This window comes from Agromyces ramosus (assembly GCF_030817175.1).
In the GTDB taxonomy this organism is placed as follows: domain Bacteria; phylum Actinomycetota; class Actinomycetes; order Actinomycetales; family Microbacteriaceae; genus Agromyces; species Agromyces ramosus_A.
On the sequence record NZ_JAUSYY010000001.1, the window covers coordinates 1412210 to 1523584 of the forward strand.

Sequence of the window (111375 nt, forward strand, 5' to 3'; positions counted from 1 at the left end):
CTCGACGACGTCGGCCCATTCACCGTCGTCGTAGCCGGGCTCCGACCACGCGCCGAGGGCGTCCGCGCGTCGCGCGTCGTACGCCTCGCCGTCGAGCAGGTCGGCGGACGTGGTCGGCCCGTTCGTGGTGCGCCAGCCGTCGTCGGTCGCGACGACCTGCTCCGTGCCGTCGGTGTACCGGATGCGGAGCTGCGCGATCAGCGAGGTGTCGCTGCCGTAGATCGAGTCGCCGAACATCGCGACGCGTCCGGCGTACCAACCGTCGGCGATCTCCGCGCCGAGCGCGTTCTCGCCGTCGGCCACCTGCCCGGTGACGTCGTACGTCTGGTACAGGATGCGCGTGCGGTAGTCGGTCCATCCAGGTGCGAGCTGCTGGTCGCCGACCGGCTCGCCGTTGAGCTGCAGCTCGTAGAGGCCGCGCGCCGCGGCGTAGATGCGCGCCGACTCGACCTCCCTGTCGACCTCGAACTCGGTGCGGAGCACCGGCACCGCCGAGCCGAACGCGTACCATGCGTCGGTGTCGCCGGCCACGACGAGGTTGCCGCCCTGCACCGTTCCCGCCGTGAAGGTGCGGTCGCCCGAGGCGAAGGTCGTGGCGAGCAGCACGTCACCCGACTCAGCCGTCACCTTCACCTCGGAGACGGTGCCCGTCTCGGCGCCGCTCGTGCGGAAGCCGACGAGCCCGGGCGCGTTATGCGTGGCGACCGTGCGGGTGTCGAGCACCGCGCCGTCGACCCTCGTCACGATCGTCCTGCCGTCGACCGTGATGGAGTACTCGTGCTCGGCCGCGAAGTCGAATCCCGCGGGGAACGCCGTCGGGGTGAGCACCGAGTAGCCGCCGTTCGTCTTCACGTGCGGGCGCAGCGATCGCTCGCTCTGGCTGAGCTGCCACATGTAGGCGTTGCCGCCGTCACGCCCCCGGAAGTACACGCCGAGCGAGCCGGAGATCTTCGAGGCGTCGAAGGTCATCGTGTAATCGGTCCATGCTGTCGGGATCGACGTGTCGGCGCCGATCCAGTCGGCGCCGTCCCAGTCGTCGACCGAGGCGAGTGCCGTCTCGAAGCTCGCCGGGGCGCTCCAGTCGGACGCCTGTCCCTCGCCGTCCCACACGCGGACCTGCCAAGCGTAGGCGGTGGCTCCCTCGAGGTCGGGGCCGCCGTAGGGCACCTCGACCGAGGCATCCGACTCGACCTTGCCGCTGTCCCAGACGTCGGGGGCGGACAATCCGCCCTCGCTCGTCGCAACGCGCACCTGGTAGGCGCCCTGCACCGTGCCACGGGCGTCGGAGGTGAGCTGCCAGCTCAGCTTCGGCGTCTCCAGCGGGATGCCGATCGGGTTGACGGCCGAGTTCGTCTCGAGCACGCCGACGCCGACCGGGGCCGATTGAGCCGCCGCCGCGAGGGCTGGAGCCGGAGGGGTCGAGATGACGGAAGCGAAGACCGTGCCGGCGATGACCACGCCGACCGCTGCACTGCGGAAGTTCGAAAGCACGCGTTTCTCCTCGTTGATGAAACGATTCACTTAGTGTTCAGTGTGGAGCTTAGCCAGCAGGTCGTCGCGCGGTCAACCATCTGCCGTGTTCGTCGGCGTGTCGTCCTGTTCCCGAACGCGGTGCCGCGTGCGTCGGGGCGACTGCCTCATGATGCGACATCCGGATGCCTCGAAGCGGCGCTCACGGCGCGAAATGACGCGCTCGCGGCCGCACGCAACGCGACGCCCGCCGGCACCGGCAGGATGGAGGGGTGACCGAACCGACCCCCGAACCACTCACCCCCGAGCTCGAGGCGACGATCGCCGAGATCTTCGGACGGCGCGACCGCGAGCACATGCAGCCGACGATCGACGAGTTCCTCGCCCTGCTCGCGGAGCACCCCCGACAGCCCGAGGTGCTCTACGAGGTCGGCGGGTCCTACGACACCGCCGGCGAGGAGCAGACGGCGCTCGGGTACTACGAAGCCGCGATGGCGGCGGGACTCTCGGGCGACCCGCTGCGGCGGTGCCTGCTGCAGTACGGAAGCACGCTGCGCCTTCTCGGACGCCTCGAGGAGTCGCTCGCCGCGCTCGACCGGGCACGCGCCGAGTATCCCGACTCGGCCTCGGTACGCGCGTTCCACGCACTCGGCCTGCACGCCGCCGGCCGCAGCGACGCCGCCGTGGGCGAGCTGCTCGCGCTCGTCGCCGACGGCATGCGGATTCCCGACGTGCTGCGCTACGAGGCCGCGCTGCGCGGCAACGCCGCCTACCTCATGCAGCTCGACGCCGAGCAACCGATCGACTGAGCACCTGAGCACGGCACAAGGGGCGCCGCCGGCATCGGGCCCTGCTCCGGCATCCGCTCAGTACTGCAGCAGGCTGTAGACCTCGTAGCCGGCGAGCCGCTCACGGCCGCCGAGTCCCGTGAGCTCGAGCGCGACGGCGATGCCGGCGACCTGCCAGCCCGCGCGCTCGACGAGTCGCGCCGCCGCGCCCACGGTGCCGCCGGTCGCGAGCACGTCGTCGAGGATGAGCACACGCGCGCCCGGTTGCAGCTCGCCCTCGTGCACCTCCAGGCCAGCCATGCCGTACTCGAGGGCGTAGCTCTCGCTCAGCACCGCGCGCGGGAGCTTGCCGGTCTTGCGCACGGTGAGCACGCCAGCGCCGCAGAGCGCCGACGCGGCCCCGGCGAGCAGGAAGCCGCGCGCCTCGACACCGCCGAGGTCGTCGAATCGCCCCTCGAAGGGTGCGGTGAGCGCTGCCGCGAGCGCACGGAACGCCGGCCCGTCGGCGAACACCGGCGTGAGGTCGCGGAACAGCACCCCCGGCTCGGGGAAGTCGGGGATCAGCGCGATGCGCGGTTCGACGAGGGCGCGCGCTTCGGTCTCGTTCACCGACACAGGCTACCGCGGGGCTCGGGGCGGCGAACCGGGCGCCGCGGGCCTGCGAGGATTGGAGGACTCGAACCCTGGAGCATCCGTGTCACCGAAGCGTCTCTTCCGCGCCCTCGCCCTCGCCGAGGCCGTCACCTGGACGATCCTGATCGTCGCCATGATCCTGAAGTACGCCGCCGTTGTCGAGTCGGCAGTGCTCGTGGGCGGGTCGATCCACGGGTTCGTCTTCCTCGCCTACGCGTTCGCTGCCGTGCTCGTCGGGGTCAACCAGCGCTGGGGCGTCGGCCTCATGGTGTTGGCCGTCGTGACGGCGATCGTCCCGTACGCGACCATCCCGTTCGAGCTGTGGCTCGTGCGTTTCGGCCGGCTCGAGGGCGGCTGGCGGCACGAGCGCACCGAGCACCCGGCCGACGGCAACTGGGTGAACCGGATGCTCCGGTGGTTCCTCGCCCGCCCGGTGCTGCTCACCGTGCTCGCGGTCGTCGGCATCGCCGCCGTGTTCACCGCACTGCTGGTCATGGGCCCGCCCGGGGGCCGCGAGGCCTGATGGCCGGCCGCGGCCTGCGGCAGGATGGAGGCATGCCCATCCTGAACAAGGACATGACCCTCTGCATCTCGCTGGCAGCTCGGCCCTCCAACCTCGGCACGCGCTTCCACAACTTCCTCTACGACGAGCTCGGCCTGAACTTCATCTACAAGGCGTTCACGACCGACGACCTCGAGGGGGCGGTGCGCGGCATCCGTGCCCTCGGCATCCGCGGATGCTCCGTGTCCATGCCGTTCAAGGAGGCGGTGATCCCACTCGTCGACGAGCTCGAGCCGTCGGCCGCGGCGATCGACTCGGTGAACACGATCGTGAACGCGGGCGGACGACTCGTCGCCTCGAACACCGACTACGAGGCGATCGCGGCACTCATCGCCGAGCACGAGCTCGACCCGGGGCAGCGGGTGCTCGTCCGCGGGTCGGGCGGCATGGCGAAGGCGGTTGTGGCGGCGTTCCAGGGCGCCGCGTTCGATGACGTCACGATCGTCGCGCGCAACATCGACGCCGGCGGCGCCCTTGCGGCGAAGTACGGCTACGAGTTCACGGCGGATGATCCCGTGCCCGACTTCGACCTGATCGTCAACGTCACCCCGATCGGCATGCGCGGGGCCGACGCCGATGCGCAGGCGTTCGCGCCGGCGTTCGTCGACCGCGCCCAGACGGTGTTCGACGTCGTCGCGTTCCCCGCCGAGACCCCGCTCGTCACGGCTGCGCGCGCAGCGGGCAAGCGGGTGATCTCGGGGGCCGAGGTGATCGCGTTGCAGGCGGCGCGGCAGTTCGAGCGGTACACGGGCGTGGCGCTCACGCGCGAGCAGGTCGAGCGGGCGGCAGCGTTCTCGCGCGCGGAGTAGCGAGTCGGGTGGCGCCCCGGCCCCGCGGTCCTACCGGTGCACGCGGTTCACGAGGGCCGTGATGACGAGTGCGCCGGTCGAGCAGAGGAGAAGCGCCACGAACACCCACGGCAGGCCCGCCGGCCCGAGCACGTTGTAGAGCAGGGCGCCGAGGAGGGCTCCGCCCCCGATGCCCGTGTTGAACGCGGTCGTGTAGAACGACGCGGCCGCGTCGCGGATGCGCGACGACGCCGAGTGCAGCAACCGCGTGTTGAGCAGCGGCGGGAGAGCGCCGAATGCGGTGCCCCACAGCAGGAAGCACGCGATGCCGAGCCCCGGCACCTGCGCGAAGACCGCGAGCCCGGCGACGCCGATGCCGGTCGCCACGAGCGCGATCGTGAGGCCGATCGTCGGGCGGCGGCCGAGCACCGTTCCGGCGAGCACGAGCCCGGCGGCGCCGGCGATGCCGTAGGCGAGCAGCATCGGGCTGAGCACGCTCGGCGGCAGGCCCATCACCTCGGTGACGAACGGCGCGACGTACGTGTAGAACGTGTACGCCCCGACCATCGTGACGGCCGTGATGAGGCAGACGACGATGACCGGCACGAACGTCCGGTCGCTGCGCAGGCGCAGTGGCGCGGCATCCGCTTCGCCGGCGTGATGCCGCACCGGCGGCAGGAAGCGCCAGACGAGCAACGCGCCCAGCAGGGTGAGCACGCCGACGCCGGCGAACGCGAGGCGCCAGCCGAACGCCTGGCCGAGCGCTGTGGCGAGGGGGACGCCGAGCACGAACGCGAGCGATCCGCCGGCGACGCTGATCGAGACGGCGCGGGCGAGCTGCTCCTTCGGCACGAGGTGGCCGGCATAGGCGCCGACGACCGACCAGAAGAGCCCGTGCGCGGCGCCGCCGAGGATGCGAGTCGCCAGCACGGTGCCGTAGTTCGGCGCCAGGGCGGTGAGCACGCAGCTGACCGCGAGCACGGCGAGGCTGATGACGATGAGGGTCCGTCGCGGGACGCGCTTCGTGAGCGCGGCGAGCGGCACGGTGAGCACCACGACCGTCGCCGCGAACACGGTGACGAGCAGGCCGATGAGCGGCTCGCCGACCTGCAGCTCGGCGCTCATGTCGGGCAGGAGGCCCGTCGGGATCATCTCGATCGTGACCGAGAGGAAGACCGCGGCTGCGAGCACGATGAGCCCGAGCCACGGGAACGGCGGCATCACGGCGGGCGTGGAGGACGTGGAGTAGAAGGGTGTGGACGGCGTCATGGGGATACCTGAACGACGGGCGTTCCCCGCGGGCGCGGCGCGGGGCTCCGCGAATGCGCAACGGCGGGTCGACTACGCGCTGTGTGCGCGCCCAGGGCCACCGGGAATGCGGCGACCAGCGCCTATTCTACGTCAGCGAGGTCGTCCGCAGCCAGGCCGACCCCGCGAGCGCCCACCCGACGCCCGGTAGACTTGCACGGTCAGGCATCCGCCCGCGGCATCCGCCTCGCCGCCCTTCTCTGGAGTTCGCCACCTGTGACCGCTCAGACTCCCGCCACGACTCCTGCGCCCGCGAAGGTCCAGCTCGACACCGTCGAGTTCGCCGCGACCACGCCCGAGAAGGAGCAGCCGTACGCCGCGCTGGGCTTGAAGCCCGACGAGTACGAGCGCATCCGCAACATCCTGGGTCGCCGGCCCACGAGCGCTGAGCTCGCGATGTACTCGGTGATGTGGAGCGAGCACTGCTCCTACAAGTCGTCGAAGATCTACCTGCGCCAGTTCGGCAAGAAGGTCACGCCGGCGATGAAGCAGCACCTCATGGTCGGCATGGGCGAGAACGCCGGCGTGCTCGACATCGGCGAGGGCTGGGCCGTCACCTTCAAGATCGAGTCGCACAACCACCCGAGCTACATCGAGCCGTTCCAGGGCGCGGCCACGGGCGTCGGCGGCATCGTGCGCGACATCATCTCGATGGGCGCACGCCCGGTCGCGGTCATGGACGCGCTGCGCTTCGGCGCGATCGACCACCCCGACACGGCTCGCGTCGTGCATGGCGTCGTGTCGGGCATCAGCTTCTACGGCAACTGCCTCGGCCTGCCGAACATCGGCGGCGAGACCTGGTTCGACCCGGTGTACCAGGCGAACCCGCTCGTGAACGCCCTCGCGGTGGGCGTCATGCGCCACGAAGACCTGCACCTCGCGAACGCGAAGGGCGCCGGCAACAAGGTCGTGCTGTTCGGCGCGCGCACGGGCGGCGACGGCATCGGCGGCGCGTCGATCCTCGCCTCCGACACCTTCGCCGAGGGCGGCCCCACCAAGCGACCCGCGGTGCAGGTCGGCGACCCGTTCGCCGAGAAGGTGCTCATCGAGTGCTGCCTCGAACTCTTCGCGGGCGACCTCGTCGAGGGCATCCAAGACCTCGGTGCGGCCGGCATCTCGTGCGCCACGTCCGAGCTCGCGTCGAACGGCGACGGCGGCATGGCGATCGTGCTCGACGACGTGCTGCTGCGCGACCCGTCGCTCACGCCCGAAGAGATCCTCATGAGCGAGAGCCAGGAGCGCATGATGGCCATCGTGCGTCCCGAGAAGCTCGACGGCTTCCTCGAGGTCGTGAAGAAGTGGGATGTCGAGACGAGCGTGCTCGGCGAGGTCACCGACACCGGCCGCCTCAGCATCATGTGGCACGGTGAGGAGATCGTGAACGTCGACCCGCGCACCGTCGCCGTCGACGGTCCCGTCTACGAGCGCCCGGTCGCCTACCCCACCTGGATCGACGCGCTCCAGGCCGACACGGCGGCGAACCTCGATCGCCCGGCGACCCCCGACGAGATCCTCGAGCAGTTCCTGCGGCTGGTCGGCAGCGCCAACCAGGCCGACGCCGCGTGGGTCACGAACCAGTACGACAAGTACGTGCTCGGCAACACCGCGCTCAGCTACCCCGATGACGCGGGCATGGTGCGCGTCGACGAGCAGACCGGCCTCGGCGTCGCCGTCGCCACCGACGCGAACGGCCGCTACTCGCAACTCGACCCGCGCCAGGGCGCGAAGCTCGCCCTCGCCGAGGCGTACCGCAACGTCGCGGTCACGGGCGCCGTGCCCATGGGCGTCTCCGACTGCCTGAACTTCGGCTCCCCCGAGAACCCCGAGGTCATGTGGCAGTTCTCCGAGACCGTCGAGGGCCTGAGCGACGGATGCCTCGAGCTCGGCATCCCCGTCACGGGCGGCAACGTCTCGTTCTACAACCAGACCGGTGACGTGCCGATCCACCCGACGCCCGTCATCGCCGTGCTCGGCGTGATCGACGACGTCGCCCGCCGCATTCCGAGCGGCTGGCAGGACGACGGCCACAACATCTACCTCCTCGGCGACACCCGCGCCGAGCTCGACGGCTCCGCGTGGGCCGGTGTCGTGCACGACCACCTCGGCGGTCGGCCCCCGGCGGTCGACCTGCCCGGCGAGCAGCGTCTCGCCGAGCTGCTCCGTGCCGCGGCGGTCGAGGGCCTCATCGACTCGGCGCACGACCTCTCCGACGGCGGCCTCGCGGTCGCACTCGCCGAGGCGGTCGTCCGCTTCGGCGTCGGCGCACGGGTCTTCCTCGGCGAGGTCACCGGCGATGCCGACATCGACGTCGCCACGGCGCTGTTCTCCGAGTCGGCCGGCCGGGTCATCGTGAGCGTCCCACGTGAAGACGACGTGAAGTTCCGCGGCCTCTGCGACGGCCGGGGCTACCCGGTGCGGCGCATCGGCGTGACCGACGCGGCATCCGGTGCCCTCGAGGTGCAAGATGTCTTCACCGTCACGGTCGAAGAACTGCGCACCACCAACCGCGCACCGCTCGCCGAGGCGTTCGGCGCGGTCGTCGGGTACTGAGCGAGCGGATGCCGCAGGCAACCGGAATGAGCCACCGATGATCGCCGAGGCGACCGGAGGCTCGCATCCCGATCATCGCGGCTACCCGCCGCGCTCTGCCCGGGAGCACGGCTTCTTCTTCGCCTGGCGCCGCTGGAGCGGCACACCCGCCCTGCCGGAGCACACGGCGAGCGACCTGCGCTGGTTCGAGCTCGACGCCATGCCCGACGACGTCGTGCACCACGAGCGCCTCGTGATCGAGCGGCTGCGCGACGGCGCGCTCGAGCCGATCACCTCCTTCGGGTTCTGAGGCGCCCCCGATGCCCGTCGAGTCGTACCTTCTCACCGCGATCCCGGCCGCCTTCGTGCTCGTCATCGTCGTCGGCATCGTCGTCCGCTGGGTGCGGGCACCCCGCGGTGCACGCTCGCGGCTCCGGCACGCGTTCGGACCGATCGCGAGCGCCGGAGAGACCTACCAGCAGCTGCACACCGGCCAGCAGGGGCTCCAGGAGTCGATCATCGAGTCCGTGCAGGAGCAGGAGATCGGCGGCGCCGAGCAGGCACACGGCGACACGACCGCGCCGACGCAGCCGGGCGGCGTCCGCTTCAGCGGCGACCGGCGGTAGCCGGCAAAGACGCCGGTCAGGCGCCCGCTGGCGGGTGCACGAGCAGGTCGACGCGGTCGGCGAGATACCCGTCGAGCGCGGTGAGCGCATCGGGCTGTGCGGGGCTCCAGCGCACGAACACCTCACCGTCGCGAAGCACGAGCGGTCCGGATGCCCCGGCGCGCGCGAGCTCGTCGAGGTCGATCGCGCTCGCATCGAAGTTCACGGTCTCCCCTTCCGGGATGCCGCCCTTGACGGCGGCCGCGCGAAGCGCGCGCTGCTCGGCGACCGTCGCCGCGGGGACGCTCCGCCGAGCGGGACGCTCGGCGCGCACGACGCGACCGGCCGCGAGCACGTCGCCCGCGTCGTCGAGCAGCAGCACGCCGAGCCGCCACACGCGACCCCGGGGCACCATTCGGGCGGCACGGGTGATGCCGAGCACCCGCCGCTCGGGCTCGAGGTCGGCGAGGGTCTCGGTGCGGGCCGCGCCTGCGCGCAGTGCGGCGACCGCAGCGCCGGCGAGCGCGGCGATTCGCGCGAGCGACGGCTCAGGGGCATCCGTCATCTCGACCTGCCGATGAGTTCGAGCAGCGCCCGGCCGTAGGCCTCCGAGACGTCGGGATGCTCGAACCGCCGCCGATCGCCCGCGATCTCGACCTCGACCTCGAAGGCGTCGTCGAGCCGCCGCAGCGCGCGGAAGGTCGATCGGAGCAGCTCCCGCAGCTGGTCTTCGCGTGGCAGCCACACGGCGTCGGCGAGCGCGACCGAGTCGAGCGCCCACTCGGTGGTGCCGTTGAAGCCGAGGATGGTGCCGGTCGGGTAGCGATGCGCCTCGATCGTCATGTCGCTCACCGTGAAGACGTCGGCCTCGACCTCGGATTCGACGGCGTCGGGGAGGTCGAGCTGGAACCGGTCGCCGGACTCGGGATGCCACGTGAGTCCGGCATCCCGGAGCGCGATCGCGAGGTCCCGGCTGATCATGGCGTGCGCGCCGCCTCGGGCTCACTCACGCGATCAGCTCGCGGCCGCCGCCCGCGGCTGGGCCTGCTCGCTGTAGGTCGCGCTCACGAGGATCGGCATGTGATCGGATGACCCGCGCTTCAGGGTCTCGACGCCGCTGATGTCGAGGCCGACCGACGTCGCGAGGTCGAAGTGCCCGCGGAAGAACTTGTAGCGCGTGTACGTGCGCTTGTCGCTCAGGGTCAGCTCGTAGCCGGTGTCACGCACCTTCTCGCCGAGGTTCTCCTTGAAGATCGGGTAGTTGTAGTCGCCGACCATGAGCGTCGGGAGGCCCGGCCCGAGCAGCTGCAGCTCCCCGAGCGCCGACTTGATCTGGTGACGTCGCAGCGAGTTGAGCGCCGTGAGTGGCGCCGCGTGGAATGACGCGACGATCAGTTCGCGCTGCTCGGCGAGGTCGAAGAGCCGCACGCCGATGAGGCGCTCGTGAGCCGGGCGCAGCACACGATCGTGGAGCGACTTCTTCAGCACGAAGGTCTGCACCTTGACCGCCCGGTAGCGGTCGGCGCGGTAGTAGACGGCCAGGCCCAAGCGGTTGCGCATCGTCGAGTCGGCGAGCTGCAGCGAGTGGATGTGCGACGGCAGCTCGCGCGTGTCGGCCTCCTGCAGGCAGAGCACGTCGGGCTCGTAGCGCTCGGCGATGCCGACGAGCTCGCCGCTGGCCCGGTGCTTGCGAAGGTTGTAGCTGATCACTCTCATGTACGGACCAGCCTATGTCGCCGTCGCCCACTGGCAATGCCTGTTCACGCCGTGCGCCGTCCCGGCGCCACGCCCACGCGCACGTGCAACCCGGTGCCCGCCTCCTCGAGTGCGGCATCGAGCTCGGCGAGCGGATGCGTCGCACCGACGAGCTCGTCGAGCGGCAGGACCCGCCACGAGCGTTCCAGGAACGCGGCCGCCCGCGTGAGCTGGTCAGCCGTGGCGCCGCGGACTCCCGTCACGGTGACGAGCCGGGAGGCGAGCGCCTCAGGGTCGATGGGGAGTTCGGGGCGGTCGCGGCGGTCGCCGCCCCTGCGGTCGCCGCCGGCGAGAACGACGACACCGCCGACCCCGATCACGTCGATCGCGGTGCGCGCGGCCGCAGCGGCACCGGATGCCTCGATCGCGACGAGCACCTCCGGTGACGCGGCGGTTCCGAGCGCGACGTCGAGGTGCTCGAGCGAGCCCGGGCGCGCGGCCGGGTCGCTCGTGGCGGCCCCGAGCCGGCGGGCGAAGGCACGCCGCGAGGCATCCGGATCGGAGACGATCACCTCGGCTCCGGCTTCGCTCGCGAGCGCCGTCACCGACAGGCCCAGCATGCCGGCGCCCGTGACGAGCACGAGGGCTCCGTCGAGCGGGACCCGGGCGGATGCCGCGTCGAGCGCCGCCACCGCCGTCGCCGTCGCACACGACGCGGTCGCCGCGACGGACGCGGGAAGCTGCTCGCTGACACGCACGACCACGGTGCCGGCGCGCAGCTGCACGTGCGTTGCGAACGCACCCGAGAGCTCCCAGCCACGATGCACGCGCTCGTGCCCGTACCTCGCGATGGCGCGGCACGCCTGCGAGAGGCCCCGGCGGCAGCGATCGCACGTGCCGCAGCTCGCGCCTACCGACCAGACGACGCGGTCGCCGAGCTCGAGCGGCGTGCCGTCGGCGCGAGCGGCGGCCTCGCCGACCGCCACGACGCGGCCGACCGCCTCGTGCCCGAGCACGAGCGGGGTCGGCGCCGCACGCTGCCCGCGCACCGTCAGCACGTCGGAGCCGCAGATCGTCGCGAGCTCCACCTCCACGAGCGACTCCCCCGTCGCGAGCCGAACCCCCGGTGCCGCAAGCGCCTCGTGCGGCCGGCCGGGCTCGTTCCACGCCATGGCGACGGGCGACGGCTTGACGATGACGTCGCACTCACCCACTCGCACCACCGTGTGCATCGCGCCTCGCCCCTCGTCATCTCCGCGCCGGTCGGGCGCGTGTTCATCTGACGGCTCACGGTATCCAGCCGCGCACAACGGCGAGCGGACCGGCGGTTGCCGGGAGGTGAACCGCTCGCGGCAGGCGGCGGACCCGCGGAGCGCCGGGTGGACTACCGTGGTCGCATGCGCCGGGACCGCACCGTCTCCGTCTTCGCGATCGCGATCGCCGCTGCGCTCGCGCTCGCCACGGGCGGCTGCACACCGGCCGAGTGCGCACCCGATGAGGCATCCGCCACGGTCACCGTGCACGCGGTGAAGCCGGGCGTCGCAGCCGTGCAGTGCTGGTCGGGGTGCGCCGACGAGGTGCGCGACCTCGAGCCCGGCGCCGACGACGACAGCAACGGCAGCTGGATCGTGCCACTCGCCACCGACCGTCCCGAGACGGTCACCCTCGCCGCGCGTGACGCCCACGGCAGCCTGCTGTTCGGCCAGCGCTTCCAGGTCGAGTGGTCAGGATGCCCCGCCGCGCCGACCCGCGACGTGCTCGAGCTGTTGCAACCCGAGGGCGGCAGCGAGCCGGGCTCGAGCCGGCTCCCGAGCTGACGAGCGGCTCACTCCCGCCGCGAGCGGCGGGGTCGGATCCGTGCCGGTCCGAGCGCAGCGCCGAGCCCGATCACGATGAGGCCCGCGAAGAGCCAGCCGTAGCGCGCCGTCAGCACGCCGATGATCGCGAGCGCGATGCCGATGGACACACTGACCCGGGCGAGCACGAGGCGCACCTTCGGCCGCGAGAAGAACGGCCGATCGACGGGCTCGGTCACGCGCCGACCGTGAAGGACTCACCCGTGGCGTTCTCGGCGAACGCCCAGAAGTGCGCGCCGACATCAGGATCGGTCGATGTGCGCGTCGGCGTGTGCAGCGCCGGCTCGCCCTTCATCCACCATCGCGGCCCCCAGTACTGGCCGCCGATCGCTGCCGGCGAGGTGAGCGCGTGCAGCGTCACCTCGGCGCCGCGGTGCTTGCCCTGCGACCACGCGGCCTGCAGGGAGTCGGCGAAGCGCGTGCGGGCGTCGGGCTCGTTGACGCCGGGCACCCGCGGCGTGCGTCCGCTGATGGAGTAGCCCGGGTGGGCGACGAGGCTCGACACCGGGGCATCCGCCGCCCGCAATCGCCGGTCGAGCTCGAACCCGAGCACCTGCATCGCGATCTTCGAGTGCGCGTACGCCCGCCAGAAGTCGTAGCCGAGCGTGAGCTGCAGGTCGTCGACGCGGAACGTCGAGAGCCGCGTCGCGAGCGAGCCGAGCAGCACGACGCGCGCACCGGGAGTGAGGAGCGGCAGCACGCGGGCGAGCAGCGCGAAATGGCCGAGCACGTTCGTGGCGAGCACGAGCTCGTTGCCGTCGGCGGACTCGAGCCGGGCGCCCGGGGTGTGCACCATGCCCGCGTTCGCGACGACGCCGTCGAGCGGGCCGGCGGTCAGCGCTGCGGCGCCGGCGCGCACCGACTCGAGCGACGACTGGTCGATCACGAGCGTCTCGACGGATGCACCGGGCCGCGCGCCGCGGATTGCGGCTGCCGCCGCCTCGAGCCGCTCGGGGCTGCGTGCGCTCAGCACCACGTGCGCTCCGGCGCCCGCGAGCCTCGCGGCCGTGAAGAACCCGACGCCCGCACTCGCGCCGGTCACGAGGAAGCGGCGGCCGGCCTGCGACAGCAACGGGGGCGGGTACCAGTTCACAGCTCGCCCGATGCTCCGGAGCCGCTGCCGTTCGCCAGCTCCTCGTGATGCTGGATCACCTCGGCGACGACGAAGTTGAACCACTTCTCGGCGAACGCCGGATCGAGGTGGGCGTCGATCGCGAGCGCCCGGAGCCTGGCGATCTGACGCCGCTCGCGGTCGGGATCGCTCGGCGGCAGGCCGTGCTCCGCCTTCAGGCGACCCACCTGCTGTGTGAACTTGAACCGCTCGGCGAGCAGGTGGATGAGGGCCGCATCGATGTTGTCGATGCTGGAGCGGATGCCGAGGAGCTCGCTCATGGCGGCATCCCGTTCGTCGAATGGCCCGTCGGTCATGCTGAAAGCCTACCCGCGCTCGCCACGCGCCGCGGGCCCGTTCAGGCCGTCGCCGCGGCCTCCGCCGCGGCCCGCGCGAGCATGCGACGCGTGGCGAGCAGCCCGATCCACACGACGCCGATGCCGGCGGCGAGCACCCCCGCGATCACCACGAGCGACAGCGGGGCGACGATGAGCGTGACGCCCGTGAGGGGCAGCATCACGACGGCCGCGGTGACGGCGGAACCGAGCGCCGTGATGCGCAGCGGCGACATGACGGCGCGCCGGCGCGCGGCATCCATCGTCTCGGTCGGCATGCCGAGCATCCCGAGCGAGCGGTAGAGCTCTCCGCGGTCGAGGATCCCTGCAGCCTGGTTCACGCCGACGGAGCAGGCGACCATGAGGAACGAGGCGATCACCGTGATGAGGATGCCGGTGCGGATGTCGCCGAAGAGCTCGAGGCTCGCGGCATCCGCCGCCTCCCCGAATGAGCCGACGACCGCAACGCCCGTGCCGGCGAAGACCGCCATGAAGCTCGTCATCGCGACGCCCGAGACCTGCCGCCACGCCGCCTTCGGCGACTCGAGCACGGCCCGTGCCGACAGCAGCCTCGTGGGCGTCTTCGCGCGCTTCGCCTGACCCTGCGCGACGAGGCGGATGACCCACGGCCCGATGAGGTTCAGCACCGCGACGGCGCCGCCGAACGCGAGCGCGAGCATCGCGAGGATGACCAGCGCCGAACCGGCCACCTGCAGCGCGCTCATCAGGAGGAACGCGACGGCGATCACGACGACGCCGATCGCGAGGCGGAGCCAGTGCAGACGCGGTGCCTCCTGGCGGGTGCGCACGCCGAGGGGCGAGATCACGACCTGGCGGAGTCCGAGCACGGCGCTCACGATGGCGAGCAGGGTGACGCCGATGGGCACGCCGACGAGCACCTGCCACGGCAGGAGCACCCCGGCCACGCCGAGCGCGTCGCCGCGGAACGGGATGAGGGCGATGAGCGGCACGAGCGCGAAGTACACGCCGACGCCGATCACGGCGCCGGCGAGGGCGAGCACGGCCGACTCCAGCACGGCGAGCGCCGACACCGTCGCGGGCGTCGCGCCGAGGAGGCGGAGCGTCGAGAGCCGGTCGTCGCGGCGCCGGGCCGACAGTCGTGCCGCCGCGCCCCCGAGCGAGGCGAGTGGCACGACGAGGAGCGCCAGCGCCACGACGGCGAGCGCCTGATACGTGACCGCGGTGTCGTCGGTCCAGGTCCAGAACGACTGGGCGCCGCCGGTGACGGTGAGCAGCAGCGCCGTCACGATCGCGAACGCCGTGACGGGCAGCATGCTCGCCGCGAGGCCCGCCGTTCCCGGGCGGGCGAGGAGCCACGCGACCCGGGCGATCATGCCGGCACCCGCTCGCCCACGATGCGGCCATCGCGCATGTCGACGATACGCGAGCACCGGCCCGCGACCACGGCATCGTGCGTGACCACGACGAGCGTGCGGCCCTGTCCGACGGTCGAGTCGATGAGTGCGCCCATCACGTCGGCCGAGGTGACCGAGTCGAGCGCGCCGGTCGGCTCGTCGGCGAAGACGACGGATGCCCCGGTCACCTGCGCCCGCGCGATCGCCACGCGCTGCGCCTGGCCGCCCGAGAGCTGCCCGATGCGGCGGTCCTCCATGCCGGCGAGGCCGAGCGCGGCGAGCCAGCCCCGCCCGTACTCCTCGGCGCGGGCGCGCGGCATCCCGTTCAGCATCAGGGCGAGTGCGACGTTCTCGACGGCGGTGAGCTCGGGGATGAGCAGTCCCTGCTGGAACACGAACCCGAAGGCCTCGCGCCGCAGCCGCGACCGCTCGCGCTCGCTGAGCGCCGTGACGTCGACGCGTCCGGCGCCCCCGGACTGGAACGCGACCGCCCCGGCGTCGGGGCGGGTGATGCCCGCGAGGCAATGCAGCAGCGTCGTCTTGCCCGAACCTGACGCACCCATGATGGCGACCGACTCGCCGGTGCGCACGGAGAGGTCGACGCCCGCGAGCGCATGCGTCGAGCCGAATGACTTGCTGAGGCCGGATGCCTCGATCACGAAGGAACTCATGATCTCGAGCCTGCCCGCGCCGCGCGGTGCGGCGCGTCGGCCGCGGGCGGTATCCCGGTCGCGTTCGCGTCATCCTGGCGGATGACGATGCGGCGCGGCATCCGGCCCCCACCGGATGCCGCGCCGCGGCCTCATGCACCGGAGATCAGCGCGGCGTTGCCCGCCGGATCACGAGGTATCCGCCGACGGCGCACACCACCGCGAGTGCCAGCACGATGCTGAAGACCCCGATGATGCCGATGCTGCCGAACCACTCGAACAGTGCCGGCCAGCTGCCGCTGAACGTCGCGATGGCGATGAAGGCGAGGAGGAGCGCGATCGCGCTGAACAGCACGATCATCATGCCGCGGATGCGCCACCGCATGTAGACCGTCGTGACGCTCGCTCCGATGAAGAGCACGAGCAGCTGCAGGGCCAGGGTCGTGTAGAAGTCGGTGAGCCAGCCCTGCTGCCCGTACCAGAGCGAGTCGAACATGGCGATGCCGACGCCCCAGCCGTCGGTCGCCTTCTCGATCTGCACGAGCGTGGCGATCGCGATCGCGTTCAGGAGGGAGACGATGCCGAACATGATGGCCGTACCGAGCCAGAAGTCGCGCCGGGTCGCGCCGAAGCCGAGCGCGAACGAGAACGTCAGGCCGATTGCCTGAACGCCGACGACGACGAGGTACCACTGCGGCGAGAGCACCGCCCAGCTGTAGCGCATGCCCTCCTGCATGTCGTCGGCGGGCCCGCCCGCGCCCGTGATGATGAGCCCGATGATCATCATGATCGCCCACGCGGAGCCGAGGATGATCCAGGGCACCCCGAAGAAGATCGCTGGGTTGACGCAGTGCAGGCGCACGATGCGCCAGATCTCGTGGGCCCGCGAGCGGGCCTCGGTGCGCACGATCGGCTGATCGATCACGGCGGTCATGCGGCGACCTCCCCTTCGGTCGAGTCGGCACGCAGGTCGGTGCCGGTCAGGTGGATGATGAGCTGCTGCAGCGAGACGGGTGCGAGCTCGAGGCCGAGTTCGGCCGCCCGGATGCGGTCGCCCTGGTCGAGTCGGCCGTCGATGGTGGCGGATGCCAGTCCGCCGAGGCCTTCACGTCCGATGACGGGCCGGTCGGCCACGAAGGACTCGACCGCAGCGCGCGGCCCGGCGACGGTCGTGGCCGACCCCCGCAGCTCGTCGGCATCGCGATCGAAGAGGATGCGGCCCTGGTCGATGAGGATCACGTGCTCGAGGAGGTTCGCGACCTCGTCGATCAGGTGCGTCGAGAGCACGATGGTGCGCGGGTGCTCGGCGTAGTCCTCGAGGAGCCGATCGTAGAAGATGTGCCGCGCGACCGCGTCGAGCCCGAGGTAGGGCTCGTCGAAGAAGGTGAGCGGCGCGCGAGAGGCGAGTCCGACGATGACGCCCACGGCCGAGAGCTGCCCGCGCGAGAGCTTCTTGATGCGGCGCTTGAGCGGGAGGCGGAAGTCGGCGACGAGCTGCTCGGCGAACGCGGCATCCCAGTGCTCGAAGAACCACGGCGCGGACTTGAAGACGTGCGCTGGGGTGAAGTCCTCTGGGTAGCGCTGCGACTCGGCGATGAAGCACATACGGCGGAGCACATCCGCATGTTCGGCGGGTTCGCGTCCGAAGACCGAGAGCTCGCCGGCATCGGGGAACAACTGCCCCGTGAGCATCTGCATGATCGTGGTCTTGCCGGCGCCGTTGCGCCCGAGGAGCCCGTAGATGCGGTTCTCCTCGAGCTTGAGCTCGACGGCGTCGACCGCCGTGAATGAGCCGTAGCGCTTGGTGAGTCCGTTCGCTCGGACCACGGTGCGGGTCATGACTGAATCCTTTCCGCGCGGAGCAGCCCCGCGAGTTCGTCGATGCCGATGCCGAGCTTCTCGGCTTCGATGATGAGTGGCCTGATGTACTCGGTGGCGAAGTCGGCCCGTCGACGTTCGATGAGGCGGGCGCGGGCTCCCGGGGTCACGAACATGCCGATCCCCCTCCGTTTCGCCACGATGCCGTCGTCGACAAGGCGATTCACCCCTTTCAATGCGGTGGCCGGGTTGATGCGGTAGAACGACGCGAGCTCGTTCGTCGAGGGGATCTGCTCGTCCTCCTTGAGGGAGCCCTCGATGATCTCGTTCTCCACCTGTTCAGCGATCTGGATGAAGATCGGACGCGATTCGTCCATGCCGGCCTATCTGTTGATGTGAATGAACTTGGTTGGTTCATTACTTGTGTAACTAACCAACCATGTGCGGCGCCGTCGTGTCAAGTGCGAGTTGCGCTCGCGGTGCCAGGGTGAGCGCCAGGCGGCACCAGGAGCATCAGGCGGTCGCGGCAACGCGGCGGCGCGGCATCCGGAGCCGGCCCTGTGCGAGCAGGATGCCGAGCAGCACGAGCACCGCACCGACGGGCTCGTGCCACGAGAAGCGCTCGCCGAGCAGGATCACGCCGAGCGCGACGCCCACGACCGGGGTCACGTAGGTGACGGTCGAGGTGCCGGTCGGCCCCCATGCGCGGAGCACGTTGATGTTCCAGATGTAGGCGAGCCCCGTGCCGAGGATGCCGAGCGCGAGGAGCGACCCGACGATGGCCCAGTCGAGCTCGATCGGGGAGAGCGCGAGCCAGGGCGTGAGCACGAGCATGACGACGGCCGAGACGCCGATCGAGAGGAACGCGAACGTGGCCGGGGCGATGGGGCGCTGGCTGAGGAACCGGCGCTGGTAGCCGAAGGTGAAGCCGTAGCAGAGGGTGGCGACGAGGCAGGCGAGCTGCCCCGCAAGACTCCCGGTGAGGGCCTGGTACTGCCACGGCGCGATGATGACGAACACCCCGGCGATGCCGACGCCGACGCCCGCCCAGCGGCTGAGGCCGAGCCGCTCGACGCGGAACACGAGCGTCGCCATGAGCGCCGTCATGATCGGCGTCGTCGCGTTGTAGATGGACGCGAGGCTCGACGAGACGTACTGCTCGGCCCACGCGAAGCACAGGTACGGGATGACGCACGTGGTGAGCGACACCACGAGGAAGTGCAGCCACACGACTCGCTCGCGCGGCAGTACCGGCCCCGGCGTGCCGTCGGCGCGGGGCACGCGCGGACGCATGATCAGCACGATGACCCCGAGCGCGAGTGCTCCGAGCACGGTGCGCGACCACGCGACCTGTCCGAACGAGACGCCGTCGAGGGCGACCTTCATGAAGAGGAAGCTCGCCCCCCAGACGACGCCCATCGCGAGGAACTGCACCCACGTCGAGAGCCGCTGGCGGTTCGGGGCGGATGCCGCGGCGACGGGGTTCGGTGCGGTGGTGGTGCTCACCGGTCGAGCGTACGCCCGCCCACCGACGCGCGGACATGCCCGCGGAGGTGCTTGTCCGGAATCCGCCGGAGGTCGGCAGTCGCGGCCGCCTCGGGTCTGGATCCACCCTGCCGCTCGGCCGCGCACGCGCCTAGGCTGGCGCAATGACCAGCCATTTCGATGTCGTCGTCCTCGGCGCCGGACCCGGCGGGTACGTCGCCGCGGTCCGTGCCGCACAGCTCGGGCTCCGCACTGCGGTGATCGAGGAGAAGTACTGGGGCGGGGTGTGCCTCAACGTCGGATGCATCCCCTCGAAGGCGCTCCTGCGCAACGCCGAGCTCGCCCACATCTTCCACACGCAAGCCGCGACCTTCGGCATCTCGGGCGACGCGACGTTCGACTACGGCGTCGCGTTCGACCGCAGCCGCACGGTCGCCGACGGGCGCGTCAAGGGCGTGCACTACCTGATGAAGAAGAACGGCATCACCGAGTTCGACGGCCGAGGCACGTTCCGCGACGCGAACACGATCGACGTCGCGAAGGCCGACGGATCGACCGAGACGCTGACGTTCGCGAACGCGATCATCGCGACCGGCTCGCGCGTGAGGCTCCTGCCCGGCGTCGAGCTGAGCGAGAACATCGTCACGTACGAGTCGCAGATCCTCGCCCGCGAGCTTCCGCGCTCGATCGCGATCGTCGGCGCCGGCGCCATCGGCATGGAGTTCGCGTACGTCCTGAAGAACTACGGCGTCGACGTGACGATCATCGAGTTCCTCGACCGCGCGCTCCCCAATGAAGACGTCGACGTCTCGAAGGAGATCACGAAGCAGTACCGCAAGCTCGGCGTGCCGATCCTCGCCTCGACGAAGGTGCAGACGGTGACCGACAACGGGTCATCCGTCACCGTCACGTACACGGGCGCCGACGACCAGCCCGGCTCGTTCGAGGTCGACCGCGTGCTCATGGCGGTGGGCTTCGCGCCGAACGTCGAGGGCTTCGGGCTGGAGGCCACGGGAGTCGCCCTCACCGACCGCGGCGCGATCGGCATCGACGAGTTCATGCGCACGAACGTGCCGCACATCTTCGCCATCGGCGACGTCACGGCGAAGCTCATGCTCGCGCACGTCGCCGAGGCGCAGGGCGTGGTCGCCGCCGAGACCATCGGCAATGCCGAGACGATGGAGCTCGGCGACTACCGCATGATGCCGCGCGTCACGTTCTGCCAGCCGCAGGTGGCGAGCTTCGGCCTCACCGAGCAGCAGGCGCGCGACGAAGGCTACGACGTGAAGGTCGCGACGTTCCCATTCACGGCGAACGGCAAGGCGCAGGGGCTCGGCGAGCCGGCCGGGTTCGTGAAGCTCATCGCCGACGCGAAGTACCTCGAGCTCCTCGGCGGTCACCTCATCGGCGCCGACGTGGGCGAGCTCCTCCCCGAGCTCACGCTCGCCCAGAAATGGGACCTCGGCGCCCTCGAGCTCGGCCGGAACGTGCACACGCATCCGACGCTGTCGGAGGCGCTGCAGGAGGCGTTCCACGGGCTCGCCGGCCACATGATCAACATGTGAGTTCCCTGTCTGGTCATTGAGGAACCCTCGCCCTCGCACCTTTGTCGGGAGTAGGTTGCGATCAGGCATATCCACTGGGGGGAACGCACATGAATCCTGATCGTCACGCGCGAACGATGCTTCCGATTCCCGACCTGCCTGCGCCGGGTCTGACCACGTATGACGCGAAGAATCCCGACACTGCCTTTCCGCCGATCGAGCCGCTGGTGCCACCGGAGGGCGCACCCAACGTGCTGATCGTGCTCATCGACGACGTCGGCTTCGGCGCATCGAGCGCCTTCGGCGGCCCGTGCGAGATGCCAGCCGCAGAGCGGCTCGCCGCGAACGGGCTGAAGTACAACCGCTTCCACACGACCGCGCTGTGCGCGCCGACGCGCCAGGCGATGCTGACCGGCCGCAACCACCACTCGGTCGGCATGGGCAGCATCACCGAGACCGCCACCTCGGCGCCGGGCAACAGCTCGCTCCGGCCGAACACGAAGGCGCCGCTCGCGACGACGCTCAAGCTGAACGGGTACTCGACAGCGCAGTTCGGCAAGTGCCACGAGGTCCCGGTGTGGCAGTCGTCGCCCATGGGCCCGTTCGACGCGTGGCCTTCGGCGGGCGGCGGGTTCGAGACGTTCTACGGCTTCATCGGCGGCGAGAACAACCAGTGGGAGCCCGCGCTGTACAACGGCACCACGCCGGTCGAGCCGCCGGCGACCGCTGAGGAGGGGTACCACCTCACCGAGGACCTCGCCGATCACGCCATCAGTTGGGTGCGCACCCAGAAGGCGCTGATGCCCGACAAGCCGTTCTTCATGTACTTCGCCCCTGGCGCGACGCATGCACCGCACCACGTGCCCACGGAGTGGGCCGACAAGTACGCGGGCAGGTTCGCGGGCGGCTGGGACGCGCAGCGTGAGAACACGTTCGCGCGGCAGAAGGAGCTCGGGGTCATCCCGGCCGATGCCGAGCTGACGCCGCGGCACGACGAGATCCCCGGCTGGGACGACATGCCCGACGAGCTCAAGCCGGTGCTCGAGCGACAGATGGAGGTGTATGCGGGATTCCTCGAGCACACCGACTTCCACGTCGGCCGCGTGCTCGACGCCATCGAAGACCTGGGCGCGCTCGACAACACCCTCGTCTACTACATCATCGGCGACAACGGAGCCTCCGCCGAGGGGACGGTGAACGGCGCCTTCAACGAGATGGCGAACTTCAACGGCATGGCGGCGCTCGAGACGCCCGAGTTCATGGTGTCGAAGATGAGCGAGCTCGGCACGCCGAGCTCGTACAACCACTACGCGGTCGGCTGGGCGTGGGCCATGAACTCCCCGCTGCAATGGACCAAGCAGGTGGCGTCGCACTGGGGCGGCACCCGCAACGGCACGATCGTGCACTGGCCGAACGGCGTCGAGGAGAAGGGCGGATTGCGCACGCAGTTCACGCACTGCATCGACGTCGCCCCCACGATCCTCGAGGCGGCCGGGCTGCCCGAACCGACGATGGTGAACGGCGTGCAGCAGTCGCCCATGGAGGGGACGAGCATGCTGTACAGCTTCAACGAGCCCGACACCCCCGAGCGCCACGACCTGCAGTACTTCGAGATGTTCGGCAACCGCGGCATCTACTACAAGGGGTGGAGTGCCGTCACGAAGCACCGCACCCCATGGGTCATGACGGGCGGCGCGCTCGCGGCCTTCGATGACGATGTGTGGGAGCTCTACGACGGCAGCGTCGACTTCAGCCAGGCCCGCGACCTCTCGGCCGAGCAACCTGAGCGGCTGCACGAGCTGCAGCGGCTGTGGCTGATCGAAGCGGTCAAGTACAACGTGCTGCCCATCGACGATCGGGGCGCTGAACGGCTGAACCCCGACCTCGCCGGCCGGCCGACCCTCATCCACGGCACGTTGCAGATGCTCTACGCCGGCATGGGGCGACTCTCGGAGAACAGCGTCGTGAGCATCAAGAACAAGTCGTTCTCCGTCACCGCCGAGATCGAGGTGCCCGAGGGCGGAGCCGACGGGGTCATCATCGCCCAGGGCGGTCGCTTCGGCGGCTGGAGCGTGTTCCTCAGCGGCGGCGCAGCCAAGTTCGTCTACAACGTGCTCGGGATCCAGTCGTTCGCGACCGAGGCCAGATCGCAGGTGCCGGCCGGCACGCACCAGGTGCGCATGGAGTTCGCCTACGACGGCGGCGGACTGGCGAAGGGCGGCGACGTGGCGCTGTACTACGACGGCGAGGAGGTGGGCACCGGCCGGGTCGGCGCGACCCAGGCGATGATCTTCTCCGCCGACGAGACGACCGACATCGGCTACGAGTCGGGCACGTCGGTCAGCCCCGACTACACGGCGCACTCGAGCCGGTTCACCGGCAAGATCCACTGGGTCAAGATCGACACCGGCGACGACGACCACGAGCACCTGATCGACCCCGACGAACGCCTGCGCGTCGCGATGGCGCGGCAGTAGCGACCGCCAGGCACGACAACGGGGGCGGATGCCGCAACGTGAAGTTGCGGCATCCGCCCCCGTCTGTTCATCCGACGCGGCATGGGCAGGCGATGCCGCCGCGTCGAAGGCCTAGTGCTGCGTCGCCTTCTCGGCGCCCACGCCCGTGAGCGAGCGCACCTCCATCTCGGCCTGCTTGACCGGGTCCTCCGTGTTCTTGTCGAGCACGGTGCCGAGCCAGCCGAGGAAGAAGGCGAGCGGGATGGAGACGATGCCGGGGTTCGACAGCGGGAAGATCGCGAAGTCGATGTCCTCCGTCTTCAGCATCGACGTCACGGAACCCGAGACGACCGGCGAGAAGATGATGAGGATGATCGCCGACGCGAGGCCGCCGTACATGCTCCACAGCGCACCCTGGGTCGTGAACCGCTTCCAGAACAGCGAGTAGACGATCGTCGGCAGGTTGGCGGATGCCGCGACCGCGAAGGCCAGGGCGACGAGGAACGCGACGTTCTGCCCGTTCGCGCCGATGCCGCCGATGATCGCGACGATGCCGATGATCACCACGGTGCGACGCGCGACCTTCACCTCGGCACCCGCTGCGGGCTTGCCCTTCTTCACGACGCTCGCATAGATGTCGTGGGCGAAGGAGGCCGCCGCCGTGATCGTGAGGCCGGCGACGACCGCGAGGATCGTCGCGAACGCGATCGCCGAGATCAGGCCGAGCAGCACCGGCCCGCCGAGCTCGAACGCGAGCAGCGGGGCCGCCGAGTTCGGGCCGCCGGGCGCCGCCGCGATGGCCTCGGGGCCGACGAGCGCCGCCGCACCGTAGCCGAGCACGAGCGTGAAGACGTAGAAGATGCCGATGAGCCAGATGGCCCAGACAACCGACTTTCGCGCCTCCTTCGCGGTGGGCACCGTGTAGAAGCGCATGAGCACGTGCGGCAGTGCCGCGGTGCCGAGCACGAGGGCGAGGCCGAGCGAGAGGAAGTCGACCTTCGCGACATCCGACACGCCGTACTTGATGCCCGGGTTCAGGATCTCGGGGTTCCCGGCCGCCGCCACGGCGCTGTCGAGGAGCGTGGAGAAGTTGAAGCCGTCGATGGCCAGCACCCACACCGTCATCACGCCGGCGCCCGCGATGAGGAGCACCGCCTTGATGATCTGCACCCAGGTGGTGCCCTTCATGCCGCCGATGAGCACGTACAGGATCATCAGGCCGCCGACGACGGTGATGACGAGCGCCTGTCCGAGTTGATCGCCCACGCCGAGCAGGAGCGAGACGAGACCGCCAGCACCCGCCATCTGCGCGAGCAGGTAGAAGAAGCACACGACGAGCGTGGTGGTCGCGGCCGCGATGCGCACCGGCCGCTGCTTCAGGCGGAACGAGAGCACGTCGGCCATCGTGAACCTGCCGGTGTTGCGCAGGAGCTCGGCGACGAGGAGCAGGGCGACGAGCCACGCCACGAGGAAGCCGATCGAGTAGAGGAACCCGTCGTACCCGGTGATGGCGATCGCGCCGACGATGCCGAGGAACGAGGCCGCCGAGAGGTAGTCGCCCGCGATCGCGGAGCCGTTCTGCCCGCCCGTGAACGAGCGGCCGGCGGCGTAGTAGTCGGCGGCGGTCTTGTTGTTGCGGCTCGCGCGGAACACGATGATCATCGTGATCGCGACGAACGCGCCGAAGATCGCGATGTTCAGCCAGGGCTCACCGGGTGACGTGGTGGTGGCAGCGGTGTGCAGCATCAGCGGTTCACCTCCGCAACGGATGCCGCGCCAGTCGCCTCGAGCTCAGTCGTCTCGAGCTCATCGCGCAGGTCCGCGGAGAGCGGGTCGAGTCGCTTGTTCGCGAAGTGCACGTACCAGGTGGTGACCGCGAAGGTCGTGACGACCTGCGCGAGGCCGAGCAGGATGCCCACGTTGACGCTGCCGAACACCGGCGTCGACATGAAGTCGTGGGCATAGCCGGCGAGGAGCACGTAGGCGACGTACCAGAGGAGGCACACCCCGAGCACCGGGAAGACGAAGCTGCGGTGGGTGCGACGGAGCTTCTGGAACTCCGGTGATTGCTGGACTGCGCGGTAGTCGATGTCGGACCTGGCCGACCTCTCCGCGCTCAGGGCTTCGTTGCCCATGGCGTCTCTCTCCTTCGAGGGGGTTCGGCGGGCGATCGGCCGCGCCGACTGCCCGGTTGGTCGCTGGGGACCTGGCAGTGGGACCATGCTGGCGCGCACGCCTTCCGGTGGGCGGGCCGTGCCGTTCGTCGTCGCCCAGCGGCGGCGCTCGTGCGACGAACGGCTGATCGGCGACGACGAACGACGGCTACGCTGGCCTGCATGCCCGAGTCGATGCTGCTCGCCGCTGCGGCCGGCGTCGTCGCCGGCGTGCTCGCCGTCGGCGTCGTGCTGTTGCTGCGCCGCATCGTCCTCGCCTCGAAGGATCTCGGCACCGACGTCGAACGGGCGACGTACCAGACCCTGCACCTCGCGTCCCGCGCGGCGACGCATCTGCGCGGCGGCCTCGGCGAGCCCGACGCGGTGCGCGCGGTGCGGCACCTCCGCACCCTCCTCGCCTGCGACGGCCTCGCGATCGTCGACCGCTCGGGCGCCGCCACGGTCGACGGCGATCACGCCGCCGCCATCGGCCAGGTCGCGGCCCGCCTCGCGGCCGAGGCGAGCGCGTCGGGCAAGGCGCAGGTGCAGCGGCGCATCACCATCGGCGAGCGCGAGACCGACGCGGTCGCCGCCCCGATCCTCACGAGCGGCCGGGCGGTCGGGGCGATCGTCGCCTTCGCCGCGCCGGTTCGCGCCGGCCTCGTGCGGGCGACCGGCGAAGTGGCCGACTGGGTCGCCGCCCAGGTCGAGCTGGGCGAGCTCGACACCTCACGCGCGGCGCTCGCCGAGGCCGAGGTGCGCGCACTGAGGGCGCAGATCAGCCCGCACTTCATCTACAACTCGCTCAACGCGATCGCGTCGTTCATCAACACCGACCCCGCGCAGGCGCGCGAGCTCGTGCTCGAGTTCGCCGACTTCACGCGGTACTCGTTCCGCCGGCACGGCGACTTCACGACCGTCGCCGAGGAGCTGCGGTCGATCGACAGCTACCTGCGGCTCGAGCGGGCGCGATTCGGCGACCGCCTGAAGGTGACGCTGCAGGTGGCGCCCGAGGTGCTCTCGACGGTCGTGCCGTTCCTCTCCATCCAACCGCTCGTCGAGAACGCCGTACGGCACGGGCTCGAGGCGAAGGAGGGCGGCGGTCGCATCACGATCACGGCGGAGGACTCCGGGGCGTTCGCCGAGATCAGCGTCGAGGACGACGGGGCGGGCATCGACCCCGAGGTCCTCGCCACCGTGCTCGCGGGCGGCGCGCCGGGCGAGCACGTCGGGCTCCGCAACGTCGACGCGAGACTCCGCCAGGTCTACGGCGACGAGCACGGCCTCGTCGTCGAGACGAACGTGGGTTCGGGCACCCTCGTGCGCATGCGGGTGCCGAAGTCGCAGCCCGGCCGCGTGGGCGGGCACGTACGCACCGGGCCCGTCGCGCCGGTCGCGCCCGTCGCGCCCGTCGACACCGATGACGAGAGGATGCCGCGATGATCTCCGTGCTGATCGCCGACGACGAGCAGCCCGCGATCGATGAGCTCGCGTTCCTGCTCCGTCAGGACCCGCGCATCGGGGTCATCCACCAGGCCTCGTCGGGCGCCGAGGCGATCAGGCTCCTCACGCGCGAGCCCGTCGACGCGGCGTTCCTCGACATCCACATGCCCGGGCTCAACGGCTTCGACCTCGCCCGCGCGCTGCAGCGCTTCGAACACCGCCCCGCGCTCGTCTTCGTCACCGCCGATGAAGAGGGGGCGCTCGAGGCGTTCGACCTCGCGGCCGTCGACTACCTCCTGAAGCCCGTGCGCACCGAGCGTCTGCACCGATCGATCTCACGGGTCGTGGAGTCGTTGAAGGCCGCCGCCGCGCCCGCGACGGGCGCCGCGGCATCCGCTCACGAACCCGAGGTGATCGCAGTCACACTCGGCGGCACGACCCGGATGATCCGGCGCGACGAGGTGCGCTACGTGCAGGCGCAGGGCGACTACGCCCGGCTGCACACCGAAGAGGCGAGCTACCTCGTGCGCGTGCCGATGGCCGACCTCGAGCGCCAGTGGGCCGACGCGGGCTTCGTGCGCGTGCACCGCTCGTACCTCGTCGCGCTCGGCCACGTGACCCGCATCCGGCTCGGCTCCGACCATCCGAGCATCACGGTCGGCGGCGCCGAGCTGCCCGTGAGCCGCCGGCTGCTGCCCGCGCTCCGCGAACGGCTCGAGGCGGCGACCATCCGGGCGCGGCCGTGAGCGAGCGGCAACCCGACGAGCACGAGGCGACGGATGCCCCGCCGCCTCGGGTGCGCGTGACGGCTCCGCGACCCGGCTCGGCGGCGGCATCCGATCGCCCCATTGCGGGCGGGCACGCGGATGCTCCGACGAGCGACATCGCGGGCGTCTACGTGCGCTCGCTGATCCGCTCGCAACTGCGCATCGCGATCGTGTTCGCGGTCGGCTTCGCGTCGGCGACCGCGCTCTTCGTGCTCGCGATCGCCCTCGTGCCCGAGCTCGACGTGACGTTCGTGTTCGGCGTGCCGCTGTCGTGGCTGCTGCTCGGCGTCGGCGTGTACCCGCTCGCGATCACGGTCGGCGCGCTCTACCTGCGTGCGGCGACGCGCAACGAGTCGCGGTACCGCTCGCTCACGGAGGAGGAGTGAACGCCGCGGTCGGCTACGCCGCGATCGCGGCGGTGGCGCTCAGCTCGGCCCTCATCGGCTTCTACGGGTTGCGCATCTCGCGCACGACGAGCGACTTCTACGTCGCGTCGCGCACGGTGCGCCCGTGGTGGAACGCCTCGGCGATCGGCGGCGAGTACCTCTCGGCGGCCTCGTTCCTCGGCATCGCCGGGCTCATCCTCCTCACGGGCTCGGCCGGTCTCTGGTTCCCGATCGGCTACACCGCCGGCTACCTCATGCTGCTGCTCTTCGTGGCGGCGCCGCTGCGCCGCTCGGGCGCGTACACCATCCCCGACTTCACCGAGGCGCGCCTCGACTCGCGCTGGGCACGGCGGGTCACGAGCCTGCTCGTGATCATCATCGGATGGTTCTACATCGTGCCGCAGCTGCAGGGCGCGGCACTCACCGTGCGGATCACGACCGGGCTGCCCGCGTGGGTCGGCTCGCTCGCCGTCGCCGTGATCGTCGCGGTCGTCGTCTCGGCGGGCGGCATGCGCTCGATCACGTTCGTGCAGGCGTTCCAGTTCTGGCTGAAGCTCACGGCGCTCGCGGTGCCGGTGGTGGCGATCCTCCTCGTCATCGGCGGCGGCGACTCGGAGGCCGTCGCGTTGCCGCCGGCCGAGGCCTTCCCGCCCGCGGCGGGGCCCGGTGATCTCGACGTGTACCGCACGGTGTCGCTCATGGTCGCGCTCCTGCTCGGCACGCTCGGGCTGCCGCACGTGCTCGTGCGGTTCTACACGAACCCCGACGGCGGGGCGGCCCGCCGCACGACCGTGATCGTGCTCGCCCTGCTGTCGGTGTTCTACCTGTTCCCGACCGCGTTCGGCTTCCTCGGCCGGGCGTTCGCACCCGACCTCGCGCAGCCCGGCGAATCCGACGCGCTCATCCTGCTGCTGCCCGACCGTCTCGTGCCGGGTCCGCTCGGCGAGCTGCTCACCGCGCTCGTCATCGCCGGCGCCTTCGCCGCATTCCTCTCGACCTCGTCGGGGCTCGTCGTCTCGCTCGCGGGCGTCATCAGCCAGGACCTGCTCGGCGGCAGCGTGCGCGGGTTCCGCATCGCCGCGGTGCTCTCGTCGTTCGTGCCGCTCGTCGTGGCGCTCGCAACCGAGTCGACCGGTCTCGCCGGCAGCGTCGGGCTCGTCTTCGCGTTCACGGCGTCGACACTCTGTCCGGTGCTGATCCTCGGCATCTGGTGGCGCGGGCTCACGGCACGCGGCGCGATCGCGGGCATGGTCACCGGCGCGGTGCTCTCGGGCGGCGCCATCCTCGGCGGCGCGGCCGTCGCAGCGGCGGCGCCCGGCATCCGTCCGTTCCTCGAACAGCCGGCCGCGTGGACGGTCCCGCTCGCGGTGCTCGTCACCGTGGTGGTCTCCCGTACCGATCGCCGCGGTGCACCTCGCGGTACCGACGCGTTCCTCACCCGCCTGCACGTGCCGGAGCGCGAGGGGCGCTGATCCCGTGGGAGCGCCCGCTCCGCGGCCGATCCCGCACCGCTCGCGCGGCCGGGCCGAGCTGCCACCAGTAGACTCGGCCGGTGCTCCTGCCCGTCGCCCTCTCCGTGCTCGTCGGCGCGCTGGCACAGCGCATCACCGGCATGGGGTTCGCCCTCATCGCGGCACCGGCACTCGTCATCCTGCTCGGCCCGTTCGACGGCGTCGTGATCGTCAACCTCTGCGCCGTCGTGTCGTCCATGCTGATCCTGCCCCGCGTCTGGCGGCACGTCGAGTGGTCGCGCTTCGGCTGGCTCGTGCTCCCCGCGCTCGTGGGCACCGTGGCCGGAGCGGTCGTCGCCGCGCGGCTGCCCGGTCCGGTACTGCAGGTGAGCATCGGCGCGCTCGTCGTGATCGCACTCACCGTCTCGCTCATCGTGACGCGCACCGACCACGTCGCGAACGGTCGAGCACCGGCGATCGTCGCGGGTGCGGCATCCGGATTCATGAATGCCGCGGCCGGCGTCGGCGGGCCCGCGCTCAGCGTCTACGCGGTCGCGACCCGGTGGCCGCAGGTCGCATTCGCCGCGACCGCGCAACCGTATTTCGTCGCGATCGGCATCGCGTCGCTCGTCGGCAAGCTCGGGGCCACGGGCTGGGAGCTGCCCGCGCTCGAGCCGGGCGCATGGCCCCTCGTCATCGGCGCCCTGCTCGTGGGCCTCGGTCTCGGCGAACTGCTGCACCGCCGAATCCCGCATCGAGCCGCGCGCATCGCCGTCGTCGTGATCGCCTACGCCGGCAGCGCCGCCGCGATCATCGACGGCGCGTCGAAGCTCTGGGGCTAGCGTCGGCGATCAGGCCGGGCTCAACTCTGCGGCTGCCGCCCCGCCACCTCGACCGGGCGGTCGCCCCACGCCGCGAGTCGCTCCTCGAGCCCGGCCCGAACCGCGGGCCAGTCGTCGATGATCACCGAGTACACGGCGCTGTCACGCCAGGTGCCGTCGGCGCGACGCTTGTGGCGACGCAGAACACCGTCGAGCTGCGCGCCGAGCCGCTCGATCGCGGCGCGGGACCTGGCGTTGCCGGCGTCGGCCTGGATCTTCACGCGGCCGAAGCCGTGGTCGAACGCGAGGCCGAGCAGCAGCAGCTTCGTCTCAGGGTTCACCGCGGAGCCCCACACGCCGGGATCGTAGGCGGTCCATCCGATGTGGGCCGACTCGTTCGCCAGGTCGAAGTCGGCGAGCTTCGTCGCTCCCACCACCCGGCCCTCATCAGGTCCGCCGCGCAGCCTCACCGTGTACGGCATCGCGTTCACGCCGCCGGAGTAGTAGTCCCGCGCGAACGCCTCGTATGCCGATGCATCCGCCGGAAGGCCGGCCGGCCCGCCGCCGTATCCGCCCGCGAACACCTCGGGCCGACAGAGGGCCCGGTACAGGGCGGGAATGTCGGCCTCCCGGAACGGGGTGAGGCGGATGAAACGGCCGGTCAGTTCGGCATCGGCGGGGCGCAGTGCGGTCACACCACGAGTCTGGCACGGCCTTCCGCTGCGACATCCGGCCCCCATACGATCACGAGTGCACGATCTCGCACAACGAAAGGTGGGGGGCGATGGGCGCTCTGGACGACATCACGAAGAAGGCACAGGACTTCGTCGAAGAGAACAAGGACGCGATCAACGACGCGTTGAACAGCGAGCAGGCTGAAGACATCAGCGACAAGCTGCTCGAGGGCGTCACCGACGCGGCGAAGAAGGTCGTGCCCGAAGAGCACCACGACAAGGTCGACGATGTGGCCGCCCACATCGACAAGGCGGTCGGCACCGAGCCGTGAACCCGAGCACTGAGAACGCAGAAGGGGGCCGATGTCGCGCAGTCGCGACATCCGCCCCCTCTCTGCTGTTCGGCTCCTGCGGCCTCAGTCGAGCAGGTCGTGCAGGGTGACGATCTCTTCGCGGCCGGGGCCGACGCCGATCGCGGAGATGCGCGAGCCGCTCATCGCCTCGAGCTCGCGCACGTACGACTTGGCGTTCGCCGGGAGGTCGTCGAACTCGCGCGCGCCCGTGATGTCTTCGGTCCAGCCCGGGAATTCCTCGTAGATGGGCTTCGCGTGGTGGAAGTCGGATTGCGACACGGGGATCTCGTCGACACGCTCGCCGTCGACCTCGTAGGCGACCGCGACCGGGATGCGCTCGATACCGGTGAGCACGTCGAGCTTCGTGAGCACGAAGTCGGTGACGCCGTTGATGCGCGCCGAGTAGCGGGCGATCGGGGCGTCGTACCATCCGGTGCGGCGACGGCGGCCCGTGGTGGTGCCGAACTCGTGACCCTGTTCGGTGAGGAAGTCGCCCCACTCGTCGAAGAGCTCGGTGGGGAACGGACCCGCGCCGACGCGCGTCGTGTACGCCTTCACGACCGCGATGACGCGGTCGATGCGGTTCGGGGCGATGCCCGACCCGGTGATGGCCCCGCCCGAGGTCGCGTTCGACGACGTCACGAACGGGTAGGTGCCGTGGTCGACGTCGAGCATCGTCGCCTGGCCGCCCTCGAAGAGCACCGTCTCGCCGCGCTCGATCGCCTGGTGCAGCAGCAGCGACGTGTCGGTGACCATGGGCCGCAGCCGTTCGACGTAGCCGAGCAGCTCGTCGACGACCTCGTCGACACCGATGGCGCGACGGTTGTAGACCTTCACGAGCAGGTGGTTCTTCTGGTCGAGTGCCCCCTCGACCTTCTGCCGAAGGATGTTCTCGTCGAACAGGTCTTGCATGCGGATGCCGACGCGGTTGATCTTGTCGGCGTAGGCCGGGCCGATGCCGCGGCCGGTGGTGCCGATCTGGCGCTTGCCGAGGAAGCGCTCGGTGACCTTGTCGAGCGTGCGGTGGTACTGGGTGATGAGGTGCGCGTTCGCCGAGATGCGGAGCTTCGAGACATCCACCCCGCGGCTCTCGAGGCCCTCGAGCTCTTCGAAGAGCACCTCGATGTCAACGACGACGCCGTTCGCGATGACGGGCGTGACGCCCGGCGTGAGGATGCCCGACGGCAGCAGGTGCAGGGCGTACTTCTCGTCGCCGATGACGACGGTGTGCCCGGCGTTGTTGCCGCCGTTGAACTTGACGACGTAGTCGAGGCGCGACCCGAGCAGGTCGGTCGCCTTGCCCTTGCCCTCGTCGCCCCACTGTGCACCGATGAGTACGGCGGCGGGCATATCAGTCCTCTCCTGCCGCGTCGTGCGCGGCCGGTTCGTCGGTCGGGTCGGCAGCGCGGGCTTCGAGCCCGGTCGCCGGCGGGATGAGCCCGGGTGCGGCGATGATGGTCATCAGCTGCGTGGGGGTGTACTCGGAGGCGATGCGCGCCGGCGCGTCGGAGTCGGCGGTCGCGAGCTCGTCGGCGAGCCGCGTGGCCCGCGAGTCGAGGCCGAGCTGCTCGGCGGCGCGGCGCTGCGTGTCGAGGGCGCGGAGGTAGGGGCGATTGCGCTCATCGGACCAGGCGACCGGATCGCCCGGCTGCCAGCCCGACTCGGAGAGCTGCTCGCGGGCGAGGTCGGCGGCGACGGCGGCGAACGCGAACGCCTCGATGGCGCGGCCCTCGGAGTCGGCGATGTCGGCGAGCTCGGTCCAGGCGAGCGGCGACGACGGATGCCCCGACACGACGCCGGCGACCGACGAGCGATTGCCGTCGGCGAGCTCTCGTCGCACCTCGGGTTCGTCGACGAGTGACGCCTCGGCCTCGTGCGGTGATTCGTCTGCAGTCACACTCAACCTTATCGCGGGGGTGTTTCGGGGCCGTGAAGCTGCACCCGCTCTGCGCAGACGAGGGGCCGGACCATCCGGCCCGACCCCTCGTCCTCATCGGTTCAGTGGGTCACTGCACCACGTTGAGCGCGTTCACGTTGCCGGCTCCGTAGAACCCGTTGCGCTGGCCGCCCGTGCAGGTGGCCGGCCACCCGGGACGCGGCTCGAAGACGCCGTCCGGGCATGCCAGCGGGGTCGCCGTGCGCTCGAGGAACGAGGCGAGCTGGCCCGTCGTCAGGCCGGGGTGGGCCGACAGGGCGAGGGCCGCGACACCGGCCGCATGCGGTCCGGCCATCGAGGTGCCCTGCTTGTAGCCCCATCCGTTGGTCTGCGTCGCCGTGTTGTAGGTGGTCGAGAGAATGCCATCGGTGAGGGTCGACACGGCGCCGTTGGTGCGGAAGCGGGTGTCACCGCCGGGAGCCGTGACGTCCACGACGCCCTGGCCGTACGACGAGTAGTAGCTCTTCTGCTCGGTCGGGCCGACCGCCGACACCGTCACGACGCCCGGCGCCTCGGCCGGCAGGTCGCGGCAGGCGCCGTTGATCGTGCGGTCCTCGATGGGCGAGCTGCCGTCGTTCGGGCTGGTGCTGTCGATGAACTTGTGCTGCAGGTCGACGTTGCTGTTGCCCGCCGAGGCCACCGTGAGGGTGCCCTGTGCCGACGAGTAGCGAAGGGCGCGCTGCACGGCCTGCCAGACCGGCCGCTGCCGCTCGTCGTTCACGCAGTTGAACTCCCACGGGTCGATGAAGTAACTGTTGTTCGTGATGGGCATGTCGTGGTCGGCGGCCCAGAGGTACGCGCAGATGGCCGCCTCGGGGAAGATGAAGCCGTCATCGTTGACGACCTTGACCGACGCGACCTTCACGCCCGGCGCGACGCCGGCGATGCCGACGCCGTTGATGGCGCCCGCGATCGTGCCCGCGACGTGGGTGCCGTGGTCGGAGGTCGTCGGGCTCCAGGCCGCGACGCTCGTGTCGACGACGCCGCCGATGCACGAGGCGCTCTGGTCGAACGCGATCTGCGAGGCGAGGTCGGGGTGCGTCGGCGAGATACCGGAGTCGAGCACGCCCACCACGACCGACGGGTCGCCCGTCGTGACCGCGTGCGCCTCAGCGACGTCGATCTGCGCCATGTCCCATTGCTGGCCCCAGAGCGGCTCTGCCGTGGGGTCGCCGGTGGCCTCGACGGTCGTCGAGTCGACGACGTCGCTGGCCTCGTCGTCCATCAGCGTCGTGCCGAGCCCCGCCGTGGAGGCGACGGACTCGACGCCGGCGCCGGCGACGGCAGCCGAGAACGCGGTGTTCGTCGACTTCGCGACGAGGACGCCGATCTGGTTATAGGCGGCGACGACGGTGCCGCCGGCCGCGGCGACACGCGCAGCGGCGGCTTTCGTGCTCTTGCCCTGCGGGGCGAGTACGAGATAGCTGGTCTCCGGCCCGGTGGCTGCGGCCGGTGCGACGGCCGTGCCCATGAGGCCGAGCGCGAGCGCCGCGGCTGATGCCGCACCGATCACCTTTCGGTTCTTCATCCCTGTCTCCTTCGATGGGGTGGAGTGCCCGCCGACCGCGTCGGTCGCCGGCCCGGCCTCGTCCAGTGGGTGCGACGAGCAGCGGCGCCGGATGAGGCCCGCGACCGGTGGCGCAACTCTATTGCCCGCACGTCGTTCGTGGTGAGGCCGGCGGCAGAAACACGCATCTCGCGCCGATTAGGCTTGACGCCATGTCCAAAGTCCTCTCCAGCCTGCCCGTCGGCGAACGCGTCGGCATCGCCTTCTCCGGCGGCCTCGACACTTCGGTGGCGGTCGCGTGGATGCGCGAGAAGGGCGCGGTGCCCTGCACGTACACCGCAGACATCGGGCAGTACGACGAGCCCGACATCGCTGCGGTCCCCGGGCGCGCGAAGGAGTACGGCGCCGAGATCGCCCGGCACGTCGACGCGAAGATCCCGCTCGTCGAGGAGGGCCTGGTCGCCCTCGCCTGCGGCGCGTTCCACATCCGCTCGGGCGGCAAGACCTACTTCAACACGACGCCTCTGGGTCGCGCCGTGACGGGCACGCTCCTCGTGCGTGCCATGAAGGAGGACGAGGTCGACATCTGGGGCGACGGCTCCACCTACAAGGGCAACGACATCGAGCGGTTCTACCGCTACGGCCTGATGGCCAACCCTCGCCTGCGCATCTACAAGCCGTGGCTCGACTCCGCCTTCGTCACCGAGCTCGGTGGCCGCAAGGAGATGAGCGAGTGGATGGTCGCCCGCGGCTTCCCCTACCGCGACTCCACCGAGAAGGCGTACTCGACCGACGCGAACATCTGGGGCGCGACCCACGAGGCGAAGCGCCTCGAGCACCTCGACACCGGACTCGACATCGTCGAGCCGATCATGGGCGTCGCCGCCTGGCGCGACAATGTCGAGGTCGCGACCGAAGAGGTGTCGGTGCGGTTCGAGGCGGGCCGGCCCGTCGCGATCAACGGCACCGAGTTCCCCGACGCCGTGGCCCTCGTCTACGAGGCGAACGCGATCGGCGGCCGGCACGGCCTCGGCGTCTCCGACCAGATCGAGAACCGCATCATCGAGGCGAAGAGCCGCGGCATCTACGAGGCGCCGGGCATGGCGCTGCTGCACATCGCCTACGAGCGGCTGCTGAACGCGATCCACAACGAAGACACGATCGCGAACTACCACGCCGAGGGGCGCCGTCTCGGTCGTCTCATGTACGAGGGGCGCTGGCTCGACCCGCAGTCGCTCATGCTCCGCGAGTCGATCCAGCGCTGGGTGGGCTCGGCCGTCACGGGCGAGGTGACGCTGCGCCTTCGCCGCGGCGACGACTACACGATCCTGAACACCGAGGGCCAGTCGCTCAGCTACCACCCCGACAAGCTCTCGATGGAGCGCGTCGGCGATGCGGCATTCGGCCCCGAAGACCGCATCGGCCAGCTCACCATGCGCAACCTCGACATCGCCGACTCGCGCGCGCGCCTCGAGCAGTACGCGGCCCAGGGCATCGTCGGCGGCGCGACCGCCGAGCTCGTCGGCGACCTGCGCGCCGGCGAGTCGGCCGAGATCATGGCCGGCGAGGTCGAGACCGACCTCGAGGCAGCGACGGATGCCGCGAACGAGGCTGCGGCGTTCGACCTCGGCACCGACTGAGCGACTGACTCGCGGCACCGACCCCCGCACATCACTCGAGTCGTCCGTTTCTTGGAGACGGACGACTCGAGTGCGCCGTTTCGGGTTGCCGGCTCAGTAAGCCAACCACCGGAACCGGTTCCACACAAGAGGATTCCTCGCGAAACTCACGTCCTTCCGGTCCCCAAAAAGGGGGACACGACGCTCAGGCGGGCGTCTGCTGGTGCGCCGCCACGTGCCAAGCGCCGTCGTCGTAGAGATACGTCGTCGACATCCGAAGGTTGACGGTGTCGTCGCCACGGCGAGCCACGGCCCGGTACACGACGATGCCGGCCCGGTCGCCGAGCCGGATGACGGCCGGCTCGTGCAGCTCGTACGCGTCCCACGGTGGAACGCTGCGGAACGCCGCGAGGATCTCGTCGCGCCCGAGCATCGCGCCCTCGACGACCATGAGGGCGTCACGCGTCATCGCGCGCTGGTAGTGCTCACCGCCGCGACCCTCGACGATCGCCCGCCATCCGGCGTGCTCCTCGTGCAGCAGACGGGCGGGCAGATCGTCGGTGATCTCGGTCATGCCCCAACCGTAACCGCGATCGGATGCCGCCGGTAGGGCCGCGACGACGGAGATCGCCGTGGCGCGGCATCCGCTGCCTACAGCCAGTTGCGTCGCTTGAACACGCCGTAGAGCCCGAACCCCATGCCGATCATGAGCAGGATGGCGAAGGGGTAGCCGTACACCCAATCGAGTTCGGGCATGTACGTGAAGTTCATGCCGTAGATCGTGCCGACGAGCGTGGGGGCGAAGAGGATGGCCGCCCAGCTCGAGATCTTCTTCGTCTGCTCGCTCTGGGCGAGGCTCGTCTCGGTGAGGCGCTTCATCTCCTCGTTCTGCCGCTGTCCGACGAGCGTCGCGTGCACGGTGAGCGCGTTCTGCAGGAGTTGTCGGAACGACTCGCCGCGCTCCCCGATGCGGATGATGTGGTCGAGCACGTCGCGGAGGTACCGCTGCAGCTCGACGTCGACGCCGTACTTCTCGAAGCCGCGCTCGAGCGCGGTGAACATCTCGATGAGCGGCCTCGTCGCTCGCTGGAACTCCATGACCTCGCTCGCGAGGTCGTAGATGCGGCGGGTCACCGCGGGGTCGCCGTCGAAGAGCTGCTCCTCGATCTCGTCGATGTCGTTCTCAAGTCCTGCGAGCACGGGCGAGTACTCGTCGACGACCTCGTCGAGCACCGCGTAGAGCACCGCCTCGGGCCCCTTCGCGAGCAGCTCGGGCGCAGCCTCCAGTCGGCGGCGCACCCTCGCGAGGTCGGGCGACTCCGCACGCCGGATGGTGATCGCGAAGTCGCGGCCGACGAAGATATGCAGCTCGCCGAACTCGACCCGCTCGACGTCGTCGAGGTACCGCGCCGGCCGGAGCACCACGAACAGCGTGTCGCCGTAGCGTTCGAGCTTCGCGCGCTGGTGGCCCTTGCGCGCGTCCTCGACCGCGAGGTCGTGCAGGTCGAACTCCGAGGCGACCGCGCCGAGCTCGGCGTCGGTCGGCCGGTAGAGGCCGATCCACGCGAAGCCCCCGTGCTCGGCGCGCATCTCGAAGGTCTCCTCGAGGGTCGCGGGCGTGGCGACGCGTGCGCCGCCCTGGTAGATCGCGTTGTCGATGACCGGCATCGCTGCCAGTCTCGTGCCTCGCGTCGGCGGCACCCGGCCGACACGCGGCCCCGAGCGGCGAGGTCAGCCGTAGATGCGGTCGCCGTATGCGGGGCCGTAGTACTCGTCGAGCACCTCGAGTCGCTCGCCCTGGCGTTCGACCGTCTTGGAGATCACCGCGCGGCGCGGTGCCGCGTCGGGCGCCCAGCTGTCGGGCTGCCATGCCTGCGAACGCAGGAACGCCTTGGAGCAGTGGAAGAACACCTCGTCGACGTCGACCAGGAGCGCCAGTGCGGGCCGGTGCCCGCGCACGAGCATGTCGTCGAAGAACGCGGCGTCGCGCACGACCGTCGCGCGGCCGTTGATGCGCAGCGTGTCTCCCCGGCCGGGGATCACGAAGACCAGGCCGACATGCGGATTGCGCAGGATGTTGTGGAAGCCGTCGGCGCGTCGGTTGCCCGGTCGCTCGGGGATGGCGATCGTCGTGTCGTCGAGCACCACGGCGAACCCCGCGGGATCGCCCTTGGGCGAGACGTCGAGGTTGCCGTCGATGTCGGATGTCGCGACGAACGCGAGGGGCGCGGCGGCGAGCCACGCGCGGTCGACCGCATGCAGGCGGTCGCGCGCCTTGTTGGCGGTGCGAGGCTCGGGGAGGCCGATGATCTCCTCGAGCTCGGCCGAAGAGGTGACGGGGACGCCGCGTCGGGGCTGGTCGGTCATGCGGTCCACGCTACGAGGCGCGCCGCCGCGCTGGCCAGCGGATGGCGTGTTCCTTGCGGGGATCGGCCCGATCGTTGCGCTCGTGTCAGCGCGGGGGCGCGCCGAACTCGCCGTGCGTGAGCACCCAGGAGTGCATCGCGATCGCGGCCGCCGCGCTCGCGTTCAGTGAGCGCGTCGAGCCGAACTGCGTGATCTCGACGATCGCGTCGGCGGCATCGGTGGCCTCGGTCGAGAGGCCGGGACCCTCCTGCCCGAAGAGGAGCACGCAGCGCTCGGGCCAGGCGAACGCCTCGATGGGCACGGCGCCCGCCACGTTGTCGACGGCCACGATGGGGACGGATGCCTCGCGCGCCCACTCGGCGAACGCCGCGACATCCGGGTGGTACTCGAGGTGCTGGTAGCGGTCGGTGACCATGGCGCCGCGCTTGTTCCAGCGGCGACGGCCGATGATGTGCACGGTGTCGGCGGCGAACGCGTTGGCGCTTCGCACGATGGATCCGATGTTCATGTCGTGCTGCCAGTTCTCGATCGCGACGTGGAACGGATGCCGCCGCGAGTCGAGGTCGGCGACGATCGCGTCCATGCGCCAGTAGCGGTAGCGGTCGATGACATTGCGGGAGTCGCCGTGCTCGAGCAGCTCGGGGTCGAAGCGCGGGTCGTCGGGCCACGCGGCGCGGTCGCCGGGCCACGGTCCGACGCCGTGCGTGGGCAGCGCCGGCTCCTCGTGCGACGCCGAGGCGCCGTCGTCGGGCTCGCCCGGGGCATCCGCTCGCTCATGAACCACACCTCAACGCTAGCTGCCGCGCCGTCGGGCGGCGTGCACGCGCGAACGCGGCCCCGACGAGGCGCCGGAGCCGCGTCCCGTGTCACAGCCGGACGACCGTTACTCCTCGAACTCGACGTTGCCGCGGCATGCCTGGCCCGGTGACGGCACCACGCCCTTCAATCCGTGGCTCACGTACTTGCCGTAGCTCTGCACGTGGCCGTCCGTGACGAAGTCGTCAGGGATGTTGGGCTGGTTCTCCTGCGCGTCGGGCAGGTCCTGACCCGAGAACGCGCAGGCCGAACTGGCGTTGTGAGCGCCGGGGATCGGGTCTCCGTTCCCGTTGACCTCGCCCGCGTTGGCCGCTCCTGCTCCGCCCAGTACGAGCCCGAGTGCGACGACGCACCCGATGGTGATCCGCTTCATGGGTAATCCCACCTCTCTGTGAGTGACGGGCAGCCGCGCGAGTTCGGACCGGTGATTCGGGTTCAGACAATCCAGCGGGCCGCCTGTTGCGCCGCAGGGTACGCCCGCTGGGCAGGAACGGCCAGTCCCCCGTTCGGGGCCGGCGCTTCCTCGGTGCTTTTCGGTTCACCGAAATCTCGGTAGGGTTTCGGTATGCCGAAACGTGTCGCCGTCGCCACGATCCTCGCCGTTGCCACCCTGCTGCTCGGCGGGTGCGCCGGTGGCGCCGCGAACGGCGAGGGCGATGAGCGGCCGGTGGTGCTGACGACCTTCACGGTGCTCGAAGACGTCGCCCAGCAGGTCGCCGGCGAGCACCTCCGAGTCGAGTCGATCACGAAGGTCGGCGCCGAGATCCACGGCTACGAGCCCACTCCCGGCGACCTGCGGCGGGCGTCGGGTGCCGACCTCATCCTCGACAACGGCCTCAACCTCGAGGCCTGGTTCGCCCAGTTCGTCGAGAGCCTCGACGTGCCGCACGTCGTCGTGAGCGACGGCGTCGAGGTGCTGCCGATCGCCGAGGGCGCCGCCGAGGGCCATGCCAACCCCCACGCATGGATGTCGGCGCTCAACGTGCAGCGCTACGTCGACAACATGGTGGCCGCGTTCAGCGAGCTCGACCCCGAGCACGCCGAAGAGTACGCCGCGAACGGGGCGGCCTACCAGGCCGAGCTGCAGGCGGTGCACGACGAGCTCGTCGCCGACCTCGCGAGCCTGCCGCCCAACGAGCGGGCGCTCGTCACGTGCGAGGGCGCCTTCTCCTACCTCGCGCGCGACGCCGGCCTCACCGAGCAGTACCTCTGGGCCGTCAACGCCGAGCAGCAGGCGACGCCGCAGCAGATCGCGCGCACGATCGAGTTCGTCGACGAGCAGGGGGTGCCCGCGGTGTTCTGCGAGTCGACCGTCTCCGACGAGGCGATGCAGCAGGTCGTCGAGGCGACGGATGCCGCATTCGGGGGCACCCTCTACGTCGACTCGCTCTCCGAACCCGACGGCCCCGTGCCCACCTACCTCGAACTGCTGCGCCACGACGTCGACGTCATCACCGGGGCGCTCACCGGGAGCGCCCGATGAGCGGCCCCGCGGCATCCGTCGGCCACGCGGCATCCACTCAGGGCGGCCCGGCGCTCGACGTGCGCGGACTCACCGTGCACTACGGCGACGTGCTCGCCCTCGACGACGTGAGCCTCACCTTGCGACGTGGCACGATCTGCGGGCTCATCGGCATGAACGGCTCGGGCAAGTCGACGCTGTTCAAGGCGATCATGGGCACGGTGAAGCCCGACCGGGGCAGTGTCGCGATCGCCGGCCTCGCCCCGAAGCAGGCGCGGCGGGCCGGCATCGTCGGCTACGTGCCGCAGAGCGAGGAGGTCGACTGGTCGTTCCCGCTGAGCGTCTACGACGTCGTCATGATGGGCCGCTACGGCTTCCAGAACTTCATGCGGCACCCGCGACCGGCCGACCGCGCCGCCGTGGCCGAGGCCCTCGACCGCGTCGAGCTCACGGGCCTGGCCCACCGCCGTATCGGCGCGCTCTCGGGCGGGCAGCGCAAGCGAGCCTTCGTCGCGCGCGGCCTCGCGCAGGGCGCCGACGTGCTGCTGCTCGACGAGCCGTTCGCTGGGGTCGACCGGCGCAGCGAGGCCACGATCACCGAGCTCCTGCGCGAACTCGCGGCCGGGGGCGGCACCGTGCTCGTGTCGTCGCATGATCTCGAGGCGCTGCCGCGCCTCGCCGACGAGGCGATCCTGCTGCTGCGTCGCGTGCTGCTGCACGGCTCGCCACAGGAGGCGCTCCGGCCCGAACAGCTCGCCCGGGCGTTCGGCCTCGACCTCACCGGCCGAACGGAGGAGTGACGGTGAACCTCATCGACCTGCTCCTCGAGCCGCTCGGCTACGACTTCATGCAGCGCGCGTTCCTCGTGACCGTCACGGCGGCGATCGTGTGCGGCGTGCTGAGCTGCTGGCTCGTGCTCATCGGATGGTCGCTCATGGGCGACGCCGTCTCGCACGCCGTGCTGCCCGGCGTCGTGCTCGCGTACCTGCTCGGCACCCCGTTCGCCGTCGGCGCCCTCGTCTTCGGTGTCGCCGCCGTCGCCCTCATCGGCATCGTGCGCTCGACGAGCCGAGTGAAGGAGGACGCCGCCATCGGCGTGGTCTTCACGACGCTCTTCGCGCTCGGCATCGTGCTCATCTCGGTCGTGCCGAGCCAGACCGACCTCTCGCACATCCTCTTCGGCAACCTGCTCGGCGTCAGCGTCGCCGACCTCGTGCAGGTGCTCGTGCTCGGCGCGGTCACGCTCGCGATCCTGCTCCTGAAGCGCCGCGACCTCACGCTCTACGCCTTCGATCCGACACACGCGCACGCCATCGGGCTCAGCCCGAAGGTGCTCGGCGGGCTGCTCCTCGGCCTGCTCGCGCTCACGGTGGTCGTCGCGCTGCAGGCGGTCGGCGTGGTGCTCGTGGTGGCGATGCTCATCATCCCCGGAGCCACCGCATACCTGCTCACCGACCGCTTCGCGCGCATGCTCGTGATCTCGCCGGTCATCGCGGCCGCGTGCTCGATCGTCGGCATCTACCTGAGCTACTACCTCGACGCCTCGTCGGGCGGCATGGTCGTGCTCACGATGGGCGCCGTGTTCACCGTCGTCTACCTGTTCGCGCCGACGCACGGCATCCTCGGGCGGCAGGTCGCCGCCGCCCGGCGCCGTCGGCAGCAGCAACGGCAGGTGCAGGCGCAGGCGAACGCCTAGCCGGGCATGGAGCCGCCCCGAGGTGCCGGCACGGAATTGCGGCACCCCGGGACGGGGTCGTGGGTCGGGCGGCGGGGGTCGTGCGGGCTGAGGCCGGCTCGTGGCATCCGCCGCCCGAAGCGGACTCAGTCGTCGAAGCCGAAGCTCCACTCCCAGGTCGCGCCATCTGCGATGCGATACCAGGGCGTCGGCACCGCGACGACGGTGGTGTCGCCGCTCACCGCGACCTTGCCCGAGGGTGCCGTCACGAGTTCGCCGTCGACGTAGTACGCGACGCCGTCGACGTTCGTCGGCACCTGCACCTCGTCGTGGGCCGAGCCCGGGCGATCCTTGAACTTCGGCTCGCCCGGCGTCGCGTCGGTCGTGAGCACGGGCACGTTCGCGAAGTCCATGTCGCTCGCGAGGTAGTAGCCGGTGTACGACGGCTGGTTGTACGCCGTCTGCTGGCGGGCGACCTCGGCGCGGTACTGCACGTCGTGCATGAGGGTGGTCAGCTTGTGCGTCGTGACCTCGGTCGACGTGAAGATGCGCAGGGCGCTCGAGTCTGTCGTGCGCACGAGCAGTTCTTCACGCCAGTCGCCGAGCACGTCGGCGACGAGCGAGGGGTTGCCCTTCGTGCCGTTGTTCGTGCGCGTGTTCGTGGCGGTGAGCAGGCGACCACGGGTGTAGTCGTCGATCGTGACGTTCTGGTTGCCGCTGCCGTTGACGAGCTGGGTGGTCAGGTCGGCTGCCCAGCGGATGGACTGGTTGGTGCCGGGCTGCGCCCCTCCGAGGATGGTGCCGTCGGCGGCGCGCATCCGCATGCCCCAGTTCTCGATGCCCGCGACGTCCTTGCGCACGTCGCCGATCATCCCGCGACCCGTGTCGCGCCCGGAGTACTCGCCGAAGAGCACCTCTCCGGTGGCGGCATCCCGCATCGCCGAACCGTAGGGCGCCGAGGTCGCGCCCTCGTGCACGGTCCAGATCTCGAGGCCCGGACGCGCCGGGTCGATGTCGGTCACGTGCATCGCGTCGCCGTGGCCGAGACGCGCGAGCGTGCCGGGTGCGGCGCTGCCGGGAGGCAGCACGTCGGACGAGTTGTAGAGCACGCTGCCGTCATCGTCGATCGTGGCCGAGCCGTAGACGATCTCGTGCTTGCTGTCGCCGTCGACGTCGGCCGCGCTCAGCGAGTGGAAACCCTGCGTCGTGATGCCGCCGTAGACGGGGTCGGTGCCGTCGCGGCCGTGCGGTCCGTCGTTGAACGGGTTCGTCATCGGCACGTGGCCGCTGTCGACGAACCAGACCTTCTTCAGGTGCTTGCCGTTCCAGTCGTAGGTCGCGATCGTCGTGCGCGTGTAGTAGCCACGGGCGAAGACGGCCGAGGGGTGCTCGCCGTCGAGGTAGGCCACGCCCGCGAGGAACCGGTCGTTGCGGTTCCCGGGCTCGATGCGTGCCATGGCGTAGTCGCCCCACAGCATGCCGTCGTCGCCGCGCGGCGGCTCGTAACGCACGGTGTCGAGCTCGGCACCCGAGGCGCCGTCGAAGACGGTGAGGTACTCGGGGCCTTCGAGCACGAAGCCCTCGACGTTCGCGAGCACGTTGCGGGCGCTGCGGCTCGGCGCATACACGTCGTAGAAGTAGGTCACGAGCTCATCAGCGCTCTCGCGCGAGAGCGGGTACTCGTGCGCGACCGGGATGCCCCAAGCCTCTTCGAGCGTCGCCGGCCAGTTGCCCGCCACGACCTCGGGGTGCTCGGTCCACGCCATGAAGGTCTCGATGAGGTGCTCGCGGTAGCCCGCCTTGCTGATGCGGTAGTCGTCGGCGTGGGTCACGCCGGCCGTCGCGTCCTCGGCGGGGATGGTGATGAATGCGTCGGATGCCACGGAGCCGTCTTCGGCGTACTGCGTGCTCTTCGATCCGGGCGCCGTCTTCACCATGACCTCCGAGCGGCCGTCGCCGTCGAAGTCGTAGACGAGGAACTGCGTGTAGTGCGCGCCCGAGCGGATGTTGACGCCGAGGTCGATGCGGTTCAACAGCGTGCCGTCGAGCTCGTAGGTGTCGAGGTAGGCGTTGCCCGTGTACCCGACCTGCGAGTTGTCCTTCGCGTTCGACGGGTACCACTTCACGATGACCTCGTAGTCGCCGTCGCCGTCGACGTCGCCGACCGAGGCGTCGTTCGCCTCGTACGTGTAGGCCTCGCCGACGGGCGTGACGCCATCAGCGGGCTTCTGCAGCGGAAGGTCGTAGTAGCCCTGCGCCCAGGCGGAGACCGGGGCGGATGCCCCCAGCTCGATGCCGTTGACCACGGGGGCGACCGTGTACTGCGAGGAGGCGGTGCCCGCGGCATCCGCGAAGTTCGTGCTGTCGGTGACCGTGGCGATCTGCAAGCCGTCGCGGTAGACCGCGAAGTCGGGGCCGGCGAGGCCGGTGCCCGTGTCGGCGGCGCCGGTCGCCTCGGAGCCGAGCAGGCGCCAGCTGAGGAAGACACCGCTCGTTGTGGAGACGGCGACGAGGCCGCGGTCGAGCGCCTCGAGCTGCGGGACTCCGGCCGGCACGGCGTCGGGCGGCGCGGCGGTGGCGGCTTGCGCGACGCCGGCGATCATGCAACCGGCAGCGGCGACCGCGAGTGCTGCGCGGAACGTATGGGTACCGAGATTCATCGTCGAATCCTTCTCTGGGCGGGGAGGCCCTTTGGTTGGGATAGCGCTTTCCGTGCGGATACGAAAGTAGCCCCGGGGCGGCGACGGGTCAAGTCCGGCTGGACGATTGACACGATTCACACCCGCACGCGCGACCGTGCACGCCCGATATCCTGAGGCCGATGCCTGCTACGAGCCCCGCGATCGAGGACTACCTGAAGACGGTGTACGCGCACACCGAGTGGCAGCCCGACCCCATCACACCGTCGGTGCTCGCGAGCCGCCTCGGCGTCGCGCCGTCGTCCGTCACCGAGATGGTGAAGAAGATGGCCGCCCAGGGGCTCGTCGCGCACGTGCCCTACGGCGCGGTGCGCCTGACCGATGCCGGTCTCGCCCGCGCCCTCGGCGTGGTGCGCCGGCACCGGCTCATCGAGACCTGGCTCGTGCAGGAGATGGGCTACGGCTGGGACGAGGTGCACGACGAGGCCGAGGTGCTCGAGCACGCACTCTCCGACCGGTTGCTCGAAGCGATCGACGCCCGCCTCGGCCGCCCGGTGCGCGACCCGCACGGCGACGCGATCCCCGCGGCCGACGGCAGCCTCCAGCGCGGCCCGACCGTGCTCCTCGCCGACGCGGAGCCCGGTCGCACCGGTGCCGTCGTGCGCATCAGCGACCGCGACCCCGCCGTGCTCCGCGCCCTCGACGACGCCGGTGTCGGGCTCGACACGGTCGTCACGGTGACGGATGCCGCACCGGCATCCGTCATCGTCGTCGTCGGAGCCCGCGCACACACCCTCCCCCGCGCCGCCGCCGAGGCGATCTGGATCACCGCCTGACCGCCTGCCCCTCCCGCTGCCCGCATCCTTCAGGCACGATGGAGGGATGGGAGCCAAAGGCAAGCACAGCTCACCCGACCTGACCGACGCGCAGTGGCAGCGACTCGGAGCCTACGGCGTGCCGATCGAGGCCGCCGCGGGCGACGTGCTCTTCCGGTCGGGCGATCGGCGGTACGACCTCATCCTCGTCGAGAGCGGCACCGTCGACATCGTGCGCGAGCCGCTCGCGTGGGTCGAGGAGACGACCATCGCCACGCTCGGCGCGCGCTCGTTCGTCGGCGAGCTCGGGCTGCTCAACGGGCAGCGCGCGTTCCTCACCGCCCGCGTCGCCGAACCGGGGCGGATGCTCCGTGTCGACCACGAGGCGCTGCAGCGGCTCATGGCCGAAGACGACGAGCTCTGCGACCTCATGCTGCGCGCCCTGTGGGCCCGCCGCGAGGAACTGCGCAAGGGCCCCGCGGCCTGGACGCTGAAGATCATCGGCTCAGCGCGCTCGCGCGAGTCGGCGGCGCTGCGCAGGTACGCCGAGCGGCTCGACCTGGTGCATTCGTGGGTCGACGCCGACGACCCCGTCACGGCTGCGGCCTTCGCGAGCCACGGATTCTCGGCCGACGACCTCCCCGTCGCGATCGTGCAGGGCGAGAACGTGGTGCGGGCGACGCCCGGGCGCCTCGCGGAGCTCCTGGGCCTCGCCTACGCGGCAGAAGACGACTTCACCGTCGACCTCGCCGTCGTCGGCGCCGGGCCGGCCGGCCTCGCCGCCGCGATCTACGGTGCATCCGAGGGCCTGCGCACCGTGCTGCTCGACGCGGTCGCCCCCGGCGGGCAGTCGGCGGCCACATCGCGCATCGAGAACTACCTCGGCTTCCCGTTCGGCGTCAGCGGCGACGCCCTCACCTCTCAGGCATCGCTGCAGGCGTTCAAGTTCGGCGTGCGCGTCGTCGCCCCCTGCGAGGCGGTGCGCCTCGAGTCGACGACCGGCGGGCTCCAGCTCACGCTGGCCGACGGCGCGATCGTGAGTGCCCGGGCCGTCGTCGTCACGACCGGTGTCGCCTACCGCTCGCTCGACCTCGACCGCTGGAAGGACTTCGAGAGCGCCGGCATCTTCTACGCGGCCTCGCCGCTCGAGCTCCGGCAGGTCGCGGGCGCCGAGGTCGCCGTCGTCGGCGGGGCCAACTCCGCCGGGCAGGCGGCGCTCGCGCTCGCAGCGAACGGATGCCACGTGCGGCTCGTCGTGCGGTCGAACGACCTCTCCGCGCAGATGTCGAGCTACCTCGTCGACCGCATCGTCGAAGATCCGCGCATCGATGTGCATACCGGCTCGCAGGTCGTCGCCCTTCACGGCGACCACGACCTCGAGCGGGTCACGCTGGCCGGCGGCACCGACGGCACGGTGGAGTGCCGGGGCCTGTTCTGCTTCATCGGCGCAGAACCCGCCACCGACTGGCTCACCGGCGTCGAACGCGACGAGCACGGCTTCGTGCATACCGGTGCCGACGTCATCGGCCTCGGTGCCGCATGGCGTGACCTGGGCCGAATGCCGTTGCCGTTCGAGACCTCGATACCGCGCGTATTCGCTGCGGGCGACGTGCGCCGCGGGTCGATGAAGCGAGTCGCAGCCGCGGTGGGCGAAGGGTCGAGCGCCGTGGCATCCGTGCACCGCGCCCTGGCGGCTGCGGAGGTGTTCGCATGACCGAGCTGGCCCCGCCGCCCTCTGGCACGGGATGCACCGAGTGCCTCGCCGGCGGCGGGTGGTGGTGGCACTTGCGCCGCTGCGTGGAGTGCGGGCACATCGGCTGCTGCGACGCGTCACCGGCGCAGCACGCCACCGCGCACGCCCGCGACACCGGACACGACGTCGCCACCTCGTTCGAACCGGGCGAGAACTGGTTCTGGGATTACGCCGCAGGCGCCGCCGCACGACCGGTGCCGCTCTCGCCGCCGCTCTCGCGCCCAGACGACCAGCCGGCGCCCGGGCCCGAGGGTCGAGTGCCCGCCGACTGGCGCGCGCGCCTGCACTGACGCGTGACGAAGGTGCGGCTCCGGCATCCGCTGTTCATCGGGCTGTGACATCCGCGCCCTAGGCTTGGCGCATGGGAATGGGACGACGTGAAGAAGTCGAGTGCTGGCTCACCGACATGGACGGCGTGCTCGTACATGAGAACCACGCCCTGCCCGGCGCCACCGAGCTGCTGCGGCAATGGGAGGACGCCGGCACGCCGTACCTCGTGCTGACGAACAACTCGATCTTCACCGCGCGCGACCTCTCGGCGCGGCTCCGCGCGAGCGGGCTCAACGTGCCCGAGGACCGCCTCTGGACGAGCGCACTCGCGACGGCCGACTTCCTGAAGCAGCAGCTGCCGGGCGGCACGGCGTTCGTGATCGGCGAGGCGGGCATCCTCACCGCCCTCCACGAGGCCGGCTTCGTGATGACCGAGACCGACCCCGACTTCGTGGTCGTCGGCGAGACCCGCAACTACTCGTTCGAGGCGATCACGAAGGCCATCCGGCTGATCGGCGCGGGCGCCCGCTTCATCGTCACGAACCCCGATGCCACGGGGCCCTCCGCCGACGGGCCGTTGCCGGCGACCGGCGCGATCGCGGCCCTCATCACGAAGGCCACCGGCAAGGAGCCCTACGTCGTGGGCAAGCCGAACCCGATGATGTTCCGATCGGCGCTCAACAAGATCGGCGCCCACTCCGAGAACACGGCGATGATCGGCGACCGCATGGACACCGACATCGTCGCGGGCATCGAGGCGGGCCTCCACACGATCCTCGTGATGACCGGCATCAGCGACCAGGCCGAGATCGAGAAGTACCCGTTCCGGCCCGATGAGATCCTGTCGGGCGTCGCCGAGCTCGTGGTGCAGGAGCCGGCCGAGGTCGAGCTCTAACGAGCTGCGCGCGCCGCGCTGCGCCGCCGCCCCCGCGGCGCCGCGGGCGGTCAGGCGGCGAGCTGCTCGATCGGCTCGGCGTCGAGTCGCGCGCGCACCTCGGGATCGAGGTCGAGCTCGGCCGCACCGAGGGTCTCCTCGAGCTGCGCGAGGCTCGACGCCCCGATGACCGGGATGACCGGGACCTCGGCGCCGAGCAGCCACGCGAGCGCCACCTGATTCGGGGTCGCTCCGAGGTCGCGGGCGACCTCGTGCAGCAGGCGGATGCGCGCGTGCGTCGTCGGATGGTCCACGCCGCCCCACATCGGCTTGTCGCTGCGGCTCAACGAGCCCTGGTGCAGCGGTGAGTACGCGGTGACGGCAAGCGGCGGTCGACCGTCGCCGCCTGCGGATGCCGCGTAGTCGAGCAGCTCGGGCGTCACGAAGTTCATCCGTCCGATGCGCGGCTCGGGGTGGATGTAGCTGTACTGCTGCTGCACGAGCCCGTACGGCGCGATGTTGCGTCGCATGGCCTCCTCGCGGGCCTCGACGACTCGCCACAGGGCGACGTTCGAGATGCCGGTGATGCCCGCGACGCCATCGACCTGCAGGGCACCGAAGGCGCCCACGGTCTCGGCGATCGGGGTGTCACGGTCGTCGACGTGGCCGTAGAGCACGTCGATGTGGTCGACGCCGAGGTGACGCAGGCTCTCGTGCGCCTCGCGATGGATCGTCTCGGCGCCGAGCCCCTGGTAGTTCGTGGGCGGCGTGGTCGACAGCGGCAACGTCGGGTCCTTCTTCGCCGCGCCGAGCTTGGTCGCGATGCGAACGCGGTCGCGAGCGCCGCGGCTCGCGAGCCACCTGCCGATGAGGTCCTCGGAGTCACGGCCGTGCCCGCCGACCCACGCGTTGTAGTTGTTGGCCGTGTCGATGAAGGTCCCACCGGCCTCGACGAAGCGGTCGAGGATCGCGAACGAGGTGGCCTCGTCGGTGCGGGTGCCCATGAACATCGTGCCGAGGCAGAGGGTCGAGACGTCGAACGACGTGCGTCCGTCGCCGATGGTGCGGTAGCGCATGATTCCTCCTGTGGGTTTCTGGTTGATCTCGTTCGAGCGTACGAAGCGATCGGCGCGGGCATACACTCCAATCATCGATCGCGTGACCAGACCAATTCGAGAGGAGCGCGGATGCCGCAGCCCGGCGTTGCAACGGCCGCGCTCGCGTGGGAGACCCTGCTCGACCTCGGCCACCGTGATGCCGTCGGCGCCGTGCCGCTCCGCGACCGGCTCGAGTCCGCGATCCGCGACGCGGTGCAGAGCGGCCGCATCCCGCCGGGCGCCGCCCTCCCGCCGAGCCGCGCCCTCGCCGAGACGCTCGGCGTCTCGCGCTGGGTCGTCACCGAGGCGTACGGGCAGCTCGTCGCCGAGGGCTTCCTCGAGTCCCGGGTCGGCTCGGCGACGCGAGTGCCGGAGGGCGCGCGTGCACCGCGCGGTGCGAGAGCCGAAGGCGTCGACCGCGACATGCCGCAACCACGACCCACGCGACCCGTCTTCCAGCGGCCGCCGTACGACCTCGGCCCGGGCGTGCCCGATCTGCGCCACGTGCCGCGGGCCCGGTGGGCCGACGCCGTGCGTCGCGCCATCAGCGCCCTGCCCGACGCCGAGTTCGCGGTCGTCGATCGGCTGGGGCATCCGCTCGCCCGTACCGCGGTCGCCGCGTATCTCGCCCGCTCCCGCCGCGCGATCGCGGCACCAGACGACGTCGTGATCACGCACGGCGCCGGCGACGCGATGGCCGGGCTCGTCGCGGGGCTGCGGGCCGCCGGTCACTCGAGCCTGCTCGTCGAGGACCCGAGCTGGCCCGGCTTGCGCGAGGTCGCTGCTTCCGCGGGGCTCACGCCCGTGCCCGTGCCGGTCGACGACGACGGCGTCGACGTCGTGGGACTCACCGAGGCAGCGGCCCGCACCGGTGCGCGGGCGGCGCTCATCACGCCCGCCCACCAGTTCCCACTCGGTGCCGCGCTCGCGCCCGCGCGCCGCGAGGCGATCGTCCGCTGGGCGCGCGAACGCGACGCCGTGCTCATCGAAGACGACTACGACGCGGAGTTCCGCTACGACCGGCGCCCGATCGCTGCGCTCCAGGCCATGGCGCCCGAGCGGGTCGTGCTCATCGGGTCGCTCTCGAAGGCGGTCGCGCAGGCGTTCGGGCTCGGCTGGGCGCTCATGCCGGCGGCGCTGCGGGAGCGCGTGCATTTCGGGACACGGGAGCCGGTGCGCGCGCGGCCTTCCACGCTCGACCAGGTCGCGCTCGCGCAGTTCATCGCATCGGGCGACCTCGAGCGCCACCTCCGGGCGGCGCGCGGGCGATTCCGTCGTCGTCGCACGGCGCTGCTCGCGGCGTTCGAGCGGGAGCTGCCGAGACTCGCCCTCACGGGCATCGCGGCAGGCATGCACGCCGTGCTCGAGTTGCCGCCGGGCGTGACGGCCGCCGACGCGCGCGCGGCGGCATCCGGCCTCGAGGTCGCGGTCTCGGACCTCACCCGGTATCGCGTCTCGAGCGCGACCGCATCGCGCGAGGCGCTCGTCGTCGGCTACGGCAACCTCTCGGACGTGCTCGTCGACGAGGCGGTCGCGCGACTGGCACGGGCCATCCGCTCACTCAGCTGAGCGGAGCGGTCAGAAGCTCGACCGGAATCCGCCCTGCTCCTTGGACGCCATTACCGGCGGTGCCGATGCGGCGATCAGGCCAGGCGGGCGACGGATGCCGCGACGCCGGCCCAGAACCGGTCGACGTCGAGCACGGTGGCGACCCACGCGTTCGGCTCGCGCCGGAGCATCCCGTCGAGGTCGACGCTCGTCGCCCCCGCCGTCTCGGAACCGTTGAGCTCGACGTCGAGGCGGGTGTGCCGCAGCTCGACGCACGCGGGGTCGGCGAGCACCGCGACCGCGACCGGGTCGTGCAGCGGACCGTCGGGCATGCCGAAGACCTCGTCGTTCGTGCGGCAGAAGAACTCGAGCAGCTCCTCGCCGAACGCCGCCGTGCGCGTGCCGGCGGCGACGAGCCGTTCGCGCACCGCGGCGGTGACGAGTGCGCGATGCGTCACGTTCAGGCCGACCATCGTGAAGCGCACGCCGCTGCGCACCACGAGGGCGAGCGCCTCGGGGTCGACCCATGCGTTGAACTCGGCGTAGGGCGTGACGTTGCCGCGATCGGTCGAGCCGCCCATCCAGACGATCTCCCGGATGCCGTCGGCGAGCTCGGGCCGGTCACGCAGCAGCACCGCGACGTTCGTGATCGGCCCGGTCGCGATGATGGCGACGGGCTCGGCCGACGCCGCGATGGTGTCGGCGATGAGCTCGGTCGCGCTGCGCGGGTCGAGCGGCACTGTGGGCTCGGGCAATTCGGGCCCGCCGAGCCCGTTCTCGCCATGGATCCACTCGGCGGTCTCGAGCGGGCGCACGAGGGGGCCCGCCGCACCGGCGGCGACCGGGACATCCGTGACCCCGGCGACCGTCAGGGCGATGCGCGCGTTGCGGCTCGTGTGCTCGAGTGCGACGTTGCCGCCGACCGTCGTCACGGCCAGCAGGTCGAGCGCCGGATGCCCCGCCGCGAACCACAACGCGAAGACGTCGTCGTGTCCGGGGTCGCAGTCGACGATCACGGGGATGCTCACGAGGTCGCCGCCTGCTCACCCAGGCCGGCCGCGGCGAGCACCGCCGCGCGAGGCGAATACGAGTCGACGGTGCCGCGTGCCTGCACCGCGAGCGCGCCGGCTGCCACCGCGATGCGCACTGCGTCGTCGAGCGGCCTCCCCTCGGCGAGGAACGCCGCGAGCGTGCCCGTGAACCCGTCGCCGGCACCCGTCGTGTCGACGGCGGTGACGCGTGGGGCCGGCGCGGTCCACGAGCCGTCAGCCGAAGCCGCGACTGCGCCTGCGGCACCGAGGGTCACGACGACCGAGCGGGCGACGACCCCGACGGCGGATGCCGCGATCGCACGCCACTCGTCGAGCGTGGCTCCCATCGGGGCATCCGTGCCGATGCCCACCGCCCGCGCCTCGTGCTCGTTGAGCACGAGGGGATCGCAGTGGCGGAGCGCGGCCGCGGCGACCGGAGCGGGCGGCGCCAGGTTCAGCACGAAGCGCACGCCGAGCTCGGCCGTGACCGCGGCGAGCCGCTCGATCGTGTCGACCGGCAGCTCGCCCTGGGTGAGCACGAGCGCGGCACCCGCGAGGCGAGCGCGTTCCGCGTCCACGACGGCCGGGGTGAGGGCGAGGTTCGCGCCACCGGTGACGATCACGGTGTTCTCGCCGGAGTCGGCGACAGTGATCTGGGCGACGCCGGTCGGGGCATCCGCGACGCGCATCACGGCGTCGGTCGACACGCCGAATGCGGCGAGCGTGGTGAGCGCGAACTCGCCGCTCGCGTCGGCGCCGACTCGTGCGACGAGGTCGACGGATGCCCCGGCGACATGCGCGGCGACCGCCTGGTTGGAGCCCTTGCCGCCGAGCGCCACGCGGAAGCCGTGCGCGAGGATCGTCTCGCCCGGCGCCGGGAACGCCGCGACATAGCTCGTCGAGTCGACGTTGAGCGAACCGAAGACGACCGTCGGAGCTGGCGGGCGGGGTGGCATGCGGCCGGGCCTAGACCGCGGGGCCCGGACCCTGCAGCGTGCCCGTGATGGGCTCGCCGCCCGCCCGGTTCACGAAGCAGTAGTAGGTGCGCTCGCCCGCCGCCCACTGCTCGGCCAGCGGATAGCTGCCCTGCACCTGCAGGTCGGGAATGGGGGATGCCGCGGCGCTGTCGATGACGCCGTCGGCACGGCAGAGCGTCGCCATCTGGGTGCCGAGCTCCGCCTCACCCGGGAACGGCGCTGCAGCGTCGCCGGGGAGCATGCCCCGGTAGACGAGTTGCGCCGCGTGCGGGTTCACGCAATCGACGACCGCGAACTCCTGAGCCCAGACGTCGACGAACGGGTCGACGCATTCGCCACCGAAGAGGGTGTTCCACGCGTGCACGCCGACGGGCTGGGGCGCGGTGGGCGGCGGGACCGGCGTCTCCTCGACGGCGCTCGGCGTGCCCTCGGCCGACGGCGAAGCACCACCGCCACCGCGGGTGAGTTGCGTGCCGAGGTAGAAGAGCCCGGCGATCACGAGCAGGACCACCAGCGAACCGGCGACCCAGATGAGCGTGCGCGTCGTGCGGCTCGCGCCGGGCTTCGAGTCGCCCGAGCCACCCGAACCACCGGTGCCCCCCGAACCCGTGCCTCCGCCGTTGCCGGAACCCGACGTCGTGCGGGGCGTCGGCGCCGACGAGGCGGGCGCGGGCGTATTGGGGGCGATGCGCCAGTCGGGTGTCGCAGCGCGGCCCCCCGTGGGCGCCCCGGCGGTGCCGGCCGGCACGAACGGGGAGTGCGATGCGGCCGCGGCGCCCGATGAGCCGGGCGCGCCTGCGCCCGCAGCGCCTGCGCCCGCAGCGCCCGCGCCGCCGAACAGCTCAGCGAGCGGGTCGGGGTCGTCGGTGGCATCGAACGTGGCCGTCGGATGCGCCGAGGCGGCCGGCCAGGTGGGGGCGGCCTGCCACTCGTCGTCGGGCGGGAACACGTCGGCCCGCTCGGCGGGCTGCACAGGGAACCCCGCGGTCTCGTCGGCGCCGAACGCCCATTCCGGTTCGGGCTCGGGCTCGGGCTCGGCTTCGGATTCGGCTTCGGGTTCGGCGGACTGGTCGGTCGAGAACGGGTCGGCGGCGAACGGCACCGGCCGCTCGAGGCCGACCGTCGTCACCTCGGCATTGGCCTTGGGGTCTTCCGCCGTCGGGTCGGGAGTGAGGTTCCAGAAATAGCCGCTGGCGGCGAGTTCGCGTGCGATCGGAGAGTCGTCGGACCCGCCCTCATCGTCGCCGTCGTCGTCGTCGCTCTCACGGCCACGGGAGGTGCGGCCGAACGGGCCGCCGCGGAGGCGCGCCTGGGGCGCGTCGAGCTCGTCTGCCGCATCGTCGTCGTCGGAGTCGTCGTCGCCGAAGCCGAGGCCGAGCGCATCGAGTCCGGCCGGGTCGGGTGCGGTCGGCGGGGTGCCACCGCCGGAACCGCCGGGTGCGACCGCGGGCGGTAGGGAGTCGCGCGAGCGGGATGCTCCGCCACCGAGTGAGGCGAGCAGGTCGTCGACTGGAGCGGGCGGTTCGCGTGTGGGGTCGTCATCGCCGTTGTTCGACGAGGCGAACGCAGGGAACGGCGATCGCGCGGTCGCAGCGGACTCATGCCAGGGTGCACCGACCGGCTGTGCGAGAGGCGACTCGGCATCGCCGCGCACCTCGATGAACGGCAGCCCGGAGGTCTGCGGCGCGCGGGTGGGCCCGGGATCGACGGCTGGCGCGCGGGGAGCCGTGAGCGGCGCAGCGAACGGCGGAGCCGGCGTGGCAGCCGCGGGCGGAGCCGGCGTCGCCTCGGCGGACGGAGACGCCGACGGCTGCGGCGCTGCGACGGTGCTGGGGTCAGGCGCGACCTGCTCGTTGCGCGAGGCACGAGCCGTGTCGAGGGCCGCGAACGGGTCGGTCGCCTCGGCGGCGAAAGCGCTGGAGGGATCGCGGGAAGCTGTCGGCTGGACCGGTGCCGGAACCGCGGGAGGAGGCGCCGGGCTCGCGATCGGCTGCGGGGCCGGTGCGACGGCAGGCTGGAAGCTCCCGGCCGGTGCCCCGGTCGGCGCGGCGGGATCCGGATCGGGCTCGTTCAGGGCCGCCCACAGCTCCTGGTCGAAGTTCGTGGCGTTCGGAGTGGCCGCGCGCGCCTCGCGTTCGCCCCAGCTCGGGGGTGCGGTCGCCGGCGTGGTCGGATGCCGCTGCGGTTCGGGCTGCACGGGGGTGAACGACTGCCGCGCGACCGGGGGCGGCGCGAAGCCGGCGAACGGCGATGGGTCGGGCTCGACGGGCGGCGCAGAGGCCGGCGGCTGCGACTGCGGCTGCGGCTCAGCCGGGGTCGCCGGGGCCGCTCCACCCGGCTCGGAGAGCGCACGGAATGCCGCTCGAAGCGACTCCTCGGACTCGAGGTCGTTGCCGCCCCACGTCAGGGCGAACGGCGCCGTCGGCGTGACAGGGCCCGGCGGCACGACCGGGGCGGCCGGGGCCACCGGCGGCACCGGCGCGACGGCCGGCGGCACCGGCTCCGCGACCGGCGGCACCGGCGCCGAGGCGACCGGGGGCGTTCCGACCGGTGGCTCGACCTGGGTGAGATGCACCGACGGGGGTGCGGCGGGCGGCGCCGGACGCGTCACCGCGAAGGGCGGGGACCACGACGGCAGGTTCGGCTGCTGTGCGGGCGGCGCTGCGGCCGCCGGGGGCTGCGCGGGTTCGGGCGCGTGGGACGGATCCGGTGATCCGACCACGGGGAGCGCGCGCGTGGCGGCATCCGTCGACGCAGCCGGTTCGGCGAGCGAGAACCAGTCGAGCACCTCGCCGCGGCGCGGGGCGGGAGTGTGCGCCGGCGGTGCAGCGGCAGGCGGCGGCACCGCTGCTGCGGGCGACGGAGTCGGCGCTGCGGGCGGCGGGGCGACGGGCGGGTCGGCCCGCTCGGGCGCGTGCCCGTTGGCGAGCTGGGCGAGGAGCCAGTCTGCTCCGTCGTCGGCGTTGCCGAACCCGTCGCTTCGACTCATCAGCTCAATCCCAGGTCTTCCAGGCCGATGGCGTACAGGTAGGGGACACCCACGGCTTCGATCACTTCACGGGCACCGGTTGCGCGGTCGACGACCACGGCGACCGCCGCGACCTCGGCGCCGACCTTGCGCAGCGCCTCGATGGCCTTCAGCGGCGAGCCCCCGGTGGTCGAGGTGTCTTCGAGCACGATGACGCGCTTGCCGGAGAGATCGGGGCCCTCGACCTGCTTGCCGCGGCCATGGTCTTTGGGTTCCTTGCGCACGACGAAGGCGTCATAGGCGAGGCCGCGCGCCGCGCCCTGGTGGAGGATCGCGGCGGCGATGGGGTCGGCGCCCATCGTCATTCCCCCGACGGCGGCGACATCGGGCACGTCGGCGATGAGGTCGAGCATGACCTGCCCGATGAGCGGGGCGACCCGGTGGTCGAGGCTGACCTTGCGAAGGTCGACGTAGTAGGTCGCCTTCTTGCCGCTGGTCAGGGTGAAGTCCCCGTGGAACACGGCGTCGGCCGAGATGGCGTCGATGAGCTGTCGGCGCACGTCGGCAGCGGCGATGGGTTCACGAAGGGTCACCCGAATACTCTACGACCCGCTTGCCTGAGAGGAAGGGGAGGATCTGTCGGCGGGGCCGCCGAGCCTGCGGCATCCGTGTGGGGGAGGTGCGGAGCGGGGACGACGAAGGGCCGCCCCGCGGGGTGTCCCTCCCCCGCGCGGCGGCCCTGCTGCCGGGAACGGATCCCGGGGTCGCGCCACCTAGACGGTGCGCGCGAACGTCTCTCGCGGCTGGCGGCGGTAGCCGTCGCGCGCGGTGACGATGATCGAGCCGATGAGGCCGGTGGCGGCGGTAGCGGCGATGAGCAGGATGCTGAACATGGAGTGTCCTTTCGAAGTACGAGCTGGCTGATCGAGCGACCGTTGCGCCGTTGCACGTGTTCGACTCTTCAATTGAACCTCGGAAGACTGTTCAGCACAAGCTTACGATTCTACAATGACGATGTAGTCTGGCTACATGGATGTGAAGCGGTTGGACCTGTTGAGAGAGCTCGCCGAGCGCGGCAGCGTCACCGCGGTGGCCGAGGCGACCGCCCGCACCCCATCGGCGGTGTCGCAGCAGCTGAAGGTGCTCGAGCGAGAGGCCGGGATGCCCCTCACGCAACGCAGCGGACGCGGCATCGTGCTCACGAGCGCCGGCCACGCCCTCGCCCGCAGCGCGGCCGACGTGGCGATCGCGCTCGAGCGCGCCTCCGCACTCTGGGACGAGTTCCGCAACCATCCCAGCGGCGAAGTGTCGCTCCTCACGTTCCCGACCGTGGGCGCCACGCTGCTGCCGGGCGTGCTCACCGATCTCGCGTCGGTGGCCGGTCTCGTCGTGCACGCAACCGACCTCGACCCCGAGCTCGCGGAGTTCGCCGACCTCACCTCCGACTTCGACATCGTGCTCGCGCACACCATGCCGGGCGTCCTGCCTTGGGGCGGGCGTGGCCTGAAGGCCGTACCCCTGCTCACCGAGCCGCTCGACATCGGCCTGCCCGCCGACCACCGGCTCGCGAATCGCGCCCACCTGACCCCTGCCGACCTCGTCGACGACACCTGGCTCGGCGTTCCGCCCGGGTTCCCGTTCGAGCGCATCCTCCACGCCATCGAACAGCAGGTCGGACAGCGCGTCCGCGTGGGCCAGCGCTTCAGCGACATGCGCATCATCGAGGCGTTCATCGAGGCCGGCCTCGGCATCGCCTTCGTGCCGCGGTTCACCTCGGGCGCCGTTCCCGACAGCATCGTGCTGAAGCCGCTGCGAGGCGTGGCATCCGCTCGCCAGATCGTCGCCCTGGTGCGGCCGGATGTCGCGGAGCGGCTCGCCGTGCGCACCGTGCTCGACGTGCTCGTGGCGCGGGCCTCCCGCCTCGAGGCGGCCCACGCGGCATGATCGCGGGGCGCGCCGGGCGGCGGCGCTGCGCAGTCCGACCGAGCGCTGACTTCGGGGGCTGCAGGCGGCGGTGCCCGGTACACTTCGGCAGCATGAGCGACGAGGCGATCCTGTTCGAGGTCTTCGAGGGGCTGGCGCACGTCACCCTCAACCGCCCGTCACGGCTGAACGCCGTCGACCCTGACGCGATCCGTCGTTGGCAGTCGATCGCGCACGAGATCGCCGAGCGCGATGACATCGGCGCGGTGCTCTTCGACGCGAACGGGCGGGCGTTCTGCGCTGGAGGCGACGTGCTGGCGATGTCGCGGCTCGCGGCCGGACAACCCGACGCGGGCGCGGTGATCACCGGCCTGGCCGATCGCATCCACGACGGGCACCGGGTGCTGCGTGAGAGCTCGAAGCCCATCGTCGCGGCCGTGCAGGGTCCGGTCGCCGGCGGCGGACTCGGTTTCATGCTCGTCGCCGACGTGATCGTCGCCTCCGAGCGGGCGACCTTCGCGAGCCGGTATGCGGATGTCGCGCTCACGCCCGACTGCGGCGTGAGCACCCTGCTGCCCGAGGCCATCGGCACGCGGCGGGCGCTCGAGCTCACGCTGACGTCACGCACGCTGTCGGCTGCCGAGGCACTCGACTGGGGACTCGTCGCCGAAGTGGTCGCGCACGAGGAGCTCGCCGCCCGGGCGCGCGGCATCGCCGACTCGTGGCTGCGCGGCGCGGCCGACGGCGCCGAAGCCGGGGCCGGTGCCGCCTTCGGCCAGGCGAAGCGCCTCGTACGCTCGGGGTTGTCGCGCCGCTTCCAGGACGCGCTCGACGACGAGGCACGCACGATCGGGGCGGCCTTTGAGACGCCGGCGGCACAGGCGGCGATCGCTGCGTTCGCCGCCGCGGCTGCGCAGTCGGCGGCGAAACGGTCGCAGCCGGCGGCGACAGGGGAAGCGTAAGGAGAGGCGCATGGAGGATCCGGCAGACGAGTTCGCGACGCTCGCACGCGAGGTCGCCGAGCGCGCGCAGGCGAGCGGCCTGCAGGTCGCCGTGGCGGAGTCGCTCACGAGCGGCGGAATCGCGAACGCGCTCGGCGCGGCACCAGAGGCCTCCGAGTGGTTCCGAGGCGGCGTCGTCGCGTACGCCGAATCGGTGAAGCGCCAGGTGCTCGGCGTGCAGGCCGAGCAGGTCGCGTCGGCGCAGTGCGCGCGCGAGCTGGCAAGCGGGGTCGCACGCCTGCTCGACGCTGACGCGACGGTCGCCGTCACCGGCGTCGGGGGGCCCGACCCCGAGGGCGACGAGCCCGCCGGAAGCGTGTACGCCGCGGTCTCGGTGCGTGGTCACATCCGTGACTCGCATTTCCAGTTCGACGCCGACGACCCCTCGGTCGTCGTGCACCAGACGGTGCGCGCTGCGCTCGAGCTGCTGCGGGATGCGCTGTCGGCGGCATCCGACTCGTCCTCCACAGGCGAAGCCACTGCATAGTTCTCCACAGGTGAATTCCCCGATCAGCCCAATTTTCGGGCGCAACTCGATGTCAGTGGGTCACGGCAGAATCAGAGCATGACCAACCCGCTGGTGCAGCTCGAGCATGATCTCGAGGCACTGCGCGCGAGTTGGGCCGGTGCGCTGCCGGTCGTCGGCGTCGGTGATGCCTCGTCAGGCACCGCAGCCATGAGCGACGGCGGGCTGGTACAGGTCGTGACGGCGCTCGTGCAGCTCCGGCGCGATGCCGAGTCGCTGCTCGCGCAGGCCGCGGCCGAGGTCGGTCGTCGCTCCGATTCCTCGTTCGGTGGCGAGGGGCTCGCGAGGCAACAGGGCTTCCGGAACCCGATCCAGTTCCTGGCCGCCGTCACCGGGGCGACGACGACGCATGCCGCGAAGCTCATCCGCGTGGGCGAGGCGACGCGGGCGCGGCAGTCGTTCACGGGCGAGGCCCTTCCCGCGAGCAACCCGTTCGTCGCCGACGCGCTTCGCAATGGGTCGATCAGCCTCGATGCGGCAGACGCCATCGGCAGCATGCTCGATCGCGTCGGGCTCCGAGCCGACCGCGAGCGGGTGTGGCACTACGAGGCCGAGCTCAGCCGGTTCGCGAGCGGGATTCCCCTCTCGCTGCTCATGCGGGCCGTCAAGCTCGCCGAGGCGCGGCTCGATCCCGACGGCATCGAGCCTCGCGACGAGGCGCTCCGCAGCGAGCGGTCGCTCGTCATCCACGAAGAGCCGTCGGGCATGGTGCGATTCCACGCCAGGCTCGACCCGGTGACGGCAGCACCGATCAAGGCCGCGATTGAATCCCTCGTGAGCGAGTCGCTGCGCCGGCGGGCCGCGGCGCCGAGCGCGACCGCTGACGCGGTCGACCTGGCGGATACGGTGTGCCGGCCCGTGCTCGACGATCACCGAACGATTCCGCAGTTGCAGGCCGACGCCCTCGCCGAGCTCGCGCGTCATGCCCTGGGCTGCACGGCGATGCCCGAGGCGGCGAAGACCACCGTGGTTGTGCGCATCGATTTCGATGCGCTGCGCACCGGCCTCGGCGACGCGAGCGTCGACGGGCTCGACCGGCCGATCTCTGCGGGCGCCGCGCGGCGGCTCGCCGCCGATGCCGAGCTCATTCCTGCCGTGCTCGATGGTGAGAGCGTTCCTCTCGACCTCGGTCGCCGCCGACGGCTCTTCACCGCGGCACAACGCATCGCGCTGGCCGAGCGCGACGGCGGCTGCGCGAGCTGCGGGCGCAATGTCGCCTACGTCGACGCACATCACATCGACTGGTGGCAACGAGATTCCGGCGGCACCGACCTCGACAACGGCGTGATGCTCTGCAGCTTCTGCCATCACACGGTGCACCGCGAGGGCTGGCGCATTCGTGCGGGCCGCAACGAGGTGTGGTTCATCCCGCCTCCGCACGTCGACCCCGTGCAAGCGCCCCGGCTCGGAGGACGGGCGCGATTCGATCTGCACAGTGCGCCGATCGCGGCAGCGTAGACGGTCGCCGCGCGGTCGCGTGCGCGCTTGCGGTTGCGGTTGCAGTTGCAGTTGCAGTTGCAGGTGCAGGTGCGTCTCAGTCGACGGTGGCGGCGAACACAAGCGCCCGATCGCGGTGCCAGTGCAAATGCCGCCGCAACGACGAGCGCAGCTCCATGAGCCAGTCGGGGTCATGGTCGTGTTCATCGAGGTCGAGGGCCTCGAGCACGTCGAGTGCAAGGCCCACCGAGGCCGCCACTCCGAAGAGCTCGAGGCTCGCCTCCTCCTCCACGCTGAATTCGCGTTCGCTGCGGTAGCCACGGAGGAACGCGGCGAGCAGCTCGGGTCGTGGCTCGCCGTCGAGCGTGACGCCCGTCAGGTCGCGCGTCGCGAGCGCGATATCGGCGGCGAACCAATCAACTCGCGCCTCGTCGACGTCGAAGAAGGTGGCGACGCCATCGGTGAACCGGAGGTTGTCGAGCTCGAAGTCCCCGTGAATCACGCCGCGCGAGTGCGTCGAGGGGTCGAGCATCGCGACCGCAGCGGCGATCCCTTCGGCCGCGCGCACCAGCTCGGCGTCATCGGCCGAAGGTCGGTCGACCGCGGCTCCGCGCATGGGCGCCGGCCCAACACGGGCCGAGGTCGTATGGAGCCGCCCGAGCGCCGCACCCCACACGCCCGCCGCGACATCCGTCAGCTCGTCGAGGTCGAGTTCGTCACCGGATGCCGCAGGCACGAGCATTGCGACGAGCTCAGCATGCTCGGTGACCACGCGCTCGGTCGCTCGGCCGTCGCGGCTCGGCATCGGTCGGACCACGGGCACTGCGGCATCCGCCCAGGCCGACATCACCGCAGCTGCACGCTCGAGCTCGTCCGCCTGCCTCGAGCCCGCGGGCACGAAGCGCAGGTACGCGGCTTGCCCGCCGGGCGCACCGGGCGCTCCAGCGGGAACCACGAAGACGTGACTTGCGCTCGAACGCCAGAACCTCGCGGCCCCCGCCGGCATGCCCCAGGCCGCAGCAGCAGCATCGGCGACCGGGCTCCGCCACGCGGCATCCACTGTTCGACGAAGGCGCGCGATCTCGGAGAGTTTCAGCATCTCGCCGATCCTCCCATGCCGAGTTCGCAGTGCCGAGCCGTCAGCCGTTCATTGCGCAACGGGTCGGCGGCTCCTCTCCAGAAGGAGGACGACTGAGACCGCCGCGATCCACAGGAACGTCGGTTGGAACGACGCGATGAACAGCGGCACCTCGGTGATGATCACCGGACGCAGAATGGTCGCGACGCCGGCGATTGCACCGAACCAGGCGAGCCATCGGGGCAGGCCGCCGACGCGGATCGACACCACGCTCACGGTGATGACGACGACACCGAGCGCGACCTGTCCTTGGGCGATCGCGGTGGACCACAGGCCCTGGAGGAGCAGAACGGAGTTGACGTCCAGGTGGTAATCGGGGGTCGAGCGGAGAACCACCGCGATACCGGTGGACAGCGTCTCCGACAGGAGCCCGCCCGCCAGGAAGACAGCCGAGCCGATCGACACCACGCCACTCACCCAGTCGGAGAGGCCGCTACTGCTGACGACGCGTCGCAGTCCTGAGAAGAAGCCGATGGCGAAGACGAAGATGAGGTTCGACAGGGCGAAGAACATGACCATCTGGTCGACGTTGGCGGGGTCTTGCAGATAGGGGCCGAGTTCGTCGCCCGCGCCCGCGTTCCAGAAGCCCGGCACGCGTTGCAATGCCTGCGAGAGTGGGCCGTTCACCAGGATCGCCGCCACCATCCCGATTCCGCACCAACCGGTCACACGCCGCGCGGCGGCATCGAGTGAGTGACCTCGCTCGTCGATCGCAGGAGCCGTCGCGTCGGCCTTCTTCGCTGTGGGTTGTGACATCGTGTCCTCCTCATTAGAGTTGCACTCTATTGAGAGTAGTTATACTCCATTTAATGGGCAGCGGCTATACTCACGGCGTGACCTCTGATTCAGCACGACGCACGCACCGACAGCGTCAGGCCGAGGAGACGAAAGACCGGGTGGTCGCCGCCGCCCGAACGCTGATGGCGCGCAACGGCTGGGCCGGCACCACGGTCGACGCGATCGCGGCGGAGGCCGGCGTCGCCCCGCAAACGATCTACGCGGCATTCGGCAACAAGCGGGCGCTGCTCGAAGGCATGCGCGGAGCCATGCTGCGGGATTCCCAGATCCCCGAGCTGATGGCCCGAGCCGCCGCAGAACCAGAAGCCTCTCGTCGCCTCGAGTTCTGGGCGAAACTCATACGCCAGCAGATGGAGACGAGCTTCGACGTGATCTCGATCCACCGTCAGGCGGCCGCGTCCGACCCGAGAGTCGCCGGTGACTACCGCAAGGTGCTCGACGGTCGCGCCGAGCTCTTCGCGGCGTTCGTCCACGAGCTGCACGGCGATCTTGCGCCCGGCGTCAGCGAATCAGCGGCGACCGACCTCCTGTGGTGCTTCTCCAACGAGGAGATCTACCGGGAACTCGTCGAGGAACGCGGCTGGTCGGCAGACCGCTACGAGCGATGGCTCGGGGCAACGCTCGTCGCGCAACTGATCACCGCCCCGTCGGTGGCGTGATCGCCCAGCCGAACCGGCTCAGTCGTGTTGCGGGAAGCCCAGGTTCAGCCCGCCGTGGCTCGGGTCGAGCCAGCGCGACGTGATCGCCTTCTCCTGCGTGAAGAAGTCGAAGCCGCGCGGGCCGTAGGCCTTGGCGTCGCCGAAGAACGAGTCCTTCCATCCGCCGAACGAGTGATAGGCCACCGGCACCGGAATGGGCACGTTGATGCCGACCATGCCGACCGTCACCTCACGCTGGAAGCGCCGGGCGGCGCCGCCGTCGTTGGTGAAGATCGCCGTGCCGTTGCCGTAGCGGCTCGAGTTGATGATGTCGAGCGCGTCCTCGTAGCCCTCGACCCGGAGCACCGAGAGCACCGGGCCGAAGACCTCGTCGCGGTAGACCGACGAGGAGGTCGGCACCTTGTCGACGAGGGTCGGTCCGAGCCAGAAGCCGTCGGGCTCGCCGTCGACCTCGACCCCGCGTCCGTCGACCACGACGGTGGCGCCGTCGGATGCCGCGACGTCGAGGTAGCCCGCGACCTTGTCGCGGTGCTCGCGCGTGATGAGCGGCCCCATGTCGCAACCGCGCGTGCCGTCGCCGATCTTCAGCCGCGACATCCGCTCGGCCACCTTCTCGACGAACTCGTCGGCGATCGTGTCGACCGCGAGCACGGCCGAAATGGCCATGCAGCGCTCGCCCGCCGAGCCGAAGCCCGCGTTCACGGCCGCATCGGCCGCGAGGTCGAGGTCGGCGTCGGGCAGCACGAGCATGTGGTTCTTCGCGCCGCCGAGCGCCTGCACGCGCTTGCCGTTGGCCGTCGCGGTCGCGTAGATGTACTGCGCGATCGGAGTGGAGCCGACGAACGAGATCGAGCGCACGGTCGGGTGCTCGAGCAGTGCATCGACGGCCACCTTGTCGCCGTGCACGACATTCAGCACGCCGTCGGGCAACCCGGCCTCCTGCATGAGGCGAGCGAGCCACACCGCCGCCGACGGGTCCTTCTCCGACGGCTTCAGCACGACCGTGTTGCCGGTTGCGATCGCGAGCGGGAAGAACCACAGCGGCACCATCGCCGGGAAGTTGAACGGGCTGATGATGCCGACCACGCCGACCGGCTGGCGCAGCGTGTACACGTCGATGCCCGTCGAGACGTTCTCGGAGTACTCGCCCTTCGTGTAGCCGGGCATCGCGCAGGCGAGCTCGACGACCTCGAGTCCGCGCGCGATCTCGCCCGCGGCATCCGACAGCACCTTGCCGTGTTCGCTCGTGAGGATCGCCGCGAGCTCGTCGCTTCGCGCGTTCAGGAGTTCGCGGAACGTGAACATCACCTGCTGGCGCTTCGCGATCGACGTGTCGCGCCAGCCCGGGAACGCCCGGGCGGCCGCCTTCACGGCGGTGTCGACATCGTCGGTCGAGGCGAAGTGCACGCGCTTCTGCTCGATGCCGAGCGCGGGGTTGTAGACGGGCCCGCTGCGCTCGGGATCGCCGGCGACGGATGCCCCGTCGATCCAGTGCTCGACCATGGCCACCTCGGTGGCCGGCTGCGGGTTTTCGGTTGCGGTCTGGCTCATGAGTCAGCCCTCTCCTTCGAGTGCGGTGCTCAGTACTTCATCGTAGATCGCCACCGCGTCGGCGACCTCTTCTGGGGTGACCACGCATGGCGGCACCACGTGGATGCGGTTGTCCTGCACGAACGGCAGGAGGCCGCGCTCGACGAGCGCGGACTTGAGACGGCCCATCGACGCCGCCGGCAGCGGCTCGCGGGTGTCACGGTCGGCGACGAGCTCCATCGCCCAGAACACGCCTTCGCCGCGCACTTCGCCGATGACCGCGTGCTTGCCGGCGAGCTCGGCGAGCGCCGGTCCGATCTGGATCTCGCCGATGTCACGAGCGTTGTCGACGATGCCCTCGGAGGCCATCGTGTCGAGCGTCGCGACGATCGAGGCCATCGCGAGCGGATGCCCCGAGTACGTGAGCCCGCCGGGGAACACCCGGTCGTCGAACGTCGCCGCGATCGGGTCGGAGATGATCACGCCGCCGGCCGGCACGTAGCCCGAGTTCACGCCCTTCGCGAAGGTGATGAGGTCGGGACGCACGCCGTAGCCGTCGAACGCGAACCAGCGGCCGCTGCGCCCGAACCCGCACATCACCTCGTCGAGGATGAGGAGGATGCCGTGCCGGTCGGCGAGCTCACGCACGCCCGCCAGGTATCCAGGCGGCGGCAGCATGATGCCGGCGGTGCCCGGAATCGTCTCGAGGAGGATCGCCGCGATCGATGACGGCCCCTCGGCCTCGATGACCCGGCGCAGGTGGCGGAGCGCGCGCTCCGACTCCTCCTCGGGCGTCGTCGCCCAGAACTCGGAGCGGTAGAGGTAGGGACCGAAGAAGTGGACGTGCCCGCGGGCGAACTCATTCGGCACGCGCCGCCAGTCTCCCGTGGCGACCACGGCGGCACCGGTGTTGCCGTGGTACGAGCGGTACGTGGACAGGATCTTGTCGCGCCCGGTGTGCAGGCGCGCCATGCGGATGGCGTTCTCATTGGCATCCGCGCCGCCGTTCGTGAAGAACACCTTGTGGAACCCGGCCGGCGCATGCGAGACGATGCGCTTCGCCGCCTCGCCGCGGGCGAGGTTCACCGTCGACGGCGCGATCGTCGTGAGCAGCTCGGCCTGCTCGCGGATGGCCTGCACGACCGCCGGGTGCTGGTGGCCGATGTTGACGTTCACGAGCTGGCTCGAGAAGTCGAGGTACTCACGACCCGAGTGGTCCCAGACGCGAGCACCTCGGCCGCTCGCCACCACGAGGCTCGAGGCCTGTGACTGCGCCGACCAGGAGTGGAAGACGTGCGCGCGATCCAGCTCGCGTGCGAGCTCGTCGAGCGTTTCGGTGAGTTGCTCGGTCATGGCAAGGTGCCTTTTCATGTGTGGGTGGATGCCCCGCGGCCGGCCGGTCACGCCGGCCGCGGGGCATCCGCTCGCTAGTTGCCGCCCTCTTCGAGGGTGACGTCGATGGGCTCGAAGCCCTCGCCGGTGAGGTCGAGGTCTTCGCCCTCGAGCTCGTCGAGCGCCTGCTGGATCCACTCGTTCGACCACGCCGTGGCGGGCGGCTCTTCAGTGATCAGGTGAGCCCCCGCCTCGTTGACCGCGGCGAGTGCGCCCGCGACCGTCTTGTCCCAGGCGGACTCGTCGACGATGCCGATGCCACCCGCCGACGGCCAGATGAGCTTGTTGGTCTCGTTGACCATCCAGAGCTCGTGGCTCGGACCCCACCCCGAGCCGGCGGCGATCGTGATCTCCGATGCCTCTTCGGGGTTCTCGGCCGCGTAGACCCAGCCCTTGATGACCGCCTTCAGGAACTTGACCGTCGTCTCCTGGTACTCCTCGTCGCTCTCGAGCCGCTCGGTGTCGGCCCAGATCGCGTCTTGGAGCATGGCGCCCTCGGTCTCCTCATAGCTGATGACGTTGAAGTCCTCGGGCGTGTAGAGCTCGCCCGTGTCGGGGTTCGGCGTCTCGAGGAGCTGCGCATACTCGTTGTAGGTCATCGCCTGCGCGGCGTCGATGTCACCCTGCAGGAACGCGTTCATGTTGAAGTCCTGCGTGATGATCTGCACGGTCGTGGCGTCGAGCCCCTCGGCGGCCATGGCCGCGAAGATCTCCCACTCGTTGCCGAAGCCCCACGAGCCGATCTTCTTGCCCTCGAAGTCGGCGACCGAGTCGATGCCCGAATCGGCCCACGACACCTGGAGGGTGCCCGAACGCTGGAAGATCTGCGCGATGTCGGTGAGGTTCGCGCCCTGCTCGATCGAGCCGAGCACCTTCGGCACCCAGGCGATCGCGTAGTCGACATCGCCGTTGGCGAGCGCGTCCTGCGGAACGATGTCGCCACCCGACGGGATGATCTCGACCTCCAAGCCCTCCTCCTCGAAGTAGCCGAGCTCTTGAGCAGCGAAGTAGCCGGCGAACTGGCCCTGCGGGAGCCACTGGAGCTGGAGCTTCACGGGCGTGAGGTCGCCCTCGCCGCCTCCGTCGGTCTCCCCCGTCCCGCCGCCGGATCCAGAACATGCGGTGAGTGCGAGCGCCGTCGCGAGGGCGAGCCCGCCGATCGTCGCGAGGCGACGTCTGCTGTGGTTCATGTCAGTCCTTTCGTGGTTCTCGGTGCGTGCGGTGGTGCGGTGGTGCTGGTTCCGCCGGGCGCGAGGCCGCGGTGGCCGGGGTCAGGGGCGTCTTCGCGCCTGGGGAGTGTGGCGTTGCAGCAGCCGCTCGAGGGCCAAGCAAACGAGGTAGAAGAAGAGGCCGAGGGCGATGGATGCCACGACGTACGCCCAGGCGCGCGCGTAGGCGCTCGAGGCGGCCGAGGTCGAGATGAGGCTGCCGAGGCCGCCGCGCGGGCCGCCGAAGTACTCGGCGACGAGGGCCGAGATCACGGCGAGTGATGAGGCGATGCGGATACCGGTGAGGATGAACGGCCTCGCCGTCGGCAGCGTCAGCGTGCGGAGCACCTGCCCGGGCGAGGCGGCGTACGCCTTCATGAGGTCGCGGTGCACGGGCGTCGTCTGCCGGAATCCGCGCAGGGTGTTGATGAACACCGGCACGAAGGAGGCGAGCGCGGCGATGGCCTGCCGGCCGAACTGGCTGTCGGCGCCGAACATCGAGTTGAGCACGGGCGCGAGCGCGACGATCGGGATCACGGCGAGCGAGGCGACGACGGGAGCGCTCATCTGGTCGATCGCGCGCCAGCGCGACGCCAGTGCGGCGAGCAGGATGCCGAGGATCGAGCCGACGACGAGGCCGATGAGCGCGTTCGTGCCGGTGAGCATGGTGGCCTGCACGATCGACGGCCAGTAGAGGATGAGCTCCTCGATGATCGACGCGGGGCTCGGCAGGAGGTAGTCGGAGACGCCGACGACGCTCACGAGGAACTGCCAGACGCCGAGCACGATGAGGCCCACCGCGACCGGTGCGACGATGCGCAGCGTCGTCTCGGTGCGGGGGCCCATGCCGCGGCCGCGGCCCGGGCGCGGGCGCTTCGCGCTGGTGGCTGCGGTGGCGGCGGTGGCGGACATCAGCGCGTCTCCACTCCGCGCGGGCCGGTGCCGACGGGCGACCCGCTGTGCAGCGCCTCGCGCACCGCGGTGACCATCTCGAAGAACGCGCGCTCCTCGCGGAGCTCTTCGGTGCGGGCGGCGCGTCGAGCGTCGGCGCCGAGCCGCATCGGCACGATCTCGCGGATGCGCCCCGGCCGCGGCGACATGACGACGACCCGGTCGGAGAGGAACACCGCCTCGGGGATGGAGTGCGTCACGAACACGACCGCGGCGCCCGTCTCGGCCGAGATGCGCACGAGGTCGGACTGCATCTTCTCGCGGGTCATCTCGTCGAGCGCGCCGAACGGCTCGTCCATGAGGAGCAGACGCGGCTGCTCGGCGAGCGCACGCGCGATGGCGACGCGCTGCTGCATGCCGCCCGAGAGCTGGTCGGGGTAGCGGTCGGCGAAGTCGGCGAGGCCCACCATCTCGAGCAACTCGGCCACGCGAGTCGAGCGGGTTCCGGATGCCACGCCGTGCAGTTCGAGCGGCAGCGCGACGTTCGCCGCGACAGTGCGCCACGGCAGGAGCCCGGCCGACTGGAACGCGATGCCGTACTCCTGGTCGAGCCTCGCCTGCCGCGCCGTCTTGCCGAACACCGTAACGCTGCCGCCGGTCGGCTCGTCGAGGTCGGCGACCAGGCGCATGAGCGTCGACTTGCCGCATCCGCTCGGCCCGATGAGCGAGACGAACTCGCCCGCGGCGACCGTGAGGTCGATGGTGTCGAGCGCCTGCACCTGCCCCGTGCGGGTCTCGAAGACCTTGTCGACCGCGCTGATCTCGACCGCCGTGGTGGCGGATGGTGCATCCGTCATGCGGCTTCCTCCGTTCGTCGGTAGTTCTTGAGGATCACGCCCAGGAGCGCGACGCTGCCTGCGGCGACGAGTCCGAGCACGATCGCCCCGAAGATTGGACCCCACGCCTTCGCCGGGTCACCCGATGCCTGGCCCGCGAACTGGATCAGGATGCGGCCGATGCCGCCCTGCAGCCCGGTCGAGACCTCGGCGACGACCGCGCCGATGACGGCGTTCGCCGCGCCGAGCCGCAGCGCGGGCAGGAGATAGGGCACGGATGCCGGGAATCGCAGCTTCGTGAGGGTCTGCCAGTAGCCCGCCGCGTAGGTCTGCATCAACTCTTCATGGATGCGGTCGGGCGACTGCAGTCCCTTCAACGCTCCGATCGCGATCGGGAAGAACGCGAGGTAGCTCGCGATGAGGGCGACCGACATCCAGTCCTGCCACTCGAACGCACCGATCTCGACGCGCGAGCCCCAGCTCTTCACGATGGGGGCGAACGCGATGAGCGGCACGGTCTGGCTGAGCACGATCCACGGGAAGAGGCCCCACTCGGCGATGCGCCAGCGTTGCATCACGAGCGCGAGGCCGATGCCCACGATGACGCCCACGAGCCATCCGACCGCTGCGATGCCGAGTGTGGTGAGCGCACCGAGTGCGACGACCGCCCACAGCGGCTGAGCGGATGGCGAGCGGGTCACCGGCTCGGCCAGACGGGTGAGCATGTCCCACACGTGCGGCATCGCGAGGTCGGTCGTGCGCGGGAGCACACGCGCGTCGCCGATCACCACGCCGTCGGCCGGGCCGAGCAGCTTGTAGCCCTCCCAGATGAGCACGATCGCGAGGATGCCGGCGAGGCCCCAGCCCCACCGGGCGAGCTCGCGGCGTCCGCGACCCCGACCGGCTCGGTGGGGCGCGCGGAGGTCGCGGGCAGGTGCCGACGCAGCGGCATCCGCCACCGTGCCGTTCGCCGTGCCCGTCACCACGTCCTCGCGCACGCCCGCCTCCGTCATGCCTTGGCCGTGATGTGCTCGGAGAGGGCCGGGATCACGGTCTCGCCGTAGACCCGCAGCGTCTCCTCCTTGTTATCGTGCTGGAGGTAGCCGGCGAACTGGTCGACGCCGAGCTCGGCGAGCGCCTTCAGCTTCTCGACGTGCTGCTCGGCGGTGCCGAGCACGCAGAAGCGGTCGACGATCTCGTCGGGCACGAAGCTCGTGTGCACGTTGCCCGCGCGCCCGTGCTCGTTGTAGTCGTAGCCCTCGCGGCCCTTGATGTAGTCGGTGAGGGCGTCGGGAACCGTGCCGGCAGAGTTCGATGACCCCGTGCCGTACTTCGCGACGATGTCGGCGACGTGGTTGCCCACCATGCCGCCGAACCAGCGGCACTGGTCGCGCATGTGCTCCCAGTCGTCGCCGATGTACATCGGGGCGGCGACGCAGAACTTCACCGACTTCGGGTCGCGTCCGGCCTTCTCGGCGGCCTCCCGCACGGTCTTGATCATCCAGGCCGCGATGTCGAGGTCGGCGAGCTGCAGGATGAACCCGTCGCCCACCTCCCCGGCGACCCGCAATGCCATCGGGCCGTAGGCGGCCACCCATACCTCGAGCTCCGAGCCGCGGCTCCAGGGGAACTGGATCGTCGAGCCGTGGTACTCCACCGGTCGGGAGTTCGCGAGCTCGCGGATCACGTGGATCGACTCGCGCAGCTCGGTCATCGTGGTGGGCTTGCCGTTCGTGACGCGCACCGCCGAGTCGCCGCGTCCGATGCCGCACACCGTGCGGTTGCCGAACATCTCGTTGAGCGTCGCGAACACCGATGCTGTAACCGTCCAGTCGCGCGTGGCGGGGTTGGTGACGAAGGGACCGACCTTGATGCGCTGCGTCTGCGCGAGGATCTGGCTGTAGATGACGTACGGCTCCTGCCAGAGGATGTGCGAGTCGAACGTCCACACGTGCGTGAACCCGTGCACCTCGGCGAGCTTCGCGAGCTGGACGGTTCGCGACGCGGGCGGGTTGGTCTGGAGTACCGCTCCGAATTCCATGGTGCTCCCTAGGTGAAGGCGGTGCTCAGATGAGATACGTGCTCAGGCCGCGCTTGAGGAAGCGGCCGTCGCCCTTGGTGCCGAGGTAGGCGTTGTCGTCGACCACGACCTTGCCGCGAGAGAGCACGGTGTCGACGTGACCGTCGATCTCGTAGCCCTCCCACGCGGAGTAGTCCATGTTCATGTGGTGGGTCTTGTCGAGCCCGATCGAGGTGTGTCCGTTCGGGTCGTACACGACGATGTCGGCGTCGGCGCCGGGCTGGATGACGCCCTTCTGCCCGTACAGTCCGAACATCCGCGCGGGGGTCGTGCTCGTGAGCTCGACCCAGCGTTCGAGGGTGATCTCGCCGGTGACGACGCCCTGGTACATGAGGTCCATGCGATGCTCGATCGAGCCGATGCCGTTCGGGATCTTGCGGAAGTCGCCCATGCCGAGCTCCTTCTGGTCCTTCATGCAGAACGGGCAGTGGTCGGTCGAGACCATCTGCAGGTCGTTCGTGCGCAGTGCCTGCCACATCGAGTGCTGATGGCCCTCCTCGCGGGAGCGCAGCGGCGTGGAGCAGACCCACTTCGCGCCCTCGAAGTGGCCCCATTTCTCGCTGGAAGCCCCGAGCTGATCTTCGAGTGAGAGGTAGAGGTACTGCGGACAGGTCTCGCCGTAGACGTTCTGGCCCTTGTCGCGCGCCCAGGCCAGCTGCTCGACGGCCTGCTTCGCCGACACGTGCACGACGTAGAGCGGCGCGCCCGTGAGCTTCGCGAGCATGATCGCGCGGTGGGTGGCCTCCTCCTCCATCTCCCAGGCACGGGCGATGCCGTGGTAGTACGGGTCGGTGTTGCCCTGGTCGACGAGCTGCTGCGCGAGCACGTCGATGGCCGGACCGTTCTCGGCGTGCATCATCGTGAGCATGCCGGTGTCGCGCGAGACCTGCATGGCCTTGAGGATCTGCGCGTCATCCGAATAGAAGACACCCGGGTAGGCCATGAAGAGCTTGAAACTCGAGATGCCCTCGTCGGGCAGCTTTCGCATCGCCGCGAGGGACTCGTCGTTGACGTCGCCCACGATCTGGTGGAAGCCGTAGTCGATCGCGCAGTTGCCCGCGGCCTTCTCGTGCCAGGCCGCGAGCCCGTCTTGGATCTTCTGCCCGTAGGTCTGCACGGCGAAGTCGATGATCGAGGTCGTGCCGCCCCATGCGGCCGCCCGCGTGCCGGTCTCGAAGGTGTCGGATGCCTCGGTGCCGCCGAACGGCAGCTGCATGTGCGTGTGCGCGTCGATGCCGCCGGGGATGACGTACTTGCCCGACGCGTCGATGACCCGGTCGACGGATGCCGCGACATCCGTGCCCAGCAGCGGACTGCCCGGCTCCAGCACGGCCCGGATCGTCTCGCCGTCGACGAGCACGTCGGCCGCTGCCCGGCCCGTCGCGCTCACGACGGTGCCGCCGGTGATGAGGGTGGTCGCCATGGTTCGCTCCTTCGCGTCGCTGGCGTTACGGCTTCGGGATGGACGTGTAGGAGTCGGGCCGGCGGTCGCGGTAGAACTGCCACGCGTTGCGCACGTTGCGGATCATGTCGAGGTCGAGGTCGCGCACGACCACCTCTTCATCGGTCTCGGAGCCGTAGCCGCCCACGATGTTGCCCTGCGGGTCGACGAACTGGCTCTTGCCGTAGAAGTTCACCGCGAGCTCGCCGTACTCGTTGTCTTCGAGGCCCACCCGGTTGGCGGCGGCTACGAAGTAGCCGTTCGCGGCCGCGGCAGCGGGCTGCTCGATCTCCCAGAGGCGGTTCGAGAGGCCCGGCTTGGTCGCGTTCGGGTTGAAGACGATCTGCGCGCCGTTCAGGCCGAGCTCGCGCCAGCCCTCGGGGAAGTGCCGGTCGTAGCAGATGTAGACGCCGACCGGGCCGACGGCTGTCTGGAACACGGGATAGCCGAGGTTGCCGGGACGGAAGTAGAACTTCTCCCAGAACTTGTCGAGGTTCGGGATGTGGTGCTTGCGGTACGAGCCGAGGATGGTGCCGTCGGCGTCGACGACGACGGCGGTGTTGTAGTAGACGCCGGGCTGCTCCTCCTCGTAGATCGGGAGGATCATCACCATGCCGAGCTCCTTCGCGAGCGCGGCGAAGCGCTGCACGATGGGGCCATCGGCCGGCTCGGCGTAGTCGTAGTACTTCACGTCTTCGGTGATGCCGAAGTACGGCCCGTAGAAGAGTTCCTGGAAGCAGATGACCTCGGCGCCCTGCTCCTTCGCCTGGCGCGCGAACTGCTCGTGCTTCTGGATCATCGACTCCTTGTCGCCGGTCCAGGTCGTCTGCGTGATGGCCGCTCGGACGATCGTCATGTTGCCTCCTGAGTCGGTGCCGACGGATGCTGCAGAACCGGGACGAGCGTTGCGACCCGTTCTGTTATTGTTCGGCGTGAACATTTCTCTTGTGTTTCACGGTGTGACGCTGTGGTTACATATCTTGTCCCTTGCTTCGTGAGGAGGCAATGGTCGTGTCAGGTTTTGATGTGGCTGGTGCCCGAGTGAACGACGGTCGCGTCGATACCGTTCGTGTCGAGGCGCTTCGTGTCGATGTCTCCGCACTGGCCGCGCTCGCCGAGTTCCCCGACACGACCCCGCGCGGCATCGCCGGGGTCATCGCCCGGCTCGTCAACACGGGCGATCTGCCCGCCGGCAGCCGACTGCCCACGGTGCGTGAGCTCGCCGGGTCGCTCGGCGTCAGCCCCGCCACCATCAGCCAGGCGTGGCAGGCCCTGGCCCGCGCCGGCCTCATCGAGTCGCGCGGTCGCGCGGGGAGCTTCGTGCGCGGCACGCGGCCCGGCCGGCTCGCGCCGCGTATGCGCGGCATGGCCGCGCCGAACGATCCCGTGCGGCTCGACCTCTCGCGCGGCACTCCCGACCCGCTGCTGCTGCCGGCGCTCGGCCCGGCGCTCTCGCGGGTCTCGGCACGCGCCGAGACCGGCAGCTACCAGGCCGAGCCGGTGATCCCGGGCCTCGCCGCGGTGCTGGCCCGCTCGTGGCCGTCGGACGCCGAGACGATCATGGTCGTCGACGGCGCCCTCGACGCGATCTCACGCACCCTCGACCAGGTCGTGCGCTACGGCGATCGGGTCGTCGTCGAGAGTCCCGGCTTCCCGCCGTTCCTCGACCTGCTCGACCTGCTCGGCGCCGAGGCTGTGCCGGTCGCACTCGACGAGCACGGCATGCGCCCCGACGTCCTCGCGCAGGCGCTCCACCGGCGCCCCGTCGCGATCCTGCTGCAGCCGCGTGCGCAGAACCCGACGGGCGCATCGATGACCGCGTCGCGCGCCTCGGAGCTCACGCGCGTCATCCGCTCGGCGTCGCGGGTCGACGACCTCGTCGTCATCGAAGACGACCACTCGGGCCTGATCTCCACCGAGGGCGACGTCACGCTCGGCACCTCGCTCCCCGGCCGGGTCGTGCACGTGCGCAGCTTCTCGAAGTCGCACGGCCCAGACCTGCGCATCGCCGCGATCGGCGGACCCCGCGATCTCATCGATCGCGTGGTCGCCCGGCGCATGCTCGGTCCCGGCTGGACTTCGCGGATGCTGCAGACGATCCTCCTCGACCTGCTCACCGAGGGGACCTCCATCGATGCCGTGGCCGAGGCCCGCCGCCAGTACTACACGCGCCAGCGCGCACTCGGCGACGCCCTCCGGGCACGCGGCGTCCCCGTCGCCCCGGCCGACGGGGTCAACCTCTGGATGCCCGTGCTCAGCGAGCGCTCGGCCCTCGTGCAACTCGCGGCGGCCGGCATCCGGGTCGCTGCCGGCACGCCGTTCCTCGCTGCCTCGAATGGAGCGGATGCCCCGTACGGCTCACGGGCCCACCCGGCGGGCGAGTTCGTGCGCGTCACCGTCGGCATGGTGCGCGAGGGCACCGACGAGGTCGCCGATGCGCTCGCCTCGGCGGCGCATCATCTCGCGGCGGGCGGGTACTGAGGGCGGCTCGTTCGGCCGCTGCTCGCGGCGCGGTCGCGGTTCGGGGCGCGCTCGGCGTTCGTGGCGCGACCTTGCGCTTCGCGGCGCTCAGGCCTTGGCCGCGGTCGGCGCCTTCGCGTACCGGTCGGGCGTGACCGTCAGCTCGGCCTGCCCGCCGGTCATCGACCGAAGGTCGAGCACGTACCGTGCGAGCTCCGCCTCGGGCACGCTCGCCACCACCCGGGCGCGACCGTCGTCCATCGTCTCCGTCGCGGTCACGTGCCCGCGACGGCCCGACAGGTCGGTCAGCACCGTACCCAGCAAGTCGGCCGGCACGGTGACGGTCGCCATCGACACGGGCTCGAGCAGCACGGTGCCGGCCTCGGCGAGCGCCGCCTTGACCCCGATCGACCCGGCCGTGCGGAAGGCCATCTCCGACGAGTCCACCGAGTGCGCCTTGCCGTCGTAGAGCTCGACGCGCACATCGACGACCGGATGCCCCTGCGGCCCCCCGGCGGCGAGCGCGTCGCGTGCCCCCTTCTCGACTGCGGGGATGTACGCCCGCGGTACCGCGCCTCCTGCCACCTTGTCGACGAACTCGAAGCCGCCGCCGAGCGGAAGCGGTGAGACGCGCAGCTGCACGACGGCGAACTGCCCGTGGCCGCCCGACTGCTTCTTGAGCTTGCCCTCCGCCTGCACCGGCCGGGCGATGGTCTCGCGGTACGGCACCGGCGCCGGGCCTGTCGTCACGTGCACGCCGAACACCCGCGCCAGTCGCTCGACCGCGACGGCGACGTGCGTGTCGCCGAGGCCGCGCAGGATCGTGGCGCCGCCGGTGCGGTCGATGACGAGCGTGGGATCCTCGGCGACGAGGCGCGCGAGCGCGACCGACAGCTTCTCATCGTCGGACTGCGTCGCCGGCTCGAGGCTCACCGCGAACACCGCCGCTCGCTTCGGCAGCGGCGCCGGGCGCGCGACGCCGTTGGTTCGCGCCCACAGCAGCGAGCCGGATGGCGATCCCGTCAGCTTGGCGGCAGCGCCCACGTCGCCGGCCGACAGCTCGGCGACCGGCAGGTGCTCGGCTCCGCAGAGCCGGAACAGCCCGTGGATCCGCTCGTCCGCGCCGGTGGTGGCATTGCGCAGCTTGTCACCCGTGCGCACCACGCCCGAGAGGACCTTGAACATCGAGACCTGTCCGACGAACGGGTCCGCCACGGTACGGAAGACGTGCACGAGCGGTTCGCCTCCGGGATTCGTGGCCACGGCCACCTCGGTGCCCGCGTCACCGTCGCCGTTGCCGCCCTTCTGGTGCGTCGAGCCGCCGACCACGATGCGCCCGTCGTGGCCGAGGGCCGACGGCGCCAATGCGCACAGCAGGTCGGCGACGCGATCGACGCCGGTGCCCGTCAGGCCCGAGCAGACGAGCACGGGCACTGCGTGGCCCAAGGCGATCTCCTTGGCGAAGGTCCGCTCGAGTTCGCGGGCCGGCGGCTCCGTGCCTTCGAGGTACGCCTCGAGCTGCCCGTCGTCGTGCGAGACGATCTCCTCGGTCAGGTCGAGGTGCATGCGGTGCTCCTCGGCTTCCGCCTCGGGCGGGAGCGGCTCGTCGTGATGGCCGCCCGCCTCGTCGTAGACGAGTGCCAGCTCGCTGAACACGTCGGCGATCGAGCGGAACGCCTGCTCCTCGCCGAGCGGGAGCTCGACCGCCCACAGGTGGCTGCCGAATACCTCGCGAAGCTCGTCCATCACCCGGCGGAAGTCGGCGCGGGCCTTGTCCTCCTGCGTCACCACGACGATGCGCGGAACCCCTGCCGCCTCTGCGGCCGCCCAGGCGAACCGCGTGCCCGGGGTGACGCCGTCGACTGCGCTCACGACCATGACCGCGACATCCGCCATCGACAGCGCCGTGTCGACGCCGCCCACGAAGTCCGGATGCCCAGGCGTGTCGACGAGGGTCACGGCATGCTTCTCGCCGTCGGGCCCGGTCCAGTCGAGATGCGCAGGCGAGAGCCAGAGCGTCGTGCCCCGCGCGATCTCCTCGGGCTCGTGGTCGCACACCGTGGTGCCGTGCCCGACGTCGCCGGCTCTCGGGATGGCGCCCGCGCGATGCAGCAGCGCCTCGGCCAGCGTCGTCTTGCCCGAACCGGTGCCGCCCACGAGCGCGATGGTTCGCGGAGTCGGTGTCGGTTTCGAGTGCGGCGTCGAATTCGAGGTCGAGTTCGGAGTCGAGTTCGAGTTCGAGGTCATGGAGCCTCCCGCGCCGGTGCCCATCCGTTCGTCCATCGTGGACCCGACGGGCCGCGAACGCCAGAGGATGCTGGTCGGATGCCGCGGCGATCTCGCTCGACCTTCGTTCGACTCGTCCTCCACAGGCGCATTCCTGCTCGAGTTGTCCACAGGAAAAGGGCAGATCAGGGGCCGATTCGCTGCGATCGAATGTCGGTGGATGGGTGCAGGATCGAAACATGGAACATCCCCTGCAGCCGCTCGAGCGAGATCTCGAGGCGTTGCGGGGTGCGTGGATCAGCTCGATGCCCGCCATCGGCGCGATCGAGGGTGAGGCGCAACTCGAGGTCGAGCAGATGCCCGACGGCGGTCTCGTTCGAGTCACCGACCTGCTCGCCCAGGTGCGACGCGACGCCGACGCGCTGCTCGCTCGCGTCTCCGCCGAGGTGGCGAAGCGTTCGGGGAGCGAGTTCGGCGATCAGGGTCTCGCGAAGACGCACGGATTCCACAATCCAGTGCGACTCATCGCAGCGTCGACCGGCGCATCCCGCCACGAGGCGGCGCGGCTGATCGCCGTCGGCACCGCCACCGCCGAACGGCAGTCATTCGGCGGCGAGCGACTCCCCTCGCGGCGTCCGCATGTCGCCGCCGCACTGCGCGCGGCCGAGATCAGCGTCGACGCGGCATCCGCGATCACCTCGATGCTCGACCGCGTGGCGGTCCGCACCGATCCACGGCAGGCGGATGTCGCCGAGTCCGTGCTCGTCGGCCTGGCCAACCGAGTACCGCTCGAGACCCTCATGCGCGGCGTGCGCGAAGCCGAGGCCCGACTCGATCACGACGGTGTCGAGCCCCGCGAAGAAGAACTCCGTCACGGGCGTTCACTCACGATGCGCGAAGACGGCAACGGCATGGTGCATCTCTCCGCCCACCTCGACCCCGAGACCGCAGCGCCCGTGAAGGCCGCCATCGAGGCGCTCGTCAGCGATGTGCTGCGGCGTCGGCGCAATGCTCCCGGCGAGGGGGCGCCGGTCATCGACGACCCACGATCGATTCCGCAGCTGCAGGCCGATGCGCTCGCGGCGCTCGCTCGCCACACGCTCGGGTGCACGCAGACGCTCACCCCGCTCGCGAAGACGACCGTCGTGGTTCGCATGCACCTCGAGACGCTCGTCGATGGCGTCGGTCATGCGCGCATCGACGGCATCGACCAGCCGATCTCGGCCGCTACGGCCCGGCGCATGGCCGCCGATGCCGACGTCATCCCGGCGGTCTTCGGCGGCGACAGCCTGCCGCTCGATCTCGGGCGAGCAGCCAGACTCTTCTCACGCGCGCAGCGCCTCGCGCTCGCCGAACGCGATGGCGGCTGCTCGTCGTGCGGTCAGAACATCGGCTACGTCGAGGCACACCACATCGACTGGTGGGAGCGAGACGCCGGGCCGACGGACCTGGCCAACGGCGTGATGCTGTGCAGCTTCTGCCACCATTCCGTGCATCGCGAGGCGTGGAGCATCCGGGTCGAGCGCGGCGAGGTGTGGTTCATCCCACCGCCGCACATCGACCCGCAGCAGGTGCCGCGACTCGGCGGGCGGGCGCGATTCGCCCTGCCCGCACCCCAGGTGGGCGCCGCCTGATGCTCGTGATGGTGCGGGATGGGTCGGGCGTCGTCGTGCACGACGAGGCCGTGTCGTTACCGCGCACGTGCCGCGACGCGCCGCTTGGCGAATCGCAGCGCGGCGGCTCCGGCGAAGAGCAGCAGCGCGGCGATGACCGTCGGCGGCAGGGAGCGCCGTCGAGGCGAGGCCGCTGCCGGTGCCGGTGCCACGGCGATCCCGCGCTGCACCCCTCCAGTTCGGGGCACAAGCGTGAGTTCGATTCGGGGTACAACCGGCGAGGTGGCCCCGGCGTGCGAATAGGTTTGCAGGGTGCAGATCACAGTGCTCGCGGGCGGCGTCGGAGGGTCGCGCTTCGTGCGCGGCGTGCGTGAGGAGTGCGCTCGGCGCTGGCCCGACGGCATGGGCGGCACCGAGGCATCCGTCACCGTCGTCGTGAACACCGGCGACGACATCTGGCTCGCCGGGGTGCGGCTGATGCCCGACTTCGACTCGCTGTTGTACTCGCTCGCCGGGGTCAACGACACCGAGCGGGGCTGGGGCCGAGCCGGCGAGACCGAGCGCGTCGCGGCGGAGCTGCGCGAGTGGGGTGTCGGCTGGCCGTGGTTCACGCTCGGCGACCTCGATCTCGGCACGCACCTCGCCCGAACGGCATGGTTGCGCGAAGGGGCCTCCCTGTCCGAGGTCGCCACCCGCCTGCAGACGCGCTGGCCGCTCGGCGTGCGGCTGCTCCCTGCAACCGACACCGAGGTCGACACCTACGTCGAGGTGACCGACGCCGACGCGCCCGGCAGCACGCGGGAGATGCACTTCCAGGAGTGGTGGACCCGACATCGCGCAGCCCTGCCGGCGGTCGCATTCCGGCAGCGGAACATCGAGGTGGCGCGACCCGCGAATGGCGTCGCCGAGGCGATCACCGGCGCCGACCTCGTCCTCGTCGCGCCGTCGAACCCGGTCGTGTCGATCGGCACGATCCTTGCGATCCCGGGCATCCGCGAGGCGATCGCCGAGACGCCGGCACCGGTCGTCGGCATCTCTCCGATCATCGGGGGCAAGGTCGTGCGCGGCATGGCCGACGCGTGCCTCCCCGCCATCGGCGTCGAGACGAGCGCCGCAGCCGTCGGGCGGCACTACGGGGCGCGCGCGACCGGTGGCGTGCTCGACGCCTGGCTCGTCGACGAGACGGATGCCGCATCGGTGCCCGCACTCGAGGCATCCGGTTTGCTCGTGGCATCCGTGCCCCTCTGGATGCGTGACCTCGGCACCTCCGCCGCCCTCGCCGGCGCGGCCATCGATCTCGGCGCGGAGTGGCGTGGCGGGCATAGGATGTGACTGACCCACCGGTCTGGATCTGACCGGTGCGTGTGGCCCGGGATTGGGCCGCGAGTCCCCGACCTGGTCGGATCATCGCTTGCACGCCATCCCGGAGGCTCCATGCCCATTCGCCGTTCCCGCCGCGTCACGACTGTCGCCCTCGCCGTCGCCGTGCCGATCGCGGCACTGCTGTTCGCCGGGTGCGCGAGCGGCAGCGCCGCCGAGAAACACGACGCCGACGCCACGACCACCGGTGCGGCATCCGGATTCCCGCTGACGATCGACAACTGCGGCACCGAGGTGACGTTCGAATCGGCCCCCGAGCGGGTCGTCACGATCAAGTCGTCGACGCTCGAGCTCATGCTCGCGCTCGGCGTCGGAGATCGCGTGATCGGCAGCGCGTTCAGCGACGGGCCGGTGCCCGACGAGTTCGCCGAAGCGGCATCCGACCTCGAGGTGCTCTCCGACAAGGTGCCTTCACAGGAGGTCACCCTCGCCGCCGAGCCCGACCTCGTGTTCGCCGGCTGGGAGTCGAACCTCACCGCCGAAGGCGCCGGCGACCGCGATACGCTCGACAAGCTCGGCGTCGCGAGCTACGTCGCACCGGCGGCCTGCAAGGGCGAGGGGTACATGCCGAACCCCCTCACCTTCGACGAGGTGTTCCGCGAGTTCGAGGAGGCGGGCGCGATCTTCGGCGTTCCGGATGCCGCGACCGAGCTCGTGGCGTCGCAGCGGGCGGCGCTCGACGCGATCGAGCCGAGCGACGACGGCCTCACCGCCCTCTGGTACAGCTCGGGCGACGACACCCCGTTCGTCGGCGCGGGCATCGGGGCACCGCAGATGATCATGGAGGCCGCGGGTCTCGAGAACATCGCCGCCGACGTCGACGACACGTGGACGTCGATGGGATGGGAGGCGATCGTCGCCGCGAACCCCGACGTCATCGTGCTCGTCGACGCCGCGTGGAACACCGCAGAGCACAAGATCGAGCAGCTCGAGTCGAACTCCGCGACGTCGGCGCTGCCCGCCGTGCAGCAGCAGCGCTACGTCGTCGTGGACTTCCCGGCGACCGAGGCGGGCGTGCGCAACGTCGATGCGGTGGCGTCGATCGTCGAGCAGCTCGGGGGGCTCGGGTCCTGATGCCGCTGCCGCCGCCGCACCCCGAGATCGACGAGCGCGCATCCCGCCGTTCGGGCGCCGAATCCGGCCCGAGCCGGCGCAATGTGACGCGTTCGGCGGCGGCAGCCGGGGAGGGCGACGCCGACCGGCGCACGACGGAGGGCGGCGGCGTCCGCACGGGTGCGTGGGCCATCGGGCTCGGCGTGCTGCTCATGGCATCCGTCATCGTCGCCGTCACCATCGGGCCGGCCGGCCTCAGCGCGGCCGACGTGTGGGCGAGCATCCTCGCGCACCTCGGCATCGGCGAACCGACGCTCACACCGCTGCGCGACGGCATCGTCTGGGAGCTGCGGATGCCTCGAGTGCTCACCGCTGCCGCGGTCGGCGCGGGCCTCGCGCTCTGCGGCGCCGTCATGCAGGCCCTCACGCGCAACCCGCTCGCCGACCCGTACCTGCTCGGGCTCTCGTCGGGCGCGTCGGTCGGCGCGGTCGTCGTGATCGTGCTCGGCGTGGGCCTGCTGCTCCCGTTCGCCGCGTTCGCGGGCGCCCTGATCGCCCTTGCCGCGACGCTCGCCCTCGCGAACGCCGCAGGCGCGCTCACGCCGACGCGCACGGTGCTCGCGGGGCTCGCCGTGTCGTCGGTCTTCGGGGCGGTGACGAGTCTCGTCATCTTCTGGAGCGCCACGGGTGACAGCTACCGGGAGATCCTGAACTGGCTGCTCGGGTCGCTCGCCGGCACCGATTGGTGGTCGGTCGCGATCGCGGGCGGTGCCGTCATCGTGATCGGGCTGCCGCTGCTCGCGAGCGCGAGGACCCTCGACGCGTTCGCGTTCGGCGACACCGCGGCGGCGGCGCTCGGCGTGCACGTGGTCCGGAGCCGCGCGCTGCTGCTCACCGGTACGGCGCTGCTCACGGGCGCGCTCGTCGCGGTGAGCGGTGCGATCGGCTTCGTCGGCCTGATCCTGCCGCACGCGGTGCGGCTCATCGTGGGCGCGCGTCACCGCGCACTGCTGCCGCTGTCGGCGCTCGCCGGCGCGATCTTCCTCATCTGGGCCGACACCGCGGCCCGCACACTGTTCGACCCGCGCGAGCTGCCGGTCGGCATCATCACCGCCCTCATCGGCGGGCCGGTGTTCGCCGTCATCATGCTGCGGAACCGGAGCCTGTCATGACCCCCGCCGGCCCGAACGAGGCACTGCGCGCCGAGCGTGTGCGCTTCACGCGCTCGGCACGGCTCATCATCGACGACATCGACTGCACCGTGCCCGCCGGGCATGTCGGTGCACTCCTCGGCCCGAACGGCGCCGGCAAGAGCACGCTCCTGCACCTCATCGCGGGCATCGAGCGAGCGGATGCCGGAGCTGTGCGTTTCGGCGAGCGCGACCTCACCGCCCTGCGCCGACGCGATCGGGCGCGAGTGATCGCGCTCGCCGAGCAGGACGTGCACGACGCCCCGGGCCTGCGCGTCGCGGAGGTCGTCGCCCTCGGCCGCACCCCGCACCTCGGCGCCTTCGCCGCGGCGGGCGAGCTCGACCGGGCGATCGTGCGCCGCTGCCTGGAGGACGCCGGGCTCGTCGAGTTCGCCGACCGCGAGTACGCGACCCTGTCCGGCGGGGAGCGCCAGCGCGTGAACCTCGCCCGGGCGCTCGCGCAGGAGCCCGAGTTGCTGCTGCTCGACGAGCCGACGAACCACCTCGACATCCGCGCGCAGCTCTCGATGCTGCGCCTCCTCCGCGAACTCGCGCACGGCGGGCTCACGGTGCTCGCCGCCCTGCACGACCTGTCACTCGCGGCGGGCTACGCCGATCACGTCATCGTGCTCGACGGCGGTCGGGTGGTCGCCGCCGGCGAGCCGCGCGCCGTGCTCACGCCCGAGCTCATCCGCGCGGTGTGGGGTGTCGAGGCGATCGTGCTGGAGCATCCCGACAGCGGACGCCCGATCATCGCGTTCTCGGATGTCGCGAGCGGGCCGATATCGCGTGCGGCTCCCGTCGCCGTCGTCGGCGTCGGCGACGGCGACGGCGACGGCGCCGGTGTCGGTGCTGCAGCCGCTGCCGGGCCGGGCGGCACGACCGAGGCGTAGCCTTGAACGCATGAACGAGCTGCATGAGGTGCACGAGCTGAGCGAGTCGCGCCGGGAGCTGCTCGACTCGATCGCCCGCGAGTTCCTGCACAACTCTCCCGGCGGACGGCGACTGCTCGCGGTCGAGGGCGCGACCGACGAAGCGGCCACCCGGTTCGCCGACGACCTGGCCGCCGCGCTCTCCGACCACGGCCAACCCGTCCTGCGTCAGTCGCTCGGCGACGTCGACGAGCGGACGCTGCGCTCGGCCACTGTGGAGCCGTTCCGCGCTCGCACGCTGCCCGGCGCCGAGCACGACGACACGGTGCTCGTGGTCGACGGCCGCCGGCTGCTGAACCAGTCGGTGCGCGGCATCTGGCACTTCACGGTCTGGATCCTCGCCGGCGACGAGCTGCCGCACGCGTCCGTGAACGTGGTCGTCGACGCGACCGACGAGTCGGCCCCGAAACGGTACTTCTACGACCTGTGCAAGCTGCCGCCGAGCTTCGGCGAGCGGCGCGCGGCTGCGGCATCCGTCACGACAGCACGTCCTTCGTGAGGAACCGTCCGACGGCGAGCGCGCCGAACACGACGACGTAGCCGCCCTGCAGCAGCGCGTTGTCGGCGAACGAGTCCCACACGGCAGGGTCGCGCAGGAGATCGCCGAAGCCGAGCCAGTAGGTGGTGAAGAGCCACGGGTGCAGCCAGTCGAGCTGTGGCAGCGCACCCATGATCTGCGACACGACCGCGAGGATCGCCGTGGCGGCCATCGCCCCGACGGGCACCGTCGTGAGCGTCGAGAGGAAGAGCCCGATCGCCGACATGCCGAGCAGCGAGACGGTGACGTACGCGGCGATCGCGAGGAAGCGCAGGAGGCCGTCGCCGACGCTCACGGTCGTTCCCGAGAGGAGCGTGACGGGGCCGATCGGGAACAGCGCCCAGCCGATGAGCGTGCCGACGACGACCACGGTCAGGGTGGCGGCGCCGCTGAAGACGGCCACGGCCGCGTACTTCACGATCAGCAGGCGGATGCGTCCGGCCGGTGCGATGAGCAGGTAGCGCAGCGTTCCGTGGCTCGCCTCACCGGCGATGGTGTCGCCGGCGACGACACCGATCGTGAGGGGCAGGAAGAGCGGCATCGCGACGAGGATCGCGGTGACCCCGACGAAGAGCCCGTTGTCGGTGATCTGGCTGAGGAACGGCGGACCGCCCCCGCTCTCAGGGCCGCCCGCGAGCCGAACGGCCACGGCGATGAGGATGGGGATGAGCGCGAGCGCGCCGAGCAGCGCCCAGGTGCGCCGCCGTCGGAAGAGCGTGAGCACCTCGGAGCCGAAGAGCGACAGCGTGCCGCCACGCGAGGAGGCGCGGGGCGCCTCGGTCGCGACCCCCGCCGCCGCCTCACTGGACAACGTCGAACCCCTCGCCCGTGAGCTCGACGAACCGCTGCTCGAGGCTCGCGCGCTCGAGCTCGAAGCCACGCACGCGCACCCCGGCCGCCACGAGCGCGGCGACGATCGCCTCGGGAGCCGGTGCCGCGTCGCCCGACGAGCCCGACGAGCCGGGGGCATCGAGCGCTGCGGAGACGAGCGCGTCGCCCGCGGCATCCGTCATCGACCGGATGCCGCCGGCTGCAGCACCATCGTCGAGTCCATGGCCCAGCTCGAGCCCCAACCGCGCCAGCACCTCTCGGGCACGATCCGCATCGGGCGTGCGCACCAGCACGCGCGTCTCGCCGCCCCCGCGGAACTCGTCGAGCGTGCCCTGCGCCACGAGGCGCCCGGCGCTCATCACCCCGACGTGCGAGCACACCTGGTCGACCTCGGCGAGCAGGTGACTCGACACGAACACGGTCGTGCCATCGTCGGCGAGCGAGCGGATGAGCGACCGCACCTCGCGCGTGCCCTGCGGGTCGAGCCCGTTGGTCGGCTCGTCGAGCACGAGGAGCTCGCGCCGCATGAGCAGGGCGTTCGCGAGTCCGAGCCGCTGCTTCATGCCGAGCGAGTAGGCATGCACCTTCTTCTCGGCGGCGTGCGAGAGACCCACCCGCTCGAGCGCATCGGCGACCCGAGTGGCGCGGGAGCCCCGGGGCGCGTGCCGGTCGGCGGCGTCGAAGCGCCGCAGGTTCGCCGTGCCCGACAGGTACGGCGAGAACGCGGGTCCCTCCACGAGTGCGCCGACGCGCGGCAGCACGGTGTCGACGTGCCGGGGCATCTCGGCGCCGAGCAGACGGGCGTCACCCGCGGTCGCCGCGACGAGGCCGAGGAGCATCCGGATCGTCGTCGTCTTGCCCGACCCGTTCGGCCCGAGGAAGCCGAACACGGCGCCCCGCGGCACCGCGAGGTCGAGGCCGTCGACGGCGAGCTGCGAACGGAAGCGCTTGGTGAGGCCGTGCGTCTCGATCGCGAGTTCGGGCACGCGGGGGCGCCCGGTCAGTTCCCGCTCGCGACGGCGAGCAGCCGATCGGGGGGCACCGCGCCGGCGAGCACACGGCCGTCATCGGTGAGGAGCACGGTGACGAGCGAGGTCGAGAGGATGCGTCCGCCGTCGACGGGCTCGGTGAGCGTCTCGAGCATCGCGGATGCCTCCGCGCCGAGGCCTGCGGCGCCCGCCGCGCCCACCGGCAGCTCGACCACGGCCGACCAGCCCTCGCCATGCACGATCGGACGAGGCATCCCCGCGCCTGCATCGTCGGCTGAGCCGGCGGCGGCCTGCCACTGCTCGAGCTCGGCCACGGTCGGTATCGGCACGACGTGTTCGGTCACCTCGGTGCCCTCGGGCGGGGTGAACTCGAACACCGAGGCATCCGGTGCCTCGAACGAGACGTCGGTGAACGCGACGCTGAACGCCGGCTCGTCGGCGCCGCGAGCGGTGACGGATGCCGCGAGCGCGACCCCCGTCTCGCCGTCGATTGCGACCGTGATGTCGCCGACGAGGGTGTCGGTGTCACGCGGCTCGAGCACGAGCTCGTAGACCTCGCGTCCGGCGACTCGGCCGTCGGTGCCCACCGACACCTCGGTCGTCTCGTCGAGCTTCGCGAGCGCGTCGTCGAGCACCTGTTCCGGCGTCGGCAACGGCGTGCCGAGTTCGGCCTCGAGTCGCTGCCTCGCCTCGTCGGCGTGCGCCTCGGCTTCGGCCTCGAACGCGTCGAGCGCGGCCTCGTCGACGGTGACGTGCGTCGCGGCCCGCTCGGCGGAGTCGTAGAGCCAGGCGCCCTCGTCGGAGAGGTAGACGTCGCGCTCGGCGAGGCGATCGAGCACCTGCAGGCGTGCGTTCGAGTCGTCGAGGTACACGCGGGCGGTGTGCGCACCGGTGGCGAGCGAGATCAGGTCGTCGAGATCGGTGGCGGATGCCCCGCCCTCGCCGCCGTGACCGAAGTCGTCGCTCTCCGCACCGACGGTGCCACCACCGCCCATGGCGCCGGTCAGGCCCGAGAGGTCGGGGAGGCCGAGTTCGGAGCGTTGCTCGATCGTGCCCGAGAGCGCCTCGACGTCGCTCGAAGCGGCGAACTCGAGGAGCTCGGCCGGTGTGAGATCGGGCAGGTCGACGGCGGCGTTCGCCTGCATCGGCACGAGCACGACAGCCACGCCGATCGCGATCGGTGCGGCGATTGCGGGGATCCAGCGGCTGAGCCTGCGGGACGCCCGGGAGTCCGGGGCGCGCATGAATTCAGGGTACGCCGGTCGAGCACCCCGGGACCCGATCGGTGGGGAACACTCAGGATCGCCGGCTGCCGCCCGACCGTTGCCGCCGGGACCGCCCGGGGCTAGCGTGGGTGCACCGGCAGGTTGTACCCATTTCGAGGGGGCTCTCATGGTCAACGTCGTCCGTCGCCGCTCCGCGCTCCGCCGCGCCGCTCTCGTTCTCGCCGGCGTGCTCGCCGCCGGAGCGGTCGCGACCGCCGCGCCCGCGTCCGCCTCATCGCCATCGCTCACCCCGCCACAAGGGGCGATGACCGTTGCGATGGGGCGACCGACACCACCGGCGCCGTCGACCTCCGTCGGCACCGGCGGGGCGGTGTCATCCGTCGATGCCTCGGCGAGCGCCGTCGGCCTCGAGGTCCTCCGCGACGGCGGCAACGCGGTCGACGCCGCGGTGGCCACGGCCGCCGCACTCGGCGTGACCGAGCCGTACAGCGCCGGCATCGGCGGCGGCGGGTACTTCGTCTACTTCGACGCCACGACCGGTGAGGTGACCACGATCGACGGACGCGAGACGGCGCCCGCGGGCATGCCGACCGACGCGTTCATCGACCCCGCGACCGGCACGCCGTACCCGTTCGCGAACGCCGTGTCATCCGGCCTGTCGGTCGGGGTGCCGGGCACGCTCGCGACCTGGGAGGCGGCGCTCGACCGGTTCGGCACCGAGTCGCTGCGCGACATGCTCAAGCCCGCCACGCTGCTCGCCACGAGAGGGTTCACCGTCGACGAGACGTTCCGCAAGCAGACCCTCGACAACGAGGCCCGGTTCCGCGCGTTCCCCGACACCGCCGAGCTGTTCCTCCCGGGCGGTGAAGCACCAGAGGTCGGGTCGATCTTCAAGAACCTCGACCTCGCCCGAACGCTGCGGCTCATCGCGCTGCGGGGCACCGACGCATTCTACGAGGGTGAGCTCGCAGCCGAGATGGCCGACATCGTGCAGGAGCCGCGCATCGACCGCGCGGTCTCGTCACTGCCCGCGATGCCGGGCTTCATGACGACCGACGACCTCGCGGCATACGAGGTGCTCGAGCAGGCGCCGACGCACGTGGAGTACCGCGGCCTCGACGTCTACGGCATCGCCCCGTCCTCGTCGGGCGGCACCACCGTCGGCGAGTCGCTGAACATCCTCGAGAACCACGACCTCGCGTCGGCCGAGACCGGGCAGGCCCTGCACCTGTTCTTCGAGTCGACCGCTCGCGCGTTCGCCGACCGCAACGCGTATGTCGGCGACCCGGCGTTCGTCGACGTTCCGACCGAGATCCTGCTCAGCCAGGACTTCGCCGACGCACGCAACTGCACGATCAACCCGCTGCAGGCGTCGCCGAAGCCGGTTCCCGCTGGCGCGCTCGACGCGGCCGGGTGCGACGCGGTCGCGCTCGATGCGGCCGAGGGCGCCGAGAACCTCTCGACGACGCACCTTTCGGTCGTCGACCAGTGGGGCAACGCGGTCGCGTACACGCTGACGATCGAGTCGACCGGCGGCTCCGCGATGACCGTGCCCGACCGCGGCTTCCTGCTGAACAACGAGCTGACCGACTTCAACTTCGTGCCGAACCCGGCCGACCCGAACACCGTCGAACCGGGCAAGCGTCCGCGCTCGTCGATGTCGCCCACCATCGTGCTCGACGGCGGCGAGGTGCGGTACGTGCTCGGCTCGCCGGGCGGGGCGACGATCATCACGACGGTCGTCCAGATCCTCATGAACCGCATCGACCTCGGGATGACCCTGCCCGAAGCGGTGGCGGCGCCGCGCGCGTCGCAGCGCAACTCGACCACGACCCCCGGGGCCATCACGACCCCGGCCGAGGCGGCCTTCATCGCGGCCTATGCCGACGACCTCGCGCCGTACGGCCAAAGCCTCACCGCGGTTGCCGCGCCGGGCACCTCGGCCTCCGAGATCGGGGCGGCAGCGGCGATCGAGGTCGACGCGAGCGGACTCATGACGGCGGTCGCCGAGCCGGTGCGCCGCGGTGGCGGCACCGGACTCGTGGTCGAGCCGGCCCCCTGACGCGGCCCAGCTAGCGAAATTTCGGAGGCGAACGAGGGTGGCCATCGACAGGGTGGCGCCCCCGGCGAACCCGCGGATCGCGAGGCGACGTTCCGAATGGGCCGGCCGCGTGTTCTGCGAGATTCAGTCTCGAGCCGTCACTCCTCGACGGGCAGCTTGGTGGACCCAGTTGCGATCGAGCCTGCGACCCGAGTCAAGAGAACTCGGAGCTGGTCCTGCTCCGCAGGGCTCAGTCCGTTCGTCGTCAGCTCTTCCAGCCGGTGCCACACCTCATTGACTGGCTCCTGCAGGGCGCGCCCTGCAGGAGTCAGGGATACCAGTACCACCCGCCGGTCTGTCGCTGACCGCTCTCGCGCAATGAAGCCGGCGCTCTCGAGGCGAGCCAGCATCTTCGCCGTCGTCGGGGGTTCGACCATCAGCTGCCTGGTCAGGTCGGCTTGGGCCTGCGGCGACTCGTTCCAGAGCAGCATCAGCACGAACTGCTGACCTGCCGCCAGCCCCAGGTCTTGCAGAAGCGAGCCGGCGAGCTTCCGGTGAGCTTTCGCGACTGCAGGAATCAGCGAGCTGATCAGCTCGCCGTCGAGCCCGATCGACTCGGGAGAGGTGTCTTGCAGACTCATCGCGCTCCTCTGGGAATAATCATTAGCCGACTAATGCTTGAGATCATTAGCCGACTAATGCTTGGGGCCGTCAGCCGGCTGATTCGAAAGCCCTGACGATTAGAAGGAGTTAATCATGAATGCGGAAACCGTCAAGACGATCGCCGTCTTCGCCGCCACCGGGAGCCAGGGAGGGGCGGTCACCGACGCCCTCCTCGCAGCAGGCGCCCACGTTCGCGCCCTCCTCCGCAACCCCGACTCCGACAAGGCCCGAGCTCTCGCTGAGCGCGGTGTCGATCTGGTCCGAGTCGACGTCGACGACTCCCAGTCTCTTGAGGCTGCTCTCCGGGGAGTCGACGCCTTCTGGTTCATGACAACCCCTCCTGGCGGAATGCAGACGCCGACACCGTCGGCGAGACCAAGCAGGGCATCGCCCTGGCAGACGCCGCGGCTGCCGCGAAGGTGCCCCACGTCGTCTTCAACTCCGTCGGCGGCGCCGAGCGCGACTCCGGCGTCCCGCACTTCCACTCGAAGTACCTCGTCGAGCAGCACCTCGCCACCCTTGGGCTCCACAGGACCATCGTCCGTCCGGTGTTCTTCGTCGAGAACTTCACCTGGATGGGCCCGTCGCTGGAAGACGGTGCCCTCGTGGTGCGCCTGCCCATCCCCGACGGCATCAAGCTGCAGATGATCGCCGTTCGCGACGTCGGCATCATCGCCGCCGCTGCTCTCCTCGACCCGGAGGCCGTGCCGGAGGTCATCGAGATCGCCGGCGACGAGCTCACCGGCAGCGAGATCGCCGCAGTGCACGGTGAGAAGTTGGGCTTGCCTGCACGCTATGAGGCGCTGCCCGTCGCCGTTCTCGATGGTCAGGAGGACTTGCAGGCCATGTTCCGCTGGTTCGCTGAGACCCCCGCCTACCAGGCCGACCTCCAGGAGGTTCGCCGCATTCACCCGAACAGCTGGACTCTCCAGACCTGGCTCGACTCCAACAACACACTTCCCGGGAACTGACCGTCAGAGGCGAGCCGCCGAGCGGCGCTCTTCGACCCGCAGGAAATCCATCGATCTGAAAATCCGTTCAGGGGGCCATGGGGACGGCGCGGCCTGCGTCATTCCCCATGGGAACAGGTTTCGACGCAGCCGGCACCGTGATCGAGGTCGGACCTGGCGTCGACGACGTGGCCATACCGTCGGCAAACTCGTCGTCATCCCCTGACCCCTTCCGGACGTGCCTACGGCCGCCGAGCGGACTCATCCGGCCACCTTCGGTCAGCGGTCGTGAGAGCAGCGAGGGGCCGCGTGGTGTCAATCTCGCTGCGTACACTGTGTGCCTGTCTGTGATGTCAACGTGCACACCGACGGTGTGCCGTTCGACCGAAGGACTGAGCCGTGCCCGACCGACCTGAGATCGTCTGCATCTGCGGCTCTACCCGGTTCGTGCACGAGATGCGTGCGGCGAACCGTGATCTGACCTTCGCAGGTGTCATCGTCGTCGCTCCAGGCGAAGCAGACGAGTTGATCACCAACGAGCAGAAGACCGCGCTGGACGCCCTCCACCTGCGCAAGATCGACCTGGCTGACCGGGTTCTGGTCGTCAACCCCGGCGGGTATATCGGCGAGTCCACGAGCAGGGAGATCGCCTATGCCCACGCCACCGGCAAGCCGATCTCGTTCACCCATCCCGTCTGACCAGTAGACGCTTCGTGGTGCGCGGGCAACGAGTCTCGGTCAGCCTCGGAGAGTGTTACTCGGCGGCGGCGTGTACTTGAATCCGACGTGCGACGGTGCGAACCCGAGTCGCTCGTAGAAGCGGTGCGCGTCCACGCGCGCGGCATCCGATGTGAGCTGCACGAGCGCCGCGCCAACGCCGGGCGCGGCATCCATCGCCCACCGGATCATCCGGCCGCCGATGCCGCCCGAGCGCCGGTCGCTGCGCACCCGCACGGCCTCGATCTGCAGCCGCATCGCCCCGCGGCGCGCCATGCCGGGGATGAGCGTGAGCTGCATCGTGCCCATGACGCCATCGGCCTCGGACTCCGCGACGAGCAGGAGCTGCGCCGGATCGCGATCGATCGCGGCGAACGCGCGCTCGTAGGCCGGCCGGTCCTCAGGACGATTCAGGTCGCCCCGCCCGGCGCTCACCGCGTCGTCGCCGAGCAGCCGGAGGATCGCATCGACATCGCGCAGCGTGGCACGACGCATCCGAACCTCGGGGGTGAGGTCGACCGGAAGCTCAGGCCACGCGTGGCTCACAGCGCGCGGAGCCGGGGCGCGAGGTCTCGGGCGAAGAGCTCCTGGAAGCGCGCCTGGTCGTGGCCGGGGGCGTGGAAGACGAGGTGGTTGAACCCGGCGTCGACGTAGGTCTTGATCGACGCGATGACCTCGTCGGGGTCGCTGCCGACGATCCAGCGCTTGGCGATCTGCTCGATCGGCAGGGCGTCGGCGGCGCGCTCCATCTCGACGGGGTCGGTGATGGAGTGCTTCTGCTCGGGCGTGAGCGAGAGCGGCGACCAGAACCGCGTGTTCTCGAGGGCCGCGGCGGCATCGGTGTCATACGACAGCTTGATCTCGATCATGCGGTCGAGGTCGTCGTACGAGCGGCCGGATGCCTCGACGCCCGCTTTCACGGCGGGGATGAGCTGCTCGGTGTAGAGCTCCATGCCCTTGCCCGACGTGCAGATGAAGCCGTTGCCCGCGCGGCCGGCGTACTTCGCGACGGTCGGCCCGCCCGCGGCGATGTAGACCGGCACGCCGCCCTCGGGCCGATCGTAGATCGATGCGTCGTGGGTGGAGTAGTACTCGCCCTCGAAGTTCACCCGGTCGCCGGTCCAGAGCTCGCGCATGAGCCGCACCGACTCGCGCAGCCGCGCGAAGCGCTCCTTGAACTCGGGCCACTCCTGCTCGCCCGCGCCGCGGAAGCCCGTGGCGATCTCGTTCAGCGCCTCGCCGGTGCCGAAGCCCGCGATGACGCGGCCGGGGTAGAGGCATCCGAGGCTCGCGAACGCCTGCGCGAGCACGGCGGGGTTGTACCGGAACGTCGGCGTCATCACGCTCGTGCCGATCTTGATCGTCGAGGTGCGCTCGCCCACGGCGGCGATCCAGGTGAGCGAGAACGGCGCGTGGCCGCCCTCGTGCCGCCAGGGCTGGAAGTGGTCGCTCGTGAACACCGACTCGAAGCCGTTGGCCTCGGCGGCGACCGCGATCTCGACCAGCTCGCGCGGAGCGAACTGCTCGGCGGAGGCCTTGTATCCGAGTGTGAGCGTCATGTTCCGATCATTTCACGCCCGAGGCGCGAGGGGTCAGCCGGGGCGCAAGGACGATCGCTCGACCACCTCGTGGGTGTGCCGACCCACCCCGAGGGCGAGTGCCTCGGCGAGGCCGTCGACCGTGTCGACATCATGGATCAGGCCGGCGGATGCCTCGAGCTCGACGTAGCCCGCCGCGGCATGCAGCGCCGCCGAGTCCAGCCCGAACCGCGGCTCGAACCGGATGCCCGCCATCGCGGTCGCGAGGGTCGTGCCGGTGCCGTCGGCATCGCGCACGAAGGCGAGCGGATGCCCCACCGCGGCGTCGAGCGCGGCATCGAGCTCGTCGGGGGTGAGCGCGGGCAGGTCGCCGAGGAGCACGGCGACGGGGACCGGCTCCGTCGAACGGGCGTGGTCGATGCCGTGGCGGATGGCGGCGGGCAGGCCCTGGCGTTCTTGGGGCTCGGCGAGGTAGTCGGCGCCGCCCGCGAGCGACGCGTCGTCGCCCACGACGATGACCCGCGACACGCGCCGGGCGGCGAGCGCCGCGGCGATCGTGTCGAGCGCGAATGCCCGGGCGAGCTCGACGCGCGTCGTGGGCGGCACCGACGCGGCGAGCCGGGTCTTCGCCTCGGCCGGCCCCTTCACCGGAATGACGACGCTCCAGCGCACCGCCGGAGGCAGCACGTCGCACCGGAGGCACCGAATCGCGTGCCTCGGGCGCGACACGGTCGCTCCCGTGACCGCTCACGCGCGGAGCCCGGGCAGCACATCGCGGCCGAAGACCTCGAGGAACTCGGCCTGGTTGCGGCCGGCGTTGTGGAGGTAGATGCGATTGAAGCCCAGGTCGAGGCAGCGCTGTATCTGCGCACGATGCACGTCGGGGTCGGCAGAGACGACGAGCCGGCCCTCGAAGTCGTCGGGGCGCACGGTGCGGGCGAGCTGCTCGAACTCGAAGGGCGAGCGGATGTCACTGCGCGGCACGCGCAGCCCGCCGTTCGGCCATTCGACGAGCGCATTGCGCATGGCCTCCTCGTCGGTGGCGGCCCACGAGAGGTGGAGCTGCAGCACCTTCGGCATCGACGACACGTTGCGCCCCGCCTCGCGGGCCCCCTCGCCGAAGCGGGTGAGCAGGGCGGCGAGCTTGTCGGCCGGGGCGCCCGTGGTGATGAATCCGTCGACGGTGCGGCCGGCACGGCGAGCCGTCACGGGCCCGGATGCCGCGACGAGGATCTCTGGCGCGACCTCCGGCATCGTCCACAGCCGCGTGGACTCGAGCTTGAAGTGCTGGCCGGAGTGGCGCACGTCGCGGCCGGCGAGCGAGCCCGCGAACAACCGCTTGATGACGTCGACCGCCTCGAACATGCGGTTGATGCGCTCGGGCGCCTCGGGCCAGTACGCCCCGACGACGTGCTCGTTGAGCGCCTCGCCCGAGCCCAGCCCGAGCCAGTGCCGCCCCGGGTACATCGCGGCGAGCGTCGCGCTCGCCTGGGCGACGGCGGCGGGATGCATCCGATAGCCCGGCGTCGTGACGCCCGGTCCGAAATCACCCCGGGTGCGCGCCCCGACCGCGCCGAGCACGCTCCACACGAACGACGACTGGCCCTGCGCAGGCATCCACGGCTGGAAGTGGTCGGTCGCCATGACCCCTGTGAATCCGTGCGACTCGGCGAGCGCGGCGAGCTCCACCGCCTCGGCGGGCGGGAAGCGCTCGAGCATCGCGGCATAACCGATGTGTGCTGACACCCCACCATCCTCCCGCAAACGGGCGGGCGTCATGCCGAGGTGAGCGGCCCCTCGGCCTGGGACTCGTCGAACCCGTCGCGGTAGCCCTCGTTGTACGCCTCGTCGGCGCCGAGCCGGAACAGGTCGCGTTCGGCCGGTCGCTGGATCGAGCGCGCGCCGGGCAGGTCGAGATCGCCCACGAGGTGCCCGAGCCCGCGCACGACGGCGACCGGCACACCCGAAGACTTGCCCTTCACGAGCTCGGCCGCGCCGGCGAGCTCGTCGGCCACACACGGCATCGTGACGGCGAGGGGCTTGCCCGAGGCATCCGTCGACCCCCGCAGGTCGTCGAAGACGTGCACGCCCGCCGCACCGATCGCGAGATCGGTCTGGCCCTCGCGCCACGGCCGGCCGAGCGTGTCGGAGAGGATGACGCCCACGTGGGCGCCGGTGAGGGCGCGGAGGCCTGTCGCCAGCGCTCGCGCCGAGGCATCGGGATCGACCGGCAACAGCAGCACGGTGCCCTCGGGCGCATTCGACGCGTCGACGCCGGCGGCGGCGCCGATGATGCCCTGGCGGTTCTCGACGATGCGGGTGGCCCCGCCCTCGAACGTGCGCGTCGCCACGACCCGCACCGTCTCGTCGCTGATGGCCTGCTCGCGATCGGCGGCCTCGACGGTGCGCCCTTCGGCCTTCGAGACGACCTTCGAGGTGATCACGAGGATGTCGCCGTCTTCGAGCAGTACGCCGTCGACGATGAGCGCTGCGAGGTCGGCGCCCTTGGTGATCTCGGGCAACCCCTCGACGCCTTCGATGCTGAACTTCACGGCCATCCCCGCCTCTCGTCTGACACGATCTTCGCAGCTTCGTTCCTCGTTCTGCCAGATCGCGCGCCGCGGCGTCTACCCCCTGACACCGGCGGGGCCGCGACGTTAGCATCTCGTATGATCACCGATCCTCGCTTCGACCCCCGACCGGATGGGCGCAACGAGACGCGCACCGAGCGGTTCGACCGCAACTGGAGCGACATCCTGCAGGAACTGCGTGCCGTGCAGACGGGCACGCAGATCATCAGTGGATTCCTACTCGCCGCCGCCTTCCAGCCGCGATTCACCGATCTCGACCCGTACCAGCTCACGCTCTACCTGGTGCTCGTCGTGCTCGCGGCCTCGGCGACGCTGCTCGGGCTCGGGCCGGTGATCCTGCACCGCCGGCTGTTCGGGCAGCTGCAGAAGGAACGGATCGTCCGCATCGGCAGCGGGTTGCTGCTCGCCGATCTCGTCGTGGTCTCGCTGCTCGCGGCGGGCGTCACGAGCCTGATCTTCGATGTCGCGCTCGGCCGCATCGAGGGGTTCATCGCCCTCGGTCTGACGCTCCTCGCGGTCGTGGTCCTCTGGGTCATCGTGCCGCGGACCTCCGCGGAGCGCGACTGACCTCGGCGGAAGCGGGTCGGCGGGCTGTCCTACGCTGGAACCATGCGCATCGCCTCTTGGAACGTCAACTCGATCCGCACCCGCGTCGACCGCGTCGTCGACTGGATGGTGCGTGAAGACGTCGACGTGCTGGCCATGCAGGAGATCAAGTGCAAGCCCGAGCAGTTCCCGATCGAGCAGTTCGAGGAGGCCGGCTACGAGCTCGCCATCCACGGTCTGAACCAGTGGAACGGCGTCGCCATCGCGAGCCGTTCGCCGATCGAGCAGGTCGAGACCAGCTTCGCGGGAATGCCGGGCTTCCTCAAGGGGCTCGAGGGTCCCGACCAGCCGCAGGAGGCCCGGGCCATCGGCGCCACCGTCGACGGCGTGCACGTCTGGAGCCTCTACGTGCCGAACGGCCGCTCGCTCGGCGATCCGCACTACACCTACAAGCTCGACTGGCTCGCGGCGCTCGCCGACTACACGCGCGGCCAGACGACGGCGCGCCCAGAGGTGCCGTTCGCGCTCATGGGCGACTTCAACATCGCCCCGTTCGATGAGGACAACGGCGACCCGGTCGTCGTCGAGGGCCTCTCGACCCACGTCTCGCCGCCCGAGCGCCAGGCCTTCTTCACCCTAGAGAACGCCGGGGTGACCGATGTCGTACGCCCGCGCGTGCCCGAGGGGTACACCTACTGGGACTACAAGCAGCTGAAGTTCCCGCGCAACGAGGGCATGCGCATCGACTTCATCCTCGGATCGGCTGCCTTCGCCGAGGCGGTCACCAGCGCCTCGATCCATCGCAACGAGCGCAAGGGCGTCGCGCCCTCCGACCACGTGCCGGTGCTCGTCGAGCTCGCGCTGGGCGGCGACGACGAAGACCTGCCGATGATCTTCGGCTGAGGCATCCGTCGGCTGCCACCGGCGGAGACCTCCGTCACGTCGACGCGCGCGATAGCAGAGCCGGCACTGCGAGGCCAACCCCCGCCCGGATCGGGAGACGCCCAGCCGACGCGACTACCCTGTGAAGCGTGACGACGTATCCCCACCGCGTCGCGGGCGACCCCTTCGCGGGTACGACCCTCGATGCGCGCTACCGCCTCGACAGCCTGATCGGTCGTGGCGGCATGGCGACCGTCTACCGAGGTGAAGACCTCACGCTCGGCCGGCAGGTCGCCGTGAAGGTGTTCGCCGAAGCCGCGGAGGGCATCGACGATCTCGAGCGGCGACGCTCGGAGACCGCGCTGCTCGCGAGCCTCTCGCACCGCGCGCTCGTGCGCCTGTACGACGCCTCGCGCGACAAGCGCACCGGGCGCGAATACCTCGTCATGGAGCTCATCGACGGCACGGACCTCCGTCAGGCGCTGCGGACCGGGCCACTGGGTGCAGCGGATGCCGCCGACCTCCTCGCCGACGTCGGCGAGGCGTTGCACGTGATCCACGCCCGCGGCATCGTGCACCGCGACGTAAAGCCCGCGAACGTGCTGCTCGAGCCCGCCCACCTTCCGACCCGTTCGTGGAATGCGAAGCTCGCCGACTTCGGCATCGCCCGCCTCATCGACGACGCTCGGCTCACCCGCACCGGCCTGCTCGTGGGCACCCCCGGCTACCTCAGTCCCGAGCAGGTCAGTGGCAAGCCGACCGGCGGCGCCGCCGACGTCTACGCGCTCGGGCTCCTCGTGCTCGAAGCGCGCACCGGCCAGACCGCCTTCCCCGGCGCCAGCGTGGAGGCGGCCGCAGCACGGCTCGTGCGCGATCCCGACATCCCGGCGAGCCTCGGCGACGACTGGTGCGAGCTCCTCCGCGCGATGACCGCGCGTGAGCCCGAGGCGCGTCCGACGGCACTCGACGTCGCCCTCGCAGCGAGCCGGCTCGACACGTCGTCCGGCTCGACGGCCCCTGACGACAGCCGCCGCCTGGCTGAGACCGTGGCGGTCGACTCCGGCGCCGCCGGTACCGCGACCACCGTTCCCGACCGCGGACACGACCGCGAGAGAGAGCCCATCGGGGCGACCGCGGCGACCAAGGTGCTGCCCGACCAAAACCAGGCGGCGCGCGCCGTCGCGGCCGCACTGCAACCGGCGCCGCGCGCATCACGGCGCTGGGTCCGTCCCGCGATCGCGGCCACCCTGCTCGCCGCGATCGCCGTCGTGGCCGCACTGGTGCTGCCCGGCGCGATCGCCGGGCTGGGCACCGCCCCCGAACCGTCGCTCACCCCGTTGCCGAGCGTGCCCGGCGAACTCGGCGTACATCTCGAGGAGCTCGACGAGGCGGTCACCGAATGACCCGCATCCGCACGATCGTGCCCGCGACGATGCTCGCGGTCTCGCTGGCCCTCGGCCTCAGCGCGTGCGCCTCGAGCGGCGCGCAGCTCAGCGCCGACCTGCACGCTTCGGTCGTGCAGATCTCCGAGCGTGCCGCCACGGGCGACTACGCCGGTGCGCTCGCGGAGCTCGCCCTCCTCGACCGCGACGTCACCTCGGCGAGCGACGACGGACGCCTCGATTCCGAGAGCGAACGCGCGATCCGCGAGGCGATGGAGCTCGTGCGTTCCGACCTCGAGGCCGCCGAGATCGCGACCACCCCGACGCCCGAGCCCGAGCCGGCGCCCGAAGAGGGCGGCGACGACGAGGGCAACGACGGCGACAAGGGCAACGACGACAAGGGCAAGGGCGACAAGGGCAAGGGTGAAGGCAAGGGGAACGACGGCTGACGACGGCGCCTGGCGCGAGGCGCCGGATGATTCGCGGTCGGCGCTCAGCTTGCGCGGCTATCGTCGCGGCATGATGACGGAACTCTGGCTTGCCGCACTCACCGCCGCGTTCCTCGCGGGCCCGATCGTTCTCGCGCTGCGTGCACGCCGACCGCGTCCGGAGCCGGTGCGTGTCCACGGCCGCCATGGGCGCGGACCCACCGGGCGATAGCAGCGACGCGGCCGGACGGCCGCAGCCGCAGCACAACGCCGAAGCGGCGCTCCGGGACGAATCCCGAAGCGCCGCTCGTCAGTTGAGTGGCTACTCGCCTCAGCGCAGCGACTCGGCCAACTCGCCGAGCGCGCCCGACAGGTCGGCCAGGCCGAGTCGGTCGGCGGCGCGGGCCGCGTTCTCGAGCTGGCGGAGGCCTGCATTGTGCTGCGGTCCGTCGACGAACCGCTCGGCCTTGTCGATGGCCTTCTGGATCTCGGCCGCCACGTCGCCCGACAGCTCGCCCGATCGCACGGCCTGGTCGTAGTACGAACGCGCCACCGCGAAGCTCGGCGCCCAGGTCAGCTGCGGCTGCAGCTGGGCGTTGAACTCGTCGAGCTGGACCTCGCTCGCTGCGTCGATCTCGTTCTGCGACAGCAGGTCGCTCGCCGTCAGGCCGAACACGTCGAAGCCGCGGGCGATCTCGGTGCCGAAGACGTTGCCGTTGTACCAGTAGGTGGACCAGAGCCCGCCGAGGTTGAGGCCGGTCGGGTTCGGGGTGTTGATCGGTCCGCGGTCGAAGTAGGCGATCTCGACGGGGTTCGCGGTGTCGGTGAAGTCGACCACGGACACGCCGCCCTGGTACCAGGCTTGCACGAGGATGTCGCGGCCGGGCACGGGAACGATCGAGCCGTTGTGCGCGACGCAGTTCTCCTGCACTGTCTGCGGCACCGGCAGCTTGTAGTAGCTGGCGAACTGCAGCGAGCTGTCGACGATGTCGAACAGCGCGTCGGCGCCCCACTCGGGCTGATCGGTCACGCGGCAGCGAGCGCTCGTGCCGCCACCCCATTCATCGGTGAACACCACCTTGGTGCCGTCGTTGTTGAACGTGGCCGAGTGCCAGTAGGAGAAGTTCGGGTCGGACACGTTGGCGAGCCGAACCGGGTTGACCGGGTCGGTCGTGTCGAGCAGCACGCCATCGCCCTGGCACGCGCCCGCCACGAGCTGCTTCGCCGGGAACGACGTGATGTCGTGGCACGTGTTGGTGTTCGGCAGCGGCGAGTAGTTGGTGCCCGACGGGTGCTGGGCTCCGGGGAGTGTGTTGTTGAGGCCGTTGTACGCGCCCGTCTCGGGGTCGGTGAAGATCCGGGGCTGGCTCACGACGGCCGCGGTCTCGGGCGCGTCGAGCGGCACGGCGATCACGTCGATGCGCCACTGCGTGGGGTTGCCCGTGGTGACCGGCGCCTGGGTCAGTGCGGCGTTCTCGCAACCCGCGACTTCGAGGGGCGATCGCACGCCGGCGGTGCCGGAGTTGTACACGTAGATCGTGTTCGGGTCGTTCGCATCCTCGACGAGCGTGTGGGTGTGCGAGCCTCGGCAGGTCTGCACGCCGGGCAGCTGCACCGGGTTGTCGATGTCGCTGATGTCGAAGATCCGGACGCCACGGAAGCGTTCGAGGTTGACCGCACCGGGTGCGCCCTGCGTGCCGCAGTCGATGCGGCCGCGAGTCTCCTCGACCGACATGAACAGGAGGTCGCCGTAGACCGACACGTCACCCTGACCGCCGGGACAGACGAAGGCGCTGCGCAGGGTCGGGCCGGCGGGGTCGGAGATGTCGTAGACCTGGAAGCCGTTGAAGTTGCCGACGATGGCGTGGTCGCCGGTGAAGGCGAGGTCGGAGTTGACGAAGCCGAAGTTGCCCGGCGCCGCGTCCATCGGCGCGACACGAGGAACGCTCGCGAGCTTCTCCATGTTGCTGATGGCCTGGCCGGCATCGTGATAGCCGGGGGCGAGGCCGATGCGGGGATCCGTCTCATCGGCGAACGCCGCCGCCGATGGGAGGAGCGCGGCGAGCAGTGCCGCCGCTCCGGCGGCGGCGAGCAACCGGCGCACTCCTCGTCGAGGCGCGGCAACCGCGGCGTTGGATGACATACGAACGACCTCCAGGCTCAGCGGCCCCGGGGACATCGACCAAGTCTTCGGCACGGGGGCGCAAATTGATCAGGCGCCCGTAGGCTATCGCTATTCCACATCGCGAAGCTAGAGCCCACCCGCAGAGGAACCCCATGGTGATTCGACGACGTGCCGCCATCCTCGCTGCAGTCGCGGCGGCAGCCACCGCAGCCCTCCTGAGCGGCTGCACGCCCGACGCCGAGCCGGCTGAGAGCGACGGCGGCCGCACCGTCCAGCTCGGCGCACCGGGCGAGGAGGGTCGCGAGCTGTCGTCCGATGAGATCGCCGAGCTCGGCCAGCCGGGCTACACCGACGCCGACGTCGCGTTCGTGCACGGCATGATCATGCATCACGAGCAGGCCCTGGTCATGACGAGCCTCGTCGGGGAGCGCACCGCCCGCGACGACCTTCCCAGGCTCGCCGAGCGGCTCGACGTCTCCCAGAACGACGAGATCGCCCAGATGACCCAGTGGTTGGAGGCGCGTGGCGAGCCGCTGTCGGCGTCGGAAGCACACCACGACCACGGCCAGATGCCGGGGATCCTCACCGACGAACAACTCGCCGAGTTGACCGCGTCGAGCGGTGCGGCGTTCGACCGGCTCTTTCTCGAGTACATGATCTACCACCACGAGGGTGCGATCGCGATGGTCGACGAGCTGCTGAGCGGCGACGGCGGGCAGGAGTCGCAGCTGTTCCAGCTCGCGAGCCACATCGACGGCGACCAGCGGGTCGAGATCTCGCGCATGAAGCGGCTCCTGGCCGAACTGCCCTGACCCGCGACGGGACTCAGGCTCGACCGGTGAACCGCTCCATCGAGCGGTAGACGCCGAAGCCGTCGCCGACGAGCCGGTCGAACACCCGGGTCGGCAGCACGCCCCTGAGCGCACGCGAGAGCCCGACGCTCCACGGCAGCTCGAGCAGCGGCGCTCCCGCGAGCATCGCTCGCCACACCCGGTCGACGACGTAGTCGGGGTCGAGCACCGGGGCGAGCGCCGGCCCCCGGGCTCCGGCGAACATCCCGGTCGAGATGTAGCTCGGCGTGACGGTGGTGACCTGCACGTTGCCGTGGTCGGCCTGCTCGAGTTCGAGGCGCAGCGAGTCGCTCCACGCGATGAGCGCCGCCTTCGACGCGGCGTAGACGGCCATGCGCGGGTTCGCGAGGCTGCCCGCGGCCGATGCGATGTTGACGATGCGCGACGCTCGGTAGGCGTCGGCGATCATCCCGGGCAGGAACTCGCGGGTGATGTACATCGGCGCGAGCGCGTTCACCTGCATGGTGGGGCGCGTGTCCTCGCCGTTGTCGGTCTCCCAGAAGTAGCGGTTGCCGCGCACGATGCCCGCGTTGTTGATGAGCACGTCGGGATTGCCGACGTCTTTGCGCACGCGCTGCGCGGTCTTCGCGATCGCGCCGAGGTCGCCGACGTCGACCACGAACGACTGCACGCGGGTGCGCCCCCGGGAGACGGTGCCGAGTTCGTCGACGGTGCGGGCGAGCGCTGCGGCATCCCGGTCCCAGAGGGTGACGGATGCCGCGTGCTCGGCGACGGCCCGTTCGGCGTACATACGGCCCATGCCACCGGCCGCCCCGGTGATGAGGACCCTCGCGCCGCGCACCGTTCTCGTCATCGTTCCATCTTCGCGCACGTGAGGCGGCGGCTCGGCCGCCCCTGTCAAGGCAGCCGGCGCCCGTGCGAGTATGGGTCGATGGCGACGCCCGACATCCGACTCGTGCCGAAATCCGAAGACGAGACCGCCCGGTGGCTGCCAGTGGCGATGGCGGCCTACGAGCAGGCCCGCCGCGAGGCCGGCGACACACCCGAGCAGGCCGCCGAGGGGCGCCGGATGTCGGAGCAGCAGTTCTTCCCCGGCGGGCGGCTCGTCGCCGGCCACTTCCTCTTCACCGTCGTCGTCGACGACGACGACGCGGGATGGCTCTGGATCGGCCCGTCGAACGATCCGTCCGCATGGTGGGTGTGGGACATCGAGGTGCACGAGGCGTTCCGGCGGCGGGGCATCGGGCGCGCGACGATGCTCCTCGCCGAAGACGTCGCGCGTTCACAGGGGGCTTCGGCGATCCGGCTCAACGTGTTCGCCTACAACCACGACGCCATCCGGCTCTACGACAGCCTCGGGTACGAGACGGCGTCGATGTACAAGCAGAAGCGCCTCTGACGACGGTGGGCAACCGCTCTCCCAGTGTTACGCCGCGGGTCGCGGGCTGCTGACAGCGGCGGCGCTCGTCGGTAGCGTCGGGGCATCCACCCCCCTTCCGCCCGCGAGGAGCAGCCATGACGGCGTCATCCGTGACCGGTCGCACGGCGACCGCACGCACGGGAGCCGGCGCGCCGGGCGTCCGCGACGCGGCCCCGCTCTCGTTCCGCGGCATCGCGCGCTCCTTCCCCGCGGCCGACGGCGATCAGCCGGTGCTTCGCGACATCGGGCTCGACGTGGCGGCGGGTGACATCGTCGCGATCCTCGGGCCGAGCGGATGCGGCAAGTCCACGCTGCTCCGCATCGCCGGCGGCCTCGACCGGCCGACGCGCGGCGACGTCACGATCGACGGCTCGCCGGTCGCCCCATTCGATCCGCGTTCGGCCGTCGGCTTCCAGGAGCCCCGCCTGCTGCCATGGCGCTCGATCGCGGGCAACGTCGCCCTCGGGCTCCCGCGCGGCACGCCCCGAGCGGCCGGGCGCGAACTCGTGGCGCGGCTCCTCGATCTCGTCGGGCTGGCCGCGTTCGCCGGCCACCGGCCTCGTGAGGTGTCGGGTGGCATGGCGCAACGCGCCTCGCTCGCCCGGGCGCTCGCCCGCAATCCCGGCGTGCTGCTGCTCGACGAGCCGTTCGGTGCGCTCGACGCGCTCACCCGGCTGAAGATGCAGGACCTGCTCCTCGACGTGCACGCCGCCGCGCCCACCACGGTGCTGCTCGTCACGCACGATGTCGACGAGGCGCTGCAGCTCGCCGATCGCATCATCCTGCTCGGCCCCGAGGGCGAGGAGCCCGGCGCCGTCATCCGCCAGACCGTGGTCGTGCCGGGCCGGCGGCCTCGCGACCGCGGCTCGGCCGAGCTCGCCGAGCTTCGCGGCCGGCTGCTCGACGGGCTCGGCATCGACCGGCACGGCGCCGCGCGCGGCATCGCGAGCACCACGACCATCCCCCACTACCCGTACTGACACCCAGACCCGCACGCACCGCGGCCCGCACCGCCGCACGCGTTCCACCGAAGGAGTTCCCCCGATGTCCCGCATTCGCACCCGTCCCCGCGCCAGCACCCGCACGTCCGTGCTTCGAACGGCGCTCGTCGCCGGCGCGGCCGCGTCCGCGCTGCTCCTGAGCGGTTGCGTCGCCGGTGAGGGCCAGGCCGCCGAGCCGGCGGAGACGGATGCCGCGGCATCCGTCTCGCTCGAGGGCCAGACCCTGAACATCGACTTCGCCACCTACAACCCGTTGAGCCTCGTCATCAAGGACCAGGGCTGGCTCGAGGAGGCCGGCCTCACCGTCAACTGGGTGCAGTCGGCGGGCTCGAACAAGGCGAACGAGGCGCTGCGCGCCGGCGCGATCGACGTCGGCTCGACCGCCGGCTCGGCGGCCCTGCTCGCCCGCTCGAACGGCTCGCCCATCCAGGTGATCGACATCTACTCGCAGCCCGAGTGGGCGGCGCTCGTCGCACCCGACGGCTCGGCCATCACCTCGGTCGAGGACCTGAAGGGCAAGCAGGTCGCGGCGACGAAGGGCACCGACCCGTACTTCTTCCTGCTGCAGTCGCTCGAGGCCGAGGGGCTCGAGGCATCCGACATCACCCTGCAGAACCTGCAGCACGCCGACGGCTGGGCGGCCCTGCAGAACGGCTCGGTCGACGCCTGGGCCGGGCTCGACCCGATCATGGCCGGCGCCGAGGAGCAGGGCGCCACGCTCTTCTACCGCAACGTCGACTTCAACAGCTACGGGTTCCTGAACGCGACCGAGTCGTTCCTGACGGAGAAGCCCGAAGTCGCCCAAGCCGTCGTCGACGCCTACGAGTCGGCGCGGGCCTGGGCGATCGCGAACACGGAGGAGACCGCCGAGATCCTCGCCGAGGTCGCCGGCCTCGACCTCGCGGTGGCCACCAAGGTCATCACCGAGCGTTCGAACCTCGACGTGGACCCGGTGCCCGGCGACGCGCAGGTCGAGGTGCTCGAGAAGATCGGCCCGATCTTCGTCGAGCTCGGCGACGTCGCCACGCAGCAGCAGGTCGACCAGGCGCTCGACACCCTCATCAACGACGAGTTCGTGACGCAGGCCGACGCCGCGCGCTTCGAGTGAATCGATGACCGCGTCAGATTCCGACAGCGCGACCATGCACGTGGTGGGTTCGTGGCGCGACGCGTCCCACGGCGAGCGCGGCTCCACTCGAGCGGCACGTGTCGGCGGGGCATCCGTGCCGCTCACGCGCCGCCGCTGGTTCATCATCGTCGGCGGCGCGATCATTCCCGTCGCGCTGCTCAGCGTGTGGCAGTTCGTCTCGACGAGCGGACTCGTGCCCCTGTCGCAGCTGCCGTCGCCCGAGATGGTGTGGCTCGCTGCGGTCGACCTCGCGCAGCGCGGGCTGCTCGGCCAGTACGTCGCGATCTCGACGCAGCGCGTGCTGCTCGGTTTCGCCATCGGCGCGGCGTTCGGGCTGCTGCTCGGCGCGATCGTGGGCCTGAGCCGGCTGGGAGACATCCTGCTCGCACCGACGCTCGGCGCGATCCGCGCGGTGCCGTCGCTCGCGTGGATCCCGCTGCTGATCCTCTGGATGGGCATCGGCGAGGACTCGAAGGTCACGCTCATCGCCATCGGCGCGTTCTTCCCCGTCTACACGATCGTCGCGGCGGCGCTGCGGCACGTCGACCGGCACCTCCTCGAGGCCGGCCGCGCGTTCGGCCTGCGCGGCGTGCCGCTGTTCACCACGGTGCAGTTGCCGGCGGTCGTGCCCTCGGTGCTCTCAGCGCTGCGACTCGCCCTCGCGCAGTCGTGGCTGTTCCTCGTCGCGGCCGAGCTCATCGCGTCGTCGATGGGCCTCGGCTTCCTCCTGCTCGACTCGGGGCAGAACGGGCGCATCGACCGCATCATCCTCGCGATCATCCTGCTGGCACTGCTCGGCAAGCTCACCGACTCGATCGTGGGGCTGTTCGAGCGCTGGGCGGTGCGCCGCTGGGCGGTGAGCGCCGTCAGTCCGCGAGCGGTACCACCTCGACACGGTCGCCGGGGCCGGCGAGCACGAGCACCCGCTTGCCCGTGACGCCATCGAGCGCGCGGGCGAGCGCCGCGGCATCCGGAACCCCCGCGGGCTCATCGCCGGGGCGGCGCCAGACGGTGACCGATGCGCCCGTCGCGGCCCGGATCGCCCGCTCGAACGCGGATGCGTCGCCGGCCGCCACGAGGATGACCCGGCCGATGCGATGCGCCGGGGCGAGACCCTCGGCGACGATCACCGAGCGATCGCGCCGCCAGACCGCGAAGTGGTAGCCGAACACCAGCCCGGTCGCGACCAGGAGGCCGAGCGGCACGCGGATGCGCTCGACCAGGCTCGCGATCGTCGTGGCGTCGAGTGCGAACTCGAACAGCTGGGGAGCGACCGTGAGCAGCGTGATGAGCCCCACGATCGCGCTCGCCCCGAACACGACGACGAGGTACACCCGACGGGCCGGCTGGCCGAGCTCGGTCGACGGGACTCGGCGAGTGGGCTGCCAGCTCAACCACCAGACGGGCCCGCCGACGACGACGGCACTGATGCCGCCGAGGAGGAGGGACCGGTCGTCGGATGCCGCGATGGGACTGGCGAGCGCGGCGAGCGTCGAGTTCACGATGATGCCGATGCCGGATGCGACGCCGACGAGGCCGACTCCCGACATCACGAGCGTGCCCGCTCGGCGCGTGGCGTCGGAGCGCCCGGCGGCGATGCGGCGGTGATACGACCAGACGAGCGCGCCCATGCACGCCGACGCGACCGCCGTTGCCAGCGGAGTGAGGATCGCGCCCGTCGGCTCGCTCGGGTCGAACGCCAGCCGCAGCACCACCCAGAGCGTCGTGCCGAGCCCGACGAGCAGCAGGAGGCCCCCGCCCATGACGCCGACGACGACGAGCGCCACGGCGGCCAACCTGGTGTCGATTCGCCGTGCACCCTCGCGGTACCAGTGCCACCACCAGATCGCCAGGCCCGCCGCGACCCAGACGAGCGCCTCGAGCGTGTCCTGCCACCACGGATCCCCGGCGAACGACCGGTCGGATGCCTCGCGCATCGCCGCATCGAAGAGCGCACCGAGCGCATTCACGGCGCCGCCGACGCCGATCACCAGGCCGTAGACGGAGGCGAGCACCGCTGGCACGGTGGCCAGCCTCGTCGGATGCTTGACCGAGTGCGACCACATCGCCCGATGCCAGACCCAGACGAGGGCCCACACCACGCCGATGGAGAAGTCATCGGGCAGCCACCGTTCGTCCACGAGCGCCGTCGCCGTGCCCACGAGCGCCGACGTCGCCACGATGAGCGACACGGTGTACATGGCCGCCACGTAGAGGCCCCACGCCAGCGAAGTCCGCTCGGACTCCTCGGCGAGCCGCCGCCACACCACCCACCAGAGCAGCGCCGCGAGCGTGCCGCCGATCAGCGCGAATGCGAGCGAGAGCGCGAGTCCGGCATTGTCGTCGACCGCGAGCGGGTCGCCGGCCGGGAGGAGCCGTCGGAGGAGGCCGGAGAGGCCGATGGCGGCGATCATGACGAGTGCGAACAGGAGGGTGTAGACGATGAGACGGCGTACCGTGCCCTGCGCCGACCCTGCCGACGGAGCGGCCGAAGCTGTGGGGACTCCGGTGGTGGTCATCACTTCTCCAATCCACCGGTGCAGACCGCGAGTTGCCACGGGGTCATCTCGATCAGCCACCGGTCGCCGGCCTTGACGAGGTCGAAGTCGGCCTCCTCCTCGTATTGCGACGATCCGAACATCCCGCCGTCGTACGACGTGGAGATGAGCACCCGCACGTGGGCGGTGTCGTCCCGTTCGGTGGTGGAGACATGGGTGATGCGCATCCCATCGGTGGTGGCCAGTCCCATGCGGCGGCAGGGGTCGCCGAGCTCGGGCGTCAGGTAGCCGATCGCGGCTTGCTCATCCCCCTCGAGCACCGCGGCCGAGTACCGCTGCACGACGCCCTCGGGTGAGGCCTCGTCGAGTGGCACCGCCTCACCGCGGGTGAACACCACGATGAGCGCCACGATCACGAGGACGCCGATGACCCCGAGTATGACGATGAGTGTGCGGTCGGGCTTCGTCGCCGGTGCATCCATGTGGACATCATGGCGCACCGAGGCACCCATGGAAGATATCGTCAAATAGTTTCGCCGAGGGGGCGTGCGGCCGCTCCGGCTTGGGCTCGAGCAGCGATGGCCCGGCGCTGGAGCAGCGCACGCTCGCTCGCATTGGCGGTCATCGCCGCCGCCCGGTCGAACTCGGCCGCCGCGTCGTCGCCACGACCCAGGCGCTCGTAGAGGTCCCCGCGCACGCTCGGCACGAGGTGATAGCCGCGCAACGAGGGCAGTTGCTCGAGCTGGTCGAGCAGGGCGAGCCCGGCCTCGGGTCCCTGTGCGCGACCGAGCGCGACGGCCCGATTGAGCTCGACGACGGGTGAGCCGGTGAGGCGTCCGAGCTGCTCGTAGAGCAGCGCGACGCGGTTCCAGTCGGTGTCGTCGACGGATGCCGCGCGCGCATGTTCGGCGGCGATCGCCGCCTGCAGTGCGTACTGCCCGGGCTCGGCGTCCTGCGCCGCCGCGAGCTCGTGGGCACGGGCGAGGGCCGCGAGGCCGCGGCGGATGCGCGCGGCATCCCACCGGCTTCGATCCTGCGCGTCGAGCAGGATCGGCTCGCCATCGGATCCGGCGCGGGCGCGCAACCGAGACGATTGCAACTCCATGAGCGCCGACAGCCCGTGCACCTCGGGGTCGGCCGGCACGAGCGCCGTGAGGATGCGACCGAGCCGCACCGCCTCCTCGCAGAGGGCGGGGCGCATCCAGTGCTCGCCCTCGGTCGCCGCGTAGCCCTCGTTGAAGAGCAGGTAGACGACACCGAGCACGGTGCTGAGCCGCTCGGCGCGCTCGGGCGCACTCGGCTCCTCGATCGCGGCGCCCGCCTCGGCGAGGGTGCGCTTCGCACGGGAGATGCGCTGCGCGATCGTCGCCTCGGGTGCGAGGTAGGCGCGAGCGATCTCTCGCGCCGAGAGCCCCGCGACGAGCTTCAGGGTGAGCGTCGTCTGCATCTCGGAGGTGAGCGCCGGGTGACAGCAGATGAACATGAGCCGCAGCACGTCGTCCTCGACGTGGTCGATGCCGGCGCCGGGGTCGTCGTCGACGGTCTCAGCGAGGTCGCGAGCCAACGCCGCCGCGGCCTGGTCGTGCCTGGCCCGGGAACGGAACGTGTCGATGGCCCGCCGCTTCGCCGTCGTCATGAGCCACGCGGCGGGATTGTCGGGGATGCCGGTGGCCGGCCATTGGGCGAGGGCCGCGACGATCGCGTCCTGGGCGACGTCCTCGGCGAGCGCGACATCCCGCACGATGCGCACGAGAGCGGCGATGAGTCGCGTCGACTCCAGTCGCCAGACCGCCTCGATCGCGGCACGTGCGGCCTCATCTCCCACGGGAGCGATGAGACCACACGTGGCGCGATGGCCGCAAGGCGATCAGCCGATCACGACCCCGCGATCTGGCGGATCTCGCAGCTGCCCTCCCAGCCGGGCCAGTTGTCGAGGTGGATCTGCATGAGGCGGCGACCGAGTTCCACGGCCTCCTCGCGCGAGCGCACGTCGATCACGGCGTAGCCGCCGACGAGTTCCCGGGCTTCGGCGAACGGCCCGTCGACCGCCTTGATGCGCCCGTTCGCGAGCGACACGATCGCGCCGGCGGAGCTCGGCATCAGTCCGCCGAGCTCGACGAGCGTGCCGTTCACGCGGCCCTCCTGCGCGAACGCGCCCATCGCCTCGTAGACGCCGGGCGGGGTCTCGCTCGAGAGGGCGGTCTCATCCATCTTGATCATCGTCATGAATCGCACGCTCGGTGCTCCTTCCATTCCGGCACGCCCCGTCGGCGTGCCCTCACCATAGCGTCGGCGGCATTCGGCGGTTCTCGACATGGGCTCCGGAAATTCTTCGGCGGCGGATGTCGAGAATCGCTGTCGCCCGGCGACGACCTGGTGAACGACCGATGCATCTCCACGGAAGGACACCGAGAATGAACGCCAACACCACCATCGCCGCGCACGTCGCAACCACGCGCGAGCCCGGGCACGCCCGCGATCCGCTCACCCGAGCACTCGTCGCGGCCGGGGTCGTCGCCGGGCCGCTCTTCGTCGCCGTCGGCCTCGCGCAGGTCTTCACCCGTGAGGGATTCGACCTGTCGCGGCATCCGCTCAGCATGCTCGCGCTCGGCGACGCGGGCTGGGTGCAGATCACGAACTTCATCGTGGCGGGCGTGCTCATGCTCGCCTTCGCGGCCGGCGTCGCGCGCAGCCTCGGATCGGGCCCCGGGCGGCGCTGGGCTCCGATCCTGTTCGCCGTCTACGGCGTCGGGCTCGTGCTCGGCGGCGCGTTCACAGCAGACCCCGGCCTCGGATTCCCGGTGGGCACGCCCGACGGCCCTCCGACCGAGTGGACGTTCCACGGCGGGGTGCACGCCGTCGCGGCACCGCTCGCGTTCCTCTCCCTCGTCGCGGTGACGTTCGTGGTCGCACACCGCCTGCGCTGGGAGGGACACCGGGCGG

Annotated in this window: 109 protein-coding genes and 2 pseudogenes (2 of these 111 only partly in view); 50 read left to right on the forward strand and 61 right to left on the reverse strand. The window is 70.9% G+C overall.

The annotated features are described in order from the left end of the window. Nucleotides 1-1491, reverse strand: partial view of a family 78 glycoside hydrolase catalytic domain gene (locus QFZ26_RS06605; protein WP_307040421.1) — the start only. The gene continues 3699 nt to the left of window position 1, outside the view; 1491 of the gene's 5190 nt are visible here — the first part of the coding sequence; its start codon is at nucleotides 1489-1491; its stop codon lies off the left edge, out of view. Nucleotides 1492-1742: 251 nt separating this feature from the next. On the opposite strand from QFZ26_RS06605, the gene QFZ26_RS06610 reads away from it, so the two are divergent. Further along, entirely contained in the window at nucleotides 1743-2279 is a 537-nt protein-coding gene (locus QFZ26_RS06610; RefSeq protein ID WP_307040423.1) for a tetratricopeptide repeat protein, read from the forward strand. A 57-nt stretch (nucleotides 2280-2336) separates the two neighbouring features. On the opposite strand, the gene QFZ26_RS06615 is transcribed toward QFZ26_RS06610, so the two are convergent. After that, on the reverse strand, nucleotides 2337-2867 hold the full coding sequence (locus tag QFZ26_RS06615) for an adenine phosphoribosyltransferase (RefSeq protein ID WP_307040425.1): 531 nt from the start codon (nucleotides 2865-2867) through the stop codon (nucleotides 2337-2339). An 85-nt stretch (nucleotides 2868-2952) separates the two neighbouring features. Here QFZ26_RS06615 and QFZ26_RS06620 point away from each other — a divergent pair, with 85 nt between their 5' ends. Together QFZ26_RS06620 and QFZ26_RS06625 are read left to right on the forward strand one after the other, a co-directional pair. Continuing rightward, on the forward strand, nucleotides 2953-3414 hold the full coding sequence (locus QFZ26_RS06620; RefSeq protein WP_307040427.1) for a DUF3817 domain-containing protein: 462 nt from the start codon (nucleotides 2953-2955) through the stop codon (nucleotides 3412-3414). A 32-nt stretch (nucleotides 3415-3446) separates the two neighbouring features. Then, a complete protein-coding gene (locus QFZ26_RS06625) occupies nucleotides 3447-4262 on the forward strand; it encodes a shikimate 5-dehydrogenase (protein WP_307040429.1) in 816 nt (271 codons plus the stop codon). Between the two features lie 30 nt (nucleotides 4263-4292). Here the strand turns inward: QFZ26_RS06625 and QFZ26_RS06630 are convergent, their stop codons facing one another. Beyond that, complete coding sequence (locus QFZ26_RS06630; RefSeq protein ID WP_307040431.1) at nucleotides 4293-5510, reverse strand: MFS transporter; 1218 nt, start codon at nucleotides 5508-5510, stop codon at nucleotides 4293-4295. Between the two features lie 255 nt (nucleotides 5511-5765). Here QFZ26_RS06630 and purL point away from each other — a divergent pair, with 255 nt between their 5' ends. Genes purL through QFZ26_RS06645 form a run of 3 tightly spaced genes read left to right on the forward strand, consistent with a single transcriptional unit; the run spans nucleotide 5766 to nucleotide 8704 of the window. Continuing rightward, nucleotides 5766-8099, forward strand: a complete 2334-nt coding sequence (gene purL / locus QFZ26_RS06635; RefSeq protein ID WP_307040432.1) for a phosphoribosylformylglycinamidine synthase subunit PurL — start codon at nucleotides 5766-5768, stop codon at nucleotides 8097-8099. Between the two features lie 37 nt (nucleotides 8100-8136). Then, nucleotides 8137-8388, forward strand: a complete 252-nt coding sequence (locus QFZ26_RS06640) for a hypothetical protein (RefSeq protein WP_307040434.1) — start codon at nucleotides 8137-8139, stop codon at nucleotides 8386-8388. Nucleotides 8389-8398: 10 nt separating this feature from the next. Further along, nucleotides 8399-8704 carry a hypothetical protein gene (locus tag QFZ26_RS06645; RefSeq protein WP_307040436.1) on the forward strand — a complete coding sequence of 102 codons (306 nt, stop codon included), beginning with the start codon at nucleotides 8399-8401 and terminating at the stop codon, nucleotides 8702-8704. Between the two features lie 16 nt (nucleotides 8705-8720). On the opposite strand, the gene QFZ26_RS06650 is transcribed toward QFZ26_RS06645, so the two are convergent. The 4 genes from QFZ26_RS06650 to QFZ26_RS06665 are packed head-to-tail and all read right to left on the reverse strand — an operon-like array spanning nucleotide 8721 to nucleotide 11610. Beyond that, nucleotides 8721-9248: a hypothetical protein gene (locus QFZ26_RS06650; RefSeq protein WP_307040438.1), complete on the reverse strand. Its 528-nt coding sequence runs from the start codon at nucleotides 9246-9248 to the stop codon at nucleotides 8721-8723. Continuing rightward, nucleotides 9245-9664 carry a pilus assembly protein CpaE gene (locus QFZ26_RS06655; protein ID WP_307040440.1) on the reverse strand — a complete coding sequence of 140 codons (420 nt, stop codon included), beginning with the start codon at nucleotides 9662-9664 and terminating at the stop codon, nucleotides 9245-9247. Before QFZ26_RS06655 ends, QFZ26_RS06650 begins: the two co-directional genes overlap by 4 nt. Before the next feature lie 33 nt (nucleotides 9665-9697). Continuing rightward, nucleotides 9698-10399, reverse strand: a complete 702-nt coding sequence (locus QFZ26_RS06660; RefSeq protein ID WP_307040441.1) for an endonuclease/exonuclease/phosphatase family protein — start codon at nucleotides 10397-10399, stop codon at nucleotides 9698-9700. Between the two features lie 44 nt (nucleotides 10400-10443). Next, nucleotides 10444-11610, reverse strand: a complete 1167-nt coding sequence (locus QFZ26_RS06665; protein ID WP_307040443.1) for an alcohol dehydrogenase catalytic domain-containing protein — start codon at nucleotides 11608-11610, stop codon at nucleotides 10444-10446. 165 nt (nucleotides 11611-11775) lie between these two features. Here QFZ26_RS06665 and QFZ26_RS06670 point away from each other — a divergent pair, with 165 nt between their 5' ends. Then, the gene (locus QFZ26_RS06670) at nucleotides 11776-12195 is read left to right on the forward strand and encodes a hypothetical protein (RefSeq protein ID WP_307040445.1); all 420 of its coding nucleotides are present in this window, start codon (nucleotides 11776-11778) and stop codon (nucleotides 12193-12195) included. 8 nt (nucleotides 12196-12203) lie between these two features. Here the strand turns inward: QFZ26_RS06670 and QFZ26_RS06675 are convergent, their stop codons facing one another. The 9 genes from QFZ26_RS06675 to QFZ26_RS06715 all read right to left on the reverse strand — a co-directional run bounded on the left by QFZ26_RS06675 (nucleotide 12204) and on the right by QFZ26_RS06715 (nucleotide 18943). Beyond that, nucleotides 12204-12413: a hypothetical protein gene (locus QFZ26_RS06675; protein ID WP_307040447.1), complete on the reverse strand. Its 210-nt coding sequence runs from the start codon at nucleotides 12411-12413 to the stop codon at nucleotides 12204-12206. Then, a complete protein-coding gene (locus tag QFZ26_RS06680; protein WP_307040449.1) occupies nucleotides 12410-13327 on the reverse strand; it encodes an SDR family NAD(P)-dependent oxidoreductase in 918 nt (305 codons plus the stop codon). The genes QFZ26_RS06675 and QFZ26_RS06680 overlap by 4 nt, the downstream gene beginning before the upstream one ends. After that, on the reverse strand, nucleotides 13324-13662 hold the full coding sequence (locus QFZ26_RS06685; RefSeq protein ID WP_307040451.1) for a chorismate mutase: 339 nt from the start codon (nucleotides 13660-13662) through the stop codon (nucleotides 13324-13326). Before QFZ26_RS06685 ends, QFZ26_RS06680 begins: the two co-directional genes overlap by 4 nt. A gap of 41 nt (nucleotides 13663-13703) precedes the next feature. Beyond that, the gene (locus QFZ26_RS06690; protein WP_307040453.1) at nucleotides 13704-15035 is read right to left on the reverse strand and encodes an FtsX-like permease family protein; all 1332 of its coding nucleotides are present in this window, start codon (nucleotides 15033-15035) and stop codon (nucleotides 13704-13706) included. Then, a complete protein-coding gene (locus tag QFZ26_RS06695; protein WP_307040455.1) occupies nucleotides 15032-15727 on the reverse strand; it encodes an ABC transporter ATP-binding protein in 696 nt (231 codons plus the stop codon). Before QFZ26_RS06695 ends, QFZ26_RS06690 begins: the two co-directional genes overlap by 4 nt. Nucleotides 15728-15872: 145 nt before the next feature. Further along, nucleotides 15873-16640: a hypothetical protein gene (locus tag QFZ26_RS06700; protein WP_307040457.1), complete on the reverse strand. Its 768-nt coding sequence runs from the start codon at nucleotides 16638-16640 to the stop codon at nucleotides 15873-15875. Beyond that, nucleotides 16637-17545, reverse strand: coding sequence for an ABC transporter ATP-binding protein (locus QFZ26_RS06705; protein ID WP_307040459.1), 909 nt, complete (start codon nucleotides 17543-17545; stop codon nucleotides 16637-16639). Before QFZ26_RS06705 ends, QFZ26_RS06700 begins: the two co-directional genes overlap by 4 nt. Then, nucleotides 17542-17901, reverse strand: a complete 360-nt coding sequence (locus tag QFZ26_RS06710; RefSeq protein ID WP_307040462.1) for a GntR family transcriptional regulator — start codon at nucleotides 17899-17901, stop codon at nucleotides 17542-17544. Before QFZ26_RS06710 ends, QFZ26_RS06705 begins: the two co-directional genes overlap by 4 nt. Nucleotides 17902-18037: 136 nt before the next feature. Beyond that, nucleotides 18038-18943 carry a DMT family transporter gene (locus QFZ26_RS06715; RefSeq protein WP_373460752.1) on the reverse strand — a complete coding sequence of 302 codons (906 nt, stop codon included), beginning with the start codon at nucleotides 18941-18943 and terminating at the stop codon, nucleotides 18038-18040. Between the two features lie 230 nt (nucleotides 18944-19173). On the opposite strand from QFZ26_RS06715, the gene lpdA reads away from it, so the two are divergent. Then, complete coding sequence (lpdA, locus tag QFZ26_RS06720; RefSeq protein ID WP_307040465.1) at nucleotides 19174-20574, forward strand: dihydrolipoyl dehydrogenase; 1401 nt, start codon at nucleotides 19174-19176, stop codon at nucleotides 20572-20574. An 89-nt stretch (nucleotides 20575-20663) separates the two neighbouring features. Then, a complete protein-coding gene (locus tag QFZ26_RS06725; RefSeq protein WP_307040467.1) occupies nucleotides 20664-23030 on the forward strand; it encodes an arylsulfatase in 2367 nt (788 codons plus the stop codon). Nucleotides 23031-23141: 111 nt separating this feature from the next. On the opposite strand, the gene QFZ26_RS06730 is transcribed toward QFZ26_RS06725, so the two are convergent. Both QFZ26_RS06730 and QFZ26_RS06735 read right to left on the reverse strand, forming a co-directional pair. Beyond that, nucleotides 23142-24755, reverse strand: a complete 1614-nt coding sequence (locus QFZ26_RS06730; protein ID WP_307040469.1) for a solute symporter family protein — start codon at nucleotides 24753-24755, stop codon at nucleotides 23142-23144. Then, nucleotides 24755-25144, reverse strand: coding sequence for a DUF485 domain-containing protein (locus QFZ26_RS06735; RefSeq protein ID WP_307040471.1), 390 nt, complete (start codon nucleotides 25142-25144; stop codon nucleotides 24755-24757). Before QFZ26_RS06735 ends, QFZ26_RS06730 begins: the two co-directional genes overlap by 1 nt. Nucleotides 25145-25345: 201 nt before the next feature. On the opposite strand from QFZ26_RS06735, the gene QFZ26_RS06740 reads away from it, so the two are divergent. The 5 genes from QFZ26_RS06740 (at nucleotide 25346) to QFZ26_RS06760 (ending at nucleotide 30051) form a co-directional block, all read left to right on the forward strand. Continuing rightward, nucleotides 25346-26605 carry a sensor histidine kinase gene (locus QFZ26_RS06740; RefSeq protein WP_307040474.1) on the forward strand — a complete coding sequence of 420 codons (1260 nt, stop codon included), beginning with the start codon at nucleotides 25346-25348 and terminating at the stop codon, nucleotides 26603-26605. After that, nucleotides 26602-27351, forward strand: a complete 750-nt coding sequence (locus QFZ26_RS06745; protein WP_307040475.1) for a LytR/AlgR family response regulator transcription factor — start codon at nucleotides 26602-26604, stop codon at nucleotides 27349-27351. The genes QFZ26_RS06740 and QFZ26_RS06745 overlap by 4 nt, the downstream gene beginning before the upstream one ends. Next, nucleotides 27348-27758 carry a hypothetical protein gene (locus QFZ26_RS06750; protein ID WP_307040477.1) on the forward strand — a complete coding sequence of 137 codons (411 nt, stop codon included), beginning with the start codon at nucleotides 27348-27350 and terminating at the stop codon, nucleotides 27756-27758. The genes QFZ26_RS06745 and QFZ26_RS06750 overlap by 4 nt, the downstream gene beginning before the upstream one ends. Further along, nucleotides 27755-29230 carry a sodium/solute symporter gene (locus tag QFZ26_RS06755; RefSeq protein ID WP_307040479.1) on the forward strand — a complete coding sequence of 492 codons (1476 nt, stop codon included), beginning with the start codon at nucleotides 27755-27757 and terminating at the stop codon, nucleotides 29228-29230. Before QFZ26_RS06750 ends, QFZ26_RS06755 begins: the two co-directional genes overlap by 4 nt. 80 nt (nucleotides 29231-29310) lie before the next feature. Beyond that, entirely contained in the window at nucleotides 29311-30051 is a 741-nt protein-coding gene (locus tag QFZ26_RS06760) for a sulfite exporter TauE/SafE family protein (protein ID WP_307040480.1), read from the forward strand. A gap of 20 nt (nucleotides 30052-30071) precedes the next feature. Here QFZ26_RS06760 and QFZ26_RS06765 read toward each other — a convergent pair whose 3' ends face one another. Continuing rightward, nucleotides 30072-30725, reverse strand: a complete 654-nt coding sequence (locus tag QFZ26_RS06765) for a GNAT family N-acetyltransferase (RefSeq protein ID WP_307040482.1) — start codon at nucleotides 30723-30725, stop codon at nucleotides 30072-30074. 89 nt (nucleotides 30726-30814) lie between these two features. Here QFZ26_RS06765 and QFZ26_RS06770 point away from each other — a divergent pair, with 89 nt between their 5' ends. Then, complete coding sequence (locus tag QFZ26_RS06770) at nucleotides 30815-31036, forward strand: hypothetical protein (protein ID WP_307040484.1); 222 nt, start codon at nucleotides 30815-30817, stop codon at nucleotides 31034-31036. An 84-nt stretch (nucleotides 31037-31120) separates the two neighbouring features. On the opposite strand, the gene QFZ26_RS06775 is transcribed toward QFZ26_RS06770, so the two are convergent. The 3 genes from QFZ26_RS06775 to QFZ26_RS06785 form a co-directional block, all read right to left on the reverse strand. Next, nucleotides 31121-32407 carry an adenylosuccinate synthase gene (locus tag QFZ26_RS06775; protein ID WP_307040486.1) on the reverse strand — a complete coding sequence of 429 codons (1287 nt, stop codon included), beginning with the start codon at nucleotides 32405-32407 and terminating at the stop codon, nucleotides 31121-31123. 1 nt (nucleotide 32408) lies between these two features. Beyond that, complete coding sequence (locus QFZ26_RS06780; RefSeq protein ID WP_307040488.1) at nucleotides 32409-32954, reverse strand: DUF3151 family protein; 546 nt, start codon at nucleotides 32952-32954, stop codon at nucleotides 32409-32411. Nucleotides 32955-33063: 109 nt separating this feature from the next. Further along, nucleotides 33064-34521, reverse strand: a complete 1458-nt coding sequence (locus tag QFZ26_RS06785) for a S8 family peptidase (protein ID WP_307040490.1) — start codon at nucleotides 34519-34521, stop codon at nucleotides 33064-33066. A 191-nt stretch (nucleotides 34522-34712) separates the two neighbouring features. Between QFZ26_RS06785 and argG the strand changes: the two genes are divergently transcribed. Then, nucleotides 34713-36140 (forward strand): argininosuccinate synthase, encoded by a 1428-nt coding sequence (gene argG / locus QFZ26_RS06790; protein ID WP_307040492.1) that lies wholly within the window; start codon nucleotides 34713-34715, stop codon nucleotides 36138-36140. Between the two features lie 184 nt (nucleotides 36141-36324). Here argG and QFZ26_RS06795 read toward each other — a convergent pair whose 3' ends face one another. The 5 genes from QFZ26_RS06795 to QFZ26_RS06815 all read right to left on the reverse strand — a co-directional run bounded on the left by QFZ26_RS06795 (nucleotide 36325) and on the right by QFZ26_RS06815 (nucleotide 39675). Further along, on the reverse strand, nucleotides 36325-36693 hold the full coding sequence (locus QFZ26_RS06795) for a nuclear transport factor 2 family protein (protein ID WP_307040494.1): 369 nt from the start codon (nucleotides 36691-36693) through the stop codon (nucleotides 36325-36327). 77 nt (nucleotides 36694-36770) lie between these two features. Beyond that, the gene (locus QFZ26_RS06800) at nucleotides 36771-37787 is read right to left on the reverse strand and encodes a magnesium and cobalt transport protein CorA (protein WP_307040497.1); all 1017 of its coding nucleotides are present in this window, start codon (nucleotides 37785-37787) and stop codon (nucleotides 36771-36773) included. 63 nt (nucleotides 37788-37850) lie between these two features. Then, nucleotides 37851-38486 carry an MSMEG_1061 family FMN-dependent PPOX-type flavoprotein gene (locus QFZ26_RS06805; RefSeq protein ID WP_307040498.1) on the reverse strand — a complete coding sequence of 212 codons (636 nt, stop codon included), beginning with the start codon at nucleotides 38484-38486 and terminating at the stop codon, nucleotides 37851-37853. Nucleotides 38487-38571: 85 nt separating this feature from the next. Next, nucleotides 38572-39198, reverse strand: coding sequence for a TrmH family RNA methyltransferase (locus tag QFZ26_RS06810; protein ID WP_307044961.1), 627 nt, complete (start codon nucleotides 39196-39198; stop codon nucleotides 38572-38574). Between the two features lie 171 nt (nucleotides 39199-39369). Further along, nucleotides 39370-39675, reverse strand: a complete 306-nt coding sequence (locus QFZ26_RS06815; RefSeq protein ID WP_307040500.1) for a hypothetical protein — start codon at nucleotides 39673-39675, stop codon at nucleotides 39370-39372. 192 nt (nucleotides 39676-39867) lie between these two features. Between QFZ26_RS06815 and QFZ26_RS06820 the strand changes: the two genes are divergently transcribed. From QFZ26_RS06820 to QFZ26_RS06830, 3 genes are read left to right on the forward strand one after another with little or no spacing between them, the layout of a single operon-like run. Next, nucleotides 39868-40785, forward strand: a complete 918-nt coding sequence (locus tag QFZ26_RS06820) for a metal ABC transporter substrate-binding protein (protein ID WP_307040502.1) — start codon at nucleotides 39868-39870, stop codon at nucleotides 40783-40785. Then, nucleotides 40782-41564, forward strand: a complete 783-nt coding sequence (locus QFZ26_RS06825) for a metal ABC transporter ATP-binding protein (RefSeq protein WP_307040504.1) — start codon at nucleotides 40782-40784, stop codon at nucleotides 41562-41564. The genes QFZ26_RS06820 and QFZ26_RS06825 overlap by 4 nt, the downstream gene beginning before the upstream one ends. Nucleotides 41565-41566: 2 nt before the next feature. After that, nucleotides 41567-42460 (forward strand): metal ABC transporter permease, encoded by an 894-nt coding sequence (locus QFZ26_RS06830; RefSeq protein WP_307040506.1) that lies wholly within the window; start codon nucleotides 41567-41569, stop codon nucleotides 42458-42460. A 125-nt stretch (nucleotides 42461-42585) separates the two neighbouring features. Here the strand turns inward: QFZ26_RS06830 and QFZ26_RS06835 are convergent, their stop codons facing one another. Beyond that, nucleotides 42586-45099, reverse strand: a complete 2514-nt coding sequence (locus QFZ26_RS06835) for a rhamnogalacturonan lyase (protein ID WP_307040508.1) — start codon at nucleotides 45097-45099, stop codon at nucleotides 42586-42588. 161 nt (nucleotides 45100-45260) lie between these two features. Between QFZ26_RS06835 and QFZ26_RS06840 the strand changes: the two genes are divergently transcribed. From QFZ26_RS06840 to QFZ26_RS06855, 4 genes are all read left to right on the forward strand, one after another. Beyond that, nucleotides 45261-45914 (forward strand): metal-dependent transcriptional regulator, encoded by a 654-nt coding sequence (locus QFZ26_RS06840; RefSeq protein WP_307040512.1) that lies wholly within the window; start codon nucleotides 45261-45263, stop codon nucleotides 45912-45914. A 46-nt stretch (nucleotides 45915-45960) separates the two neighbouring features. Then, nucleotides 45961-47607 carry an FAD-dependent oxidoreductase gene (locus QFZ26_RS06845; protein ID WP_307040514.1) on the forward strand — a complete coding sequence of 549 codons (1647 nt, stop codon included), beginning with the start codon at nucleotides 45961-45963 and terminating at the stop codon, nucleotides 47605-47607. Beyond that, entirely contained in the window at nucleotides 47604-47936 is a 333-nt protein-coding gene (locus QFZ26_RS06850) for a UBP-type zinc finger domain-containing protein (protein ID WP_307040516.1), read from the forward strand. The genes QFZ26_RS06845 and QFZ26_RS06850 overlap by 4 nt, the downstream gene beginning before the upstream one ends. A gap of 77 nt (nucleotides 47937-48013) precedes the next feature. Beyond that, nucleotides 48014-48811, forward strand: a complete 798-nt coding sequence (locus QFZ26_RS06855; protein WP_307044962.1) for an HAD-IIA family hydrolase — start codon at nucleotides 48014-48016, stop codon at nucleotides 48809-48811. Nucleotides 48812-48861: 50 nt separating this feature from the next. Here QFZ26_RS06855 and QFZ26_RS06860 read toward each other — a convergent pair whose 3' ends face one another. Beyond that, on the reverse strand, nucleotides 48862-49866 hold the full coding sequence (locus tag QFZ26_RS06860) for an aldo/keto reductase (RefSeq protein WP_307040518.1): 1005 nt from the start codon (nucleotides 49864-49866) through the stop codon (nucleotides 48862-48864). Between the two features lie 111 nt (nucleotides 49867-49977). Between QFZ26_RS06860 and pdxR the strand changes: the two genes are divergently transcribed. Next, a complete protein-coding gene (gene pdxR, locus QFZ26_RS06865; RefSeq protein ID WP_307040520.1) occupies nucleotides 49978-51456 on the forward strand; it encodes a MocR-like pyridoxine biosynthesis transcription factor PdxR in 1479 nt (492 codons plus the stop codon). Nucleotides 51457-51530: 74 nt separating this feature from the next. On the opposite strand, the gene QFZ26_RS06870 is transcribed toward pdxR, so the two are convergent. Genes QFZ26_RS06870 through pyrE form a run of 4 tightly spaced genes read right to left on the reverse strand, consistent with a single transcriptional unit; the run spans nucleotide 51531 to nucleotide 57004 of the window. Next, on the reverse strand, nucleotides 51531-52463 hold the full coding sequence (locus QFZ26_RS06870) for a nucleoside hydrolase (protein ID WP_307040521.1): 933 nt from the start codon (nucleotides 52461-52463) through the stop codon (nucleotides 51531-51533). Continuing rightward, complete coding sequence (locus QFZ26_RS06875) at nucleotides 52460-53422, reverse strand: ribokinase (RefSeq protein WP_307040523.1); 963 nt, start codon at nucleotides 53420-53422, stop codon at nucleotides 52460-52462. The genes QFZ26_RS06870 and QFZ26_RS06875 overlap by 4 nt, the downstream gene beginning before the upstream one ends. A 10-nt stretch (nucleotides 53423-53432) precedes the next feature. Then, a complete protein-coding gene (locus QFZ26_RS06880) occupies nucleotides 53433-56432 on the reverse strand; it encodes a hypothetical protein (protein WP_307040525.1) in 3000 nt (999 codons plus the stop codon). Continuing rightward, nucleotides 56432-57004 (reverse strand): orotate phosphoribosyltransferase, encoded by a 573-nt coding sequence (gene pyrE, locus QFZ26_RS06885; RefSeq protein ID WP_373460690.1) that lies wholly within the window; start codon nucleotides 57002-57004, stop codon nucleotides 56432-56434. The genes QFZ26_RS06880 and pyrE overlap by 1 nt, the downstream gene beginning before the upstream one ends. A gap of 436 nt (nucleotides 57005-57440) precedes the next feature. Between pyrE and QFZ26_RS06890 the strand changes: the two genes are divergently transcribed. The 4 genes from QFZ26_RS06890 to QFZ26_RS06905 all read left to right on the forward strand — a co-directional run bounded on the left by QFZ26_RS06890 (nucleotide 57441) and on the right by QFZ26_RS06905 (nucleotide 61319). Further along, nucleotides 57441-58355 (forward strand): LysR family transcriptional regulator, encoded by a 915-nt coding sequence (locus QFZ26_RS06890; RefSeq protein WP_307040527.1) that lies wholly within the window; start codon nucleotides 57441-57443, stop codon nucleotides 58353-58355. A gap of 92 nt (nucleotides 58356-58447) precedes the next feature. Beyond that, nucleotides 58448-59296 carry an enoyl-CoA hydratase/isomerase family protein gene (locus tag QFZ26_RS06895; protein ID WP_307040529.1) on the forward strand — a complete coding sequence of 283 codons (849 nt, stop codon included), beginning with the start codon at nucleotides 58448-58450 and terminating at the stop codon, nucleotides 59294-59296. 10 nt (nucleotides 59297-59306) lie between these two features. Beyond that, the gene (locus QFZ26_RS06900; protein ID WP_307040531.1) at nucleotides 59307-59822 is read left to right on the forward strand and encodes a CinA family protein; all 516 of its coding nucleotides are present in this window, start codon (nucleotides 59307-59309) and stop codon (nucleotides 59820-59822) included. 78 nt (nucleotides 59823-59900) lie between these two features. Beyond that, the gene (locus QFZ26_RS06905) at nucleotides 59901-61319 is read left to right on the forward strand and encodes an HNH endonuclease signature motif containing protein (RefSeq protein WP_307040534.1); all 1419 of its coding nucleotides are present in this window, start codon (nucleotides 59901-59903) and stop codon (nucleotides 61317-61319) included. A 76-nt stretch (nucleotides 61320-61395) separates the two neighbouring features. On the opposite strand, the gene QFZ26_RS06910 is transcribed toward QFZ26_RS06905, so the two are convergent. Continuing rightward, nucleotides 61396-62397 carry a phosphotransferase enzyme family protein gene (locus QFZ26_RS06910; RefSeq protein WP_307040535.1) on the reverse strand — a complete coding sequence of 334 codons (1002 nt, stop codon included), beginning with the start codon at nucleotides 62395-62397 and terminating at the stop codon, nucleotides 61396-61398. A gap of 48 nt (nucleotides 62398-62445) precedes the next feature. After that, a complete protein-coding gene (locus tag QFZ26_RS06915; RefSeq protein WP_307040537.1) occupies nucleotides 62446-63081 on the reverse strand; it encodes a hypothetical protein in 636 nt (211 codons plus the stop codon). A gap of 188 nt (nucleotides 63082-63269) precedes the next feature. On the opposite strand from QFZ26_RS06915, the gene QFZ26_RS06920 reads away from it, so the two are divergent. Continuing rightward, a complete protein-coding gene (locus QFZ26_RS06920; RefSeq protein WP_307040539.1) occupies nucleotides 63270-63893 on the forward strand; it encodes a TetR/AcrR family transcriptional regulator in 624 nt (207 codons plus the stop codon). A gap of 18 nt (nucleotides 63894-63911) precedes the next feature. Here the strand turns inward: QFZ26_RS06920 and QFZ26_RS06925 are convergent, their stop codons facing one another. The 9 genes from QFZ26_RS06925 to QFZ26_RS06965 form a co-directional block, all read right to left on the reverse strand. Then, nucleotides 63912-65444, reverse strand: coding sequence for a CoA-acylating methylmalonate-semialdehyde dehydrogenase (locus tag QFZ26_RS06925; RefSeq protein WP_307040541.1), 1533 nt, complete (start codon nucleotides 65442-65444; stop codon nucleotides 63912-63914). Nucleotides 65445-65447: 3 nt separating this feature from the next. After that, the gene (locus tag QFZ26_RS06930) at nucleotides 65448-66776 is read right to left on the reverse strand and encodes an aspartate aminotransferase family protein (RefSeq protein WP_307040543.1); all 1329 of its coding nucleotides are present in this window, start codon (nucleotides 66774-66776) and stop codon (nucleotides 65448-65450) included. A 74-nt stretch (nucleotides 66777-66850) separates the two neighbouring features. Next, entirely contained in the window at nucleotides 66851-68005 is a 1155-nt protein-coding gene (locus QFZ26_RS06935) for an ABC transporter substrate-binding protein (RefSeq protein WP_307040545.1), read from the reverse strand. A gap of 81 nt (nucleotides 68006-68086) precedes the next feature. Beyond that, complete coding sequence (locus QFZ26_RS06940) at nucleotides 68087-68935, reverse strand: ABC transporter permease (RefSeq protein ID WP_307040547.1); 849 nt, start codon at nucleotides 68933-68935, stop codon at nucleotides 68087-68089. Beyond that, the gene (locus tag QFZ26_RS06945) at nucleotides 68935-69771 is read right to left on the reverse strand and encodes an ABC transporter ATP-binding protein (RefSeq protein ID WP_307040548.1); all 837 of its coding nucleotides are present in this window, start codon (nucleotides 69769-69771) and stop codon (nucleotides 68935-68937) included. Before QFZ26_RS06945 ends, QFZ26_RS06940 begins: the two co-directional genes overlap by 1 nt. After that, entirely contained in the window at nucleotides 69768-70748 is a 981-nt protein-coding gene (locus QFZ26_RS06950; protein WP_373460691.1) for an ABC transporter permease, read from the reverse strand. The genes QFZ26_RS06945 and QFZ26_RS06950 overlap by 4 nt, the downstream gene beginning before the upstream one ends. 11 nt (nucleotides 70749-70759) lie before the next feature. Then, nucleotides 70760-71791, reverse strand: coding sequence for a TIGR03842 family LLM class F420-dependent oxidoreductase (locus QFZ26_RS06955; RefSeq protein ID WP_307040550.1), 1032 nt, complete (start codon nucleotides 71789-71791; stop codon nucleotides 70760-70762). Between the two features lie 25 nt (nucleotides 71792-71816). Continuing rightward, entirely contained in the window at nucleotides 71817-73253 is a 1437-nt protein-coding gene (hydA, locus tag QFZ26_RS06960; RefSeq protein ID WP_307040552.1) for a dihydropyrimidinase, read from the reverse strand. 25 nt (nucleotides 73254-73278) lie between these two features. Further along, on the reverse strand, nucleotides 73279-74127 hold the full coding sequence (locus tag QFZ26_RS06965) for a nitrilase-related carbon-nitrogen hydrolase (RefSeq protein ID WP_307040554.1): 849 nt from the start codon (nucleotides 74125-74127) through the stop codon (nucleotides 73279-73281). A 170-nt stretch (nucleotides 74128-74297) separates the two neighbouring features. Between QFZ26_RS06965 and QFZ26_RS06970 the strand changes: the two genes are divergently transcribed. Next, the gene (locus QFZ26_RS06970) at nucleotides 74298-75752 is read left to right on the forward strand and encodes an aminotransferase class I/II-fold pyridoxal phosphate-dependent enzyme (RefSeq protein WP_307040555.1); all 1455 of its coding nucleotides are present in this window, start codon (nucleotides 74298-74300) and stop codon (nucleotides 75750-75752) included. 87 nt (nucleotides 75753-75839) lie between these two features. On the opposite strand, the gene QFZ26_RS06975 is transcribed toward QFZ26_RS06970, so the two are convergent. Further along, the gene (locus tag QFZ26_RS06975) at nucleotides 75840-77978 is read right to left on the reverse strand and encodes an elongation factor G (RefSeq protein WP_307040558.1); all 2139 of its coding nucleotides are present in this window, start codon (nucleotides 77976-77978) and stop codon (nucleotides 75840-75842) included. 218 nt (nucleotides 77979-78196) lie between these two features. Here QFZ26_RS06975 and QFZ26_RS06980 point away from each other — a divergent pair, with 218 nt between their 5' ends. After that, nucleotides 78197-79591 (forward strand): HNH endonuclease signature motif containing protein, encoded by a 1395-nt coding sequence (locus tag QFZ26_RS06980; RefSeq protein ID WP_307040560.1) that lies wholly within the window; start codon nucleotides 78197-78199, stop codon nucleotides 79589-79591. A gap of 56 nt (nucleotides 79592-79647) precedes the next feature. Here QFZ26_RS06980 and QFZ26_RS06985 read toward each other — a convergent pair whose 3' ends face one another. Beyond that, nucleotides 79648-79782 (reverse strand): hypothetical protein, encoded by a 135-nt coding sequence (locus tag QFZ26_RS06985; protein ID WP_307040562.1) that lies wholly within the window; start codon nucleotides 79780-79782, stop codon nucleotides 79648-79650. Nucleotides 79783-79882: 100 nt separating this feature from the next. Between QFZ26_RS06985 and cofD the strand changes: the two genes are divergently transcribed. The 5 genes and pseudogenes from cofD to QFZ26_RS07010 all read left to right on the forward strand — a co-directional run bounded on the left by cofD (nucleotide 79883) and on the right by QFZ26_RS07010 (nucleotide 84624). Beyond that, the gene (gene cofD, locus QFZ26_RS06990; RefSeq protein ID WP_307040564.1) at nucleotides 79883-80902 is read left to right on the forward strand and encodes a 2-phospho-L-lactate transferase; all 1020 of its coding nucleotides are present in this window, start codon (nucleotides 79883-79885) and stop codon (nucleotides 80900-80902) included. Nucleotides 80903-81004: 102 nt separating this feature from the next. Beyond that, entirely contained in the window at nucleotides 81005-82024 is a 1020-nt protein-coding gene (locus tag QFZ26_RS06995) for a putative F420-0 ABC transporter substrate-binding protein (RefSeq protein WP_307040566.1), read from the forward strand. Between the two features lie 191 nt (nucleotides 82025-82215). Then, nucleotides 82216-83175: a putative F420-0 ABC transporter permease subunit gene (locus tag QFZ26_RS07000; RefSeq protein ID WP_307044968.1), complete on the forward strand. Its 960-nt coding sequence runs from the start codon at nucleotides 82216-82218 to the stop codon at nucleotides 83173-83175. After that, nucleotides 83172-83783: pseudogene (locus QFZ26_RS07005) on the forward strand (ABC transporter ATP-binding protein); the annotation flags it as partial. The gene QFZ26_RS07000 and the pseudogene QFZ26_RS07005, both read left to right, overlap by 4 nt. A 313-nt stretch (nucleotides 83784-84096) precedes the next feature. Next, nucleotides 84097-84624 (forward strand): hypothetical protein, encoded by a 528-nt coding sequence (locus QFZ26_RS07010; RefSeq protein WP_307040570.1) that lies wholly within the window; start codon nucleotides 84097-84099, stop codon nucleotides 84622-84624. On the opposite strand, the gene QFZ26_RS07015 is transcribed toward QFZ26_RS07010, so the two are convergent. The 3 genes from QFZ26_RS07015 to QFZ26_RS07025 are packed head-to-tail and all read right to left on the reverse strand — an operon-like array spanning nucleotide 84602 to nucleotide 87727. After that, entirely contained in the window at nucleotides 84602-85474 is an 873-nt protein-coding gene (locus QFZ26_RS07015) for an ABC transporter permease (protein ID WP_373460692.1), read from the reverse strand. The genes QFZ26_RS07010 and QFZ26_RS07015 overlap by 23 nt on opposite strands. Further along, nucleotides 85464-86480, reverse strand: a complete 1017-nt coding sequence (locus tag QFZ26_RS07020) for an ABC transporter ATP-binding protein (protein ID WP_307040572.1) — start codon at nucleotides 86478-86480, stop codon at nucleotides 85464-85466. Before QFZ26_RS07020 ends, QFZ26_RS07015 begins: the two co-directional genes overlap by 11 nt. Before the next feature lie 14 nt (nucleotides 86481-86494). Continuing rightward, the gene (locus tag QFZ26_RS07025) at nucleotides 86495-87727 is read right to left on the reverse strand and encodes a LolA family protein (RefSeq protein ID WP_307040574.1); all 1233 of its coding nucleotides are present in this window, start codon (nucleotides 87725-87727) and stop codon (nucleotides 86495-86497) included. A gap of 148 nt (nucleotides 87728-87875) precedes the next feature. Between QFZ26_RS07025 and ggt the strand changes: the two genes are divergently transcribed. Continuing rightward, nucleotides 87876-89771 carry a gamma-glutamyltransferase gene (ggt, locus tag QFZ26_RS07030; RefSeq protein ID WP_307040576.1) on the forward strand — a complete coding sequence of 632 codons (1896 nt, stop codon included), beginning with the start codon at nucleotides 87876-87878 and terminating at the stop codon, nucleotides 89769-89771. Between the two features lie 137 nt (nucleotides 89772-89908). Here the strand turns inward: ggt and QFZ26_RS07035 are convergent, their stop codons facing one another. Continuing rightward, a complete protein-coding gene (locus QFZ26_RS07035) occupies nucleotides 89909-90391 on the reverse strand; it encodes a MarR family winged helix-turn-helix transcriptional regulator (protein ID WP_307040578.1) in 483 nt (160 codons plus the stop codon). Between the two features lie 115 nt (nucleotides 90392-90506). Between QFZ26_RS07035 and QFZ26_RS18845 the strand changes: the two are divergent. The 3 genes and pseudogenes from QFZ26_RS18845 to QFZ26_RS07045 all read left to right on the forward strand — a co-directional run. Continuing rightward, nucleotides 90507-90746, forward strand: a pseudogene (locus tag QFZ26_RS18845) (NmrA family NAD(P)-binding protein); the annotation flags it as partial. Beyond that, a complete protein-coding gene (locus QFZ26_RS07040; RefSeq protein ID WP_307044972.1) occupies nucleotides 90734-91384 on the forward strand; it encodes an NmrA family NAD(P)-binding protein in 651 nt (216 codons plus the stop codon). The pseudogene QFZ26_RS18845 and the gene QFZ26_RS07040, both read left to right, overlap by 13 nt. Before the next feature lie 378 nt (nucleotides 91385-91762). Continuing rightward, nucleotides 91763-92062: a hypothetical protein gene (locus QFZ26_RS07045; protein WP_307040581.1), complete on the forward strand. Its 300-nt coding sequence runs from the start codon at nucleotides 91763-91765 to the stop codon at nucleotides 92060-92062. Between the two features lie 39 nt (nucleotides 92063-92101). On the opposite strand, the gene QFZ26_RS07050 is transcribed toward QFZ26_RS07045, so the two are convergent. The 5 genes from QFZ26_RS07050 to cofE all read right to left on the reverse strand — a co-directional run bounded on the left by QFZ26_RS07050 (nucleotide 92102) and on the right by cofE (nucleotide 96176). Next, entirely contained in the window at nucleotides 92102-92626 is a 525-nt protein-coding gene (locus tag QFZ26_RS07050; protein WP_373460693.1) for a GNAT family N-acetyltransferase, read from the reverse strand. Beyond that, the gene (fgd, locus tag QFZ26_RS07055; RefSeq protein WP_307040584.1) at nucleotides 92623-93639 is read right to left on the reverse strand and encodes a glucose-6-phosphate dehydrogenase (coenzyme-F420); all 1017 of its coding nucleotides are present in this window, start codon (nucleotides 93637-93639) and stop codon (nucleotides 92623-92625) included. The genes QFZ26_RS07050 and fgd overlap by 4 nt, the downstream gene beginning before the upstream one ends. Before the next feature lie 33 nt (nucleotides 93640-93672). Next, nucleotides 93673-94290 carry a 2-phospho-L-lactate guanylyltransferase gene (gene cofC, locus QFZ26_RS07060; protein ID WP_307040586.1) on the reverse strand — a complete coding sequence of 206 codons (618 nt, stop codon included), beginning with the start codon at nucleotides 94288-94290 and terminating at the stop codon, nucleotides 93673-93675. Nucleotides 94291-94365: 75 nt separating this feature from the next. Then, nucleotides 94366-95364 carry a TIGR03557 family F420-dependent LLM class oxidoreductase gene (locus QFZ26_RS07065; RefSeq protein WP_373460694.1) on the reverse strand — a complete coding sequence of 333 codons (999 nt, stop codon included), beginning with the start codon at nucleotides 95362-95364 and terminating at the stop codon, nucleotides 94366-94368. A 29-nt stretch (nucleotides 95365-95393) separates the two neighbouring features. Continuing rightward, nucleotides 95394-96176, reverse strand: a complete 783-nt coding sequence (gene cofE / locus QFZ26_RS07070; protein WP_307040590.1) for a coenzyme F420-0:L-glutamate ligase — start codon at nucleotides 96174-96176, stop codon at nucleotides 95394-95396. A gap of 111 nt (nucleotides 96177-96287) precedes the next feature. Between cofE and QFZ26_RS07075 the strand changes: the two genes are divergently transcribed. From QFZ26_RS07075 to QFZ26_RS07090, 4 genes are all read left to right on the forward strand, one after another. Next, nucleotides 96288-96776 (forward strand): DUF6328 family protein, encoded by a 489-nt coding sequence (locus tag QFZ26_RS07075; protein WP_307040593.1) that lies wholly within the window; start codon nucleotides 96288-96290, stop codon nucleotides 96774-96776. A gap of 42 nt (nucleotides 96777-96818) precedes the next feature. Further along, nucleotides 96819-97658 carry an exodeoxyribonuclease III gene (locus tag QFZ26_RS07080; RefSeq protein WP_307040595.1) on the forward strand — a complete coding sequence of 280 codons (840 nt, stop codon included), beginning with the start codon at nucleotides 96819-96821 and terminating at the stop codon, nucleotides 97656-97658. A 128-nt stretch (nucleotides 97659-97786) separates the two neighbouring features. Next, nucleotides 97787-99040 (forward strand): serine/threonine-protein kinase, encoded by a 1254-nt coding sequence (locus tag QFZ26_RS07085; RefSeq protein WP_307040597.1) that lies wholly within the window; start codon nucleotides 97787-97789, stop codon nucleotides 99038-99040. Continuing rightward, nucleotides 99037-99468: a hypothetical protein gene (locus tag QFZ26_RS07090; protein ID WP_307040600.1), complete on the forward strand. Its 432-nt coding sequence runs from the start codon at nucleotides 99037-99039 to the stop codon at nucleotides 99466-99468. The genes QFZ26_RS07085 and QFZ26_RS07090 overlap by 4 nt, the downstream gene beginning before the upstream one ends. A 310-nt stretch (nucleotides 99469-99778) precedes the next feature. Here the strand turns inward: QFZ26_RS07090 and QFZ26_RS07095 are convergent, their stop codons facing one another. Beyond that, entirely contained in the window at nucleotides 99779-101590 is a 1812-nt protein-coding gene (locus tag QFZ26_RS07095; protein WP_307040601.1) for an LVIVD repeat-containing protein, read from the reverse strand. Between the two features lie 134 nt (nucleotides 101591-101724). On the opposite strand from QFZ26_RS07095, the gene QFZ26_RS07100 reads away from it, so the two are divergent. After that, the gene (locus tag QFZ26_RS07100; protein ID WP_307040603.1) at nucleotides 101725-102384 is read left to right on the forward strand and encodes a DUF305 domain-containing protein; all 660 of its coding nucleotides are present in this window, start codon (nucleotides 101725-101727) and stop codon (nucleotides 102382-102384) included. A gap of 13 nt (nucleotides 102385-102397) precedes the next feature. On the opposite strand, the gene QFZ26_RS07105 is transcribed toward QFZ26_RS07100, so the two are convergent. Beyond that, nucleotides 102398-103237 carry an SDR family oxidoreductase gene (locus tag QFZ26_RS07105; RefSeq protein WP_307040605.1) on the reverse strand — a complete coding sequence of 280 codons (840 nt, stop codon included), beginning with the start codon at nucleotides 103235-103237 and terminating at the stop codon, nucleotides 102398-102400. 78 nt (nucleotides 103238-103315) lie between these two features. Here QFZ26_RS07105 and QFZ26_RS07110 point away from each other — a divergent pair, with 78 nt between their 5' ends. The 4 genes from QFZ26_RS07110 (at nucleotide 103316) to QFZ26_RS07125 (ending at nucleotide 106871) form a co-directional block, all read left to right on the forward strand. Next, nucleotides 103316-103783, forward strand: coding sequence for a GNAT family N-acetyltransferase (locus QFZ26_RS07110; RefSeq protein WP_307040607.1), 468 nt, complete (start codon nucleotides 103316-103318; stop codon nucleotides 103781-103783). Nucleotides 103784-103899: 116 nt separating this feature from the next. Then, on the forward strand, nucleotides 103900-104784 hold the full coding sequence (locus QFZ26_RS07115; RefSeq protein ID WP_307040609.1) for an ABC transporter ATP-binding protein: 885 nt from the start codon (nucleotides 103900-103902) through the stop codon (nucleotides 104782-104784). Nucleotides 104785-104848: 64 nt separating this feature from the next. Next, the gene (locus QFZ26_RS07120) at nucleotides 104849-105913 is read left to right on the forward strand and encodes an aliphatic sulfonate ABC transporter substrate-binding protein (RefSeq protein WP_307040611.1); all 1065 of its coding nucleotides are present in this window, start codon (nucleotides 104849-104851) and stop codon (nucleotides 105911-105913) included. Between the two features lie 34 nt (nucleotides 105914-105947). After that, nucleotides 105948-106871 carry an ABC transporter permease gene (locus QFZ26_RS07125; protein WP_373460753.1) on the forward strand — a complete coding sequence of 308 codons (924 nt, stop codon included), beginning with the start codon at nucleotides 105948-105950 and terminating at the stop codon, nucleotides 106869-106871. On the opposite strand, the gene QFZ26_RS07130 is transcribed toward QFZ26_RS07125, so the two are convergent. Genes QFZ26_RS07130 through QFZ26_RS07145 form a run of 4 tightly spaced genes read right to left on the reverse strand, consistent with a single transcriptional unit; the run spans nucleotide 106801 to nucleotide 110658 of the window. After that, nucleotides 106801-108453: a DUF5671 domain-containing protein gene (locus QFZ26_RS07130; protein WP_307040615.1), complete on the reverse strand. Its 1653-nt coding sequence runs from the start codon at nucleotides 108451-108453 to the stop codon at nucleotides 106801-106803. The two genes, QFZ26_RS07125 and QFZ26_RS07130, sit on opposite strands and share 71 nt — an antisense overlap. Beyond that, nucleotides 108453-108914 carry a hypothetical protein gene (locus tag QFZ26_RS07135; protein WP_307040617.1) on the reverse strand — a complete coding sequence of 154 codons (462 nt, stop codon included), beginning with the start codon at nucleotides 108912-108914 and terminating at the stop codon, nucleotides 108453-108455. Before QFZ26_RS07135 ends, QFZ26_RS07130 begins: the two co-directional genes overlap by 1 nt. Before the next feature lie 41 nt (nucleotides 108915-108955). After that, nucleotides 108956-110257 carry an RNA polymerase sigma factor gene (locus QFZ26_RS07140; protein ID WP_307040619.1) on the reverse strand — a complete coding sequence of 434 codons (1302 nt, stop codon included), beginning with the start codon at nucleotides 110255-110257 and terminating at the stop codon, nucleotides 108956-108958. 50 nt (nucleotides 110258-110307) lie between these two features. Further along, on the reverse strand, nucleotides 110308-110658 hold the full coding sequence (locus tag QFZ26_RS07145) for a YciI family protein (protein ID WP_307044976.1): 351 nt from the start codon (nucleotides 110656-110658) through the stop codon (nucleotides 110308-110310). A gap of 188 nt (nucleotides 110659-110846) precedes the next feature. On the opposite strand from QFZ26_RS07145, the gene QFZ26_RS07150 reads away from it, so the two are divergent. Next, nucleotides 110847-111375, forward strand: partial view of a DUF998 domain-containing protein gene (locus QFZ26_RS07150; RefSeq protein ID WP_307040621.1) — the 5' portion only. The gene runs 161 nt beyond the window's last position; the window shows 529 of its 690 coding nt (coding positions 1-529); the start codon lies at nucleotides 110847-110849; its stop codon lies off the right edge, out of view.

Coding starts and splice junctions, on each gene's coding strand:
- QFZ26_RS06670 (WP_307040445.1), top strand. CDS start 11,776: ATGCGCCGGGACCGCACCGTCTCCGTCTTCGCGATCGCGATCGCCGCT.
- QFZ26_RS06860 (WP_307040518.1), bottom strand. CDS start 49,866: ATGCGCTACCGCACCATCGGCGACGGACGCACGTCGTTCGACGTCTCG.
- QFZ26_RS06835 (WP_307040508.1), bottom strand. CDS start 45,099: ATGAATCTCGGTACCCATACGTTCCGCGCAGCACTCGCGGTCGCCGCT.
- QFZ26_RS07010 (WP_307040570.1), top strand. CDS start 84,097: ATGAACGAGCTGCATGAGGTGCACGAGCTGAGCGAGTCGCGCCGGGAG.
- QFZ26_RS06690 (WP_307040453.1), bottom strand. CDS start 15,035: ATGATCGCCCGGGTCGCGTGGCTCCTCGCCCGCCCGGGAACGGCGGGC.
- QFZ26_RS06740 (WP_307040474.1), top strand. CDS start 25,346: ATGCCCGAGTCGATGCTGCTCGCCGCTGCGGCCGGCGTCGTCGCCGGC.
- QFZ26_RS07090 (WP_307040600.1), top strand. CDS start 99,037: ATGACCCGCATCCGCACGATCGTGCCCGCGACGATGCTCGCGGTCTCG.
- QFZ26_RS06630 (WP_307040431.1), bottom strand. CDS start 5,510: ATGACGCCGTCCACACCCTTCTACTCCACGTCCTCCACGCCCGCCGTG.
- pdxR (WP_307040520.1), top strand. CDS start 49,978: ATGCCGCAGCCCGGCGTTGCAACGGCCGCGCTCGCGTGGGAGACCCTG.
- QFZ26_RS06715 (WP_373460752.1), bottom strand. CDS start 18,943: ATGGGCGTCGTCTGGGGGGCGAGCTTCCTCTTCATGAAGGTCGCCCTC.
- QFZ26_RS07035 (WP_307040578.1), bottom strand. CDS start 90,391: ATGAGTCTGCAAGACACCTCTCCCGAGTCGATCGGGCTCGACGGCGAG.
- QFZ26_RS07135 (WP_307040617.1), bottom strand. CDS start 108,914: ATGGATGCACCGGCGACGAAGCCCGACCGCACACTCATCGTCATACTC.
- QFZ26_RS07110 (WP_307040607.1), top strand. CDS start 103,316: ATGGCGACGCCCGACATCCGACTCGTGCCGAAATCCGAAGACGAGACC.
- lpdA (WP_307040465.1), top strand. CDS start 19,174: ATGACCAGCCATTTCGATGTCGTCGTCCTCGGCGCCGGACCCGGCGGG.
- QFZ26_RS06640 (WP_307040434.1), top strand. CDS start 8,137: ATGATCGCCGAGGCGACCGGAGGCTCGCATCCCGATCATCGCGGCTAC.
- QFZ26_RS06880 (WP_307040525.1), bottom strand. CDS start 56,432: ATGAGTCGAAGCGACGGGTTCGGCAACGCCGACGACGGAGCAGACTGG.
- QFZ26_RS07125 (WP_373460753.1), top strand. CDS start 105,948: ATGCACGTGGTGGGTTCGTGGCGCGACGCGTCCCACGGCGAGCGCGGC.
- QFZ26_RS06650 (WP_307040438.1), bottom strand. CDS start 9,248: ATGACGGATGCCCCTGAGCCGTCGCTCGCGCGAATCGCCGCGCTCGCC.
- QFZ26_RS07075 (WP_307040593.1), top strand. CDS start 96,288: ATGATCACCGATCCTCGCTTCGACCCCCGACCGGATGGGCGCAACGAG.
- QFZ26_RS06770 (WP_307040484.1), top strand. CDS start 30,815: ATGGGCGCTCTGGACGACATCACGAAGAAGGCACAGGACTTCGTCGAA.
- QFZ26_RS06855 (WP_307044962.1), top strand. CDS start 48,014: ATGGGACGACGTGAAGAAGTCGAGTGCTGGCTCACCGACATGGACGGC.
- QFZ26_RS06825 (WP_307040504.1), top strand. CDS start 40,782: ATGAGCGGCCCCGCGGCATCCGTCGGCCACGCGGCATCCACTCAGGGC.
- QFZ26_RS06850 (WP_307040516.1), top strand. CDS start 47,604: ATGACCGAGCTGGCCCCGCCGCCCTCTGGCACGGGATGCACCGAGTGC.
- fgd (WP_307040584.1), bottom strand. CDS start 93,639: ATGACGCTCACACTCGGATACAAGGCCTCCGCCGAGCAGTTCGCTCCG.
- QFZ26_RS06645 (WP_307040436.1), top strand. CDS start 8,399: ATGCCCGTCGAGTCGTACCTTCTCACCGCGATCCCGGCCGCCTTCGTG.
- QFZ26_RS07105 (WP_307040605.1), bottom strand. CDS start 103,237: ATGACGAGAACGGTGCGCGGCGCGAGGGTCCTCATCACCGGGGCGGCC.
- QFZ26_RS06905 (WP_307040534.1), top strand. CDS start 59,901: ATGACCAACCCGCTGGTGCAGCTCGAGCATGATCTCGAGGCACTGCGC.
- QFZ26_RS06980 (WP_307040560.1), top strand. CDS start 78,197: ATGGAACATCCCCTGCAGCCGCTCGAGCGAGATCTCGAGGCGTTGCGG.
- QFZ26_RS06955 (WP_307040550.1), bottom strand. CDS start 71,791: ATGGAATTCGGAGCGGTACTCCAGACCAACCCGCCCGCGTCGCGAACC.
- QFZ26_RS07145 (WP_307044976.1), bottom strand. CDS start 110,658: ATGACGATGATCAAGATGGATGAGACCGCCCTCTCGAGCGAGACCCCG.
- QFZ26_RS06915 (WP_307040537.1), bottom strand. CDS start 63,081: ATGGTGGCGGCGATCCTGGTGAACGGCCCACTCTCGCAGGCATTGCAA.
- QFZ26_RS06745 (WP_307040475.1), top strand. CDS start 26,602: ATGATCTCCGTGCTGATCGCCGACGACGAGCAGCCCGCGATCGATGAG.
- QFZ26_RS06695 (WP_307040455.1), bottom strand. CDS start 15,727: ATGAGTTCCTTCGTGATCGAGGCATCCGGCCTCAGCAAGTCATTCGGC.
- QFZ26_RS06775 (WP_307040486.1), bottom strand. CDS start 32,407: ATGCCCGCCGCCGTACTCATCGGTGCACAGTGGGGCGACGAGGGCAAG.
- argG (WP_307040492.1), top strand. CDS start 34,713: ATGTCCAAAGTCCTCTCCAGCCTGCCCGTCGGCGAACGCGTCGGCATC.
- QFZ26_RS06925 (WP_307040541.1), bottom strand. CDS start 65,444: ATGAGCCAGACCGCAACCGAAAACCCGCAGCCGGCCACCGAGGTGGCC.
- QFZ26_RS06665 (WP_307040443.1), bottom strand. CDS start 11,610: ATGCACACGGTGGTGCGAGTGGGTGAGTGCGACGTCATCGTCAAGCCG.
- QFZ26_RS06795 (WP_307040494.1), bottom strand. CDS start 36,693: ATGACCGAGATCACCGACGATCTGCCCGCCCGTCTGCTGCACGAGGAG.
- QFZ26_RS06900 (WP_307040531.1), top strand. CDS start 59,307: ATGGAGGATCCGGCAGACGAGTTCGCGACGCTCGCACGCGAGGTCGCC.
- QFZ26_RS06700 (WP_307040457.1), bottom strand. CDS start 16,640: ATGACCGCCGTGATCGATCAGCCGATCGTGCGCACCGAGGCCCGCTCG.
- QFZ26_RS07025 (WP_307040574.1), bottom strand. CDS start 87,727: ATGCGCGCCCCGGACTCCCGGGCGTCCCGCAGGCTCAGCCGCTGGATC.
- QFZ26_RS06995 (WP_307040566.1), top strand. CDS start 81,005: ATGCCCATTCGCCGTTCCCGCCGCGTCACGACTGTCGCCCTCGCCGTC.
- QFZ26_RS06735 (WP_307040471.1), bottom strand. CDS start 25,144: ATGGGCAACGAAGCCCTGAGCGCGGAGAGGTCGGCCAGGTCCGACATC.
- QFZ26_RS06840 (WP_307040512.1), top strand. CDS start 45,261: ATGCCTGCTACGAGCCCCGCGATCGAGGACTACCTGAAGACGGTGTAC.
- cofE (WP_307040590.1), bottom strand. CDS start 96,176: ATGGCCGTGAAGTTCAGCATCGAAGGCGTCGAGGGGTTGCCCGAGATC.
- QFZ26_RS06660 (WP_307040441.1), bottom strand. CDS start 10,399: ATGAGAGTGATCAGCTACAACCTTCGCAAGCACCGGGCCAGCGGCGAG.
- QFZ26_RS06705 (WP_307040459.1), bottom strand. CDS start 17,545: ATGACCCGCACCGTGGTCCGAGCGAACGGACTCACCAAGCGCTACGGC.
- QFZ26_RS07130 (WP_307040615.1), bottom strand. CDS start 108,453: ATGACCACCACCGGAGTCCCCACAGCTTCGGCCGCTCCGTCGGCAGGG.
- QFZ26_RS06800 (WP_307040497.1), bottom strand. CDS start 37,787: ATGCCGGTCATCGACAACGCGATCTACCAGGGCGGCGCACGCGTCGCC.
- QFZ26_RS06845 (WP_307040514.1), top strand. CDS start 45,961: ATGGGAGCCAAAGGCAAGCACAGCTCACCCGACCTGACCGACGCGCAG.
- QFZ26_RS06820 (WP_307040502.1), top strand. CDS start 39,868: ATGCCGAAACGTGTCGCCGTCGCCACGATCCTCGCCGTTGCCACCCTG.
- QFZ26_RS07000 (WP_307044968.1), top strand. CDS start 82,216: ATGGCATCCGTCATCGTCGCCGTCACCATCGGGCCGGCCGGCCTCAGC.
- QFZ26_RS06910 (WP_307040535.1), bottom strand. CDS start 62,397: ATGCTGAAACTCTCCGAGATCGCGCGCCTTCGTCGAACAGTGGATGCC.
- QFZ26_RS06685 (WP_307040451.1), bottom strand. CDS start 13,662: ATGACCGACGGGCCATTCGACGAACGGGATGCCGCCATGAGCGAGCTC.
- QFZ26_RS06730 (WP_307040469.1), bottom strand. CDS start 24,755: ATGCTGCACACCGCTGCCACCACCACGTCACCCGGTGAGCCCTGGCTG.
- QFZ26_RS06890 (WP_307040527.1), top strand. CDS start 57,441: ATGGATGTGAAGCGGTTGGACCTGTTGAGAGAGCTCGCCGAGCGCGGC.
- QFZ26_RS06940 (WP_307040547.1), bottom strand. CDS start 68,935: ATGTCCGCCACCGCCGCCACCGCAGCCACCAGCGCGAAGCGCCCGCGC.
- hydA (WP_307040552.1), bottom strand. CDS start 73,253: ATGGCGACCACCCTCATCACCGGCGGCACCGTCGTGAGCGCGACGGGC.
- QFZ26_RS06785 (WP_307040490.1), bottom strand. CDS start 34,521: ATGAAGAACCGAAAGGTGATCGGTGCGGCATCAGCCGCGGCGCTCGCG.
- QFZ26_RS06725 (WP_307040467.1), top strand. CDS start 20,664: ATGAATCCTGATCGTCACGCGCGAACGATGCTTCCGATTCCCGACCTG.
- ggt (WP_307040576.1), top strand. CDS start 87,876: ATGGTCAACGTCGTCCGTCGCCGCTCCGCGCTCCGCCGCGCCGCTCTC.
- QFZ26_RS06625 (WP_307040429.1), top strand. CDS start 3,447: ATGCCCATCCTGAACAAGGACATGACCCTCTGCATCTCGCTGGCAGCT.
- QFZ26_RS06895 (WP_307040529.1), top strand. CDS start 58,448: ATGAGCGACGAGGCGATCCTGTTCGAGGTCTTCGAGGGGCTGGCGCAC.
- QFZ26_RS07120 (WP_307040611.1), top strand. CDS start 104,849: ATGTCCCGCATTCGCACCCGTCCCCGCGCCAGCACCCGCACGTCCGTG.
- QFZ26_RS06935 (WP_307040545.1), bottom strand. CDS start 68,005: ATGAACCACAGCAGACGTCGCCTCGCGACGATCGGCGGGCTCGCCCTC.
- QFZ26_RS07115 (WP_307040609.1), top strand. CDS start 103,900: ATGACGGCGTCATCCGTGACCGGTCGCACGGCGACCGCACGCACGGGA.
- QFZ26_RS06975 (WP_307040558.1), bottom strand. CDS start 77,978: ATGACCTCGAACTCGAACTCGACTCCGAACTCGACCTCGAATTCGACG.
- QFZ26_RS06875 (WP_307040523.1), bottom strand. CDS start 53,422: ATGCCACCCCGCCCGCCAGCTCCGACGGTCGTCTTCGGTTCGCTCAAC.
- QFZ26_RS06965 (WP_307040554.1), bottom strand. CDS start 74,127: ATGACGATCGTCCGAGCGGCCATCACGCAGACGACCTGGACCGGCGAC.
- QFZ26_RS06710 (WP_307040462.1), bottom strand. CDS start 17,901: ATGGACGAATCGCGTCCGATCTTCATCCAGATCGCTGAACAGGTGGAG.
- QFZ26_RS06655 (WP_307040440.1), bottom strand. CDS start 9,664: ATGATCAGCCGGGACCTCGCGATCGCGCTCCGGGATGCCGGACTCACG.
- QFZ26_RS06805 (WP_307040498.1), bottom strand. CDS start 38,486: ATGACCGACCAGCCCCGACGCGGCGTCCCCGTCACCTCTTCGGCCGAG.
- QFZ26_RS06930 (WP_307040543.1), bottom strand. CDS start 66,776: ATGACCGAGCAACTCACCGAAACGCTCGACGAGCTCGCACGCGAGCTG.
- QFZ26_RS06815 (WP_307040500.1), bottom strand. CDS start 39,675: ATGAAGCGGATCACCATCGGGTGCGTCGTCGCACTCGGGCTCGTACTG.
- QFZ26_RS06945 (WP_307040548.1), bottom strand. CDS start 69,771: ATGACGGATGCACCATCCGCCACCACGGCGGTCGAGATCAGCGCGGTC.
- QFZ26_RS07080 (WP_307040595.1), top strand. CDS start 96,819: ATGCGCATCGCCTCTTGGAACGTCAACTCGATCCGCACCCGCGTCGAC.
- QFZ26_RS07100 (WP_307040603.1), top strand. CDS start 101,725: ATGGTGATTCGACGACGTGCCGCCATCCTCGCTGCAGTCGCGGCGGCA.
- QFZ26_RS07095 (WP_307040601.1), bottom strand. CDS start 101,590: ATGTCATCCAACGCCGCGGTTGCCGCGCCTCGACGAGGAGTGCGCCGG.